Genomic DNA, 112,715 nt, shown 5'->3' on the forward strand with positions numbered 1-112,715 from the left:
AGCATACGATGAGGTGTATTATCCAGGGCACGTCTACGGACACACTCACCCGAACCATCTGGCGGCAATCGCAACGGTCTATGGCATGCAGCCGGCTCCGGTCGAGCGCTGCCGCGTTCTCGAGCTCGGCTGCGGCGTTGGCGGCAACCTGTTGCCGATGGCCTTTCAATATCCAGACAGCGAGTTCATCGGTATCGACCTGAGCGGCGCTACCGTCGAACGCGGCCAGCGAAATATCGCCGCATTGGGCTTGAGCAACATCAAGCTCCTGCATTGCGATATCATGGATGTCGACGCCGCCTTCGGACAGTTCGACTACATCATCGCGCATGGCGTGTATTCATGGGTACCCCCGAACGTGCGCGAGAAGATGATGAGCATCTTCAAGCAGAACCTGGCACCCCAAGGGCTCTGCTACGTCAGCTATAACGCGCACCCGTTCTCGCATCTCCGCGACATGGTCCGCGACATGATGCGTTACCACACAAGGCACATCACCGGGATGAAGGAAAAAGTGGGACAAGCTCGTGCCATCGTGAAATTTCTCAGCGACGGCTCGAAGTCCAACTCGGTGCACGGTGCAGTCATGCGCGATCAGTGCAACCGCGTCCTCAAGGCTCCGGACGAATTGCTTTTTCACGACGATCTCGATCAGGGCGCGACGGCCTTCCTGTTGCACGAAGTCGTCGAAGGCGCTGGCCGGCACGGGCTGCAATATCTGAGCGACTCCGATTTCTCGCGACGCTATCTTGCCGGTTACACCGAAGAGGTCCGCGCCACGCTGCAGCGCTTTCCCGAAAGCGAGTTCATGGCGCGCGATCAGTATCAGGACTTCATCGACGGCAACGGGTTTCGGCGTACGTTGCTCTGCCACGATGGCATCTCCCTTGACCGCCAGGTCGATCTCGACTTCATCACCCGGTTCTATCTGCTGAGCGCCACCAGCTCACGTCGCCCCGACGTCTGCCTGACCGACGAGTCCGAGATGGAATTTGAGACTCAGGACGGCAGCCGAATCACGGTGACCAAGCCGCTCCTGAAGGCTGCGCATCTTTGTCTCGGCCGGGCCTGGCCGCGCGCACTCTCGTTCACTGAACTGCTCGATGGCGCCCGGACGCTGCTCGAGGGCCGGCAAACAGACGATGACCAACGGATCTTGACCGAAGCGCTATACATCCTGGCATGCAGCGGAGAGATCTCCTTTCTGAAATCACCACCCTTTCTCGTGAAGGAAGCCACTGAACGCCCGCAGGCGAGCCTGCTCGCCCGCAGACAGGCGCAGACCGGCCCGCTGGTCACCAATCTGCTCCACCAGACCGTACAGTTGGAGGACGACAGGACGCGCCAGTTCCTGCAGTTGCTCGACGGCTCTCGGACGATCGGGCAAATTGCAGCCGAAATGACTGAACGCTTCGGACCGACCATCCAGGTCAAACAAGTGGATGATGCCGGGCAGCCCGCCGAGCCGCTGCTGCTCTCGACCCGAGACAGCGTTGACCGTTCGCTGGCGACGGTCGGAAAGCTGGGTTTGCTGGTTGCCTGACGCTTTCAACGGCGTCGACCTCGGTAAGGAACCGGCGGCAGCGAGCAGGTCCGCCAGTTTGTGGAGCGGACGCAGCCCGTCCCATCAACCGTCGTGGGTGTATTGTTGGCCGAGGAGCCATCCGGTGAGAATGCCGCCAGGTCCGCTGGCATAGACCGAATTTAGGCCCACACCGGCGCGCAGCATCCGCCACTCATGTTCGCCGACCCAAGGAATGCCGGGATCACCCTTCTGATATTGCGACAGCAGCGTTCGGGCGACCTCTGCGGCATTGGCGTAGATCGGGCCGTTCGCCCAGCGGGGTCGCGGTAGACCTGTCATGCGGCAATAGAGCGCAGTGCAGACATAGGCGGACGCCTCCTCCGCATTGGCGTCAAGGCCGGTGCGCAGCAGATCGTAAGCCGCATGCAAGGCCTCATGGACGATATAGGCTTCGTCCATCCGCCCCGTCGCCGACACGACCTCCAGCGTATTCGCCGCGACGACGGTACCATCCGCCCGTGTTCGCGCGACATCGTTATATTGTGCCGCAACACCTGCCGCGAGGTCCGTCGGAACTCCGACGCTGACCTGTCCCAACCGGATCGCACGTGCGACGTGATGGAACGTTTGCGGTGCAATCGTCACGTGGCTGCCACGGATCGGAAACCGAAAGCGCATGCGCGCGACCGCCGGGCCGTTGAGCACGTCTAGCACCCTGCTCCGAAGTGACATCGGATCGTCCTTGCTCTTTACACTGATCCACGAATGGTGGTCGGCCTTTCCGGTTGGGAGGTTCAGTTGAACCCGGCCCCGTCCGGACCAGACCAATCGGAGACTGGCTTTGTCTCTGAGGCGGCCCCGTGACGACCACCGACCCGACCACGACCGACACCTACCGGAAGATCGCCGCGCGGCTAACCATGCTTCGGCCACAGATCGATCTGTCGAAATATTTCGCCGGGCCGAATCCCAATGTCCGCCTCTATGACGAAAAGGCCTATATCCGACGTCAATTGGAGAAGTACGGCGTGGCGGCCGCGACGAGCACGCTCGACGGCGTCACGTTTCTGCCGAAGGATTGGGAAGACCTGATCAAGGTGCTGCGGATTGCCAAGACGTCGGACGGATTCGACGCCTTCGCCGAAGGGAAAAGCCCGGAGAAACCGTCGCATTGGGCCCTCGATCTATCGATGGCAGCGACAATCGGCACGGGATTTCGGGAGATCTGGCGCCCAAGGCTATCCGACCGGCCGCTCTCGACGCGAGACCTTCCGGGCCGGCACGGCTTCGGGTTGGGGCGCGGCCGAGGGCAATGGAGCGACGACTATAGTGCGCAGTTCGGCAAGGACCCGCAGCCGCAAGACATCACGTCGCTGCATTTCGCAGTAGCACCCGACCGGGTCAACGTTCACATCGACGAGACGGGCTTCGTGTTCGAGGGCGCAGACGGCGCCCTCACGGTCGGACCGAATTTCGGGCACCACGCCGTCAATGAACTGTTCTGGAAGAGCAACCCTCACCTGCCGCGCTGGGCGATCGATCACATCGACCTGATCCTGCCGAACAGCGCCAACGATTTTTCGCGATTTGGTGTTTCGCTCGACATATTTCAGCGGAAGAACTTTCGCGTTACGGTCACGGGGTCCTGCGGAATTTTCGGCGGATTCGAGTGCTCGGGAACGTTGAGCGTCAGTGGGACGCACGATCTGCTAGGCTCCAAGCCAAGAGGCGCGCGCTGACGTTCCGCCACTGATAACGACCACATCGCTGGTGATCAGTCATGCCGCAATTGAAAGACAAAGTCGGTCGGTTTGCCGCGACGGGTCGCAGCTGCCAGAACTGGAAGCAAGACCAGGAACTGGTCATTTCGCTGCTCAACAAGATCGCCATTTCCGACGGAGGCGCCGAGACCACGCTCAAACCGCAATTGGTCGTGACGGGTCACGCCAGCGACAGCCTCTACAGCTCGATTCTGTATTTCCAGCAGAAAAACTTCCCGGGCACGCCCGACGGCTATATTCGGCCTGGCGGCCCAACGTTCAGCCGGCTCGTTGACCTCGCGACAAAGGTGGCCGCCAAGCCTTCCCCTCCAAAGGGTCAATGGGATGCGATCTCTACGCCATCCGTCGATGCCGCGCTTCGCAAGGGTTTGCTCGACGATTCCAAGCTGGATTACGCGGAAGTGGTCGATATCATCCGGGCGACCGTCGCGGACGGCACGGTCACTTCATTCGAGCTGGATGACCTGACCACGATTGCGAGCACCTCCAGAACGCTCTCTCCGACTTCGAAAAAGCTCATCACGCTCTTCGTCGGCGACGAAAAGAAGAAGTGGCTCGGAGTTGGACCGTACGACCTCAATTCGGATCAAAAGAAGCTCGCCGCGGAGATGGTCTGTGATTTCCTCAAGAACACGAGGACCACATTCTTTCCGAAGCTCGACCCGCACCGCGTCGGGATCGGGATTCTCAGGCGCATTGCGAAGCCGAGCCTCATCGATCAGGATCAGGCAAGCATGTGTGGCCCCTCCGCGCTGATGTTCAGCTACGCGTCGGACAAGCCGGGGCAGTATGCGCGGTTCGCCATCGACCTGTATCAAAAGGGGCAAGCGAGCCTCGGCCGCCTGCTGATCAAGCCGGGAAAGGACGTGAAGAACTACACGCCGCCCTACTCGCTGGACCACGTCGATTGGCTGACATGCGCCTCCATCCGCGACTCCGAAAATTGGTTCCTCGATTTTGACGACACCGGCAGAATAAGCGATGTCGCGGGGATCACGCTGCCGAGCGAAATGGAGCAATGGTTCCGCAAGGCGGGATACCGGGACGTGCGCGAGGAAACCAATCTGAAATTCAGCAAGGGCATCGACAGCGTCAACGAAGCCAACGCCCTGCTCGCCGGCGGATATCGCGTATGCCTTTTCATAAGCGCCAACATGATCGAGTTTGACGACCAATCTGATGAAGGCTCCGTGTTGACGAGGCACTGGGTCGTCTTGCGTGACAGGATACAAGTGTCGAACGGAAACGTGACGACAACGATCTTCACATGGGGCAAAGGAGATTACGCGATACCGCATCCGGGCAAAGGAGGCGCTCTGAAGCCCCTCCCCCTTGGGGACTTTGTTATGAATTATTACGGCTACGTTGCCGCCAAACCGTAACTGGCCCTCGCTGGTATCCGCGGTCTGCCGAGACGATTCCCTCAGTCGTCCCAGCCTCTACAGGTGACATCGGGATCGCCGCGCAGCGCGGCGCTAGGCTTGCGGATCGACGGCCTTGGTCGACAGCTTCCGGCCCGCGTGACGAGCCAATCGCCCCATGCATGTGGGGATCAGTCTTGCCGGGATCAGGAAGGGCGTTCTCGCGGCGTAGGCGTCATATTCGGGGAAAGCCAGCCGAAGAATCCGCTCTTCGTTGATCATGCGCCGGCATTGAATCGTCACAACCATAATCGCGATGAGCACGGCGAGCGGTGAAAGCACCTGGAGTGTCACGCCGATCAGGGCAACCATCTCACAGAGGTAGAGGGGATGCCGGACGATTCGGTAAGGCCCGTTCGTCACAAGGCGTCTTGCCTCGGCCAGAATGCTGAAGGATTTGCCCAACCAGCGAAGGACCACAATACACAGTGAGGTCGCCACCAGGATCAGTGCCGTGGACAGGATCGACCAGATTGGACCGAGCTCCGCCTTTGGAAGGAACGCGAGCGCGATGCTTAGGAAAGTGCCCAACAAGGCTGATATCCGCGTCTCAATACCCTTCGACTTCATGATGGGGACCAGGCGGGTCATGGTCGTCACTGCCACCAGGCTGAGAAAAAGCACGTTTGCCATGTGGGCAGCGACCATCAGCAGCTTGGGAAAACTGTCCAACGGGAGCAGGTGCGGGATGCCAGCGGCGCCGACAACAGCAGACCCGCCGTAGATGATGATCACTGCGGTTCTCGCGGTCCAGTCCAGCCAGGGATTGACGCCAAAACTGGCGTTCCCGTTGCTGGCTGTCGCGGGGTCCGTCTGGCTGAGCTTTACGTCAGTCACAGCACTGATCTCGCCCGTTCGAAAATCGCGGTTACTAAAAGCCACGCCTCCGGGAAGGTCAATCGGCCGGCCAGGGCGCGCCATCTTGCCGCCCCGGTTCCACTTTCCGCAGATTGCCTTGCGGATCATCGACATGCGATTGAACCGTTTCGGTCGTGACGGCACACATGTAGAAGACATTCATTTGAACAGTAGCATCGCCATGCGTGCACGCTGCTTCGCAAAACTGCGACAAATTTGCCTCTTTCTTATCGTGCTGCTGTTTTGTCAGCCGGCATCGGCTGCGAGCCGTGTCGCCCTCGTTATTGGCAATTCTTCATACAAGAACGCGGCGCCCCTCTCGAACCCAGTCAACGACGCCCAGATTGTCGAGGCGACACTGAAGAATGCGGGTTTTGACGTGGTTCAAACTCGCCTGGATCTTCAGGCGGCCGAGATGCGACGTGCGCTGCGCGATTTTGCCGACCAGTCGCGCGACGCGGATGTTGCTGTCGTCTATTATGCTGGTCATGGCATCGAGATCGAAGGTACGAACTATCTGATCCCGGTCGATGCCACCCTCGAGCGCGATACGGACGTCTATGACGAGGCGTTTTCGCTCGATCGGGTCCTGCTGGCCGTTGAACCGGCAAGGCAACTGCGGCTTGTGATTCTCGACGCTTGCCGCAACAATCCTTTCTCCGACAAAATGAAGCGAACGGTTGGCTCGCGCGCGATCAGCCGCGGCCTTGCCCGCATTGAGCCCCCGACATCGAATACGCTCGTGGCCTTTGCCGCCAAGGCTGGCTCGACGGCGTCGGACGGCAACAGCAAGAACAGTCCGTACGCATCCGCACTGGTGAAGTATATCGGAACTCCCGGCCTGGATTTGCGCAGGGTGTTCGGTTTCGTCCGCGACGACGTGATGAAAGCAACAGGTAATCGGCAGGAGCCGTACGTCTACGGCACCCTTGGCGGCGACGATGTGCCGCTGGTGCCAGCCAAGGAAGTTGCCAAGGAAACTGCCAAGCAAACTGCCAAGGAAGTTGCCCGGGAAGCCGCCCCAGCGCCAACGCCGCGGTCCGAAATGCGGTATGACTACGAACTCGCGCTGCAGGTCGGCAACAAGGATGCATTGAACTTTTTCATCGCCCAGTATCCTGACAGTTACTACGCAAATCTGGCAAAGCTTCAGCTTGCCAAGGTTGATGCGGAGGAGAAGCGTGCCGCTGCGGCCGAAAAAGCGCGTCAGGCGGAGCAGGAACAGGCCCGGCTCATCAACCAGGGCGCTCAACAGACGCAACTCGCCAAGGCGGCCTCGGACCTGAAAGCAGCACAGGAAGCTCGGGCGGCCGCTGAGGCAGCCAAGGAAGTCGCGCAACAACAAGCGGCTCAGGCTGAACAGAAGCGTCCCGCGGCTGAGAGCGCCGCGACCGCCGCTAAGAGCACCGCGCCAGCAGCTCCCTCCGCGCCAGACCAACCGCGAGAGCCGAGCGCAAATGCGGGTCCCAAGGTGGCCGCGCTGCCCAGTCCGCAGGCGACCGTGCAGCCAACAGCACCAGCCGCGGTTGCCAAATTGCTACAGACCGAATTGCGCCGGGTTGGTTGCTTCACAGGATCGCTCAGCGGGGAATGGGACACGGAATCGCGGCGCTCGCTCGAGCTGTTCAACCGAAACGCCGGCACCAAGTTCGACGCAAAAGTCGCCAACGCCGATGCGCTTGACGCGATCAAGCTCAAAACGGCGCGAGTTTGTCCCTTGATTTGCGGATCCGGCCTTAGGCGAGACGGCGATCGCTGTGTCAAGATTACCTGTGCCGCAGGTTACTTCCTCAATGACGACGACGAATGCGAGAGGCGCAAGGCACGTCATGCCCCGTCCGCCAGGCTCGAGCGCGGGAGCAGGGATCGCGAGGCGGAGGCTCCGGCAAGACCCGCACGGCCGAAGGCCGAGGCCAACGCAGGCAGAAGGGGCGACGGCGGAATGCCCTTCATGCCCTTCTTCTTTCCCTGACGGGTCTGTTGCCGCAATCGGTGCACGTTCATCCGGTGGTCGATTGCACCCGGTCCCGAGTGCGTCGAGATTCGACCTGACGGTACAATTCACATCCTACTGAAGGCGCCTCCCCTGGTGGCAGCGCCGGAACTGATGGACCCGTTCGATGCCCGGCGTCGCGAGCGCGACTAAGGTCTCGCCGACGGTACCAAGCAAAAGTACTTCTACGCTTGGCGCGGCGGTCCGCTGTTCAAAGGCGAGAATAACGAGCCCCTGCAGCCAAACGATCCGCAGTTCGTCGTCGCATACTTATGAATTACTACGGGTACGTTGCTGCCAAACCGTAAAAGCCGAGAACGAGCGATCTCACCACGCGTTGAAGTTGCTGACGAGTTGCCTGTCCAGGGACAGGCTTTCCATGCCACTGGAAAGCAAAATACCGCTTCGGTCATGGTGTCCACTCCCGGGCATGTTCCGTTTGTGGTGCAAGAAGTGACCGAACTCGTGCGCCATGACGCCAATGAATGCTTCGCCATAGTCGAACACGGGTGGATTGCCCTGGTCGACAACCACGCATACCTGCTCATCAGGCAGATACTCCCCGGCCGCCTCATTATCCTTTGCATCATAGTCGCCGACGAGAAAGCACGTAAGGTCGGCGCCGCGCCCCTTCAACGGCACGATATCCTTTCGAAAAACATCCCGCGGGATTTTGGGCGCCAGGGCTTTCTGGACCGTAATCCATGTGGCCTCGGCCGGGGTGAAAAAGATATTTGCCTGAGCCCCGAACGTCCAGTTCAGCTTGGTGAGGAACGATGGCACGTCATCCGGCGTCCATTTCGTGGCGTTGATCACTTTGCCGGATTGATCGAGGCGCTTGAGGAATTTGAACGCGACCGTGAAATCTTTGCGCGGCAGAATGGCGACATCCAACTTGATGCTTGCGTTGCCGCGGATGGCCTTAAGTTCCGGAATGCCTTTATCTTTGGGCGAGACCTTGAGGCCACGCGCAGGGCCGTCCGGCCGTGCGGTGGCATACAGCGCTGTACGCAGACGCAGCAACTGATCGTCGCGCTCCTGACCCTTTTGCTCCCTGAAGCGAAACTTGATGTATTCCTGAGCGACGCGTTCGACGTCATCGAGGCGCACATCCTCGACCAGCAACCGATTGCGATCATACGACAGGCCAACGTCCTTGCTGTCGCGGAGGCAAACCAGGTTGAAGCCTTCCCGAGGAACGATCATGAAGTTTTGCGCAGCGAACACACCAGAATTCTGCAAGAACTGAACGAAGCTCGCCATAGCTCTCCCCAACCTCAATCCACGATGGTGTCGCGCCCGGTCCATCGCGCCGGGGATAACCATCCGGGATCATTGCTGTCCGGTTGGGCGAGCATAGCGAAAATTGGCTTTGCGAGGCAATTTGTCGGCTTCGATTTTACTTGATGTCGAATTGAACCCGGGTCGATGATCTTGCGGTAATTTTTTCGGATCTTTCCTGACCGGCGACCGCGACCACGCCGAAGCCGCAACGGCGTCCTGTTGGTCACGCTGTTTCGCGGCGACCCGATCTAGCTGGCGTCGGCCTTCTCCGAATGTGGCGCGCGCTGGAACGTGATGTCGGAGACGGAGTTCTTCTCGGCCACGTGTCAGTTCGGCGCATCGTCGATCCGGTGGTGAGCAAGCCGTTCACCGAGGGCCTCGCCATCCGCCCGTTCAGGCCGAAGATCCACTACCCTTTCTCCCACGCACGAAGCGCCGTTCCGGATGGCGCAGGATTTCGCCAAACTGCTGCGGCGCACCTTGCGGGCGTGAACTTCGCGCTCGAAGCCGGCGCCAGCGCTTTCTATCGGGCGATCTGCGCGTTCACTGACAAACCAGCACGGGGGTCTTCGCCTGCGTCAGCACCTTGTTTGTCACGCTGCCGATCAGAACTGCGGAGAGTCCGCTACGTCCGTGCGATGACATGACAATAAGGTCGCAGCCTTTGTCCTTGGCCGCTGCGATGATGGCCTGATGCGGTTGCCCGCTCTCCGCTTGAATCGTCTCGCAGGACACACCGGCCTCCCGGGCCGCACGAGCCGCGCCATCCAGCGCGCTGGTGGCCTGTTCCTTGCGTATCGCAGCATATCCGGCGAGCACCTCACGGTACCGTGCCCCTAGCTCTGAAAGGGGCTCCAGGACAAAGATCACCGATACCTTGGCTCCGAGGGATTTCGCGAGCGCTACCCCGTGCGCGACTCCATGCTCCGCCAGTTCCGACCCATCTGTCGGAATGAGAATATGCCGGTACATGCTTCACCTCCCGATTATCTGCATGACGCATCGCTGCCTTCCGAACGAAAGCTGAGCCTTCGTTCCAGATACGGTCTTGAGATAGATCAATCTATCGCTCCGCGCACCGCGGTCCGGATCTCTGCAATTGATCCAAAGCAAGAAAACTCGATCGATAGGAAGCGTGCACGCTTGCTTGCACCCTTGATCTAGATCATGGCGGACCCGGGACCTTCGCCACGACATCACGTAGGTGACGGCTCAATCCCTGCGATAATGCGCAGGCATCGGGCGATCCTCGCATCGCAAAGGGAGCACGCTGATGTGGGTACTGATGTACGTGTTCTCATATTCGGTCAGCCCGGCCGCTACGATCGACAAGGCGGAATGGAGGCTGCTCCCAACTGTGGTGTTCCAGGAATTCACGAGCGAGGAGCGATGCAGGGCGGCCAAGGCCACACTTGAAGGCAGCCTCAAAGAGGCGGGCGCGAAGCTAAGGAGCGGCCTGGAAGACCTGAAAAGTGTTGGCAAAGCCGACCCGGCACAGATCATCATTGCTTACAACGTGGAATGCCTTCCGAAATAACGCTCCAGATGGCGCGATCGTCCACGACGGCCGAGCTTCGGCAAGCCGGCCATGCAGGCCCGCCTCTCGGCCTGGCTCTAATCGTCCTCGTCCTCGGGTTCGTCATCATGCTCGATCGCATCTCGCATCCCGCGCATGACGGCGAACGATACGAAGGCCATTCTCCTCTTCTGATCATCGCTCAACGTCTTGTAGAGCGGCTCCCAGGCATCCGCGAGCTTCTTGAGATCAGTCCCGCGTTGAATGAGCCGATCCGCCCGTCGCTGCATGAGTTCAACCGGACTGCCGTCACCGAGAATCGAGCCTTTCTCGTGCAATTCGGCTATCCGCTCCAATCGGGCTTGCCGATTCTTCGCTCGCGCGCGGATGGCATCCTCGATGGCCGGCCAGTATTTCTCTTGGTCGGGCGTCAATTGCAGGGCGGCCTTGACGATGCCGACGCGCATATCCGTCAAGGCTTTCAAGTCGGCGGCGCTGGGTTGTGCTGCTCCGGCAGTCGGAGATGTCTCCGCTGCGCGGGTGAGAGACGACGTTGTGAGCAAAAGTGCAATCGCTGCGGCAGCTGTAATTCTAGTCATGACAAACTCCTGAGCTGCTTCTCATTGATGTCCCTGACAAGAAGCGCACAACCGGATCGGCCGCGGGTTGATCTAGGTCAAATGGCACGGAAGCGGAAATATGGACACGCGTCGAGCCGTTCAGGAAATGCCGCGCGACTTCAGGTCAGTCCACCTCGGGCTATGACCGGCGTAACGGCGTGCTCATCCATGCGATTTTCGCCATGACGCTGCATAGCGCCACCTGGATCGCACGGTCCGATTTGAGCAACAACGGAACGCCTAGTCGCGGTTACGTTTGGGCCGATCCAGGCGCAGCCTCTGCGCTCTCATGCGCTTTATTTCTTCGTCGAGCGCACTCATTTTCTCCTCGTGGCGTTCGTCCTTCGACTTTGGCTTATCGCTATTGCGTAACTTTTCGAGCGCTTTCTCGACCGAGAGCTTTGGGGTGTCGGCCATTGGTCCTCCGAAGCGATCCAATCGTCGTTCAATGTGGCTGGCAGCGGTGTTGCCGGGGCTGGAGCGAACTCCCCTTTCCTCCGGCATTCGGACAACGATCTGAGTGCCGCGTTACGCCTCTCCTCTGCCATCGAGTGATCGGCAACGGCTTACGTCCCGCTAGCCTCGATACCTCCTCGGCTTACTGGCAGAGGTGTTGGCGGCCATCCTCACCCCGAAAATACGTACCGGGTGTGCAGACAAAACCCTGACCGCTGGAAGGATAGTTATAATAGCCATAAGCGCCGGCCGCAGCCGCTGCTCCCACAGCAGCGGTTCCGACCACTGCCCTTCGTGTCTGGCGACGGGCGACACCCGCGACGCTCACCGGCGTCAAAGGGCGACCGACGCGCGCTTGCGCGCTCTGGACAGAGATCGAGACACCGCTCTGCTCCGACCAGTCAAAAGACAGCAGCATGGCACACGCGAAGATGGACGTCGCTAGCGTGATCGTCTTCGAATTTGTCGGCATGGCTCTTCCTCCAATCTGCGGGTCCTACCCGGTCTGGTTTGAAAGCCAAGAACCCGGAGAGCCGTTGATCTGGATCAAGCTTTTCCAGATGCGTTCGCTGCGCGGACCCCCGGGTGGCGGAATTCGGGTCTGCGTTCTCGCCGATCTTGAAGACCTTAAAGCGGGAGCTCGCCCTGGCCGTTCGTCCAATCGATGAGATCGATCCGGAGCCCTCGCCTCAGCATCTCGGTCTCAAGATTGCTCGCATGCAGCTTCCATTCGGCCGTCGACCGGACCCGGAATTTTGGATCTTCACCAATAGCCTCGAACTCATCGTCGGCTTCGAGCGCGCCGCGAACAGCCTCGTACATCATCTTGAGGCTCGCGTCGGTGAACGCGCCGTACTCCATCGATCCTCTCCTTAAAGACTCAAACAGAGGAGCTCGCCACGACGGCGATCGCGGCGATCTTTTGCGTGCAACAAATCCAAACGCGGTCGTGCTGAAGTGCGACCGGTTCTGATCAACGAAGCGTAGCGGAGCGACGGCTGAACTATCCACCACCGCTCAACCGGATCAGTATTGATACTGGGACTGCGGGCAGACCATTTGACCGGACTGATCGTAATAGCAGCCTTGGTTTCCGTAATAGCCGTAGCTGCCATAGTATGCGCCGGCAGCGGTCGCGGCGCCGACGGCGGCAGCACCGTAACCCCAGCCAGGGCGATAGTAACCTCTGCCATATCCGGGATAACCGGCGACCGGGCGGCCGGGGCGACCTGCAATCGGCCGGCCCGGATAGCCCGGACGGCCGGCGATCGGGTGTGATGGCCGCGGGCGGCCGGCAACGCGATATCCTCCACCATGAACCCTTCCGCCAGCTACATGCATGCCACCGCCACGCATCCCGCCACCGTGAAAGCCACCTCCGCCGCCGCGGAATCCGCCGCCTCCTCCACGACGGGCATAGGCATCATCGGGAAACACGCAGACAGCAACGAGAAGCAGAACTGCCGAAGCGGCGAGGATCCAACGAAGCATGGCGCGCCCTTTCTCTAACGAACGATTTGGCGAACGACGAAGCTGCGACTCGTAGGCGCCGCGAGATTGACGTAGATCAACGGAATGCGATCGCGTCGGAATGAAACTCGCCCCGCCGTGGCGCTTTCGAACGTCAGGTGTTTCCCGGCTCTCGGAACCGCAAGCAATGTTCCTTTGGCACGATTTGCACTTTGGCGGCGACATGCGGCGATCGGGACGGCTTCGGGGATAGTGACGTTCTGGCCGTGATTTCTCCAACCTCCTTCGCTTTGGCCGTGTTCATGTAAAGGGCAGGATCGCCTCAGGGCGAGGATGAACGTGCTGAAAACGGATGTAACGTGTGCGAGCTGTGGCGCAGGTTTCCGCCGGCTGGAGCTATGGTCAGAGCCCGGCGCCATCGGTCGTGACGCAGACACAGCTAGGCTGGAGAGGATGCCAAGATGATCACGATTCCTCAACTGACCGCGCAAGCCCTTGGCTCATTTCTTGCCAAGGAAACTGAAGGCCGATTCCGCTCCTCACATTCCGATTTGACCAAGCTGCTGCCCTTTGCCGCCAGGCTGACACTGGAGTGCATCGGTAACAGCGATGCACTCTATCACGATATCGAACACACCATGCTGGTGACCCTGGTCGGGAACGATATCTTGGCCGGAAGGGCGCTGCAGCGAACCACCACGGCCGACGACTACGCGAACTTCATTCTGGCCTGCCTTGCCCACGACATCGGATACGTCCGCGGCATCGTCGAGGGCGACGAGGATGACGCGTATGTCGCGGACCTCAGCGGCCGCACCGTCCAGTTACCGGTTGGATCGTCCGACGCCGCGCTTGCGCCCTACCATGTCGACCGCTCAAAACTGTTTGTGATTGAGCGGTTCGATGCCGTGGAGGAAGTCGATGCGGCCCGAATTGCCCGGGCAATCGAGTACACCCGCTTCCCCTATGCGACGACACCAAACATCGACACGGACGATCTCAACGAGGAGGAAGGGTTACTGTTGCGCGCCGCCGATCTGATCGGCCAACTCGGCGACCCCCATTACATGCGAAAGTCAAATGCGCTTTTCCACGAGTTCGAGGAAATCGGGCTGAACAAGAAGCTCGGCTACGCGACACCCGCCGATATCGTCTATAAATTCCCGCAGTTTTACTGGACCAATGTCGCACCACAGATCCAGCTTGCGATCCGCTATCTTAATGTGACGTCCAGCGGTCGCCAATGGATCGCCAACCTTCACAGCAACGTCTTCCGGGCTGAACGCGAGGTAAATCTGTCCGGCCCCCAGAGATAATCCCCTTTCCTGGTAGACGATGACGTCTGAGCGCGATTGGTCGGGCTCGTCTGCTGCCCACATCGGACAACGCCACAGCTTCGCGGATACAGCCCGCCTTCGCCCTTTGGGCTTCGGCGCGGCAGCCTTCGCTCACTTCGCTACGATGGAGTTATGCTGGCTTGCCCAGCCGTAGCTCGCGAAGCGAGCGAAGGCTGGTGGGGGAGGCAGGACTCGAACCTGCGAAGCCATGAGGCGGCTGATTTACAGTCACTTTCAAGCGGCAGACACAGCCCGACAAATCAGGACAATAGATTAGTCTCCAGCTCAGAAAACATTGGGAAAGAGCCGAAATGTCTGGCTATGTCACCGACACGGGGTAACATAGTCAGACAGACTTGACCCGTTACCCCGGCGATACCCCCATGGCCGCTGACGTTCTGACAGTCACCCGGATCGATGGCGCCAAGCCGCGCGTCGGCCCGAATGGCAAAGCGATCCGCACCGAGATCCCGGACGCCCGGCAGGCGGGGCTGTACCTGATCGTCCAGCCAAACGGTAAAAAATCTTGGGCGGTACGCTACCGGCACGCTGGTGCGCCGAAGAAGCTAACCCTTGGCCCCTACCCTGGCCTCGAGCTGAAAAAAGCACGGCGCCTCGCCGGCAACGCTTTTACGGCTTTGGCGGAGGGCCACGACCCCGCCGCGCTGAAGCGCGCCAATCAGGAGCAGGAGCGCAAGGCGGCCGCGGAGAAGAAGCGAGGTCAGCGTGACCGCTTCGAAAACGTCGCCCGGGACTTTATTGAGCGCTATGCGAAACCTCGCGCGAAGAAGAAGGGGCGCCCCGACGCCTGGAAGGAAACCGCCCGAATTCTCGGCCTCAAGGCGGCGGCGGATGATCACGGCGAGCTCGCCGAGCACCGCGGCGAATTCATCCCTTATTGGCGCGGCCGGAGGATCCAGGAAATAACCAAGCGAGACGTCGTCGAGCGAATAGAGAAAATCGCCGACCGGGCGCCTATCATGGCGAACCGGTCACTGGCAGCCATCCGCAAGCTGTTCAATTGGGCGGTGGCGCGCGATATCCTTCCCGCCTCGCCGTGCATCGGCGTCGCCGCCCCCTCCCCTGAGAGGAGCCGGGATCGCGTCCTGACGGACGATGAGCTTCGCCTGGTCTGGACCGCGGCTGACATCGACGGCTGGCCCTTCGGACCGATCGTCAAGCTGCTAATGCTGACCGGCCAACGAGAGGCGGAAGTTGCCGGCTTGTCGGCAAAGGAAATCGACACCGGCACCCGCCTTTGGTCACTCGCCGGATCGAGGACCAAAAATAGTGAATCCCATGACGTCCCCCTCTCCGATCCGGTGCTTGAGATCATCACGGCCCAGCCGAGGATCGGCACAAAGGGCTTCCTATTTTCAGTCGATGGCGAGCGTCCGGTCACAACCTTCTCCCGCGCGAAGGACCGAATTGACGCGGCGATCGTCTCAGCGCTGGGAAACGGCGCGAAGCCGATACCGCATTGGACTTTTCATGACCTCAGGCGAACCGCGGTCAGCGGAATGGCGCGCCTCGGCATCGCTCTGCCCGTCATTGAAAAAGTGGTCAATCACAAGTCCGGCAGCTTTCGCGGTGTCGTCGGCGTCTATCAGCGTCACAGTTTCTCGGAAGAAAAGCGGGCTGCGCTCGACGCATGGGCGACGTTCGTTATGAGCGCCATTGTAGATCAGAAGCGCGCCGGTGAGGGCTAAGCCGGTGCAACCATACAAAATAATCAGGCTCGTCTCCGATTCTCGGACGATCCAGATCGTGATGATTGAGAATGAAAGCGGAATGTGGGAGCGCTTCGTTAAGCCCAAGAACAGCGAAGAAAGTATAAGGACCGCTCGCAAATACTTTGAGCGAGAGCTGCCCAAGCTGACGGCGGACGCAACCCGGCACCAGCGGCAGAGTGCGCTCTATCTACAGCTCTTCAACGAACTCAATATAACGCGCGATGGTCTTCAGCCAACCAAGAGTTCAAAATGGAACGGTGCCTGGGCATCGGATCTGACTGTCGCAGCTCGCTCAGGCGACAAGGACGCGGAAGCTGTTCTTCGGAAAGCGGCAGTCGGGTTTCTCCGGCGACGCGATTCGTTACCGGTAGAGCTATACGAGTTTGTTATTGCACAGCTAGGTGGAACCACCGGCGCAGCGAAAGGAGGTAGGCCTCCTGTGCGCAACCTCTCTGCGCTTCGCGATCATTCCATTGCTTATATGGTGCAGCAGGTCATGCGATGCAGTGATCGGAGGCTGACTGCCACAAGGAACGAGGCAACCAGAAAGACCGAGTCGGCCTGCTCGATGGTGACTAAGGCGTTCAATCTTGCGATCGGCGTCCTCCACCAAAAAGGCGAATGCAAGCACGAGAAAAAACTCAGTGAAAAACGTGTCTCGGAAATCTGGCGAGCAAGAAATGCCGATTTCCCAAAAACCCGACCGCAGGTGTCGCTGCCATCCGCTCAAGCGGCGATGAGTCACTTGGGATGGGTTGTACCCAAATAACCCGATGAGTTTCTCGGGTATGACAGTGTTCTAAAGATGAGGCCATTTGCTGCTCGCTGACTTTCACAGACAGGAGTAGCAATGTCAGACACCAACACATCTCGATTGCTTCCCGGCCCTGCCGTCGACGCGCGTTACGGAATTTGCAGCCGCACGCGCGCGAGGTGGAAGAACAGCCCGGATCTCAATTTTCCAAAGCCGGCAATGTCCGTAAACGGACGGGAATATTACGACGAGAATCAGCTTGTCGCTTGGGAGCGCTCTCGGAATACCAGCTCGAGGGCAGCCTAATGCAAAACAAGAACCCCGCCACAAAGGGCGGGGCTGTGTCTGTCGGTGATCTGCTTGGCGGCGATCTTCCTCAGAATACAGCCAGCCCCCTGACCTTGCAAGCGACGCGCATCATGTCGCGCTTCGCTACGCCCGTCGCAACCGCCTTTGTCCTGGCCGAACTGGCCTACGCCGGAGGCCAGTCATGAGTACTGAAATCGATCGCATCATCTCCGGCGTTGTCGGCGGCTCCGTGTCCATCGCGGCCGTGCGCGATCCCAGCGACGGTACGCTCCGGTTCGCCGTGACGTACAAATCCCGCGGCATCTTCTGGATGTCGCGCGCTCGCTTCCCTGAAAGCCATATGGCGGAAGCAGCCGCAATAGCGCTCGGCGAGTGGCTGTCTGCGAAGGTGGTGCTATGAACCAGCACACGGCGATCACGCCCCTTAAGGTAACCGACCCGAAAATCAGAAAACTGCTTCAAATTGCGGGCTTGCGGTTCGTCTATTCGCGCGCCCGTTGGCTCGCCAGTGAAGCCGAGACGCTCGGCAAAGCAATTCAGTCGAATGGTCTGACCTGCGACGAGGTGGACGAGAGATTGACGGAGATGGGCATCCTGGATCTCGTTTATCCAGAACTCATGTCGGAGGCGGTTTGATGGATATCAGCACCGCCGACAACATCGAGCTTGATCGCTTTGTAGAACAGGTCGATCTCGGCCAGGGCGAACGAGTACTCCGCGAGATCTATGAGTTCATCGGCCGTTACGTGCGTTACCCTAGCGATCACGCGCAAGTTGCTCATGCATTGTGGATAGTTCACTCGCATTGCATGCAGCACTTCCATACTTCACCGCGACTTGCGTTCATGTCGGAGGAGAAGGAGTCCGGCAAGACCCGCGGGCTAGAAGTTACGGAGCCACTGACGCCTGGAGCTTTGCTCAGCTTCAATCTGTCACCGGCGGCTCTCGTTCGAAAAGTGGCCGAGGGCGGTCACACCATCTTGTTTGACGAGATCGACGCACTCTTCGGCAACAGCAAGCGCGAGGAAGGCAACCTTGATGTTCGATCTATCCTCAATTCCGGATACAAGCGCGGCGCCAAGGCATATCGTTGTGTCACCGTCGGCAAGCGCATTGAGGTCGAGGAGTTGGACTCGTTCGCTCCGGTTGCTCTCGCCGGCCTGAAGGATCTGCCCGATACGCTCGCCTCTCGCGCGATCATCATTCGAATGCGCCGGAGGGCACCTGATGAGCAGGTGGAACAGTTTCGGACTCGAATGATCCAGCCGATCGCCACCGGCATCTACGACAAGACCGCCAACTGGGCAGCCTCGTTGCCGGACTTGAGCGGTGCCACGCCGGAGATGCCGGCCGGGGTCACCGATCGGGCGGCCGAGTGCTGGGAACCGCTCTTGCTCGTCGCGGAGGTCGCGGGCGGCAAGTGGCCGCAGCTGGCGCGAAAGGCCGCAGTGCACTTCACGCAGGGTGGCAAGTCCGAGACCATGTCGCACGGCGTCGAACTCCTTGATCACGTCCGGGACGCATTCGGCACCGATGCGAAGCTGTGGACGGATAGCCTGTTGCAGCGGCTGCACGACCGACCGGAATCGCCATGGAAGAACATTGGCGGGCGACCGCTCGATGACCGCGGGCTCGCGAAGCGACTGAAGGGGTACGGGATCAAGTCCTGCGACGTCAAAATCTCAGGGACCAACAAGAAGGGATACCAGGCCGAGAGCTTCGCAGACGCGTGGAAACGCTACCTGCCCATTATGAGCGCTACCAGCGCTACCAGCGCTACCGAATTGAACAGTCAAAACAATCCGGTAGCCGAGGTAGCGCAGGTAGCGCACAAATGTGCCCTTTGCGGCGTAGGGGGGCAATTAGTCGAAGTGCTCCGCGGTGATGTCGGTGTTCATCTTCATCGACCCTGCATTGATGATTGGTCGGCGCGGGAATGTGCATGACCGAAATCTCGTCCCGCCCGGAAACCCTTCCACCGAGGCAGGGTTTAACCGGTTCTCCGACGGCACCGGTTTCGCCGACATCACCATTGTACGATTCAGCGGCCGAAAACCTGCGAATTGCTGCAGCGATAGAGGCCGGCGACGACTTGACACCGGAGGAACGCGCCGCGGCCGCGCAGGCGATCCGGTCGCTTTGCGCACCACCCCGGAATGCCGATCGCGATCAGATCCTTGCCGATGGGTTGGCACAGTTCTTCGGCCATCTGACTTCCGCCCGGTCGCGCGCGGAGGAGTTTCACCGCGCTTGGCGCCGCTACGAAGCCCACTCATGGCTGCACGAGCGGCTTCTCGATGAGCCGCCGCCAAAGCGCCGCGGCCGGATCGAGGAAGTCTTTTGGCGAGCGCTGCGAATTTATCCACACGTCCTGACCGCCGAGCGACTGAGGCGCCTGGGTTAAATTTACTTAACCCAGCAAATCGCCGAATCGTAGCGACGACACAAACGAGGAAATGCTCCATGGTCACCGTCACCGCCTTATCGAACGCCGACGCTCCGAACGCCGCGGCAGCAACTGCGATAATCGCGCCCATCGTCGGTGGCGGACCGCATGGCAAGCTGCCCGAGCCAGCGCTGTTCCACTACGAGGAACTGAAGCAGCTACAGAAGGAGGCTCACTCCCGTTTTATGCTGGTGGTGGACGAAATCTTCGAGTTGCGTCAGGAGCGCGCGCTCTTGAACCAGAACGTCACTTACATGAAATCTGCGCACCGCATCGAAGGCGGTCATCCGAGCTTGGCGACGGAAACCAGGAGATTGGCGACCATCGATCGCCGCCTTCCTTCTCTGCAGAAGCGCCACGATGAATTGCAGCCGGTCTGGGCCGAACTCGCGGGATTGACCAGCGCGATCGACGATTGGCTGCGCACCGCGCCTGCTGGGCTGCCCGAATACGTCGGTCCCGCTCCGACATTGAAGGCGAAGGAAACACTTCCGCAAGCGGTCGAGCGTTGTCGGCGCCGAGTTCGTGAGTTGGATGCCGACCTCCAGAAGTACCGCACGGCGCCGATCACGTCGGCCAAGGCGAAGGAACTGATCTGGGCAGAGATTGACCGGATTGCAGCCGCCGGCGAGCCCGACCTCACCAGCCTTATCGACCACGGCGAAGGCATTCGCTGGCCTATCCAAGCAGTAGCAGGCGCTGGCTACAAGTTGGCGGCCAAAGGTGCCACCGGGCCCCATACCACGTTCGATGGTCTAGCGGTCGACATCTGGAGAAACCGAGATGCGTACATCGCGCGGCTAGAGCAGCTGGTCGACGAAAAGTACGCGGACGACAGTTCAGCGCTCAGCGATGCCGAGCGTGCGCGGCTGATCGCCGAAGCAGAGCGCGACCTGCTTGCAACAGCTCGTGACGAGGAAGGCTTCATTCGCATGAGCGAGCAAGCCGGCACTCCAATCTCTCGCCGGCGCGATGCACATCCTGCAGCCGTGCTCGGGATCGAATGGCAAGGGGCGGTCTAAATGCCGAGCATTGCACGAAACGGAGAAATCCTCTTATCCGGTGCTGTCGGCGACGGCTTTTCGGGCGAATTCTTCACCTATCTCGACGTGGTTGAATCTCTCGCCTCCCTTGGCCGAAGCAGAGACGTCACTGTCCGGATCAATTCCGGGGGTGGAAGCGCTGCCGACGGGATCGCAATCTTCAATGCCCTGGATAGCCACAAGGGCAACGTGACCGTTGTCGTCGAATCCATCGCCGCGTCCGCGGCCTCGGTGATCGCCATGGCGGGGCAGAAGATCGTCATGCGAGCAGGCTCAATGATGATGATCCATGATCCGTCCGCCCTGACACTGGGGAACTCTTCAGACCACGCCAAGAGCGTCGAAATGCTCGAGACCATGGCAAACTCGATGGCGGACATCTATGCGGAGAAGACCGGCCGGCCCGTTGCCGAGATCAGGGCGGAAATGAAGGCCGAAACCTGGATGTCGGCACAGGAGGCGGTCGCCAAAGGCTACGCAACCAGGACTGATACAGCTCGCTCAAAGGAGCCAAGTGCCTTTGACTACAGATTGTATCAGCGGCCCCCGGACCGCATGGCGGCGCTCGCCGATGCGCGGGGATGGACGCAATCCGGCGCGGCCGTCACCGCCGAACGCCAGCGCGCTGCCGACATCCACGCGGCGTGCCAAATGGTAGGCAGGTCAGACAGGGCCACGGTCTTCATAGCCGAAGGCAAGTCGCTACGCGACGTGACAGCCATCCTTCAAACCGAGCGAGTATCGGCCGAGGAAATCCACACTCGACCAGCGACGAAGTTTGACCGGCCTTCCGCGCTTGACCGGAGCGTCGCTGAGATCAATGCCCGCTTCGACGCCAACCACCTTGTGTGGGGGGTTCGGTAAATATGCAGAGTTCGCCGGGGCTTTCCTTGCGATGCGTCAGCCAAACCGGACGGCGGGGCGAGCGTCTTCGGGCTCTCGCCCCCGAGCAGCCCCGCGGGGCATGGGTGACCGGGCCGGCCCAGATCAAAGGTACTTCCCAGCGTTTGGAGCAATACGGGGAAGCTGAGCGCTCGATAACGCTAGCGTCAGACCTCAAAACTTATGCAACGCACAACATGCAACCTGCAACGTTTCGAGACAAAAGCAAAATGGCATCAATAGCTAAGCGGGTGTTCGGAAAGTGTAGACGTTGCGTCTACGGTCTTAACTTGGGCCTTAAGTTAAGGCCCGCGGTGAACACCGAAGGTGACAGGGGTGCCACCCAATGAACAAAGCGGAACCGCTCATTTCGATCTCGGAGGCGGCCCGGCAGTTGGGCTTGCACAAGTCGACACTGAGCCGGCAGATCGGCCAGAAGCGAATTCGAACGCACGGCGGCAGAGTGCGCCTGAGTGAGGTTAAGGCCGATCGGTCGAACACCATCCCTATGCGGTCGGCCACAAGGGCAGCCAATCGGGCCCGGGCCTACGTCGAGACGTTCAAAAAGCGCCACAACGAAGAGTACATGGAACTGGCGGAGATCTTAGAGCCTCTTCTCCCGAAATCGAACTCGGGCGACTTCATGAGTGCGTCCTTCTCGCTGTGTCTGGCAGTCCTCGTCTACTGCGTCATCTACGAGGAGACGAACGAGTACGAAACCAGCAGCATCGAGTGGACCTGGCAGGAGGGCGAAGCCGTGGAGAATGGCGCCGCCGCTGGGGCCGCCGCTGCCGTGCGCAGGATCATCAGCCAACATGTTCGGATGCAGCGCGAGTTGATCGCGCAGAACCGCGGCCAACTGCGAAAATAGGAGATCGACCATGGCTGACCGGATCGTCCAGCGCATCCTTGCTTGGATACTGGCCGAAATAGGCCACTCGCTATTTCAAAACAGGCCATTCTCATCAATCTGGTTCTGGACCGTCATATCCGGATGGTGGCCGCACGGTTCGCCATCGAGCTGCGATCTCGTCGCAGGCGTCCGCAACGTTCCGGAGCTTCTTCACGAAGCTTCCCGGCGGCTTATGTGCAATTCCGCCGAACACGTCTACCGCAAAGCAAAGAGTGGGATCGGCATCTCCCATGCCTTCGAGGAAGCGGCCAGCATACGTGTGTAGCAGCCCCGCGATAATCTTCGACCGTTCAAGTCGCGCGTTTGTGGATGTCTCGCCCTTGGAGAACAAGAGAACGGCCCCGCCAACGGCCTTCTTGCCCCCGACGGGTTGCCGATGAATGGTGAAGTCAAGGGAGACGCTGATTCTTGTCGGCCAAAGATCAAGAAGGGCCTGGCGGCCATGCACCGGACGACAATCAAGCTTGCTGAATCCAAGCTTGTTGTAGTGGCGCTGGAATGCTTCGATTGCTTCAATCGAGCCGCGACTATCGCGCTTCATCCAAGTGGATGCACCCGGCTTCGCTTCCCGCTTTTCCAGAGCGACAACCGCGTCGGCTAGATGGCCGTAACTTCGCGTGCCGTCGCCAAGGAAATTAACGAGTCCTTCTCGCCCCATCCCGTACTGTGCGACGATGGATTTTTTAGGAAAGCGCGCATCGCGAATGATGCCAGTGCGTCGGGTCGAAGAAGTCGATGGGCTCAAATATTCGGCCATCTGATTGGCCGAGAGCTGCGGCGACGCTCGATACGAGAATTTCGGTTTATCTTCGGTGGGTGCCATGGATGATATCTTTCTAACCAAACGAATCGACAATCAAAGGTTGATATGTATATCACCTCTCCCCGCTAAGCTGTACAAAGAGGCTGGGGGTAAAGGCCTTGGCGGTGAATTTGGCTATTTCATCTACGAGACAAGCGTTGACCACCCTGAGGCTGGGATTGAGGTAATCGGTAAGGCCGCCTCTCTCGAAGCGGCCCTGAGGTTGTTTGAGGTTATTGGCGGGGACGAGGGCTAACGTCCCTCCCTGAATTACCGTGAACTTTCGACGACGATCCGGAGGGGTTTCCGTAGGCAGCCCGGGGCCACAGAGAGCGCGGCGTCCACAAGCTGCGCAATGGTCCAAGCCTTGTCTGCGACGCCCAGCGCCTTCGCTGGCGTCGTGCGCAGGGGATTCATGAGCGCGGCAAAAGATTGTAGTGGCGGACGTGTACACAGCGCGACCGATGTCGGTTCTGTGACTCACTTCAAGGCTTGCCAACGGTCCGGACCGCCGCCCCCGTGTGACCACGACTTCAAGTCACATTACGACCACGCCGGTCACGAGCAATCCTGAAGACTCAGAAGATTATCGGGAAGAAAACGATCGTTCTCGGTCTTGAGGTACTCGCGACCATCGTGTTTTTTGACGATCACCTTGACTGTCTTGCCCTGCTCAGTGACATCGTAAGCGCTTTTGTCGTGTTTGACGTTTGCAATGGCTGTTTCTTCCGAGTCTTGCCATCCTGAAACACCGACTGCTTGAATACGCCGATGGCGGTCTTGATGGATAGGCAGCCTGGTAATGCAGGTAATCCGGCGAGTCATGGCTCACTCCTATTCGTCTCCCTCGGCAGAACGGCATCTCAGCAAATCCCCAATCAACCAAGTGAGGATACGGCGAGCAGCCTTACGGCCCGACGTGCGTCACTATTATCCCGACCAGCAGGACGGCGCTTAAGACCGCAAGGCCAATACAAATGCGAGCCGGGATTGAATAAGAACGGAAGTGTGGTTGTTCGAATATGCCACGCACCTCTGAGTTCTTTCTTTGGGCGTCGCGGGCTTCGGGATTGCGGCCTCTCACTGTCGCTTTAGCTCTCCCGCGTCGCGACAAGGTCTCGTCTGAGAATGCCGACCCGTTTGTTCAGCGCGTGGCGCAACGCATTGCCCTCACATGCCGTCATCCTGCCAGCAGACCGCTCGGACATACAATCCATCATGACCCGTTGAATCTCGACTAATGTCATACCTTCGATCTGGGCAATGCGCCTCTTAACTGCGGCGCGCATGTGAGTAGTCTTTTTAGGCATCGAACAGATTCCTGATGCTCCACGGGAGTTCCAGCCCGAAAGGCTAACGACGTTTGACGTACAGCATCAACATTGGATCGGCTCCTACCTACTCTAGGGGGGCAGCCGGCCGACGGCGTACCAGGCGCGCTCGTTGCCATAGCGACGTGCGTCATAGGTTCTTCATCTCGTCGCGTGAGACATCACAGCACGATGCTTTTTGGCGCCGGGGCCATGCGGCCCGCCCTAATAGCCGAGCGCAATCTGGGGTTTCACCGTGGGTGAACGAAAAGTTTTCGAGATGACGTAAGCCTGATGTCAGCTGGAAATGTTTAGATACACAAAGACTCCAACGGCCCCGGTTTCGTACCGCTCTGGGGCCGTTTTTTTTTGATGGTGGCCGCAAATGGGAAAGACCCCGCCACGCCGCCGCTGGGTATCCAGCACAGCCTCAAGAACAATGACGGGTAAGATGTGGGGAGCGGTTGGCGAGGCCAGCCAGCACGGGTGGCGTTTATCGGAGCCGGATTAAATCAAAGGGCCACCCAACCGAGGCGGCCCTGAAAAACCTAAAAGCGCTAAGCGGCGAGAGGCCGATCTACCAAACTGGTCGGCATCTGACCCAGATGTTACTGGCGCGGGGCGTGAAAACCCCCGATCTGTCTCCTCAGGTCTTACTGAGGGCGGGCCATATAGGACCCCATCACATGAGCCGGTTAGGGCCTGGCCCTATCGTTCGGGTCTTTCGCCTTCCCCCGTTTAATGGGAGCAGAACGCGAGATATTTGCACAAGGGGCAGCTCCAAACCTACGCAGGACCGTCAATCGCGTCCAAACCGTGAACGGCGGCACGATTATTTGAGGTAGCCTTGACACGGGCCGGTCGAAAGAGAATCTTAACCCGATTACAACTGAACCGGGAACAAACTCGCTTCGACTGACCTTTTAATAAGTCACTCGGTGAGGCCTGCCATGGATATTAATATGTCATTGGAATATATGGCGATTGTGCCTCTCGCGGCTGGTGCCGCCCTCGCCGCCGCAAACCTTACCGTTATCGTCGCTCGTATCCTGCACAAGGACAAACTTGTTCGACGGGTGATCGAATCGTTCTCTGGCGTGATTTGGATTTTCCGCCTTGGGGGAGGCAGCGGCAGGAGCGTGAACAATCACGCTCGGCCGCACATAAATGGCGGCACCTGAGCCTCTGACAGCTTATTGCATCGGAGTTCTTGGCAGTCTCGCGATTGAGGTCGCGGCGGCGGTAAAACTTTCGTCTGAACAAGGCGGTCATTGTCCGCCGATTTACAAAAAGCCGTTCTACGTGCTTGCTCGCCTAGGATTCGCATTTATCGGGGCCGGCTCTTTGCCTGTGATGATGGATGCGGCGTCTCTTTGGAGTGCATTCTACCTTGGGATCAGTGCGCCGGTCGTTTTCGATCGCCTCGCGCGCGGCCTCCAGCCCGATAAGGCCTAATCCGCAATATGTCGCTGCCAGTACCCGGTGAAGTCTAACGACTTGCCGCGCTTCAAGGTTAGCGCGGCAATTCCCGCTTTTTGGCCCGCAATCCTATTGGGTCCCGATCTCACGCCGACGATTTCGTGGCGGTGAGCCAAGAAAGATCCGGCAGAGTTGGCAACTGGGGACTCGGCTCGAGACTCGGCTCCGTGGCCGGTTCGTCCTGGCCCTTCGCCTGGTGTCGGCGGCTGATCACAAGGCCAATGAGGCCGACGACTACCAGCACGGCTCCTGCGAGAATGAGCCAGTGCGGTAATTGCAGCCATCCTGTCGCGGTCTTGATCATATCCGCCTACTTCTTCACCTTCAGCCCGATCTCGACCACCATCTCAAGCATGGCCCGCAAAGCTTCTGGTCGCGTCATGGGTTCGGATTGTCGCGCTATCCAGCTATCAAGGGCGGCCAGGTCGTCAGGCTGTAGCCGAACGCCAACCAGCGTGCCTTTTCCCGTCGGCGGCGGCCCCCGACGTTTCTTTGTTATCACGGTTTGACGCTTCATAGAAACTGTGTTATCACAAAAGCGAGCCGAAGGGAAGATTGCACCTTCCGCCCCGGCTCTTGATCCACAGCACGGAGTGACCCATGCCAAAGACCCAAGCCACCACTAGCACATCGAGACGGCGGTTTCTCGCCGGTACCGCCGTCGCGGCCGCCCTAGCCGGGGCTCCCGCGATGGCCGTCGCCGCACAGCAGACCGATCCCATATTCGCTCTGATCGAGGCGCACCGCGCGACCGCCAAGGCATACTGCGATGCCACGGCCGAATACTGCCGGCGGGAGCAGATCCTGGTCGACGAGGGTATTGGCCGTTGCCACAGCCGCGCAGCGCTCAGGCTCGAGCGGCGTGCAGATGTCTTAGGCGACGCTGAGGACATCATGGATGCGGCGGGCGATGCTGCCTCTGAGGCTCTCGACAAGCTTCTGTCGGCGACGCCGGCGACGCCAGCAGGCCTTCTCGCACTGATCACCTACCTCGTTGAGGAAACCGAGGACGTCAATTTTTATCTCCGGGGCGAGCACCGGATTGAGACGTTGCTTTTTTCGATCCAGGACGCACTCAGGGGGCAGGCATGAGCACCGCAACCCGCCGGGGCTTTCTTGCAGGGGCCGCAGCAACGGCTTTGGCTGGCGCACCCGCGCTTTCGGCCGAGCCCCCCGTGGATCCGGCTCTGGACGCCATCACCAAGCATCGGCAAGCCTTTGCCGACCTCTTGGCGGCGATCACCGCTACCGACAACACCGATCCCCACACGGACGCACGTTCCGACGCGGAAGATCGCCAAACCGAGGCCTGCAGTCATGAGACTGATATGGCTTGGGAACTGGCAGGCACGACACCGACGACAACCGCCGGCATCGCCGCCATGTTGGAATATGTCAACCGGTACGAGACCGCCGGCGAAGAGTGGCCAAACGTCCACGACTGCACCGGTCCTGGGAGCTGGCACTTCAAGCTGAGGCAAACCATGGCTCGGGCTGCGGCCAAGCTGAGTGGGGCTGCGGGTTTCGAGCAGGCCGACGCCGGGGACGAGCGCCGTTCGGACTTGGTTTCCGTCGCGGCCATCCCTTACCGCGGCACGGTTCAATGACGATGCGGATGGCCGGGTGAGGCCCGGTCATCCAGCCTCCGGGCAATGTTGGTATCGGCGTTGGTATCGAAATCGACATGACAAAATTTCATCGAATATCATCCCGAGCGCTGGGGAGAGCTGCGTACACAAGAATGCTGGGTTCGCATCCCCGGGAAGCACAGGGACATTGACGCGGCTTGGGACGCTTTCGAGGACATGCGAGCGACGCGACATTGACAGCCTGCCCCCGTGTGCGCGGCAGTTACCCCACAAGTTACCCTCAGCGAGGGTTGAGGTATCAAGCGACAGCCGAATTAAAGTAAGTGGCTGAATTTATTGGTGGGGGAGGCAGGACTCGAACCTGCGAAGCCATGAGGCGGCTGATTTACAGTCAGCTCCCTTTGCCACTCGGGACACTCCCCCGTCCAACAGCATCAGAACCGGCCGCGCGAGTGGCGGCGGACCGGGTCATCGAAATGACGCTGATAACCGGCCGACCCGAAGCGGGTGCGCGGTCGGGCGCGTTTATGGGCGAAGGCGGTCCCCAAAGTCAACCAAGCCGGCCGCCTATTTGGCATACTTTTGCGGGCTGGCGAGATCTCTGTTCCAAACCGGCAAATGCGGGGGCTAGATTCTTGTTTTTGACGCGTTTTCTTCACGCGAACCGGTCCCCACTTCGCTCGAAAACGCTGTGTAAATTGCCAATATTCGGGAGCCGTGACACAAGCCTCACATGAGCGATCGCGACCGCAAACCCAATTTCCGAGGCAAGGGCGGTAAACCCTTCCAAAAAGGGCCAAAATTCGCCCGTCCGCCGGCCTGGCGGGACCGCGAATCCGGTTCCGACGGGCCGGTGATTCTGTATGGCTGGCACACGGTGGCGGCGGCCCTGGCCAACCCGGACCGCCAGATCCGCAAGCTTTACCTCACCGAGAACGCGGCAAGACGGCTCGCCGAGGAAAACATCGCGACCCGCGTCACCCCGGAGATCGTCCGTCCCGGCGACATCGACCGGCGCCTCACCCCGGATGCCGTGCATCAGGGTCTGCTGGCTGAGGCCGATCCCCTGCCCTCGCCCGATATCGACACGCTGGCGCTGGAGGGCATCGTGCTGGTGCTCGACCAGATCACCGACCCGCACAATGTCGGCGCTATCCTGCGCTCGGCCGCGGCATTCGCGGTCAAGGCGATCGTCACCACCGCCCGCCACAGCCCGGAGGCGACGGGCGTGCTGGCGAAATCCGCCTCCGGCGCGCTCGAGCTGGTGCCTGTTGTCACCGTGCAGAATCTGGCGCGCGCGCTGAACGAATTGAACGAGCGCGGCTTCCAGACCGTCGGCCTCGACAGCGAGGGCTCGGAGGATCTCGGCAAGGTTCAGCTGCAGGCGCCGCTCGCGCTGGTGCTCGGCGCCGAAGGCAAGGGCTTGCGGCAACTGACGCGCGAGACCTGCCGCGTCGTCGCCCGTCTTGACATGCCCGGCGAGATCAAGAGCCTCAACGTCTCGAACGCCGCCGTGCTCGCGCTCTATATCGGCGCCAGCCGGCTCGGGCTGATGTAATAGCAACGCCCGCTCGCGAGACGCGAACGGGCGCTGATGTCTTCGACAGATCGTCGGATCAGTAGTAGCGGCGCAGCACGCGGTGGCCGTAGTGATAGCCATAGTGCGACGACCGGTAGTGATGACGGTAGCCGTAGTGCCGGTAGCCGTAGTGGCGATAGCCATAGCCGTACGGGCGACCATAGCCCTCGCGATAATACGGACGCGGCGCCCAGTTGCCGGGACCGGTGTAGGTCGGGCCCTGGTTGACGTAATAGTACTGCTGCGCCGCGCTGGGATAGGCGGCATCCGGGTCGGGCAGACGTTCGACCGCGCCGTAACCGCCATAGCCATAGCCGCCGCAACCGCCGCAGCCGTAATTCACGACGGGCGCGGAATAGCCGCAAGGGTTGAAGCCGCACGCCATTGCGGGCGCGGTCACCATGACGGCCACGGCCGCAATCAGTCCTTTGATCATTTGACGCATTACTCTCTCCTGTGGGTCTCGTTGTCGTCGCGTAGCTCTTGATGGCTATGATGGGCCCCTGCTTGAGGGGCTCCTGATTTAGGGGCCTCTCGGTCGCAGTGGCCGCGGCACCGGTCCCGGAAGCCGCTGCGGCCCGTTGAATTGCGGCGCGTAGATCACCGGCGGCGGATCGACCGGCACATTGGATTGCGCCGGCAGCGGCGCGGAATGCGCCGACCATGATTCATGATAGCTCGCGGCCGGCTGCGGCAGGCGCCGGTTGGCCGGCGGCTCGATCTCGAGGCGGCCGTAACCCGGCATGCGGCCGAGGCTCGGATAATAGTGGCCGACATTCGGCACCGGATCGATCGGGCGGCCGCCATAGACGGTCGGCACCATCGAGTCGTTGCGGGCAAGGCCCATCGCGCTTTCGATCACCGCGTAGGAGGCGTCGACACCGTTGATGATGATGGGCACGCCCGGGCGCACGGGCACGACAATGTCGAAGCCGCCCCCGGCCAGCGCCGTCGAGGTCATCGCAGCCAATATCGCCAGCGCAAGACTTACGCGCATGTCACCCAGCGTCCCGAATTGTTCGATCCGCAGCCTAATCCAAGCCCTTGGCGGAAGGGTTAAGGACGCGGGCCAAACTTCCGGTAAGCCTAACGCGTAAGCATCGGCATCCGCTCAATGCGGCGATGCGGGATCAGAAATCGTTAACGGCCGCTGGCGGATCAGGTGAACGCATTCTCGACGATCGAATGGATCCCGATCGCGATCGTGACCGCGCCGACCGCGATTTGCAGCCCGCGATTGGCCCAGGTCAGCCAGCGCGCCGAGGCCGCGAGCGGCACCGCGATCACGCTCGACAGCACGCCCATGCCGATCATCGAGCCGACGCCGAACAGCGCGACATAGCCAAGCCCGATCACCGGGTTTGGGGCCTGCGACACCGTCAGTACCAGGAGCGCCGCGGAGCCCGCCATGCCGTGCATCAGGCCGACCAGGAGCGTGCGCCAGCGGAAACCGTGCGCGTGGCTGTGTGCGGCGCGGGCATGCGGCAAGATTTCGCCGGCGTGGCTGTGGGCGTGGAAATGCGCAGTGCCGTCGCCATGCGAATGGGTGTGGAAGTGCACGCGGTCGCGCCACAGCCGCCACCACAGATGCGCGCCGAGGCCGACCAGCATGACGCCGACCGCGGTCTCGATCGGCTGCGCGACCGTCTCGGGGATCGCCCGCCCGAGCAGGATCGCGGCACCGGCAAAGATGAACAATGTCAACGTGTGGCCGAGGCCCCAGGTCAGGCCGTGCTTGACGATGTCGCCGACATGGGTCCGGCGTGCCGCGATGCTCGAAACGGCTGCGATGTGATCGGGCTCCAGCGCGTGCTGCATGCCGAGCAGAAAGCCAAGACTCAAGATTCCGAACATCGATCCCCCGCGCCCGCGCCGTCACTGCAGATCAAACACCACATCGCTGATCTTGTCAGGCCAGCACCTGGTCAAACAAGCACTTCGTCAAACAGGCCTTGCATCGCCGCCCAGGAGCGGCGGTCGGCCCGCGCATCGTAGAGTGCCGATTTCATGATCGAGCCGTCGGCGGTCGGGTTGGTGAAGCCGTGCAGCGTGTTGCCGTAGCTGATCACCTGCCAGTCGGCAACCTTGCCGGCACGCATCTCGTTCTCGAAGGCCACCACCTGATCGGGCGGCGTCAGCGGATCGTCGGCCCCGGTCAGCACAAGCTCGGCGTCGTTGAAGGCGAGATAGCCACGCAGAGAGGCGTCGCCGCCAGCATAATCGACGTCGCGTGTGTGCATGCAGTGCTCGTCAAAGGCTGCGTGATCCGGAACGCATCATGCGCGAGCATTGCGGAACTTCACACTGGTTTGAACGCAGGGCAAGGCTGCGCCGGAACAGGCGCCGTGCAGCGAGATTAGCCCCTCACGACGACAAGAGGAGATATCGCATGACACAACTGAAGATCCTTGGACGCTTCCTTGGCGCAGCAGCCCTGCTCGCATCGGTCGTGGCGAGCCCCGCGATGGCGCAACAGACCATCGGCACCACCGCCCGCTGCTCGAATGCCTGGCCGGACGCCCGATGCGAGAGGATGGCGCCTGGCACCACCGCCACCACCACTCGCGACCGCACCTATCGGCGAGATCGCGACTGGCAGGGCAGCTACAACCGGTATGACCCCGGGCCTGCCGACGTCGCGGCCGGTGTGGTCGGCGGCGCGGTCGGCACGGCGGCTGCGATCGCCACCGCCCCGTTTGGCGGTCCGGAATACGCCCGCACCCCGATCGGCGGCGAGGAATATGCCCGGCAGAACGGCTTCGTCTGCACCCCCGGCACCTGGTTCCGCGGCAGCGACGGCCTCCGGCATCCCTGCCAGTAGCTCACGCAAGCCGCTGACGGCGCAAAAGGCGGCCTGCGGGCCGCCTTTTCCGTGCCCCTCCGCTCGAAGCGAAGGGATCGGTTCTGGCCTTCAGGTTCTGGACATCGGTTCTTCAGGTTCTGGCCCTGGCGCACCAAGTCTGCTATGCGAGCGCGCAAATCATTCCCATTTCGCCGGCTTAGCTCAGCGGTAGAGCAGCAGTTTTGTAAACTGAAGGTCGGGGGTTCAATCCCCTCAGCCGGCACCATTGGTTTGGCCGACATTCCGCTCTTATCCATTGGGGTGGACGAGATCGCCCGTGCGGCCTTTGGCGGTCCACCAGGACCGCCAATCAATCCGGCTGGCCGGTCATCACCGGGCTTCCAGCCGATGGGGCTCCCCGGCCTTCCACGACGCTATCGACAAACTCTCATGTCGGATTTCCGGGTTCAGATGGCGAAACACCGTATTTCCCCGGAATCCTAAAAGCCTGTTGAAAACTTTAATCTAACTGTTGCCGGGGCTAGCTTTTCATCCCGAACAAATTTTCAGACTAAACCGGCAAGGGGCCGCGCGTGGAGCGGCCCCTTTCGATTCTCCCAAGATGAGTAGCGAAGGTGGATCGTCCGTCCTTCCACTCTTTATCGCTGATGGTCTGGGTCTTGGCGGCCGCCCTGAGTGCGCTTGTGGCAGCCCACCATTGAAAGGCCGCCAACTGAGGCGGCCGGAGAGGCTTCAAATGCAACCGAAGGTCAAAGAGCGTATCTGCCCGGCCTGCAAAGGAACGGGCTTCCCGCCGGTTGAGCAGCCTGTTCACCCGGGCCACAAAATCTATCCGGTCAAATGCAAGACCTGCGACGGCAAGGGCAAGATCCCGGAGGACAAATGAGGCGGCCTTATTCCTGCGTCGGATAGAGCTCCTTCTTTCGAGCCTCCATCTCCCCAATCAAATCGAGGGCCGCTTCGGCTGCGCGCGCGTCTTGAATCCGGATCGCAGTGGTCCTTGCGCGCCTCACGTGCTGTATCTCCGCGTCGATCGCATTTGTCGCACATTGAACTGAAACAGCCCTCACTCGTCCCAGGTTCGTTCGCCGCACGTCCTGCTCTCAAACATGCGAACGTGTTTCCCGGTGCGAACGTTCAGCATGGTCCGGACCAAATCCTGTGGCTTGCCGCACCAACAGGCTTTGACCGGCTGCAGTTCGATCTCTTGGATTTTCTGCGCATTGCGCTCATGGACTTGCCCTCCAGCGAGGCGAATCCTTAAGTTACAAAGTGAACACTTGTTCCTGGAGCGAATGGCAGAATCCAGAACGGGCATGGAACGTTTTCGAAGTGGCGCTTCCTAACTCCGCTCACCTCATTGCGGGCGCTTCATCCGAGAAAGAGCCACGCAACGCTTGCGATCAGGGCCACGAAAGACACCGCCGCTGCGCAGACAAAGGCAGCCTCGATGCCGTCAATTGGGTGGTGGTTCGTGTGCATCGGCGCCCTCCTTAGATGGGCGCTCGTGGACCGGGGGACATCAGCCACTCGGTCAAATGAGCGGCAGTCTCGTCGTGCCGCGCCTTCCTCAGCAAGGCCTCTCGCTCTCTACATGGGGGAAGTTCTCTAGCCCGTTGGCGTAACACTTGGGCTTCTTGGGCAAGGCGTTCTTCAAGCGGGACAAGCTGCTTAACGCGGCGTCGTCGCTTCATGGCTCCTCTCTCCAAAGCTGACGTTGCTGCCCCGAAAACGGAATCAAAAGCGCGGGAGACAGAAAAGTTCCAGCGAACTTCGCGTCGCAGAAAGAGGTTTCCAACTGAGGCGGCCCAGACAAAGTAACGCCGCCCGTTTGAAATAAATACGGACGGCGTTTCCCTAGCCCCGAGAGGGTACGAACAAAATCCCGGATATTGCACTTTTCGAGTGCGATGACCTCTTTACTTGAGGAGCCTGTCTTTCTCCTTCTGTATGGCGGCAGCACTTCTGTTGATCTGTTTGCTCCAGAAGTGGTTCAGGGCGGTTTTAATTACCGTGTCGCTCTTGTTTGCCCATCGCCTGCGGAAATTAACTATTCTCTTCACGCCGATATCTGCATGGGATGGGTATCGACCCATCACGTCGGCGCTCGCAAACCCGGGGACCGCTGCCATTCGCCCAAGTGTGAGCCGGTTTCGGCCAGACGAGCCTTGCGGACTAGGCGCTGGCGCTCGATGCCTGGGGGAGTCCCCCGGGCCTCCTTGCGGAGCCGCTCTGCCTGGATGCCAAGCCGCTGTTCAAGTGATTGAGTGTGTATGAGATGTCGCTTCAAGGACATGGCACGCTCCATTCCGTTAGAGGAAGGCGGGAGCGCGATCGAGCGTTCTCATCACCGATATAAGCCACGGGTTCGGGCGGTGATGGATTTACTGTGTGCCTGTCTGGAGCGAATAGCGAGCTATTTATTTCAGGCTTATTGTCGCAACTCGCTGAATGATTGGCGCCCCAAGGAATGACGGCGCCGGAACGTTTGCTGTGGCTCGACGGTAGGCCGCCAACTGACGCAGCCTTACCCCGAGCGATCTGCCATCGCCTTATCGATTTCCACAGCCAGATTCCTAAAGTGGGCAGCGAGGCGTTCGTACAGTTCTCGCTTCTTCTGGTCTGTAGCGCTTCTGGCGATCTGGTCGGCATAGTCGGCTTCGGCGCGTAGTTTCTTTGCGCAGGCCTTCATCGGGAAGTGACCTCAGCTGACCGAGATCGTCCGCCGACCACGGCAGCCCCGCCAGCTCGCAGGAGAATACGGCAGCTCCGAGTTTGGGGACGCGAGCGTTGTCGCTGCAGGACTGGCCGGAGGATGGCTCTTCGACGCCGCCGCCGATGCAGTCCGCTCCTGCAAGTCTCTTGATGACCCCGTGAACGCCGACCGTCCTGCCGCCGTTGTTGCCTTCAAACCGAAGTGCCTGGGCATCGAGTCCTCCATCAAGATAGACTCGGCTTAAGCCGAGTTGTGTTGGACCAAGCCGAGCATTTATTTGCGGCTCAATCAAAGCGCCTTGCGGCTTACCCACAACGTACAGAGGAGGCCGTATTTTTCCGGTTGTCAGGCGGCGCTTCACATCACCGATCGCGCTGACGGCGCCCCACTGCAGCTACGCGCCGACCGACGCTGAGCCGTCATACGAAGCAATTACCTTCCGGCGATCCGCCTCACCGCGGCCATCTCAAGATTCCCGATTGCTGAGAAGGAGAACGCGAATGTGGAGATCAGCTTTGGCAATAGCCGTCATCGCCTGCATGATGTCGCGTGTCGCATCGGCGCAGGACATCTTCCTGCCGGACCCCCAGAAGATCGATTCCATGACGAGGAATTGTGTCTACAACAACGCGTTTTATTCCCAGGGAGCCCTCATCTGCCTCGGCGGAGGTCGCGGCCTCCAGTGCAGCAGCGGGAGTTGGATCCCCACGCAGGATCCCGCTGCCTGCAAGGACCAAGTCCCCACACCATCCCCGCGGTGACCTTTCGCCTTCCCGTCTCGCTACACCAGCCAGTTCGATTTCTCGGCCGCGTGCTGCGCATCGTCCTGTAAGCGGAAGCCGAAAGGCGCGATGGACAACGGCCAGCGCCACGCCGAATTGCAGGCATGCACCGCCAGGCAGAAAAAGACGAAGCAAGCATCGCGGCCTGCTGACGAAGCCGCTGCGGCTGGTCAGCTTGGCGCTGTCGAGCGTCAGTGCGCGTCGGGCAAATGCACCTGCTCCTACATCGCGTCGACCTGCAAGAGCTGGAATCGCACCCATGGCGGCGATCTCGCCGTCTGCGACAGCTACCGTCAGAGCTGTCTGCAGAGCGGCCGGTGGGACGACAGAAACCGCCATATCGAAACGGTGGTGAAGCGCTAGGCTCGATCGCCCTCCAGACCGGCCCTTGCCGGAGGGCCGGTTCGGAAACACCCGCGACGCCCTGCGCCTTGGCAGGAATCGTGGGATCATTCCCGTAGGATCACCCATCCTCCGCCTTGTTTCTGTCCTTGCGGCCCAGAATGGGGTATGCAGAATGCGGGATGGGACTCAGCCAATGACCTATTTGATCCTTGCCCGTGATGGCACCAGCCAGATCGTGCTGAAGCGCGACAGCGAAGATGCGGCCGAGAAGAAGGCGCGCGAGCTGAAGGAGATGGGCTGGTTCGAGGTCGAGGTCCGCGAGGACAAGGCGGGGCACGCAGCCCCGGCCGCGCTGACCGATCGCTCACAGACCCTTCAATAGCGCCTTCCCGTCAATGACGGCTTGATGAACCTTTGCCTGATGGCCCTTACACATATGTGAGGAGCCATCCCATGTCCGATACAGCACATTACCGCTTCCAGTCCGATCAGGCACGACGGCTGGCCCGCCAGGTCACCGACGCCACGGTCCGCCAGCAGCTGCTCGAAATGGCCGAGGAGTATGGCCGCTACGCCGACCTCATCGAGGCCCGCAGCACCGAACCAGCGCCGGCCGCCGCGGCCGCCGCCGCGCACTAGACTGAGCCCCACCCCGTCGCGATGCTGCGCCCGCCCGCCGGCTCGTCCCCTGATCAGCACGCCCAAGGCCTTCAGGTCCGCTCCTGACGCGCTCTCTGAGCGCCGCGCCAAATCCACGCGAAACCGCCTGAGGATTTGTTCGGAACATTAAGCCCCCTCACGCGATTTTCCTCGCATGAGGCTACGCGAACCCAACCGCAACATGCTCCTTCTGGGCACGTTCACACTGCTCAGCATGGCTGCCGCCGGCGCCGTTGCGGTGCTGGATCCGGCATCTCCGCCGGCCAATGCCGCGGTTAGGCCGGCCCCCAATCAGGTGCCGGCCCCTGACCTGACGCCGGTCCGGATCGTCGGCACCCCGTTCGTCCCGAACACCAACCCCCGCCAGCGCTGACCCGCCTCGCACGCCGGGTACGTCACAATTTTGTCACCGCGCCTGCAAAACAGGCGTCTTCGTCAACCATCATGATGGCGAGTGCTTGATTCCGCGCGGTTGCTCTGCTGCAATCCGCCCGCTCAAGGTGCGCCATGAAGTGGATGAAGGAACGCGATCTCCTGATCGCGCAGACAATGGCTTTCGTGGAGTCGGTGAAGGGCAAGCAGCCCGACGCCGGGATGCCGACGCCTGCCCCGCGGACATCAGCGCCACCGGCCGCCCAGCAGACCGCCGCGCCGCCTGCTATTGCGCCCGCACCCGCCACGCCGGCACTCGCCGCCGCTGCAGAGGCCTTGGCCGAGGCCATCGCCACATTCGACATCAAGCCCAAGCCTGCGGCCGAGACGCGGCCCGCGGCCGTCCCGCCGCCGCTCCCCGTGCCGACCGTGATCGAGGGCCTGCCGCCGGCTCCGCCGCCTCTGGCAGTGACCGTCGTCGAAGTCCCGCCGTCGCCGGCGCAGCCGCCGCAATTCGCAAAACTCGACATCAGTGGCGACTTCGGGTCCGAGGTGCGCGAGCGGGTTGCCAATTTCCGCGCCCAGCAGCAGCGCTTCCTCAAGGAGCGCGAGGAATACTGCACCACGACGATGGCCAAGGTGCGCGCCGCGATCCGCGACAACAGCGAGCTGCCGCGCTCCGGCAAGTAACCAGCGACCTGTTCACCTGATGGCCTTGCCCCCCGCGCTTGTCCGCCGGGGTCGATTGGACTTCAGCGCGGCGCGCCCGATTTCACCGGATCGGTCAGGAAGCGTCCGCTCGATCGCGTCAGCGCCGGCTCTTCCATGGCATCGGAAGCAGGCTGCTTTCCTTCCAGCATCGATCGCAAGCCGGCGATCGCCCGGGTCATGCGCTCGGCGTATTTGGCCAGGGCGCCGTCGACGAACGCCCTGTCCTTCGGCTTCGGCTTGGCGAGCCGCAGCTCCAGATGCGTCGTTCCGTCTGGACCGTCCAGAACGGCGCGGGTCATCACGATCCGCGGCGCGTCGGGGACCGGAAGCGTGATGCCCACCGTGAAGTAGTCGGCCGGGTGCCAATCGAGCAACTCTTCGACGACGGTATGGTTGCCGTGCATGCAGTGATTTTTGGTGCCGACCCCGCGCCGTCCCTTGCCGGATTCCTCGACAATGGTGTCGGCGTCCCACCATTGCTGCCACTGCCCGGGCACGGTGAGAAATTCCCACACCCTCTGCCGGGGCGCGGCGATATCGAACTCCAGCATGGCGTGGGCGTCGGCGCGCGTCACCTCCATCCGCCTTTGCGCGTCGTCCTGCTGCCAGGCCGCCTCGAGATCGCGCACCCACAGCGTCACATCGCCGATGATGTCGATGGTTTCGTGATGCGCGATGAGATCTTGCGCCACCGGATCGACGCCCATGGCGCGGATCGCCGCGTCGCTGTAGAGCGCGTAGGCGCACCCGCCGACCTTGTCGCAAACCGTGTTCTTGAGCAGCCGGTGGACCAGAATGACGTCGCGCCCGGCGAGCTCTTCCCGCCCGCCCATCTTCTGCTTCACCATCTCGCCATGATGGACGACGAATTTGAAATCGAGATCGCCCATCGCGACGCAGGCCCGGCACTCGCAGGCCGAGGCCTGGCTAACGCTGCGCAGGCGCCGGCGGAACTTGAAATAGGCGCCCTCGATCGCGTCCTGCAGCAGCGATCCGTCGATTGTCTCGGCGGTGGTGTAGACGAACGCGGCGTCGCCCTCGAACTTGGCGAGGCGAAATGGCGGGCGCAGCGCTTTCACCACCGCGTCCATGAAATCGGCGATGATGTCCTGCGCATGGTCGAGTTCGACCGCTGCGAGGAAGTTCGTATAGCCGGAGATGTCGGCAATCGCGAAATAGGCCACTTCAGCTTTCGGAAGCATCGGGACCTCCTACGCAACCGGTTCACGCCAATCGTGCGGATGCGCAGTGTGTCACCCGCGCCGCCCGCGGTCGAGGGGCGCGGCTGTTGTTCTGACGCGATTTCTCAGCGCGAACCGGCGCTCTGGCGGCTGCCGATCTTCTCCAGCACCGGCAGCAGATGTTTCAGGAACTCGCCCGGATTCTCGCTCATCGGAAAATGGCCAAGGCCTTTCATGATGGTGGCCTCGCTGCCGGCAATGCTGCTTGCCACCGCCAATGTCTCCTCCGGCGTGCAGGAATAATCGTACTCGCCTGACAGCAGGAACAGCGGGCAGCGTTTGGTGTCGATCTCGGCGATGCGGGCGCGGATGTCGCCGTCGATCTTGTAGAAATAGAGGTCGCCCTTGAACACGCCGGGCCCGCCTTGCATGTAGTGCCACAGCGTTTCCCACCTCTCCTTGTCGGGCGCGTCGGGCCCGACCAGCCCCGAGACGATGGCGGCCGCGACCTCGCCGCCATGCACGTCCGGCCGGTGCAGGAAATTCAGGTCGTAATACGGATCGACATGCGCGCCGGCCTGCAAGCCGATGATGGCGCGGAAGCGTTCGGGATGCTCGAGTGCGAGATGCAGCGCGATCCGGCCGCCGATCGAGCAGCCGATCACGATCGGCCTGTCGAGGTCGAGCGCATCCATCACCGCCAGGATCATCGTCGTGTATTGCGCTGACGTGAGCTGGTATTCTTCGTCGTGCCAGCCTTGCGGCGGCGACGACTTGCCGTGCCAGGGCATGTCGAAGGCGATGACGCGATGGTTGCGGGTGACGCGCTCATCGTTCATCAGGCCGCGATATTGCCGCCCGTCGGCGCCGGCGGTGTGCAGGCAGAGCAGCGGCGTGCCCTCGCCCGCCTCCTCGACATAGACGCGGTGCGCCCGGCCGGACAGCTCGAGCTGCATATAGCGGCCGATGATCGGCTCGAATTTGACGCTCATGCCGCCACTCCCTCGCGGCGCAGCTTGCCGAGCGCCTCCTTGAAGTAGCGCAGGTTCGCCATGAAGATTTGCAGTTCGCCCTCGGCTTTCAGCACGCGGCGCTTGATCAGCGCCATCAGGTCGTTGGAGCCCGGCGGCGGCCGCCGCTCGCAGAAGCGCTCCCACTCCGCCTCCGAGGTGCGCAGCGCAAAGGACGACGAGGGCATCACGAACGGCCCTTTGGTCACCGACACGATCCGGCCCTCATGGATCGAAATCAGCCAGACGGCCGCGCCGATCTCGAGCAGGAATGTCGTGGTGAGGTAGCGGCCGCGCCGCACCAGGCCGGCGTCGCAATTGACCCGTTCCTTCAGCGTTTCGATCAATGTTCGCTCCCCGATGGCGGCCCGTCCGCGCAGGCGGCGGCGGGCGCTTGTTCTGCCGACAATGATGGAAGGAATGCAGGGGCCGTCAATCGTTACAGCCGTCGCGCGGCCACGGCGTTTTCGCTTAGGTCGCTAGAGCCAAATTTCGCTAAAGCCACGACCAGACCAGCGCCACGTTCGCGGCGCAGGCCGCGAGCAGCGCGATCGCGAGCACGAAGTGCACGCGTTCATGGGGGGTCTGAAGGATCGCTCTCATGGGGAAAGCATCCGGCGATTCTACCCGTGGAGTCCCGGGGATTCTTTTTTCCGGGGTTTACCACCCGTTAAGGACTCAGGGTCCCCGGCGAAAGGGCCGAAATGACTCATATTTTCAGATGCTTGGCCCGGAACCCCGCTCACGGTTCCGTGATTGGAACGGTGATATTGCCTGAAACCCGGGACGGGTGCTGGCGTTGTCGGGGATTGGGGAAAACGACGAATGCCATACGCGCTGTTCTATCAAGACGCCAAGCTGAGCAAGGCCTATCCAACCGAGGCCGATGTCTGGAGGCTCGCCAGGAAATCGGGGCTGGTGGTGGATGCCGTCTCCGGCGAGGAGCAGTCCTCGCCCCGCCCGCTGCTCGAGAATAACTATGAGATCCGGCCCTGCCAAGCGGAGCCGGACGAGGACCCGGTCAAGAACAAGGCCGATGCTGATCGCGAAGCGCGCCTGGAGCCGCGGTTGAATTAAAAAACAGCAGACCGGCCGGCACGCATCGCGGCCGGATGCAAAAGCGGTCGTCCCGCCCTTACGGCGTCGCGGTCGCCAGCGAGGCCTGTTCGGCCGCGAGCGACACGCAGATCTTCCGCCGATGCAGACCCCGGATCGACCCCGTCACCTTGAGCACCTTGCCGGCCGTGCAGGACGCGTCCTGCACGAACACGACTTCATACGGCGCAAGGACGAGGGGTTCGGATTTGAGGATCGTCTGGGCAAGGCACGGCACAGCGACCGCAGAGAGGATCAGCCCTAACGCAAAGCTACGCATGTTCGTTTGTCCACCAGCCCCGGCGATCGCATAATAACGCATCACGATGAAAGTTCCGTGCAATGCAGGAATTATTTTTTGCATTGCACGATCCGGCGTGAATATCCGCTGAATAAGCAAGCGTCGGGCCAACAAAAAAGGCCGACCCGAAGGTCGGCCTTTGATCTCGATGCGACGATGACGCGATCAGTAGCGGGAGCCCACCGGACCGCCCCAGCCGAAGCGGTAGTTGACCCCGACCTTGACGGTATGCTCGTCGTTCCGGAAGCTCGTGCCGACAATGTCGGCCGGACCGCTGGTGAAGGTGGTCTTGCCGAAATTGTAGTACTGGTACTCGGCCTTCGCCGACCAGTTCGGGGCGAACATGTATTCGAGGCCCGCGCCAACCGTGTAGCCGTCCTTGTGGCCGCCGTCGGTCGTGAACGCCGCCGGCACGCCGCCGACCGACGCCGTGATGTTGTTGTTGTCACGCCAGGCGTAACCGCCCTTGGCATAGAGCAGCGTCGGGCCCCAGGTGTAGCCGAGGCGGCCGGTCACCGAACCGAGCTGGTCGGTATTCCCGGTCACGACCGTTCCGGCGGGGAACACCAGACCGTTGTTCGACGAGCTCGGCAGCCAGGAGTACTGCGCCTCGACGCCCATCACCCAGTTGGGGGCGAACTGATAGTCGAAGCCGCCCTGCACGCCACCCATGAAGCGCGCGTCGCTGCCCATCAGGTTGTTGCCGTCGGTGAACGCGCCGCCGACATGGCCGCCGATATAGAAACCGGTCCAGTTGTAGATGAGCGCCGGCGCGGTAGGCGGCGGTGCCTTGGTATAGGTGCGGGCCGGGATGTCGGCTGCAAAAGCCGGGCTCGCAAGAGCGGCCAGCGCGACCGTGCCGAGCAAAAACTTCTTCATCTCTGATCCCCGTGACTTACGCTGCGCTGTTAAGCCAAACAACGTGACGCCAATTAGGTTGCTTTGGGGCAGTGCCAGACCTGTGATGTTTCCGAGCTGTGACAGGGTCGCAACAACGCCCGTTTGTTCCTTGGCACAGAAGGTTTTTTCATCGGTTAAGCAGCCGCATTTCGGCTGTATGGATGTCGCAAATGCCTAAGCTGAGGTTCAGCGCTCCCCGAAAAGTGATCGGGGTTGGCTAACGATCCGGTCAGATCTGCGACAGGCCGCCGCGCCTCAACGCGGCATCTTCTCCAGATCCGGAAATGGCGCGTAGGACGCGCCGGCGCAAGGCTCGGCGGAATTATCCAGGATGCGGTCGAGCCGGCCGTCGACGAACAGCACGCCGCGCTCGCGCGCCGGCCGGTAATTGCCGTCGGTATCCTTCGCGCTGTAGCGCAGGCACACCACGTAGCGCAGCCTGCCCCCGACCGTGCGCTGCGCCGGATCGGCAATTGCCGCCTCGCGCACCCCGACCGGGTTGTTGAGGTAGGTCCGCATGAAGGCGAGGATCTGGTCGCGGTACCGGTCCGGAAACGGCTGGTTGGCCACGCCGCGATCATCGGTGAAGGTCGTCGGCCCGCCCCCGCTGTCATCGCTGGTGAGGCAGCCGGCGAGCGGAATCGACAGCAGCAGGATCGCCGCCAGTTTTGATGAAATCCGCAAACGTCGCTGTCTCATGGGTCCCCGGTCGCGTCTCATAGACCGCCGGGCGGCGGAAGGGCAACTCGGTTGTTACCGCTCGTAAAGCCCAGAGCGTCTTTCTGAAGTCCGAACGCACTCCGGCCCGCCGCCATTGGGGAAGCAATGGACGGACGGGCCGGTTCTGCATCCTGAGGGCGCAGTGGGGGCAATGTGGAGCGGACTGCGCCCCTCGGATCAGGATCAGCCGCGCTTGGCCGGCGCGACGTGCTTGATCGAGGCCTTCGCCAGAACGTGCTTGGAGACGTGCTTGGTCGCATGCTTCGGCGACTTCACCTTCAGCATGCCCATGTGCTTGTGGTGGCGGTGATGGCGATAGTGCTTGTGGTGGCCCATCTTGGCGTTGGCGTTGCGCACCTTCGACGGCAGCTGCTCGCTCTTGATCACCGGGGCGGCCTTGGTCGCCGGGGCAGTCGTGGTCGCCGGCGCGGGCGTTGCGACCTTGCCGGTTTCGGCGGCGAGCGCGGGCGCTGCGATCACGGAGATGGCGAGCAGCGCGGCGGAAATCGTCTTGAACATGGTGGTCCTCCTGTTCGGGATCGAGAGGTCTCCGGCCGGATGGTCGGCCTCACCGATCAATGCACGTGACCTTATGGGCCGCGCACTGAACCCGTTCTGAAGGGCGCTGACGGAATTCATTCATGTGAATGACTTCTTTGTCATGTTGCCCGCCCCCGCCGATGGATCGCGGGAACACGCGATCGTGGGATCGGCCGGGAATGTTTTGTAGCCTCGGGTGTTCAAGTCAGCAGGCTTCGGTGTAGGATTACCGAGCACGATCAGGAACGATCAGGAGCAACCAGGAATGAGCAAGACGCCGCAGTTTCGTTGGAAGTTTTTGGGCCTCGCAGTGCTATCGATGACACTCGCCGCCGGGCCAGTCATCTCGGCCTACGCCGCAGGCAGTGACAATCCCTCACCGCCGGCCTCCGACAGCAGCGCCAGCAAGGGCAAGAAGGCCAAGAAGGACAAGAGCTCCGCGATCGACGATCAGAAGTTCCTCGCCGGCTACCGCGCCGCCTATACCACGATCTACGACCAGCACGACTATACCGCCGCGATCGAGCAGCTGAAGGCGCTCGGCCAGGACGACCGTGCCGACGTCGCCAATCTGATCGGCTACTCCTATCGCAAGCTCGGCGACTACAAGGTCTCGCAGGTCTGGTACGAGCGCGCGCTCAAGGCCGATCCGGCGCATGTGCGCACCTGGCAGTATTACGGCCTCTGGCAGGTCGAACAGGGCAACCGCGATCAGGCGCAATATCATCTGAACCGCATCGCCCAACTCGCCGGCACCAACAGCGACGAATATCGCTCGCTCGCCGCCGCGCTGGAAAAGCCGCCCGGCACCGGCCTGGTTTACTGAGCGGCCGATCGTCCTGACATCAAGCCGGCGCCGTCACGAGGACCGCGCCGGCTTTTTGCTGCTCTGTAGGATAGATAGAGCGAAGCGAAACCCATCCTACCGGCTACGGCTACGACCTACGGACGCGGCAGATCGGCCGCCCTTGCGGCATAGGCATCGAGCACGTCGTCGGCGCTGTAGGCTTGGCGTGCCGCGAAATCATCGCGCAGGCCGAGCCTCGCCGATGTCCAGAGCCGCGCAGCGGTGGCTTCTGTCATGATCGGTTGCAGGCCGATCTCCCGCAGCCCCTCCGCGATGCCGTCCATCTCGACCGCGCGGCGCTCGGCATGCAGCACGTCGGTGCGCACGCACATGTCGACGAACTTGCTGTAGCGCGTCGCATCCATCGGCTCGCAAATGCCGCGCAACGCTTCGCTGCGCACCCCCGCGAGCGAGGCTGCCGTCAGCGCCTCGACGATCAGCGCCTCCATGCCCTTGGTCACCACGCTGCGCAGCATCTTCACCGCGGCCGCCGTGCCCGCCTCGGGGCCGGCCTGCTCGATGGTGAAACCGAGCGGCGCAAACAATTCGGCGAAGCGCGCGGCACCATCGCCCGAACAGTACAGCGGCACCGCCGCGCCGTAGATGCTGACTGCGCCCATCAAATTGGCATCGACGAAGGCACCGCCGTTCGCCGCGACGGCATCGCCCACCAGCCGCTTGGCCTTGGGCGTGGAGGCGTTGACGTCGACCACCAGCATGTCAGGCCGAACCAGGCTGGCGATGGCTTGCCCGGCCGGCACGGCGGTCGCGACCACGACCGCGGAGAAGACGATGTCGGCGCGCGCCATCAGCGCGGGCAGACTGTCGACCAGCTCGACCCCGCAATTGGACGCCATGGTCCGGAATGCTTCCGAATATGGCGGACGGTTGGTCTTGCCGTCGCAAAACACCAGCGGCGCGGAACCACCCTTCACGCGCCCCTTGGCTGCGAGATGCCTCGCGAAGCACTGCGCCGCCTCGCCGAAGCCGACAAAGCCGATCACCTGCTGGGTCATGTGAATGCCCTGGGTCATGTCGTGAGCGTGCGCGCTGCCGCATCACAACCAATGTCAAGCAAGAAGCGTGCCCGCGACGAAGGATCACCATCCTGCGATCTGTCACGAAGCGGCGGCGATCCCGACCTCGCGCCGGCGGCGGCCGAGAATGGCGAGCATCACAAGTGCTCCGATCGAGCAGGCGAGCGCGAGCTCCAGCACGGCATTGCTGCCGGACCGCGTCAGCAGCCAGGCGAGCAGCGGCGGCGACGCCGCCGAGATCAGGTTCAGCGGCAGCGCGATATGCGAGGTCGCCTTGGCGAATTCGCTCTTGTCGTAGAACACCAGCGGGATCGTCGCGCGCGCGACCGCGAGCGCGCCGCTGCCGAGGCCATAGATCAGGATGAAGCCCGCGATCGCCCAATAGGTGCCATGGCCGACGATCAGGATCAGCATCGCGACCGGCAGCAGCGTGCCGGCGACGAGCCCGGTCGTGATGCCGTCCCAGCGACCGCTGCCGAGAAAGTCGATCGCGCGCGCCGACACCTGCACGACGCCGAGCGTCGAGCCGAACGCGACCGCCTGGGCCGCCGGCAGCCCCTGCGCCTTCAGAAGCTCGACCAGCACCGCGCTGAAGCCGAAACTGACGAAGGCGTTGAGCCCGATCGCCGCGACCACCAGAAAAAACGTGCTCCTGCCGGCCGGCGGCGGCGCACCCGACCGGTCCGATGGCGATGCGGATGCCGCCTCGCCGACCGCCCGGCGCGGCAGCCCGAAGCTGTAGAGCGGCAGGCAGACGAGAGCCATCGCGGCGGCATAGGCCAGACAGGTCCCGCGCCAGCCCAGGGCCTCCGCGAGAAACGCTGTCGTCGGCCAGAAGATGCTGCTGGAAAGCCCGGTGACCAGCATCAGCGCGCCGATCGCGCCTTTCGCGTTCCGCCCGGCCACCTCGTTCAGCATGATGTAGGCGGCCGTGCTCAGTGCCGCGCTGCCGGCAGCGCCGAGGACCGTCCAGGCGATGAAATACAGCACCGGCTCGCGCGCGCAGGCCAGTGCTATGAAACCGAGCGCGGCGATCACGCTGCCGGTCATCATGACGCGCCGCGCGCCAAAGCGCCGGAACGGCTCCGCCAGCAGCGGGCCGCACAGGCCCATGGTGACGTAAAAGGTCGATGTGCCCGCAAACACCGTGGGAAGTGCGATCTCAAGGTCGGCAGCAATCCGGTAGCCGACTATGGCCGGCAGGCCGAGGGTCCCCCACCCGAACACTTGCGCAATGGCCAGCACGAGCAGGACGCCGGCGATGTCTCGATCCATTCCCAGGAACCGTGCCCGGTCCGCCTTCGCCATTCCCACCCGCCGCGTTTCAACCAAACGCCTTCGCTAACCGACGTGGCATGACGGTATCATGACTGGGGTGCGCTGGATCGCGCTCGGAAACGTAAAGATCCCCAAGATTGCAGCCCCCTCTCCTAAGACTCGTCATGCCCGGCCTTGGGCCGGGCATCCACGTCTTTGCTTCGGCAACCAGAGACGTGGATGGCCGGGACGAGCCCGGCCATGACGACGGAGATAATGTTGAGGCCCAGTCTGCGGCCGCTGCGGTCGCCCCAGGCTACGGATAATGCTCGAGGCGCCGGTCGGGCTTCGGCGGGCGGTTGGCACCCACCGTGTTGCCGGCCGCGGCAGCATCCGGCTTCGCGGGATGCGGCGCCCTCTCGATCGGCGGCCCGCTGTCACCCGTCTTCGTGTTACTGTTCAGCGCCTGGCCGATGGTGGTCAAATTGGCCGCCTGCCCGGCCCCCGCCGCGCCGGTCGAAGGGCCGGAGCTCTGTGCCAACACGGTTCCCGATAGCACCAAGGCTGCCATCAGTATTGCCGCGTTGACTGTCATGGAGGGAGCCTTCTGCACACGAATGATGCACAGCAACGCGCGGCTGCCACGGACGTTCCCCCGGCGCCCTCATTTAAGGTAAATGCGAGGCGAATTCTGTACCCTGCCACGGCCAATGGCAGGGAGCACAGGCGGCTCGATCAACCACGCGCCGCCGTCGCGCCGCGCAACGCCCCCTCGCAATACTCTGCCCAGGCCTGCCGCAGGATCTGCACCGACGAGGTCAGGAATATTGCAGCCATCACGGCGGCGACCGCGAGATCGGGCCATGGCGTGGCCGTTCCCCAAACGCCCAGGGCGGCCACCATCACGATGAGGTTTCCAATGGCGTCGTTGCGCGAACAGAGCCAGACCGAGCGGACATTGGCGTCGCCGTCCTTGTACGGCAGCAGCAGCAGAACCGACCCAAGATTGGCGGCGAGTGCCAACGCACCGATTGCGCCCATCACCTCGGCTTTCGGCACGCCGAGCACGAACGTCTGGTAGACGGTCGAGCCGAACACCCACAACGCCATCAGGCTCAGCGAGGCGCCCTTCAGCAGCGCCGCGGAGGCACGCACGCGCAGGCTCGCGCCGATCACCGCAAGGCTCAGGCCGTAGGTGACCGTATCGGCGAGGAAGTCGAGCGCATCGGCCTTGAGCGCCTGCGAGCCGGCCAATTGACCCGCGACCATCTCGGTCAGGAACATCGCGCCATTGATGCCGATGACGGTCCAGAGAATGCGCTTGTAGCGCGGGTTGAGGCCGTCAAAGACCGGCACGCCGCCCGAGCAGCCGCACGCATCCGCCGCGCGATTGCGGTCCTCTGCTCGCACGCCAGCCTTCATCGGCAGCGTCAGCGGCGGTGGCGCACAGCACTCGGAGGTTTTCTGCTCGCAGCAATCGCTCATTGATCTTCCTTTCGGAGAGCAGGATAGGACCGCCGATGCCACCGATTCAACCCAGTCCGCGCGAAACAGGGCCAATCCGCGCGTTACTCACCACCGCAACAGTCGGGGCCCCAGCGCCGCGCCCGCGATCGTGCAGAACAAGATCGTTCCACCGTACCAGACCGCGACAAAAGGCAACGAATCGTCGGTGCAGTGAAGCGCATAAGCCAATGCGCTGATGCCGCCGGCGAGCAGGCCGGCGAATGCACCCGCCCGGCGCAGATCGGTCGGCGCCGCTTGTCGCACCGCCCACATCGCCAGTGCAAACGGCACGACCGCAATCACCGGGATCGACACCAGGCACTCCAACCACGCGTCACCTGCGACCATCCGATTCCAGTGCGAGGCAGGCGCCGCGCCGAGGCTGACGACGGCCAGCACAACGATCAGCAGGAACGGCAGGATGACGAGCAGCGCGCCCGGCTTCGACCCGCCGCCGGGGCGCGACAGCCTGATCAGGTACATTGCCGCCACGCCGGCGATGGCTGCGGCAAAGGCGATCTTCACACCCAGCAGTGCACACGCGCCGACGCTGGACAGACCCGTGCGCGGCCCAAATCCGATCAGGATGGCCGCCACGGAGATGGCCGCGCCGGCAGCGACGGCCATCGCGATACGGCGGCCGACCGCCCTGAAATCGACGGGGCCAACTCCTGCGCTCAGCGCCACAACAAGATCGTCGGTCTTCATCACCTGCTCTCCGCCAGCACCGGCCGTCTGACGAACGCTCCCTTCGTCAAGGTCAAGTCCCCGTCTCTATCACAAGGGGCGCTTTCCAGCGCCTCTTTCGGTCAGCGCAGCAGGTTGCGGTCGAGATTGGTCGTCCGACGCCCGTGCCGATCGGCCAGGGCCCCGCACTAGAAACCGCGGGACGGCGGAACGGACGATTTCGGGCCGCCGGAATAGCGCCACGAATTGACTTCCACGGCACGTCCGGCGGCGGGCTCGGCCGCCCAGCCAATCGCGGCGTAGGCGTCACGCGGCGCATGTTGTGCCGTGGTCGCGCGGTGAGCGCGTGTGGCAGAGGTCATCGCTCCGGCATTCGCCGCCGCGGACATCGCCACCAGCGATGTCAGAACTGAGATCGCGAGAATGGATTTGGTAAACTTCGTTGACATTGTCTGCTCCGTTGTCATGTGAAGGGCGCTCCATGCGCGCTTCTGTAAGGGAGTACGGAGCCTTTCGTCGGCCGGTTACACGATCACGCCGAGGTGAGGATGGTGGATTTCGGCCGCAACGCGGCATCAAGCCACGCAGGAAATTGAAGGGCCGCCTTCAGGCGTCGCGGTCCCCGCGAATGAAGGACGCCAGCGCCTGCAGGCCGCGGTGGATGCTGATCTTCACGTTGGATTCCGACATGCCATAGCGTGCCGCGGTCTCCGCGACGCTGTTTCCCTCCAGCTTGACCGCCTCGATCGCCTGGCGCGTCTTTCGCGGTAGCCGGCCGAGCAGCTTCGCCATGTCGTGCGTGCTCTCTGTCGAGGTCTGATCGTCAGCCGCCATCAGATCCTCACGGTTGTCGATCGGAACATTCATCCGCGACATCTTGTTGGCGCGGAGGTAGTCGATCAGCTTGTAGCGCGCGACCGCGTGTAGCCAGGGCGTGAACAGGGCCTCGGGATCGTAGGTGTGGCGCTTGAGATGAATCGTCAGCAGTGTCTCCTGGACCAGATCCTCCGCCTCTTCCGCGCTGCGCCCGGCTCCCATCAGCCTGCGCTTGTAGTAGCCGCGAAGACGCGGCACGAGCTTCGCCAGCAGCGCGCCGTGGCTGGCCGCATCGCCACGCTGGCTCGCCAGCATCAGCGTCTTGAGCTCGATTTCGTCACTGGTCATGTCGGCAGTCCTGCCTCGCAGTTCGGCTCGTCTAGGCGATGTGCTTGAGCGTGCGCGCGCGTGTCTGCGTAGTCTCGACAGCGGCTTCCGGCTGCAGCTCGCCGCTGTCGCCGGCCGGCGGCAGTCGAAAGCCCTTCACCATGGCGAAGATCGCGGGAATCACGATCAGCGTCAGCAAGGTCGACGAGATCATGCCGCCGATCATCGGAACCGCGATGCGCTGCATGATCTCAGAGCCGGTGCCGGTGCTCCACATGATCGGCAACAGCCCGGCCATGATCGCGACCACCGTCATCATCTTCGGCCGGACACGCTCGACCGCGCCTTCGATGATCGCGCGGTGCAGGTCGTCACGATCGATCGTGCGTCCCTCGGCAGCGCGCCGCGCCGTGATCTCGGCCAGCGCGTGGTTGAGGTAGATCAGCATCACCACGCCGGTCTCAGCAGCGACGCCGGCGAGCGCGATGAAGCCGACCGCGACCGCAACCGACAGGTTGAAGCCGAGCGCCCACATCAGCCAGAGCCCGCCGACCAGCGCGAACGGCAGCGACAGCATCACGATCAGGGTCTCCGCCACCGAGCGGAAGTTGAGGTAGAGCAAGAGGAAGATGATCGAAAGCGTCACCGGCACCACGATCTTGAGCCGCGCCGTGGCGCGTTCGAGATATTCGTACTGACCGCTCCAGATCACATAGGCCCCGGGCGGAAACTGCACAGCGGCCTGCACCGCGCGCTGCGCGTCCGCCACATAGCTGCCGAGATCGCGATCGCGGATATCGACATAGATGTAGGTCGCGAGTTGCCCATTCTCGGTCCGGATCGTGGTCGGCCCGCGCGCCGGCTTGATATCGGCGACCTCGCCGAGCGGCACCGCCCCGCCCGCCGGCATCGCCACCAGGATGTCGCCCGCGATCGCACCGGGATTGTCGCGCAGGTCGCGCGGATAGCGCATGTTGACGGTGAAGCGCTGGCGTCCCTCGACCGTCGTGGTCACGCTTTGCCCGCCGAGCGCGGTCGCGATCGTGTCCTGGACGTCCTGCACGGCGATGCCGTAGCGCGACAACGCCTCGCGGTTCGGCGTGATCTCGAGGTAATAGCCGCCGAGGCCGCGCTCGGCATAGGCCGACGAGGTGCCGGGCACACCCTTCACGATCTGCTCGACCTGGCGGGCGAGCTTGTCGATCACGGCGAGATCGGGACCGATCACCTTGACGCCGACCGGCGTCCGGATCCCGGTCGAAAGCATGTCGATCCGCGCCTTGATCGGCATCGTCCAGGCGTTGGAGACGCCGGGGAATTGCAGCGCCTTGTCCATCTCGGCGATCAGGCCGTCGAGCGTGACGCCCTTGCGCCATTGTTGCTTCGGCTTGAGGTTGACGATGGTCTCGAACATCTCCGACGGCGCCGGATCGGTCGCGGTCGCGGCGCGGCCGGCCTTGCCGTAGACCGAGGCGACTTCCGGAAAGCTGCGGATGATGCGGTCCTGGGTCTGCATCAGTTCGGCCGCCTTGGTCACCGAGATGCCCGGCAGCGTGGTCGGCATATAGAGCAGCGTACCCTCGTTGAGGTCGGGCATGAACTCGGTGCCGAGCTGCCGCGCCGGCCAGACTGTGACGGCGAGTGCTGCAAGCGCCAGCACGATCACCAGCGTCTTGGCCCGCAACACGCCGTTGATCACGGGACGGTAGATCCAGATCAGGAAGCGGTTGATCGGGTTCTTGTGCTCGGGGACGATCCTGCCGCGGACGAAGATCACCATCAGCGCCGGCACCAATGTGACCGACAATAGCGCCGCCGCCGCCATCGCAAACGTCTTGGTGAAGGCGAGCGGCGAGAACAGCCGCCCCTCCTGCGATTCCAGCGTGAAGATCGGCATGAAGGACACGGTGATGATCAGCAGGCTGAAGAACAGCGCCGGTCCCACTTCTGCTGCCGCCTCGATCAGGATCGCGACCCGCGACCGGCCGGGCTCGGCGCGCTCGAGGTGCTTGTGCGCGTTCTCGATCATCACGATCGCCGCGTCGATCATAGCGCCGATCGCGATCGCGATGCCGCCGAGACTCATGATGTTGGAGCCGATCCCGAGCAGCTTCATCGCGCCGAACGCCATCAGGACGCCGACCGGCAGCATCAGGATCGCGACCAGTGCGCTGCGGACATGCAGCAGGAACACGAAGCAGACCAGCGCGACCACGACGCTCTCCTCGATCAGCGTGCGCTTCAGCGTCTCGATCGCGGCATAGATCAGGTTGGAGCGGTCATAGACCGGCACGATCTCGACCGATTTCGGCAGGCTGGTCGCGATCTCCTTGAATCGCTTCTTGACGTTTTCGATCACGTCGAGCGCGTTGACGCCGAAACGCTGCAGCACGATGCCGCTGGCCACCTCGCCCTCGCCGTTCAGCTCGGCGATGCCGCGCCGCTCGTCGGGGCCGAGCTCGACGCGGGCGACGTCGCGCAGCAGCACCGGCGTGCCGTTGTCGGTCTTCAGCACGATGTTGCCGAGATCGTTGATGTCCTTCAGATAGCCCTTGCCGCGGATGACATATTCGAACTCGGAGAGCTCGACGGTGCGGCCGCCGACATCGGCATTGCTGGCGCGGATCGCGTCGCGCATCCGCTGCATAGTGATGCCGCGGTCGCGCATCCGCTGCGGATCGAGGATCACATTGTACTGCTTGACGAAGCCGCCGACGCTCGCGACCTCGGCCACGCCCTCGGCCCTGGCAAGGGCGAACTTCAGGTTCCAGTCCTGGATCGTGCGGGTGTCGGCCAGGTTCAGCTCTTTCGACATCACGGCGTACTGGTAGACCCAGCCGACGCCGGTCGCGTCAGGACCGATGGTCGGCGATACGCCCGCCGGCAGCCGCGACGCCGCGCCGTTGAGGAATTCGAGCACGCGCGAGCGCGCCCAGTAGATGTCGGTGCCGTCCTCGAAGATGACATAGACGAACGACACGCCGAAGAACGAGAAGCCGCGCACGACCTTCGACTTCGGCACCGTCAGCATCGCCGTGGTCAGGGGATAGGTGACCTGATCCTCGATCACCTGCGGCGCCTGGCCGGGATATTCGGTGTAGACGATGACCTGGGTGTCGGAGAGATCGGGGATCGCATCGAGCGGCAGATGGAGCAGCGCGTAGAGACCCGCGGCCGCCGCAAAGCCGGTGCCGAACAGCACCAGCAGCAGATTGCGCGCCGACCAGGCGATGAGACGGGCAATCATGGCTTGCCTCCCGTCATCTCGCCCTCGCCCGCCGCCTGCGCAGCGCCGGCCCCGCCAAAGCCCTTGATCGCCGCCTTCAGATTGCTTTCGGCATCGATCAGGAATGTCGCTGACGTGACGACCGCATCGCCCTCGGCGATCCCGTCACGAATTTCGACATAACCGTCGCCGCGCCGCCCGAGCTTGACCTCACGCGGCTCGAACCGTCCGTTGCCCCGGTCGAGCAGCACCGTCTGGCGGCTTCCGGTATCGAGGATGGAGTTGTCAGCCACCGTGAGCACCGGCGCCGGGCTGCCGGTATCGATCTCGGCGTCGACATACATGTCCGGCAGCAGCGCGAGATCGGCGTTTTGCAATTCGATCCGCACCCGTGCGGTGCGCGTCTCCTTGTTGACCTGCGGGTAGATCATGGCGATCTGGCCGGCGAACGCGCGACCGGGATAGCTGCGCGTGCGCACCGTGACCTTCTGGCCGACTACGATGTTGCCGAGATCGCGCTCGGCGACATCGACCAGCGCCCACACCATTGAGACGTCGGCGATCCGGAACAGCACGTCGCCGGGCTGGGCGCGCATGCCCTCGATCGCGGCGCGTTGCAGCACGATGCCGTCGCGCGGCGACGACCATGGAATTGCGATCGGGACCGTGCGGCTCTGCTCCATCTCCGCGATCACGGCCTCGGGCACGTCGAGGTTCATCACCCGCTGCCGCGAGCCCCGCCCGTATGGATCGATCCCCGCAGCCGCTTTCGAGCCGATGGTCGCAACATATTCGGCGGCGGCCGAGGACACCGCCGGGCTGTAGATCTCCATCAGCTTCTGTCCCTTGGTCACCCGGCTGCCGGTCGTGACGTCGGCGACCTTCTGCACATAGCTCTCGGCGCGCATCGCGATCACGGAGACACGCCGTTCGTCGAGCTGGATCGTGCCGGGGGCACGAACCAGCGTGCGGATGCGGCGCATCTCCGCCGCTTCGGACTTGACGCCGGTGCGCTGGATCTTGCCGGGCGACAGCGTGATCGAGCCATCGTCGCTGTCGTCGCCGTCATAGACGGGGATATAGTCCATCCCCATGGAATCCTTCTTCGGCGCCGGCGAGGTGTCGGGAAGCCCCATCGGGTTGCGATAATATTTGATCTTGCGCTCGCTCTTCGCGGCCGTGGCCTTGATGTCCGCCGGCCGCTCGGGCGCGCCGGATTGCGCATCGGCATCCGGAAAAACCGGCAGATAGTCGCGCCCGTCCGCCGTCTTCTTCGGCGTCACCGAGTAGAACGGCTTGCCGTCGGGATCGCGGTAATAGATCGGCGCAGCGCTCTCCGCAGCCTGCGCGGCGGAGACGATGGCGGTCATAGGCCGCGGCGGCAGGCCGTGACCGGTCCATGCGGCGCCTGCCGCTGCGGCGATCGCAGCGGCAGCGCCGGCCCAAGTGAGGGCCCACGCGAGGCGGCTCATTGCTCGGCCGTGACGACGAGCTTGTTCTCGACCGAGCCGGTCTCGCCCTGCACCTTGGCGCCGAGCGATAATTGCCAGCGGCCGGCCATACCGAAGGTCGCCTTGAACCGGTAGGTGCCGGGCTCGGTGCCCGGCATCGGCGTCACCTTGGTGGCCATCTCCTGCATGCCGTCGGGCGCCATGTCGAGCCGGGTCGAGAAGATCACCGCGTCGGGAACGGCCTTACCGGTGGTCTTGTCGACCAGCCGCACCGTGACGATGCGATCGTCCCCGGCCTTGACCGTCGGCTGGGTGAGCTGGAATTCGTAGTTCTTGATCTCGGCGTGAGCGGGCGCGCCGGCCAGGGCAACGCCGATCAGCGCGGCCACAGCGGCGCGCGCGAGGTGGAAAGTCTTCATGGTTAAGATCCTCGATACGTCTGATGCACCGCGTGAGCGGCATGCGACGACACGCGCGCCATCAGGCGCACGCGTCAGCGATCAGGCGCTTGCGCGCCCGTCAGACGTGGGTTCGAGGCGGATGATCCGGAGGTTTGGCGCCGAGGCCGTCAAGCAGGCGGTCGTCGCGCGCGGCGAATCCGCCTCGCGACGGCTCGCGTGCGATCAGCGATGCGGCACCGGCAGGAAGCGGCAGCGAGACGCTCAGCATGCAGAGCGCAAGGAACGGACAGTCGTCGCAGCCCTTGCTCTTGGTCTGGTCCGGGCAGCACGGCATGTCGCCGGCCATCGCCTGCCCCGACATGGCCTGATCGAACTTGGCCATGCCGTGCATGGCTTGGTCCGACATGGCCGCGTGGCTGGACATCGCCTGCATGGCGGTGGCCGATGCATCCGGCATCATCCTGGCAAACGCCGGCGCCACGGGCGCGAGCAACAGCCCGGCCACGACGAGCAGCAGAATCCAGAGATTGGCGAGCCGCCTCACATACATACCTGCTTGTCGCATGGATCAATGCAACCTGCAAATTCACGATTCCGCCAGCTTGGCCTCGCCCGGCGGCGTATCCGGACGTCCCCGGCACGAAGTAAGCCCTGCGGCCGTCGATTCGAATCCGTCCAGTCAGCGGGACTGAGCGTAGGGTGCAGCATTCATCAGCAGCACCCCAAAAAGAAGGACCAGATAGAGCATCGAAAACACGAACAAGCGACGAGCTGGCCGCCATTCCTTGTCGTGGCTCCGACGTACCTGCCATGCGAGAACAATCATGATCGCTCCCAGCACCGCCGCGGCCGCGCCATAGATGGCTCCCGCGAACCCCAGTGCACAAGGCAGCAGTGAGATCAGAACCAGAAGCACGCTATAGAGAAGAATCTGGCGCTTTGTTTCGGTCTTGCCGGCCACGACCGGCAACATCGGCACACCGGCGCGGGCATATTCTCCGGAAAGATTAAGCGAAAGTGCCCAGAAGTGCGGTGGCGTCCAAAGGAAGATGATCAGGAACAGGATGAGCGGCTCGAGCCCAACATTTCCGGTGACCGCAACCCAGCCGATCACCGGAGGGAGCGCACCGGCGGCACCGCCAATGACGATGTTTTGCGGTGTTCGGCGCTTGAGCCACATCGTGTAGACGACGACGTAGAAGAAAATTGTGAAAGCAAGCAGTGCAGCAGCGGCCATGTTCAGCAAAGTGCCGAGGGCCAGGACGGCGCACGCGCCGAGCATCAATCCGAAAACCAATGCTTCCGAGCGCGATACGCGGCCGCTAGGAATTGGACGGATGGCGGTACGCGCCATCACCGCATCGATGTCGGCGTCGTACCACATATTGAGCGCAGCCGCGGCGCCGGCTCCGGCAGCAATGCAAACCAGAGCAGCGACGCCGGTGACGGGATCGATGCCGCCTGGTGCGACCATGAGACCGACCAGGGCGGTAAAGACGACCAGCGACATGACGCGCGGTTTCGTCAGTGCGACGTAGTCTCCGATGTTGGCATAGCTCCGGCGAAGAATTGAACGATTGATTTGCACGAGATTGATTCCTCGTCAGTTCGATACTCAAAAGGCCATCGGTTGAAGGCCTTGTTCGCAGCACAACCGTCCTGCTTCTAGCTCGCTGACGCGAAAAACATGACCCGAAGCAGATGCGTATAGTCGGATTCGAACACCATGATCGCTACAAAAACCAGCACCAGCACCGGCGGCAACAGGATGGCGTAGGCCAACGCCAACCGCTCCCAGGCCATGTGCATGAACACAGCAACGATCAGGCCGGCCTTCAGCACCATGAACAGCAGGATCAATGACCAACGGAGATGGCCATGGATGCCAAAGAAGTCGACAAGGTATGAGCAGGTGCTGAGCACGAACAACCATCCCCAGACCACGAGATAGAGCTTGATCGGGTGCTGCTGGCCCTCGGCGTGCGTGGCTCCCGATGCGACTGCGTCATGCACATAAGTGTGGAGCGCATGTTGCGTTGCCTGCCCTTCCACATGTACCGCTGCGTTTGTCATGCGCTTACCTCACCAGAGATAGAAGAAGGCAAAGATGAACACCCACACGAGATCGACGAAGTGCCAGTACAGGCCCATGATCTCGACGATCTCGTAATGCCCCTTCCGGCTCGTGAAGAAGCCACGCCGCTCGACGTCGAAATCGCCCCGCCAGACCTTTCGCGCAATCGCGATCAGGAAGATCACGCCGATCGTCACGTGCGTGCCGTGGAAGCCGGTTATCATGAAGAAGCATGAACCAAACTGCGCCGCGCCCCACGGGTTGCCCCATGGCCGCACGCCCTCCATGATCAGCTTGGTCCATTCGAAGGCCTGCATTCCGACGAAGGTTGCGCCGAACGCTGCGGTGGCCAGCATCAAGGCCGCCGTTTTGACGCGATCGCGGCGATAACCGAAATTGACCGCCATCGCCATCGTCCCGCTGCTCGAGATCAGGATGAAGGTCATGATGGCGATCAGGATCAGCGGGATGTGCTGGCCCGCGATATTGAGGGCGAAGACTTCGCTCGGGTTCGGCCACGGCACGGTCGTCGACATCCGCGCGGTCATGTACGACAGCAGGAAGCAGCTGAAGATGAACGTGTCGCTCAAGAGGAAGATCCACATCATGGCCTTGCCCCAGGACACGTGCTTGAAGGCACGCTGGTCCGAGGCCCAGTCGGCGGCGATGCCGCGCCATCCGGGTAGCGTTCCGGGCGGCGCGTTGGGGGTTGCCAGTGTGGTTTCCGTCATCGCTTCCTGCCCTCGCTAGCTGAGCAACTGGCGACAGATGTCGACGATATTGTCGGTCCAGCCCGTCAGCAGACCGAGCAAGACCAGCCAGACCAACAACAGGAAATGCCAATAGATCGCGCACAGCTCGACGCTCAGGCGCACCTGCATCATCGGCGCGCCGCGCCACACCTTTGCGGTCGTCCTGCCGAGCGCCACCAGTCCGCCCGTCAGATGCAGTCCGTGCACCGCGGTGATCAGGTAGAAGAAGGAATTGGCAGGATTGGACGCCACGAAATACCCGGCGACGTTCAGTTGCTGCCACACCCATAACTGCCCAACCAGGAAGGTTACAGCGGACGCGCCGCCGATCAGCAGGCCGACGATCAAGCCGTCAATGTCGTCGCGTCGCGCGGCGATCAGCGCCCATTGCAGCGCCACACTGCTTATGACCAGGACGCCGGTATTGAACCACAACAGTCTGGGCAGGGGCAGCTCCCGCCAGTCCACCATGCTGTTGCGCATGGAGTAGGCGCTGATCAGGAGCGCGAACAACGAGCCGACGACCGCGAGAAACACGCCCAGTCCGATCTTCGCCGTCGGCACCGACGAACCGCGCTCACCGCGAAGATCGACGTCCACGCCTTGCTCCAGCCACGGCTTGGCCGCCAGCCGCTGCTGCGAGAGCCACCATCCCGCGATCGCTGCAATTGTAGCAATGAACAGGATGATGGCGCTCACGGGTGGGCTCCCTGCGCCACCAATCCGGCCGGTGGTTCATTCTGCGGCACAAAGTCCCTGGCAGCACCGGGCACGCTGTAATCGTAGGCCCAGCGATAGACGATCGGGAGTTCTTTTCCCCAGTTGCCATGTCCCGGCGGGGTTTCCGGTGTCTGCCATTCCAGCGAGGCGGCTCCCCACGGATTGCCGCCAGCCTCTTTTCCTTTGAACAGGCTCCAGATCATATTGAACAGGAAGACAAGCTGGGCGAAGCCGACGATCAGCGCCGCCACGCTCATGAACGCATTGAGGTCATGGGCGGATGCCGGGACGAAGGTTGTCTCGCCGATGTCGTGATAGCGGCGGGGCATCCCGAGCAGGCCGAGATAGTGCATCGGGAAGAACACGGCATAGGCCCCGATGAACGTCACCCAGAAATGGAATCGCCCAAGCGCCTCGTTGAGCATGCGTCCGGTGATTTTGGGATACCAGTGATAGATTCCGCCAAACACGGCCATGATCGGCGCGATACCCATCACCATGTGGAAGTGCGCGACGACGAACATCGTGTCGGACAGCGGAACGTCCACGACCACGTTGCCGAGAAACAGCCCGGTGAGACCGCCATTGACGAATGTGATGATGAACGCGAGGGCGAACAGCATCGGCGTCGTGAGATGGATGTCGCCGCGCCACAAGGTCAGCACCCAGTTGTAGACCTTGATGGCGGTGGGGACCGCGATGATGAGCGTCGTGGTGGCGAAGAAGAACCCGAAATACGGGTTCATGCCGCTCACATACATGTGGTGCGCCCACACGACGAAGCTGAGCGCACCGATGGCCACGATCGCCCAAACCATCATGCGATAGCCGAAGATGTTTTTTCGCGCGTGGACGCTGATCAGATCGGAAATGATGCCGAAGGCCGGCAAGGCGACGATGTAGACTTCGGGGTGGCCGAAGAACCAGAACAGATGCTGGAACAGGATCGGGCTGCCGCCGCCATACTTCGTCAGCTGGCCCATCTCGACCAGCGTCGGCATGAAGAAGCTGGTTCCCAGCAGGCGGTCCAGCAACAGCATCACTGAGGCGACGAACAGCGCCGGGAAGGCCAACAGCGCCATCACGGTGGCCGTGAAGATGCCCCACACCGTCAGAGGCATGCGCATCAACGTCATGCCGCGCGTACGCGCCTGCAGCACCGTCACGACGTAATTGAGCCCGCCCATCGTGAAGCCGATGATGAACAGGATCAGCGAGGCCAGCATGAGAACGATGCCCCAGTCCTGCCCGGGGGTGCCGGAGAGAATCGCCTGCGGCGGATAGAGCGTCCAGCCGGCGCCGGTCGGCCCGCCCGGCACGAAGAACGTCGCGGCCAGCACCAGCACGGCGAGCAGGTAGACCCAGTAGCTCAGCATGTTCACGTAGGGGAAGACCATATCCCGCGCGCCGACCATCAGCGGGATGAGGTAGTTGCCGAAGCCGCCAAGGAACAAGGCGGTGAGCAGGTAGATCACCATGATCATGCCGTGCATGGTGATGAACTGAAGGTACTCATTGGCATCGATAAAGGAGAATGTACCGGGAAATCCCAGTTGCAGGCGCATCATCCACGACAGCACCAGCGCCACCATTCCGATCGACATTGCCGTGATCGAATACTGGACGGCGATCACCTTGGCGTCCTGCGAAAAGACGTACCTCGTCCACCAGCTCTTCGGGTGATAGAGCTCGACCTCACTCACTTCGGCGGGCGGTATACCTGCGACCTGATCAAACGGGATATCGACCATCGGAATTCCCTCCTTGGTCTTCTGCTCAGCGACGAGTTCGCTTCACAATATCCGGCGCATCCGCGTCGGCATGTTCATTCGCTACCGGTCTTGTACGCGGCCTTCGCGACGTCGCGCTGGCCTGACAATTCCGCGAACGTCCGCTGCTTCTCGAGCCACGCGTGATATTCCTTCTCTTCCTCCACGACGACCTTGCTCCGCATTTGCGCGTGCGCGGCGCCGCACAGCTCCGCACAGAGGACGTCGAATGTTCCGGTACGCGTGGGCGTGAGCCAGTAATACGTCACCGAGCCCGGGATCATGTCCATCTTCGCCCGGAACTCGGGCACATAGAAATCATGCAGAACGTCGATCGAGCGGAGCAGCACCTTCACCGGCTTTCCAATCGGCAGATGCAGATCCTCGTTTTGAACGACGACGTCGTCCTGTCCGTTCGGATCATTGGGATTCAACCCGAGTGGATTGTCGGAACTGATCAGGCGCGCATCTGACGTGCCGAGCCGGCCGTCCTTTCCGGGAAGCCGATAACTCCACATCCACTGTTGTCCAACGACCTCGACGTCGGTCGCGTCGTCGGGAACGGTGACGAACTGGTGCCAGACGACCAGGCCGGGCGCCAACATGGCGGCGACGCCGACCGCCGTCACGATGCTGAGCCACCATTCGAGCTTCTTGTTTTCGGGATTGTAGGCGGCCCGCCGTCCCTCCTTGTGGTGGAAGCGGAACACGCAGTAAGCCATGAACGCGATGACCGCGCAGAAAACCGCCCCGGTGATCCAGAACGTCAGGTTGATCGTGTCGTCGATGTAGCGCCAGTTCGAGGCGATCGGCGTCCACCACCACGGGCTGTAGATGTGAAACAGCACCGAGGCGACTGCAACCAGGAGCAGTACGAGCGCGACAGCCATCCCTCATTCCTCCTTGCCATTTAAGGCTGCGGAGACGAACGAAAGGGCGGAGCTCACGTCAAAGGTATGGTGTCAAGGTATGGTGTCACGTACACCATCACCGTGCCTTTTGCCTCGCCCATTCTGCCGGTCGCGACGCTGGGACATCATGACAAAGGGTCAACGTCACGACCGCAATCTCATCGGAGCTTGGGGGCGTTCAGTGCATTCAAGATGGTACTCGTCGAGCCCGGCGTCAATAGAGGAGTATGCCCCGCCTCGGTCCGGCGCGTGTTGGCGCGAATGCGTTGCATGCCGGAGAGCACCGATCGGGACCCACCATCAGATGGTGCATCGCAAAACCTGGCTTTGTGCGATTGCACAATTCTCCCGACGCGTTCGCCATCTTGCTTCTGCTGCATATCGGACTAGTTTGATTGGACCGGTTGCGACAGATGTCGTCCGGCAAGCTCCTTCTGGTTGAATCTGATTTGCCGGACTCGGTCGCGATTTTCGCGCATGAGGCGGATGTGCGTGTTTTGAGGGCGCTCCGTTCCCCTGCGACCACCAGCAAGGAGGCCGGAACCATGACCACAGTATTCGCACGGCCCAAACTGCAATTGTTTGGCGTCTCTACCGCCTTTGTCGTACGCAAGATCAGCCTTTCCGATTTGGGCGACGCGCTGCGCCTCGGCTGGGAAGACTTCAAAGCCATCCCGACCCACGCAATCGTCCTGTGCGTGATGTATCCCGTCCTCGGACTTTTCCTGTTCAGACTTGTGATCGGCTATTCGGTGCTGCCGCTGCTGTTTCCGCTCGCCGCCGGCTTCGCCCTGATCGGTCCTTTCGCCGGACTCGGCCTCTACGAACTGAGCCGCCGCCGCGAGCGGGGAGAGGAGCCGGGAGCCTGGGACGCAATGCAGGTGCTGCGCGCGCCGTCGTTCGGCGCCATGCTCGAACTTGGGTTTCTCCTGTTCGTTCTGTTCGGGGTCTGGATCGCCGCCGCGAACGCGATCTACGTTGCGACTTTCGGCTATGCTCCGGCTGCGAGCATCCCTGATTTCGCACAGCGCGTGTTGACGACGCCCGAAGGCTGGTCGCTCATCATCATCGGATGCGGCGTCGGCTTCCTTTTCGCCCTGATTGCCCTGTGCGTCAGCGTCGTCTCATTTCCACTGATGCTCGACCGCCATGCAACAGCGATCGATGCGATCCGCACCTCGATACGGGCCGTGAAGATGAATCCAGTTGAGATGGCTGCGTGGGGATTGATCGTTGCGGTACTGCTGGCCGTGGGCTCACTGCCATTCTTCGTCGGTCTCTGCGTCGTTCTGCCGGTGCTTGGTCATGCGACCTGGCATCTTTACAGGAAGGTGGTCGAGCCTGACCCGAATCCCCCGCAAGAAGAGCCCCGCCCGCCGATCGGTCACCGCTACGCGGCTGATTTCCCGGCCTCTCTCTTCCCGTGGAGCCGTGAGCGTTAGTGATACCGGCGCGAGCCAGAGATTCGCGAACCGCCTCACATGCATGCCCGCTTGTCGGATCAATGCGGGGCGCAAATCCGCTTGGCTTCACGATCGCGCCAGCATTCCGTCATTTCCCGGGCATAGCCGTCCGAAGGACGGCGTCGCTTGCGCTCGCCTATGCCCGGGCATGACGGCCGGTAGCTTACGTTTGCTTCAACAATGCCGGGTCGACCGGCATCTTTCGCAGCCGCTTGCCGGTCGCCGCGAAGATCGCATTGCCGATCGCAGGCACGATGCCCGATGTCCCGGTCTCACCCATGCCGCCGGGCGGCTCCGAACTCGGCACGATGTGGACCTCGATGGCCGGGGCCTGATCGATGCGCAACATCTGGTAGCTGTCGAAGTTGGTCTGCTCGATGCGCCCGTCCTTCAGCGTGATCTCGCCATAGAGTGCGGCAGTGACGCCGAAATTGATGCCGCTTTGAAGCTGCGCCTGCACCGTGTCGGGATTGACCACGGTGCCGCAATCCATCGCGCAGACGACGCGGTGGACGCGAACCGAACCGTCCTTGGCAACCTCAACCTCGGCAACCTGCGCAAGGTAGCTGCCGAACACGAATTGCAGCGACACGCCGCGTCCGCGCCCGGCAGGTAGCTTCCCGTCCCAGCCGGCCTTGGCCGCCGCAAGTTCCAGCGCCGCCTTGGCGCGCGGCGACTTGCCCAGCAGCGCCTTGCGATAGTCGACCGGATCCTGCTTGGCGGCCGCCGCCATCTCGTCGATCACGCTTTCGGTGACGAACACATTGTGCGAGGGACCGACGCTGCGCCAGAACGCGGTCGGAATGCCGGGCGGCTCGACCCGGACATATTCGACGTGGAAATTCGGGATGTCGTAGACGAGATCGATCGCGCCCTCGGTCGTGTCGGGATCGAGACCATTGCGGAACGCCGGCGGCGCCCATCGCGCCAGCACCGACGAGCCGGCGAAGCGGTTGTTCCAGGCGATCGGCTTGCCGGATGCATCGAGTCCGACCGCAATCCGGTCGCACCAGTAGGGACGATACATGTCGTGCTGGATGTCCTCCTCGCGGGTCCACACCAGCTTGACCGGCGCATCGACCTGCTTTGCGATTTGCACGGCGCGAATGACACCATCGACCTCGAGCCTGCGGCCAAAGCCGCCGCCGAGCAGATGATTGTGCACCACGACGTTCTCCGGCGGCAGGTCCAGTACCTTCGCGGCCACCGCCTGGGCGCGCGAAAGCGCCTGGCTGCCGACCCAGATCTCGCAAGCATCGGGGCGCACGTGCACGGTGCAGTTCATCGGCTCCATCGTCGCATGGGCGAGGAACGGCAGCTGATAGGTCGCCTCGACTTTCGTCACAGCGCCCGCCATCGCCTTGTCGGCGTCGCCGATGTTTTGCGCGACCGTGCCCGGCTTGGTGGTGGCGGCTTCGAGCTCGCGCGCGATATCTGACGTGGCGAGCTTGGCGTGGGGCCCCTCGTCCCACTCGATCACGAGCGCCGCGAGACCTTTCTTCGCCGCTCCCATATGATCGGCCACCACGGCGACTGCGTCATCGAGCTTCACGATCTGGCGCACGCCGTTGACGGCTTTTGCCGCTGCGTCATCCACGCGCTTCACCCGCCCGCCGAACACCGGCGACTGCGCCAGCGTCGCGATCTTCACCCCGGGCGGCCGTGCGTCGATGCCGTAGACCGCCGAGCCGTTGATCTTGGAGGGTGTGTCGAGCCGCTTGGCCGGCGTGCCGATCAGCTTGAACTCGGCCGGGCTCTTCAGCGTCACATTCTCCGGCACAGGCATCTGCGCCGCATCGGTCGCCAGCTCGCCGTAACCCAGCTTGCGTCCGGAGGCTGCATGATGCACCTCGCCGTTCTCGGCGCGACACGAAGCGGGCTCGACGTTCCAGCGTTTCGCCGCGGCTGCGACCAGCATCGCCTTCGCGGTGGCGCCGGCTTTCCGCATCGGCTGCCAGCCGCCGCGCATCGCGTTCGAATTGCCGGTGGCCTGCACGCCGAGCAGCGGGTTGGCATAGAGCTTGTCGCTCGGCGGCGCGTGCTCGAGTTGCACCTGCTTCAGGCCGATCTCGAGCTCCTCGGCGATCAGCATCGGGATCGAGGTGTAGGTGCCCTGCCCCATCTCGACATAGGGCATGGTCAGCACGACCTTGCCGTCGCCGCCGATCCGGATGAAGGCATTCGGCGCGAAGCCATCGGCGGCCGCGGCTTCGCTCTCGCGGCCCGCGAACGGCAGGCTCACGCTGAGCAGCAGGCCTCCGCCTGCGATCGCGCTCGCGCGGAGGAGGTTGCGCCGCGACAGATCGGCGGAGCGCTCAGACACATTGTCCATCAGCGTCATGATCAACCTCCCGACTGCGCGGCTTGCTTGATGGCTTCGCGAATGCGGACATAGGTGCCGCAGCGGCAGATGTTGCCCGACATCGCGTCGTCGATATCGGCGTCGGTCGGCTGCGGTTTGCTCGCAAGCAGCGCGGAGGCGGACATGATCTGTCCCGACTGGCAGTAGCCGCATTGCGGCACCTCATGCGCGAGCCAGGCGTCCTGGATCTTCTTGCCGGCGGGCGTGGTGCCGACCGCCTCGATGGTCGTGATCTTGGAGTCCCCGACGCTGTCGATCGTCGTGATGCAGGAGCGCACCGCGGCATCATCGAGATGCACCGTGCAGGCGCCGCACAGCGCCATGCCGCAGCCAAACTTGGTGCCGGTCATGCCGAGCACGTCGCGCAGCACCCAGAGCAGCGGCGTATCGCCGTCGGCATCGACCGAATGACTGAGACCATTGATCGTGAGCTGGAAAGGCATCCTGACACTCCTGTCCTGGTTCGAGACCCGCGCGGTCCGCGCCCCTCCGGGCGCAACCGGCCACATTCCAAAGCGATCGTACGCGCATTCGCGCTGATTGCTCACTTATGGTAATAAATACAAACGCTGCGCCCTATAAGCGGCGCTTTGATCCGCAGTGAAATAACCATTGGTTTATAATCATGGACCGACTGACCAGCATGTCCGTGTTCGCCCGCGTCGCCGATCTCGGCTCCTTCACCGCGGCGCCAAGGAGTTGCGGATGTCGCCGACCATGATCGGCAAGCATATCCGCTTTCTCGAGGACCGGCTCGGCTCGCAATTGATCAACCGGTCGACGCGGCGGCAGGGCCTCACCGAGCTTGGCCGCAGCTATCTCGATCACTGCAAGCATTTGCTGGAACAGGCCGAGGCCGGCGATGCGTTGGTCGAGGAGGCCTTGAGCGCGCCGCGCGGCAAGCTCCGCATCGCGACCTCGGTCGCCTTCGGATCGTACAGCCTGGCGCCCACGCTCGTTCGCTTCATGAAGAGGTACCCGGAAGTATCGGTCGACCTCGTCCTCAGCGACAAGATGGTCGATCTGCTCGAGGAAGGGCTGGATGCAGCGATCCGGGTCGGCACGCTGACCGACTCCACCATGATGTCGCGCTCGCTGTCGCCCTATACCGGCGTGGTTTGCGCCGCGCCGGGCTATCTCGCCGAACACGGCACGCCGACCCATCCGGCGGATCTCGCCAGCCATGAGTGCCTGCGTTATCCCGGCTGGTCGGACGGACAGCGATGGACCTTCTTCGGGCCGGAGGGCGAGGTGCATGTCGATGTCGAGAGCCGCCTCTTCATCAACAGCGCATTCGGCATCCGCTATGCGGCGCTCGCCGGCGCAGGCATCGTGCTGATGCGCGACGAGTTGCTCGCCGACGATATCGCCGCGGGGCGGCTGCAACTGCTGCTGCCGAACTACACGACGCAAAGCCGGGCGCGCCAGATCCTGTGGCCGAAGAACCGCAAAATGACCCCGAAGCTGCGGGCGCTGATCGACTTCATCGTCGAGACGTATGGGTGACCGGTGCGGCATGCCGAGTGCGCCCCGCGAATTCAATCACTGAGTTGCCCGACGGCGCAAGCCCGGCCCGCAAAAATATTTCGGTTTATCGGAAGCGCAACTTGGTGTATGGTTCGCCCGTCTCACCCGATCGAGGGGCGCTTCGCGATCGTCACGAACGCGGTGTGAGATGCGGTGGACGCCGAGCGTGTCGCTGACGAGAGCACGCGAAGCGGACGGTGAAGTCGTGTGGTCCTGACGCCCTAGTGGCCGGTGTCCCCTTGCGAAACGCGAACGCGTTTCTGCGAAGGCGGTGACATAAAAGCCTAGTCTCGCCGGGGAGAGCACGAAGTAAGCCGTAACCCATCGCGCAGGGAAAGCCGGATTGCTCCGGTTACACCTGTGGTCCTACCCCGAGCTTACTACCCTTTGCTCGGGGCCCATGGGTGCGATCGGCACCCGGCTTTCCCTGCGCCCTCTGCTCAAGATGAGGGCGGAACGAGATGCAAAACTCGGACGCTTCATGTCGCGAGAACGCGAAGCTGTGTCCCCACCCACACCTGTCATCGCCCGCGAAGGCGGGCGATCCAGTACGCCGCGGCTTATCCGTTCGAGTACCATCGTCTCTGGAATACTGGATCGCCCGGTCCCGTCTACGCCAAGGCTTCGACGAGGCCACGAATCCCAGGCACGCCGAAGCTTTAGCGAAGGTGGCAAGCCGGGCGATGACAGCGAGAATGCGGATGTTTTTTGATGCCGCAACACGTTCGATGTCGTGCTGGCGAAAACCAGGACCCATTACCCCAAATGGAAATTGTTGCGCGACGCCGGGGCCACGGCCACGTTCACAATCAAATTTGGTGGTTATGGGTCATGGCTCCCGTGCGCAATTGCGCACTAGGTCAGGACGACGACAACATTTGCAGCGGACAGCGCAATCCACGCAGCCATCCCCCTCACCTCATCAGCGCCTCTGCCTCCTTGCGGAACGCCTGGCGGGAGCCGTCGCGGGAGTAGAACATGTGGCCGCCGGGATAGACCACGAGCCTGGTGCGGCTCGGACCGGCAAAAGCCGGCAGCTGGTCGAGGATGATCTTCGAGGCGAAATATGGCGTGGCGAGATCGAACAGGCCGTGGCCGATCAGAAGCTTCAGTTTGGGGTCGAGCGCCAGCATCTGGCGCAGCTGCGTCACCGACTCCGCCGGGCTGATGCCGTGACCGAACTCCCAGGCCTTGTTCACGCTCTCGCTGAGCAGATGATAGGAGCCGTCCGGCCGCCAGTTCAGCTTGCGCGTGGTGAGGTCGACGGCAGCGCTGGTCAAGGGCGCCATCAAGGGATCGCCGGACGGATCGTTGAAATGGAAGTAGCTGGAATCCGGATAGGGATCGAAGCCCTCGACCGAGGCGTCGTAGCGGCCGGTCACCTTGCCGTTCTTGCGATCGAACTCGCGGCGGAATTCGCCGATGTCGAAACGGCCGGCCAGCCTGCGGCTCACCGCCTGATCGATGCCGGTCAGGCTCGCGACCCTGTCGGCGAGCCGCGTGGTGGCCTCGGCGTCGGCCTGGCCCTTGACGAGGTCGAGCAGGAAATCGCTCTGCGCATAGCGCTCGACATCGGCGAGATCCTCGCGCGTCACCGCTCCCTTGGCCTGCCGCGCGACCGCCGTCATGGTCGGCAGGCTCGCGACATATTGCAGCAGGCTGGAGCCGGTATATTCGCGGAAATCGAGCACCGGCGAGATCAAGATCAGGCCGCGCGGGCCGACGCCCTGCTGCATTTGCAGGTTGCGCACCACCTTGGGCCCGCGAATGCCGCCATAGCTTTCGCCGACGACATATTTCGGCGAGGTCAGCCGGTCGTATTTCTCCAGCCAGCGGCGGATCACCAGCGCGACCGAATTGGCATCGCCGTCGACCGTGAAGAAGCGCTTGCGCGCATCCTCGGACGTGGTGACGAAGCGGCTGTAGCCGGTGCCGACCGGATCGATGAAGACGAGATCGGTGAAATCGAGCCAGGTGTCGGCATTCGCCTGCAGCTCGGGCGAGGCCGAGGACACCGCGCCGTCGCCATCGAACGGCAGCCGCCACGGCCCGACATTGCCGAATTGCAGCCAGGCCGACGCCGAGCCCGGACCGCCATTGAACAGGAAGGTCACCGGACGGCTCGCCTTCTCGGCGCCGTCGAGCTGGTAGGAGGTGTAGGCGATGTCGGCGAGCGGCTCGCCCTTGTCGTCGAACACGCGGATCGAGCCCGCGGTCGCGCTGAAGGCAAGCGTGCGGCCGGGCAGCGCGACGGATTGCTTTGTGGTGGAGTCCGGCGGCAGGCGGTGCTGCTCGGCGGCGGGCGTGCTGGCCGCGGTGTTGGCGCCGGAGCCGGCCTCGCCGCGTCCTCCCCGGCCCTTCTGGCCGCTGGGAGCCTGCGCGCTCGGCGACGGCGAAGGCTGCGGGGTCTCGTCATCGGCCCGCGCCGCGGTCGCAAGACAGGCCACCAACAGCGCCGCAGCACACCGTGTCGCAAAACTGTTAGCCATGTCGTTCACTCCCTGGGCCGGCGTTTACGCATTCCACCTGGAAATTGCGCTAGCTTGGCGGCACCTGTGGGGCATGCGGTCCTTTTCCGGACCATCTCGACAAGGCCGCCGGGGATGTATAGACGAGCGCGGCGTATTCCGTGCCAAACGAGTTCGTGAGCGATGGCCAGCCCCAAGCGGTATGACAAGATCGCCTTCGTCGCCAGCGCAAGCGCGGAAGCGCAGTCGGCGCTCGAGGCGCTGACCGCGATGTACGGCAACCTTCCACCCGCCGATGCCGACGTCGTGGTTGCGCTCGGCGGCGACGGATTGATGCTGCAGACGCTGCACGCCAACATGCGCAGCGGCAAGCCGATCTACGGCATGCACCGCGGCACCGTCGGCTTCCTGATGAACGAATACTCGACGCATGATCTGCGCACGCGGCTGGCGGCCTCGCGGGAGTCGCTGATCAATCCGCTCCTGATGCGCGCGACCGACATCCACGGCGCGGTGCACCTGCATCATGCCATCAACGAGGTCGCGCTGTTCCGGCAGACCTACCAGGTCGCCAAGCTGCGCATCCTGATCGACGAGCATGAGCGGATGGCGGAGCTGATGGCCGACGGCATTTTGGTGGCGACGCCGGCCGGATCGACCGCCTACAACCTGTCCGCCCAGGGTCCGATCCTGCCGATCAACGCGGCGCTGTTGGCGCTGACCCCGATCAGCGCGTTCCGGCCGCGGCGCTGGCGCGGCGCGCTGTTGCCGAATTCCGCCTTCGTCGTGATCGAGGTGATCGAGGGCGAGAAGCGCCCGGTCGCGGCGGTGGCCGACCATGACGAGGTCCGCGACGTCCGCCGGGTCGAGGTGCTCTCCGACAAGACGATCGCGATGCGGATGCTGTTCGACCCCGGCCATTCGCTGGAAGAGCGCATCCTGCGCGAGCAGTTCGGCTACTGAGGACGGCCGCCTTCCCTTGCTCTCCTTGCCCCGGCAACCAATCATTAACCCCGGGCAGGATATGGTTAACGTCGGGTAATACCGCGTTGGCCCGGTATGCCCTTTCGGGACCGGACCATGTATCGCATCGATTTCAACAAGCTGCGATTTTTGATTTGCGACGACAATCCGCACATGCGCCGCATCCTGCGGACGCTTTTGCATTCGTTTGGCGCGCGCGAGGTCTATGAGGCCGAGGACGGCGCCACCGCGCTCGAGATGTACACCCACTACGTGCCCGACATCGTCATCACCGACTGGTCGATGCCGATCTTCGACGGGCTCGAGCTCGCGCAGATGATCCGGCAGCCGGAATCCAAGGGCAATCCCTACGCGCCGATCATCATGCTGACCGGGCATTCCGAGAAGCGCCGCGTCACGGTGGCGCGCGACGCCGGCGTCACCGAGTTTTTGGCCAAGCCGATCTCGGCCAAGGGCCTCTACCAGCGGATCATGAACGTGGTCGCCAACCCGCGCCCGTTCATCAAGACCAAGACCTATTTCGGCCCCGACCGTCGTCGCAACACCACCAACACCTATATCGGCCCCGAGCGCCGCGGCAGCGGCGAGGTCGAGGTGCTGCAACAGCCGTCGCTGCTCGAAAAGGCGCGCTCGACCATCTAGGACATCGTCATGGCGAAAGACAAACCGGGGACGATCGAGGTCAAGAGTTTCGGCACGCACCATGTGATCACGCAGCCGAACCCGCTGCGCAAGATGCTGCTGCGCGTCCCCGAGAGCGATCTCGACGATCCGGTCGGCCGCGCCGAAAAGGCGCTCGCCGGGCTGTCGGGCGAATTCAAGGAATGGATGACGGTCGAGGCCGACCGCCTCTCCGCCGCGCACGCCGCGGTGCAGCGCGAGGGCTTCAATAAGAAGACCCGCGAAGAGCTGTTCCGGGCCGCCCACGACATCAAGGGCGATGCCGCAACATTTGGTTATCCCTCGGCGGCCGTAGCCGCCGAGAGCCTGTGCCGCATCATCGAGCACGCGCCCGACCTTAGCGCAGTGCCGCCGCAGCTGATTTCCCACCATATCAACGCGGTGCAGGCGATCGTGCGCGAGCGCACCAAGCTCGACACCGCGGTCGTGGCCGTCGTGCTGAGCAAGCAGCTCCGCGGCATCACCGATGAATTCCTGACCCACGCCAACCGCGACCGGCCCGAGCATCTCGAGGCGATCCTCGCGCCGAGCATCGCACCGAGCGAGTAGCCGCGCGGCCGGCTGCCGCGCCGCGGCAGCCCTTTAGCTCCATGCATCGAAGAAACGCGGCCTAGGCCGCGACGAGATCGTCGTAAGGCAGCACCGCAACCGCGTCTTCCGCGGCGAGCTCCTCGCAGAACATCCGCGCATCGTCGCGCGCCGATTCCGTCGCGAAGCGGCGCAGCAGGATCAAGAGCGGCTCGGCCGCCGAATGGTCGGTCTCGCAATGGGTCAGCACGCGCTCGACCATGCGGCGATGCAGCCGCGCTGCGCCGTCGCCGCTGTCGACATAGCCGACCTCATGGCTGGCCTCGAGCGCGACGCGGAACGCGACATAGGTGGACTCCGGCAACCCCGCGCGACGCAGCAACGCCTGCAGGCCATTGCCGCCGCGGTCGTTCACCAGCGCGGAGACGCGGCTATAGGGCAGTCCGGACAGTTCGGCGAGCGCAGCCCCGAACAGATCGAGATTGCCCGACAGCAGCGCGCGCAGGATCAGGCCTGCGGTCAGTTGCCCGGTGGCGCGCAGATGCGTGATCAGGCCATGCATGTCGTCGCCGAAGGCGCGCGCGGCGATATTCACCGTGGAACGCTCGCGCGCCTCGCCGGCAATCCGGTCGGCCCGGTCGGCGCCGAGCCAGTTTCGCGCGACGACGAACTGCGCCAGCGTGTCGGAGAGCTTGGCGACCAGCGCCAGCCGCGTCGCGGACGGCAGGTCTTCGAGCTGCAGCATCGATTCCCGGATCGCCGCGAGATGGCCGTGACGCTCGACGATGCGGTCCCAGGAGAACGGCGCGAGGCCCGCATACGGGTTCTCGATCAGCTCCAGCGCGGCTGCCGCCGAGCCGACCTCGGCAATCGCGGCGGCGACGGAGGCCGGCAGGTTGATGCGGCGCGCGATCGCGCACTGCATCTCGTCGGAGCCGGTCGCGACGATGTCGACGAGGTCGGCATCGATCAGGAGCGGTGAATGTTCCAGCACCGGCAGCGCGATCGCCGGCTGGTCGGCCGACAGCGCCTGGACGATCGCAGCCGGCGCTTCCGCGCTGCGTGCAAACACCTCGGCCATCGCCTGCCGCACCAGCGGCGACGGGTCGTCGAGCAGCATCAGCAGCGCGCCTTCGGCGGCGATACGATCCTCCTCGGCGAGATCCGAAATGAGCCAAGCCCGGGCCAACGCCCGCGTCGCCTCGGCCCGCTCGCCTGCCGGAGCGGTCCTAATCCAACTAATGAACTGCCGAACGATCATGGTCCTTCCGGCTTACGCAACGAAACGGCATCGACTTACGACGCCAACTACAAGGAAAAATAAACCATGACGCTTAACAAAGGGTTCACCATAAACGTTTGGGATTATTGACGTTTCGTTAAGACGGTCGAGGCGCCACGACTTCGCGCGCGCAGCAATGCAGCGCTAGCCGCTGCTGTAGGTGCCGTTGGGATCACTGAACAGATCCAGCCGCCCCGGCGCGCGGACCTTTGGCGTCGCCGAGCTGGTCAGCGCGGAGGAACTGCCCCACAGTTCCTGCACCGCCGGCGAGATCGGCTGTGAGCGGTCGCCGCCCTGATAGAGCGAGCGGAACGCCGGCGCCGGCTGCGCCGATGCGACGGTCGAGGTCGCACTGACCGCCGTGGTCGAACGGGCGTCCGGGAAGGTCGAGAGATAGGACGCGGTGTCCATGGTCAGCGCCGGTGTCGGCGCCGCGCTTGCGATCGCGTAGGGACTCATCGTGTCGCCGCCCGCCGCGGCAAACGCGGTGCGCGTATCCGTCGAATCCGCAGCCGCGGCGTAGCGCGTGGTCAACACCGAATAGACCTGCGAGACGCTGCGCGCGCTGCCCGACTTGTCGTAGAAGATCGACTGGTTCGCCGCCGCCGCCTTTGGAAACATCGCAGCCGCACTGGCGCTCGGACTATCCTCGGCACTCGAGATCAGCTTGCCGGCGCCGCCCACCCCCATGAAGTGAGCCATATAGAGTTCGGCATCGGTCGGGCGACGGCCGAGCTTGCCGGTGAGCTTGAAGCTGTTGGATTGCGTCAGCACCGCCGCCATCGAGGACGCCGCATCGGGATCGTCGCGCAGCTTCATGATCGCATTGCGCGCGGTGGGATCGCTGACCGAATAGCTGCCGTCGGAATTCTTGGTGATGGCGTCGGCATACTGGCCGTAGCCGAGCTGGCTTCCGGCCTCCTTGACGGTGCCGAGCCAGGTCTGGTCGATGAATTGATAAAGCCCATGCGCCGACGAGGTGGTGGCGCCGGCCCGCGGATTGAAATTGGATTCCATCTTCGCGGTCGTGAGTAGATATTCGAAGCTCGTGCCGGTGGTCGCGGCCGCCTGCTTGATCGAGCTCGCAACTTTCAGGCGCGAGGAATCGACACCTGCCGCAGCCGTGGCATTGTAGAGGTCGACCGCCATCGATCCGGTGCCTTGCAGGCGCCGGCAATCGGCACCCATGTCATGTCAACCTGCCGTAATTATGGTTAACGGCACGTTAACATCCCGCTCAGGGCTGGGCCTCGTAGTAGTGCGCGACCTGGTCGATCTCCTCGGCCGTCATCTGGCGGGCGATGTTGCGCATCTGCTGGCTGATGTCGTTGCGCCGGGCGCCCGACGCGAAGGCGTCGAGCTGCGCCTTGATATAGACCGCCGACTGGCCGCCGAGCCAAGGGCTTCCCGCCTTGTTGTCGATATCGCCGTGGCAGGAGCCGCAGGGCGGGATGTTGCGCATCGGGGCGCCCGTCACCACGATCGCCGGCGCGGCGCGCCCGGTATCCAGATTGTTCGAAGGCACCCGCGGCAGATAGGCGTAATAGGCCGCAACGTCCTTCATGTCCTGATCGCTCATCGCCGCCGCGAACGGGCTCATCACCACGCTCACCCGCGCGCCGGTCTTGAAGTCGGCGAGCTCCTTGTACGTCACCGCGGCAAACTGCCCGGCGAGGTTCGGTGAATGGGCGTCGCTGACGCCCTGCGGTCCGTGGCAGATCGCGCAGCGCTGCGCCAGCGTCGCGCCCCGCCCGATCGAAACCTGATTCACCTTGGTCAGCATCTCCGACGTCATGACGACATTGGAGGTCTTGAAGTCCGGCTTGACGCCAGCCTCCTGCACGGCGGCGCGCGGAACACCGGCCGCACTGCAGATCGCGTCCCAGACGCCGGCAAGCTTGAGATCCGGTTGCGCCAGCGGCAACCAGATCAGGCCCGCGATGGCCGACAGCACGGCGATAGCGACCGTGATGCCGACGCTGGTGGCGAACCACGGATTGCGCAGCGAGAACAGCGGCTGATCGCTCATCGGCCCGCTCCGACATAGACCGCAGGCACACTGGTCTCGTTCAGCGCCATCAGTTGCGCGATCGGGAAACCATAGTTCACCACGGTGAGACCGACCATCAATGCGAGCCACAGGCCGAACGAGTTGAGCGCGACCGGAATCCGCGCCGGCATGTGCAGCGGCACCGCAAAGCGGTACGCGCCGGCCTCGCCTCGCGCGCCGAATTGCCCGCGGATCAGCACCAGCAGGAACAGAAAGCCCGAGATCAGCAGGATGAAGCCGCCGATCGCCGACATCGTGACCGACAAGGCCTGCGGCGAGATCGCCGGGTTGGCATAGTCATAATACGCCATGCGGCGCGGCATGCCGAGAATGCCGACATAGTGCCATGGGAAGGTGGTCACGATCATGCCGATGAACCACAGCCAGAGCTGCGCGCGCATCAGGCCAAAGCTGTCCAGCGCACGGCCAGTCAGATGCGGCCACAGATCATAGGCGATGGCAAAGTACATGATGACGATGGCGCCACCGAAGATCAGGTGGAAATGGCCGGTGATCCACTGCGTGTTGTGCACGCTGGCGTCGAGCTGATAGCTCATGTTGATCAGGCCGCCGGCGCCGCCGAAGCCGAGCATGACCAGCGACAGCGCCGTCGCCAGCATGATCGGATTGGACCATGGCAGAGCGCCGATCCAGCCGAAGGCGCCGCGGCCGCCACGCAGGCGGCTCGCAATCTCCGCCGACGCGCAGATCGTGAACACCGTAAGCAGCGTCGGCAGTGCGACGAGGCCGGTGAACACCGAGTGCATGAACTTGAATCCGGCGCCGACCTGCGGGTCGGCAAACAGATGATGCACGCCGATCGGCATCGCCACCACGACGAACAGGATGAACGAAATCCGCGCCATCGGATCGCTAAAGAGCCGGCCGCCGATCGCGCGCGGGAAGATCGTGTAGTAGGCGATGTAGGTCGGGATCAGCCAGAAATAGACAATGGCATGCAGGGTCCAGGAGAAGAAGACGCGCGCCAGCCCCGCGTCGATCGTGGACTTGAGCCCTAGCGCCACGGGCAGGATCTGGAACAGGATTTCGAGCGCCGCACCGACCGCGGTCCAGCCCCAGAGCAATGAGCCCGCGACATTGGCATACATCGCAAGCGGCACCGGCTTGCCGGGGTTCTCGCGCTTCCAGATCACGAAGTTGATGACCATCAGTGCGACCCAGATCCATGAGCCGACCACGACCATCACGACGCCGATGTAATAGAAGGGATTGCCGACCATCGGCGGATAGAAGGTGTAGAGCACCGAGGCGAGCCCGAGCGACACCGGGATCATCGCGACAACGGCGCCGACGGCGACCAGGAGGAAGCCGGCCCAGGCCCAGCGCCGCCCAATCAGCGCCTTCTCCAGCGCCGCTTCGGTGATCGCATAGCCGAACCCCATCGCGATCAGCGTCGGGAATACGTATCCCATCGCGGAGCCATGGGCGGTGACCGAGCGATAGTAGAACTCCGGATTGAAATGCCAGGCATTCAACGGACTGCGCACGAACATCTGCCAGGCACCGAGCACCAGCGCCGCGCCGAACACGATGAAGGCGAGCCAGAAATGCGCCGCTATCAGCCGCTTGTTAGTCAACACAGGTCAGTCTCCGCTTCGCTGCTGCCATGTCGCGGAACGCGCTCTTGTCGACCACCTTGACCTTGCCCCACATGCCCTGGTGACCGATGCCGCAGAATTCCTGGCACGGCATCACATGATCGCCCGGCGCCTTGAAACGCACCGGCAGGTCCGTGACGTAGCCCGGCACCAGCATCGTGTTGACGTTGGTGCCCTCGATCAGGAAACCGTGGACGACATCCGCGCTGGTGACACGGAGGGTGATCGGAGTTTCCGCCGGCACCACGATGCATTGCGGCGTGAAGGAATATTGCTGACCGATCGCACGCACCGTGACCGAGCCGTCGGCCTCCACGGCAGTGCCGAGATTGCTCTCGACGAACTCGCCGGACAGATGCAGCGTCTTGGGATCGGCGGTTTCGACCCGGCCCTGCGGCATCGTCGCCTGATGGATGCCGATATAGGCCGCCATGCCGACCAGGAGGCCGACAATGACGATCGACAGCGTCGCCCAGCGCCGCTCGATCCGTGCGGCAACGGCTTCGCCAAGGCTGTGATCCGTCTCGGTCGCCATCAGGGAGCGCTCCGCGGCAGGAAGACGAGCAGGTAGAATGCAAACCACAATCCGACCACGACGGCCGTCGCAATGCCCGCGACCGCGATCGCGCCACCCGGACCCGCGCGCACGATGGTCTCGACGGCCTCGTCTTCGGAGCCGGATGCCGGCGGTTGCGGCGAAGATGAGTTGATCATGATCGCGCCCCTAGTTCAGCGTTGCCGCACGCAGTTCGTTGGCCTGCCGCGCCGACACCGGCTCGCCGCGATTGCCCCAGGCCGTTCGAATGTAGGTCACGACGGCCGCGACCTCGTCGTCCGACAGCTTCTGCGCGAATGGCGGCATGCCGTGGGGCATCGGATTGCCTGACGTGCCCGGCGGATAGCCGCCATTGAGCACCATGCGGATCGCATTGACCGCCGAGACCATCTGGATCGACTGGTTGCCGGCGAGCGGCGGATAATCCGGCGGCATCCCCAGCCCAGTCGCGCCATGGCAGCTCGCGCATTCGCGGTCATAGAGCTGCTTGCCGAAAGAGTGCAGCAGGCTGCTCTCGGCCGTCGGCAGTGGCGTGGACGCCTTCTCGGGCGATGTGCCCTGCGCAAGGCCCTTCAGATAGATCGCCATCGCGCGCACGTCGTCGTCATTGAGATATTGCAGGCTGTTGTAGACGACCTCGGCCATCGGGCCGTACACCGCTCCCTTGGCGGAGACGCCCTTGCGCAGATAATCGACGATCTCCTCGAGCGACCAGTCACCAAGCCCGGCCTCCTTGTTCGAGGTCAAGGACGGCGCGTACCAGTTCTGCATCGGGATCAGGCCGCCTTCGAAGGCCTGCGACTGCGAGCTGCCGCCGAGCGCATTGATCGCGGTGTGGCACATGCCGCAATGGCCAAGGCCCTCGACCAGATAGGCGCCCCTGTTCCACTCCGCGGATTTGGTCGGATCCGCCTTGAACTCGCCTTCCCTGAAGTACAGCGTGCGCCAGCCGAGGATCAGCGAGCGGTTGTTGAACGGGAAGGTCAAGTCATGCGGCTTGTTGAGCTGCCTGACCGGCGGCACCGTGCGCAGATAGGCGTAGATCGCGTCGGTGTCCTCGCGCGTCACCTTGGTATAGGAGGCGAACGGCATCGCCGGATAGACCAGGCCGCCATCGGGGAAGCGGCCATTGTGCATCATCTGGTAGAACTGGTCGGACGTCCACGTGCCGATCCCGGTCTGCGGGTCGGGCGTGATGTTCGAGGTGTAGAGCGTGCCGAACGGCGTCTTCATCGGAAGGCCGCCGGCGAAGGTCTTGCCTTCGCGCGCGGTATGGCAGGCGATGCAATCGCCGGCACGCGCAAGATACTCGCCCTTGGCGATGACCGCCGGATCGGCCGCCTTCTGCTGCGCCAATGCCGCGAGCGGCGACAGCGCCAGCACCAGTCCGACAAGCAGTCCTATTGAGGTTCGCGACATCGGCACGATCCCTTCAGTGCGGTTCGCTGCCGCATTCGAGCGGCATCGGAAGGCTGCCTCGCGGCGCGAAGGACGGATCTGCCGGTGCCGGCCGCGACGACAGGTAGGCTGCCACCGCCTTCACGTCGTCCTCGGTCAGGAGGCCTGCGACGATCTGCATACAATCGGGAGCGAGCGCCGTCCGCGTGCCGTAGCGCCAGCCGCCGAGCTGGCCGCTGATATAGGCCGCGCGCAGGCCCAGCAGTCCGGGAATGCCGGGCTCCATCCCGCCCAACGCCGGACCATGACAGGCCGAACAGGGCGGAATGCCGTGCTGCGGATCGCCGTTCTTCACGATCGATTCCCCGCGTGCCAGGATCTCCTTGCTGTCGACCGGCGGGACCGGCGGCGGAAATGCCGGCCTGAGCGAAGCGAAATACTCGGCGATCTTCTTCAGGTAATCGTCGGTCTGAAACTCCAGCAGGTAGTTCATCGGCGGATATTTCCGCCGTCCGTCCCTGAACGCGATCAGCTGATTGTAGAGATAGCCCGCCGGCTTGCCGGCCAGCCGCGGGAAATAAACGTCGCTGGTGCCCTCGCCTTCGGCGCCGTGACAGGGCGCGCAGGCGAGGACGCGCGCGGCCATCGTATCCGGCGCACGCTCCGCCGTTTGCGCTCGCGCCGCACCGATCGGCCACACAGCCCAGGCAATAAACCCAACAAGCGGTATCAGGCGATGCGCCACAGTTCACCCCCAGTGACGACGATGCGCAATGGCTTGCGCATGGCGTAACAGGAGGCCACGAAGTGCACGACTTTGGCGCGTTGTACTTGATTCAGATCAATGATCTATTTGCGATAGACCTGCGCCGGATCGAACAGCCGCTCGGCATCGACAAAGGACAGGCTGACATCGCCGTCCTCACCCCTTACCGCACGATAGAAGCAGGAGCGCCGTCCGGTGTGGCAGGCGGCGCCGATCTGCTCGACCTTAAGCCACACCGCGTCCTGATCGCAATCCATCCGGATCTCGAGCACGCGCTGGGTCTGGCCCGAGCTCTCGCCCTTGCGCCACAGCGCATTGCGCGAGCGGCTGAAGTACCAGCCTTCGCCGGTCGCGATCGTCTTGCGCAGGGCCTCGTCGTTCATGTGCGCGACCATCAGCACATCGCCGGTCGCGACATCGGTCGCGACGCAGGTCACGAGACCTGCCGCGTCGAATTTGGGCTGGAAGGCCAGCCCCTCTTCGCGGTCGTGATCGTGGGTCGATGCGGACACGGAAAACCTCGCTTAAGAAAACGCGAGGTTACCGGTTCGGTCCTCGCACCAGGGACAGGAAGCGCTGCTGCTCGGCCGGATTGTCGCGGAACATGCCGGTGAAGCGGCTGGTGAAGGTCGATGCACCATGCTTGGCGACGCCGCGCACCGACATGCAGGTATGCTCCGCCTCGATCAGCACCGCAACGCCGCGCGGCTTCAGGACCTCGTCGATCGCAGCCGCGACCTGGGCGGTGAGATGCTCCTGGGTCTGCAGGCGGCGGGCGAAGATGTCGGTCAGCCGCGCAAGCTTGGAGAGGCCCACGACGCGCTCCACCGGCGTATAGGCGATATGCGCCCTGCCGTAGAACGGCATCATGTGATGCTCGCACTGCGAGGTGAATTCGATGTCGCGGACGAGGACGAAATCGTCGTAGCCGGCTGTCTCACCAAAAGTGCGGTTCAGCACTTCGGCCGGGCACTGATGATAGCCCTGATAGAGCTCATCATAGGCCTCGACGACGCGGCGCGGCGTGTCGAGCAGGCCCTCGCGGCCGGTGTTCTCACCGATATAAGCGAGCAGCGTCTTTACGGCATCCTCGGCTTCCGCCCGCGACGGGCGCGGCTGGTCGGCACGGACGGCCGCCGCCATGAATTCTGCGGGGTCGAGCTCGCTGGCTTTGGCGTCGGTCGGCTTGTTGGGGCGGATCGATTTGATCAAGGCGTCCATGTCTTCTCCGTTCGACCGGCCCTGGCAATTGCCCTCGGGGCCGGATGTGTCACCGGGCAGACGGGGCGGATCGTCGAGCCGCCGGGCGCCTGAGTCCCATTGTTATAGCACCGCCGCGGCGCAGCTGTGCCGCGGTCGCTGCATTGCCGGGCTATGTTTCCGGCGCTGCCGTCCATATATAGGACGGTGAAACCCAGCCGCCAAGAGCGCCCGGCGCCGCCGGAACCAGGCATCTGTCCCCATGCTGAACGACATTTACAACAAGCGGATCATCGAGTTGGCCGGCAATATTCCGCGCCTCGGACGGCTGGCCGAGCCGGACGCCAGCGCCACCGCCCACTCCAAATTGTGCGGTTCGACCGTCAAGGTCGACCTCAAGATGGACGGCCCGGTGGTGACGGACTTCGCCCATGACGTGAAGGCCTGCGCGCTCGGCCAGGCCTCCTCCTCGATCATGGCAAGCCATGTGGTGGGCTCGACCGCGGACGAGCTGCGCGAATTGCGCGAGACGGTCCGCAAGATGCTGAAGGAAAACGGCCAGCCCCCGCAGGGCGGCAAATGGGCCGATATCGCGCTGCTCGAGCCGGTGCGCGACTACAAGGCCCGCCACGCCTCGACGCTCCTGACCTTCGATGCCGTGGTCGATGCGATCGGCCAGATCGAGGCCAAGACAAAACAGCCGGCGTAGACCTTGCTGCCAGCCTAAACCTTACTGCGACGGCTGGACCGGCGCCGGCGCTGCGGTGCCGCCGGTCGGAACCACGGCCTCGGCGGTCTTGGTCGCCTTCGCGACCTGCGGCTGCGCCTCACCTTCCATCGCGCTGCTCACGAAGCGATCGGCGTTCTTCGGCTTCGCTTCGGCGACAGGAATTGCACTGTCCTGCCGCGGCAGCACGTCGGCGACCGCATCCGTGGTGACGAGATTGGTCAGCCGCAATTCGGCCGCCGACAATTCATGCAGGTCTTCCCACGGCGGCACGCTGAGCGCGAGCGACAGCAGCTCACCGGCGCCGCCCATGTCGAAGGTGTACTTGGCAAGGCGGCCGATATCGCGCTCGACGATCATCAGGTCCTGAGCGGTGTAGCTCGCGGCCTTGGCATCGTCGGCGCGGTCGCCCATCCAGATCTGATGCACGCGGACATGGGCGGCCGGCGGAACGTAACGCGTCTTGCCCGACAGCAGCAGGAACACGCACATCGATTCGCAATAGGCATCCGGCAGCACGCTCGCGCGGTCGCCCGCCGCCGCCTGATCGACGATGCTGGTGCCGACCGTGGTCAGCGCGCCGAGACCGCGGAAGCGGCGGCCGAGCGCGATCGCGTCGTTGACCGAGCCGCCGCTGGAGTCGAGCACGATGGTGGCGCCGCTGAGCTGGCGCCCGCGCGCGAACTCGTCGAAATCCTTGGGGCTGTCGGCCGTGATGATGCCGACCGCCGACACCCAGCCCCGGCAATTCGGCTGGCATGCGATCCAGCTGAACTTCATCGGCAGCTTGCGTTCTTCGAGGGTCGAGCCAGCCTGCGCCGAATGACCCGGCGTCGTCACGGAACCGGTAGCTGCGAAGCAAAGGGCAACGGCGCCGATAAGCGCCCGACTGCGCGACGAAAGCGAGTTCACGAGCCTCAATTTGGTTCCTTCCCCCAAGCCCTTGGTGACGCGAGCGGCGGCAATGGCCCCATGGCAATGCGCCGCGATTCTGTCATCGGCGCGTTATGAGAACGGTAGCGTTGCTGACCCGGACCGTCCATAGAGCCCTTTGCTGCAGCGCGACCCGCGCTGTGCGATAATTGCGAACTGTGGCGTAAATATCTGCAGCAGAACAGTTCCTTGGCTTGGAACCCCCGCAAGACTACGTACATACTTGCGTATGCCGCAGACAGATCATTCAACGTCACACCATCCGCGATGCATGGACTGTGCCACCTCCATGCGCCGCCTGCCGCGCAATTTCGGACGCGCCTTGATCTGGATCTACCGGCACACGCTGTCGCCGCTGGTCGGCTACAACTGCCGGCATCTGCCGACCTGCTCGGTCTATGGCGATGAAGCGATCGAACGCTTCGGATTGTGGGGTGGCGGGTGGATGACGCTGGCAAGACTGCTGCGCTGCCAGCCCTGGGGCACCTCCGGGATCGACAATGTCCCGCAGACGAGGCCCCCCGGGGCACACTGGTATCTGCCATGGCGCTATGGCCGCTGGCGCGGCGTCAACGAGGGTTGACGGGCGTCAACGAGAATTGAGGAGTTGCTGCGGCGCTCCTAAACCCGGCACGCATAGCTGTTCCGGCGGAACTGTGGCGATACTTGGCGCATTGTTTCGTTGCCCCCTAAATCAGCGACAACGGTCACGATCCCCGCCAGATAGATTTGCTGGCCGTGCTTGCGTTGCTGGTCGTGATCGTCGCCGCCTACGGCTACTTCACCCACAATCCGAACAAGCCGAGCACGACGGCGTTCATCGTGCCGAGCCAAAGCGTGAAGTGGTGATCGACGAGGCGTCGGCCTCCGGTCTGCAGCAAAACCGGAAGTCGCTGCAGAGGCCGGTCGAGCAACGAACTGCACTCCCCGCGAACAACCTCAGCGCCGCGTCAAAAGGGAAGCTCACTCGGCGGCAGCGCGCGCGGCCGACCGCGGCCGCGTGATGAGCACAACGGCAAGCGCCGCCGCGACGAACGCCGTGGCCACATAGCCCGCACTGAGGAGCCATTCGCGCGCGAACAGCAATCCGCCGATCGCGGAGCCGATGGCCTGGCCGATATACAGCACCGAGGTATTGAGCGAGACCGACGCCGCGGCGAGCGCCGGCGCCGCACCGACCAGGCGCACCTGCTGCATCGAATTGGTCGACGCGAAGCCGAGGCCCCACACCGCAACCGAGGCGGCCATCAATGCATAGGCGCCGGCGCTCAGCGCCCAGCCGGCCACGCCGGTGAGCAGCAGGAAGGTGAACAGCACCGAGGTCTTCCAGGCGCCCCAGGAATCCACGATGCGCGTCGCGATCGCGATGCCGACGAAGCCGAAGATGCCGTAGAGCGCGAACACGATGCCGATGGCGTCGGCATTGGCGCCGGTCAGCTTGGCGAGCAGCGGCCCCATGAAGGTGAACACCACGAACTGGCCGGACATCTGCAGCGTCGTGATCGAAAGCAGCAGGATGACGGTCGGGTTGCGGGCGAGGTCGGCCCAGGTCCTCAAGTCGACCGGCGCGCCATGCAATCCGCCAGGCAGCCGCCACCACAGCAGCAAAGAGCTTGCGAGCCCGGTCAGCGCGATCGCGCCGTAGGTCGCGCGAAAGCCGTAACGGCTTGCGATGAAGGCAATCAACGGCAGCCCGATCGCAGCCGCAAGCGACCAGCCGAGGAAGACATAGGCGATCGTGCTGCCGCGCTTCTCCACCGGCACGATCAACGCCGCGGTGCCGGCCGCCTGCGGCGTGTAGAGCACGCCGACTGCGAGCATCACCATGCGGATGATCAGGAGACTGTTGTAATCCGGTGCGAAGGCGGATGCCGCATTGGTCAGCGTCAGCACCAGAAGCGTCGCCGTCAGCAGCGCGCGCCGTTCGATCCGGCTGGTCAGCCACGCCGTCACCGGCGATCCCACGCACAGCACGATCGCGCCGAAGGTGATCAGAAGACCCGCGGTGTGGATCGTGACGCCGAGCCCGCCGGACAGTTCCGCCAGCATGCCTGCCGGCGCCAGCACCGAGCAGCCGGTGACGATGTTGCCGAGCATCAATGCCGTGGGAGCGAAGCGTTTCACGCCGCGTTGATAGCAGACCCAAAAATCAATGCAACTGCATCTAAATGCATGGCACTTGACCGATATGACACGTGGTCGATCGCGCGCCTTGCACTCCCCCTTGCGCTCACGGCGACGGCGATGCCGCGCGCGCGGCGTTGACGCTCGGCGACACAACGGCCGGGAACGGGCTCGCAGGCTTCGGGCCGGCAGTGGCAGCCGGGCACGACGCCAACAGCTGCGTCCATCCCTGCTCCAGCCCGGTGGTGTCGATGTCGAATGTCAACAAGCCGGGCTTGGGGTCAGACTTGGCGTCGGACTTGGGATCGGATTTGGCATCGGAGGACGGTGTGCTCTCGCCGACCTGCAGATGCGGCGCCGCCAGCATCGCCTTGACGGTGTCCGAGCTCACCGCGTCGCTCCAGACCTCGTATTTGCCGAACCGTGCCGGCAATCTGCCGAAGGCGACAGTCTTGTCGGCGCCGGCCGTCATCACTACCGTGCTCTTGCCGGCGGCGCCCTCGTCGAACTCGCGCACGAACATCAGCCGCCCGCGGTCCTTGTTCTCGCAAAGCAGGCGCCACTCCATCATGCGGAACGCGCTGCCGTCGGCCTTCTTCTGCTGGGCGATCTTGCGGACATAGGGCCGTGTTTCCTTCTCCACCGCCCACAGGGTTTCCGGCAACGGCCGCGTATCGATGCCAAATCGATAGAGTTCCGGCCGCGTCAGCACATGCAGGTTCTCGTATTTCACGGTCCGGATCAGCTCGCTGAGCTCACGGCTGATCCCCATCGCGGCGAGGAATGCATTGCGGTCGCGATCGGCGCTCACCATCTCGCGCCTCCTGAAGTCCGCAACGACCTGCGGCGGCGGATGCCCGTGAACCACGAACATCAGCTTGGAGTTATGCACCGCGACCACCGAATCGGGCGCCACTTCGCGGCTGGTCGCGCCGAGGAACAGATAGGCGCAGGCCGAAACGCACATCGCGTTGCGCGTGGCGAGCTCGGCCTCGACCTCCCCCTTCGCACTCTTGATCTTCAGGCAAGCGGCATCGACCTGCGTGCCGGTGGAACATGCCGGCACGCTGGTGCGGCCGACCCGGGCAACCGCCTTGCGGGCGCGCAGCAGCCGCGCGATCGCGTAGGACTGCTCGACGTTGCCGCCCGGCGAATGAAGGTAGATCGGAAGCTGCGTATCCTTGACGCCGGCGAGGAAACGGCGGATCCGCGCCGCGGCGTCCCGATCGATCTCGCCTTCGATGGCGATCCAGCGATCGCAGCCGGCACCGCAGGCGTTTGCCGGTCCCCTGGCAAGATAGATCGTCAGCCGTTTCGCAAATCCGGCCTTTTCGACCGGTGTTTCTTCCGCCCGCAAAACGCTGGGGATCAGAAGCAACGCCACGAAAAACAGGAGACGGGAAAACATGAACCTTGCGGATCGCGCGATGGCGGAAAACGGACTTTCGACGTTAGACGATGATGGCCGCGGTCGCAATGTTGGGCGGCATCCGGTGCAGGCGAGCTTCGCTCGATTCGGTGCGGCCAGAGGCCCATTTTCTTGATATTGCCGGATTGCAGGCGCCAAATCCCCTGCTATACCGCTGCTTTCCCGCTTACCTGCGCTCGTTCGCAGGAGTGAGCTCCAGGAGCCTTCGATGACTGATACGCCCAAATCCGAATCCGGATTCCAGTACAGCCTCTCCAACCTCAAGCCCGCAGAACCCTTGCACAAGATCGCCCTCACCTTTCCAGACGGGGCGACCCGCGAATTCGCCAGAGGCACCACCGGCCTCGACATCGCCAGGGGCATCTCGCCCTCACTCGCCAAGCGCACCGTCGCGATGGCGCTCGACGGCACGCTTGCCGATCTCAACGATCCGATCGAAACCGACGCCAGGATCGAACTGGTCAACCGCGACGACCCGCGCGCGCTGGAACTGATCCGGCACGATGCCGCGCATGTGCTTGCCGAAGCCGTGCAGTCGCTGTGGCCGGGCACCCAGGTCACGATCGGCCCGGTGATCGAGAACGGCTTCTACTACGACTTCTTCCGCAACGAGCCGTTCACGCCGGAAGATTTTGCCGCCATCGAGAAGCGGATGCGCGAGATCATCGCGCGCGACAAGCCGTTCACCAAGGAAGTCTGGGATCGCGAGAAGACCAAGCAGGTGTTCCGCGACAAGGGCGAGGCCTTCAAGGTCGAGCTGGTCGACGCCATTCCCGGCAGCGAGCCGATCAAGATCTATTTCCAGGGCGACTGGTTCGATCTCTGCCGCGGCCCGCACATGACCTCGACCGGCAAGATCGGCAACGCCTTCAAGCTGATGAAGGTGGCCGGCGCCTATTGGCGCGGCGATTCCAACAATCCGATGCTGACCCGCATCTACGGCACGGCCTTCGCCAAGCAGGAAGACCTCGACGCTTACCTCAAGCAGATCGAGGAAGCCGAGAAGCGCGACCATCGCAAGCTCGGCCGCGAGCTCGACCTGTTCCACTTCCAGGAGGAAGGCCCCGGCGTGGTGTTCTGGCACCCGAAGGGCTGGACCATCTTCCAGCAGCTGATCGCCTATATGCGGCGCCGGCTGCTCGGCGACTACAACGAGGTCAACGCCCCGCAGATCCTCGACAAGGCGCTGTGGGAAACGTCTGGCCACTGGGACTGGTACCGCGAGAACATGTTCGCGGCGCAATCCGCCGGCGACGAGGCCGAGGACAAGCGCTGGTTCGCGCTGAAGCCGATGAACTGCCCGGGCCATGTGCAGATATTCAAGCACGGGCTGAAGAGCTATCGCGACCTGCCGCTGCGGCTTGCCGAGTTCGGCGTGGTGCATCGCTACGAGCCGTCGGGCGCGATGCACGGCCTGATGCGGGTGCGCGGCTTCACCCAGGACGACGCCCATGTGTTCTGCACCGAGCAGCAGCTCGCCGAGGAGTGCCTCAAGATCAACGACCTGATCCTCTCGACCTACGCCGATTTCGGCTTCGACGGCGAACTCACGGTGAAACTCTCGACCCGGCCGGAGAAGCGGGTCGGCACCGACGAGATGTGGGATCACGCCGAGCGCGTGATGGCGACCGTGCTGTCGGAGATCAAGGCCAAGGGCAGCAACCGGATCCGGACCGAGATCAATCCGGGCGAAGGCGCGTTTTACGGGCCGAAGTTCGAGTACGTGCTGCGCGACGCCATCGGCCGCGACTGGCAGTGCGGTACGACCCAGGTCGATTTCAACCTGCCGGAGCGGTTCGGCGCGTTCTACATCGATCACGACGGCTCGAAGAAGGCGCCGGTGATGGTGCACCGCGCGATCTGCGGTTCGATGGAACGCTTCATCGGCATCCTGATCGAGCACTATGCCGGCAACTTCCCGCTCTGGCTGGCGCCGACGCAGCTTGTGGTCACGACCATCACCTCCGAAGGCGACGAATACGCCAAGGTGGTGGCGGCAGCGGCGCGCCGCGCCGGCCTGCGGGTCGAGATCGACCTGCGCAACGAGAAGATCAACTACAAGGTCCGCGAGCATTCGCTGGCCAAGATCCCGGCCCTGCTCGTGGTCGGCAAGAAGGAAGCCGAGACGCATTCGGTCTCGGTCCGCCGCCTCGGCAGCGAGCGCCAGACCGTGATGCCGACCGACGAGGCGATCGCCGCGCTGGTCGACGAAGCGACGCCGCCGGACGTGAAACGGATGCGAACCGTCGCCTGATCTTCACAATCGGTCTAAACTGGCTTTCGTCTGACAGCTCGTGCCCCCATCTTGGGGGCACGACTCCCCCTGAAGGACATTTCCGTGCCCGATGCCATTGAACTGTTGAAGACACGCCGCTCGATGAAACCTCGCGAGATGACCGGGCCCGGCCCGTCCGCGACCGAGCTCGAGACCATTTTGACGATCGGCGCGCGCGTGCCGGACCACGGCAAGCTTGCGCCGTGGCGCTTCATCGTGTTCGAGGGCGACGCCCGCTCGCGCGCCGGCGACGTGATCGCAAAGGTGTTCGCCCGCAAGAATCCCGGCGCACCGGCCGCCGACATCGAGGTCGAGAAGAAGCGCCTGACCGACGCGCCGCTGGTAATCGGCGTGGTCTCCTTCACCAAGCCGCACCCGAAGGTGCCGCCGTGGGAGCAGGAATTGTCGGCGGGCGCGAGCGCCATGAACATCGTCACGGCGGCGACCGCGCTCGGCTACGGCGCCTGCTGGCTGACCGGCTGGTTTGCCTTCGACCGCGACGTGCTCGACGGTCTCGGCCTGAAGCCGGATGAGAAGCTCGCCGGCCTGATCCACATCGGCACGCCGACCAAACCGAGCGAGGATCGCCCGCGCCCGGCGCTGTCGGATATCGTGACGCGGTTTTGAAACCGTAGACCTGTCATTGCCGGGCTTGACCCGGCAATCCATCACCGAAAGACTCTTCTGAAGAACGATGGATGGCCGGGTCAAGCCCGGCCATGACGCGTGGAGGCTCACGCCGCCTTCGACGCGCGTGCCGCAAAGCCGCTCAGCAGCGCCGCGATCTCGCCCGCCGGCCTCGCCGCGCTGAACAGGAAACCCTGCACCTCGTTGCAGCCTTCGGCGCGCAGCCAGTCGAGCTGGTCCGTTGTCTCGACCCCTTCCGCCGTCGTCGTGATCTTGAGGCTGCGGCCGAGGCCGGAGATCGCGCGCACGATGGCGAGGCAGTCGGAGCGCCGCGCCAGATCCTTCACGAAGGAGCGGTCGATCTTGATCTTGTCGAACGGGAAGCTGCGCAGATAGCTGAGGCTGGAATAGCCGGTGCCGAAATCGTCCATCGAGATGCTGACGCCGAGCTCGCGCAGCTGGTGCAGGATCGCCAGGTTGGCTTCGGTCTCCGCCAGAAACACCGACTCGGTGATCTCGAGCTCGAGCCGCCGCGCCGGCAGGCCGGAATGCGCTAGCGCCGAGATCACGGCCTGGACCAGATGGCGGCTGCGAAACTGCACCGGCGACAGATTGACCGCGACCTTGACGTCGGCGGGCCACTTCATCGCCTCGGCGCAGGCTTCGCGCAGCACCCATTCGCCGAGCGCGACGATCAGGCCGATGTCTTCCGCAACCGGGATGAACTCCGCGGGCGAGACCATGCCCTTTTGCGGGTGCTGCCAGCGCAGCAGCGACTCGAAGCCAGAGATGCGGTCGGCCGCGATGTCGACCAGCGGCTGGTAGTGCAGCTCGAACTCGCCGTTGCTGAAGGCCGCGCGCAAATCGCGCTCCATGTCGCGGCGCTTCTGCGCCTGCTGGTCCATCTCGGGTTCGAAGAAATGGTGCACGCCGCCGCCCTCGGACTTGGCGCGGTACAACGCCATGTCGGCATTGCGCATCAACTCTTCGGAAGTCGTACCGTCGCCTGGCGACAGCGCGATCCCGATGCTGGCGCCGACCACGACCTCGAGCCCGTCGATCCTGTAGGGCGCACTCAGCACGTCGATCAGCCGTTCGGCAAAGCCGCTCGCCTCGTTCGGCGACACGTCGGCGGCAAGCACGACCGCGAACTCGTCGCCGCCAAGACGGGCCGCCACATTGTCGTCGCGGACCACCTCGCGCAGCCGCTCCGCCACCAGCTTGAGCAGCCTGTCGCCCATCGGATGCCCGAAGGAATCGTTGACGTTCTTGAACAGGTCGAGATCGAGGCACATCACCGCAACGCGCTTGCTACTGGGCCGGCCGCGCTCCAGCGCCTCGCGCAACCGCTCCTGGTAGAAGTCGCGGTTCGGCAAATTGGTGAGCCCGTCATGGTGAGCCATGTGCGCGATCCGCGCTTCGGCGGCCCGGCGCTCGGTGATGTCGACCACCGCGACCAGATAGCCGTCGCGGCCCTCGAAGGTCACCTTGCGTCCGAAGGTCAACACGTGGATCTCGGTACCGTCGGCCCTGATATGCCGCCAGTCGCGGCTCGATTGATAGACGTCGCCGATCTCGCGCAGCGCGGCGCTGTGCACGCTCCACTCATCTTCCGGCCAGATCTCGCGCAGCGTCATGCCGAGAAATCGGTCGCGGCTGTAGCCATAGTGCTGAACGGCAGCGTCGTTGACGCTGAGGAATTCCATCGTGTCGGCGGCGAACACCCACATCGGCATCGGGTTGTTCTCGAACAGCAAACGGAACGACTCTTCGCGCCGCTTCAACGCGGTGACGTCGGAGACCGTCAGCGACAGCATGTCGCCGAACGCTGTGACGCCGAGCCGCAGACAGCGATCGCCGTTGTCGATCTCGAACTGGCCGCCGGGACCGCTTCCGACGAATCGACGCAGACGGTTCATCACCAATGGCGCCGCAAGCGGATTGCCGCCGGCGCTGAGCCGGCGCCACAGCAAGTCGGTCGCGGGCTGCATCAGCAGCCTTGCCGCGCCCTGGTTGAGATGCACGATCTGGAAGTCGGCCGCTTCGCCCCGCGCATCGCGGATGGCGGCAAGCGACAGCACGCCCTCGTCGGTGGCCGAGAAGATCGTATCGAGAAGATTGTACTGCGCATTACGCTCGTTGACATAGACGCCGACCAGGATGCCGCCCCAGCGCGACCGCGTCGGCAGCGCCAGCACGTCAAAGGTCCGCACCAGACCGTCGCGCACGCAATGCGCCGACGCGAGATAGGGCCTGCAGTTCTCGCGCGCGTTTGCAGCGGCTTCGGTCAACGCGGTCGCGCAATCCGGCGGCAGCGCGCTGAGCGGAATGTCCCAGCGCTCATCGTTCAGCCAGGTCTGGACGTAGCGGCCGGTGTGAGACACGCTGAGCACGCCGTCAACGTTGCGCAGCAGCACGATGTGATCCGCGAGCCGGCCGAGGCTGCCGAGCATGACGTCTTCATAGTGCGGCAGCTTCTCACCGGGACGGACCGCGGCCTGCCACTTGCGCTGCAGAACCGGAACGTCGGCGAACATCTCCGAATTGAGTTTGGCCGATGTCTTTACTGATTTCTTGTTGGCCATGATCATGGCACGCCCGGTTCACGCAAACGCAAATCCCCATGGCATCCAAGTCATGCCGCGGCTTAACGTCATGTAAAGATAGCGAGGCCGCGCGTCGCGGCGAGCGATTGTGACGGCTCAAATTCGCGCGATGGTTAGCTCGGATTAGAGACTATGACAGCTGCATGAAATGCAGCCCTGTCAGGCGTCAACGCGCCACGACCTCGACTTCGCCATCGACGCCGTTGACGACGTTGAAGGGACGCTCGAACACCTTGCCCTCGTTCTTGGCGATCGCGCGATACTCGCCTTCGGACAGCACGACACGCGGGAACGCGCCGATCGATTCCTTGATCACGTCGCCGCCCGGCGTGATCACCGACCACGCGGTGTTGGCGAGCGCCTCGCCGCCCTTCTCGCTGACCAGCTTGAGCGTGATGACGGCCGCGCGATGGGTGACGGTGACATCGGTCAGCTTGCCGGCCGCGACGCGGATGTCGGAACGCACCACCGAGTTGGCGTCACCATAGTTGGAGATGATGTAGTAGGTGCCCTCGGGCAGCAGCGCGACGTCGCCGGCGGCGACGTTGGGCACCAGCGCACCGCGATCCGAGCCGTCGAACTGGCTGCCCTTGTAGATCGCGAACGAAATCTGGTTGGCCGGGATCTTGCTGGTGCCGACCCGGCCTTCGATCCGCAGGCCCCCGGCCGGCAGCACGAAGGACTCGCGGTCGGTCTCCGACTTCAGGCTGACCGCGCGCACCGCGCTGACGAGGCCGAGCGCGACATGGACGACGTAATTGCCGGGCGGCAGCACGAGGTTGGGCGTCGCCCCCCGTTCCTCGCGGATCAGCTTGTAGGTGCCGTTGTCGTCGGGCTTGTCGGCGAACACCCGCCACACCAGCCCGGCGTTGATCACCGGCAGGTCCTTGCCGTAGCGCGCCGTCAACGAGAGCACCGCCTGCCCCGCAGTCGGCGCGGCGCCGGTCGGAGGCGGCGCCGCCGGCGGCGTGGTCGCAATCGACGGCTGGACGATGGTCGGCTGGGTCAGCGGACCGGGCAGAACGGGCCCCGAACCGGGCCCGGACGGCGGCGCCAGATTCAGCGCCGGGCCGGACGGCGCCACCTCGGGCACCGAGGCCGGCGGGATCGGCGGCGGCCGGTCGCTGAAGAATTGCGCCGAGACGGAAGCAGGGATCAGGGCGAGCAAAAATGCCGCAAGCGCCAGCAGCGGAAGGAGCCGCGCGCCCCGCCCGCATCCGCCGATGCCGTTGCCCCTCGAAGTCATCACCATGCTTTTCAACGAAAACGCGGCAAATTCAAGCCTTCGTCCAAGGGGCGTCCAAGGCTTTGTCACAGTCCTGGGGCCGCCGTCCCCCATTTGGAACCGGCCGATCAAGCCGATGTTAGCCGTAAGGTCGCGGTCCAGTCACAATCCCTGCCTACCGCGATCGGGCCGGGCATGAATTATGCCTGCGGGGAATAACCATGAAGATGGACGACGCTGGCGCAGCCCTGCTGCGCGGCCTAGTCTTGCGCTGGCAGGAGATTTGTCGTGTTGGATAGCTGGATGGGCCGAGGCCACAAGAGCTCCGACGGCCCCGACAAGGTAGGACTGGGAACGGTTCGCCGGCCGGTGATCGGGCTTGCGCTCGGCGGCGGCGCCGCTCGCGGCTTTGCCCATATCGGCATCATCAAGACCCTGCTGGCCCACGGCATCGTCCCCAACGTCGTGGTCGGCACCTCGATCGGCTCGGTGGTCGGTGGCGCCTATGCGGCCGGCCATATTGATACTTTGGAGAAATGGGCTCGCAGCCTGCAGCCGCGCAGCGTGCTCGGCTACCTCGACATCCGCCTCAACGGCTCCGGACTGATCGGCGGCGCCAAACTGGCCGCCGAGATCGAGGGCGCCCTCGGAAAATCCATGATCGAGGACCTCGCGGTCAAGTTCGCAAGCGTTGCCACCGAGGTGCGGACCGGCCACGAGATCTGGCTGACCCAGGGGCCCCTGGTCGACGCCATGCGCGCCTCCTACGCCCTGCCCGGCATCTTCGCACCGGTCCTGATCGGCGACCGCTGGCTGGTCGACGGCGCGCTGGTCAACCCGGTGCCGGTCTCGGCCGCCCGTGCGCTCGGCGCCGAGATCGTGATCGCGGCGAACCTTTCCAGCGACGTGTTCGCGCACTCGACCACGATCTACAATCACGGCGCGACCGCCCCAGCCCCCGAAGTGACGGTCGCGGTGACCGCCGAGGCAGAAATCGAACCGGAGCCGCCGAAGCGGCGCTTCGGCCGCTTCTTCTCGGCCGAACGCACTGTGAAACGGGAGTTTTTCGGCAGCGCCAGCCGTCCCGGGATCTCCAGCGTCATGGTCGACGCCTTCAACATCATGCAGGACCGTATCACCCGCGCACGCCTCGCCGGCGATCCGCCCGACATGCTGATCTCGCCGCGGGTCGGCCAGATCGGCTGGTTCGACTTCCACCGCGCCGACGACCTGATCGCGCATGGCATCCGCGCGGCCGAGCGCGCCATCGGCGCGATCGAGGAAGCGATCGAGATCCTGGCGCCGCCGTCGACCGGCGCCGGCACGTCAGGGAAATAGCGCTCAGGCGGTCTTGATGTAGTCGCGCAGCGCCTCCTGCTCGTGCTCGTATTCCTGCACGCGGCGCTTGACGACGTCACCGATCGAGATCAGCCCGACCACCTTGCCGTCCTCGACAACAGGGAGATGGCGGAACTTGCCGGTGGTCATCACCTCCATGAGGCCGCTGACAGTGTCGGACTCGCGGCAGCTCACGACCTTCCTGGTCATCACCGCGCTCACCGGCTCGTCCAGTGCGCCTGCGCCGCGCTCGCTGATCACGCGAACGATGTCGCGCTCCGACAGGATACCCTCCATGCGGCCCTGCTCAATCACCAGCACCGCACCGATCTTGCGCTCGCCGAGCAGCTTGACCGCGGCCGAGAGCTTCGCGCCTGGCGCGACGCTCATCACCTGATGGCCCTTTGCATCGAGAATGGAACGTACCGTCATTGTCGTCTCCCTGAATCCGTCGGCGCCCCTTTGAGGAGGTCGCGCCTGTTCGCCAGAGTCTTCAATCAACAGTTCCGCGCCGATTTCGGTTCCGGGGCGCGGTCAGTAGCAGGGCTCCATCTGTCGGCCCGCTTTGTTTCTGCGTCGCAAAGATGATGGAGGAATTCGATCCGAGCCGCAAGCGGCGATCAGACGCGCCCCGACTGATCCACCGACGACGCATCTGCAGCATCGTCCCGCGCGCGCGGGACCGGATCGAACAGCGAGAACAGCAACAGCCCGGCGAGGAAGCCGCCGATATGGGCCTGCCAGGCGACGCTCGCGCCCTCACCGCCGAGCGAAAGCGAGGTGGCGCCGAACAGGATGTTGACGCCGAACCAGATCGCCAGGAACGCGAGCACCCGTCCGTTGCGCAGCGCCCGCCACAGCGACAGCGCAGGCACCTTGGCGGCCGCCTCGGCGTCGCCCCGGTTGAACGACAGGAAGCTACCCTTCACGAAGGCAAAGCGGATCGCCGCCGCCATCGTGCCCGACACCGACGCCGATGCGCCGATCATCGGCGCGATCGCGTGCTCATGGGTCAGCAGATGCGCGAGCGCGCCCGCGGCCGCCGTCACCGCCATGAAGACGAAGAAGCGCACCGCGCCGAAGCGCCGCGCCAGCGCGCTGCCGAACGGCAGCAGCCACAGCACGTTGAAGGCGATGTGGGTGAGGTTGGCGTGCAGCAGCGAATAGGTGACGAAGGTCCAGACCTTGGCGCCGTCCCCGCCCGGGAAGGTGATGTCGAGCAGCGTCGAATCGTAGCGCTTCGGGATGAAGCCGAAGACGTCGATGGTCCAGTTTTCCATCTCCGGCGGCAGCAGCACCCGCAGATGGATCACCGCGATCAGGAGGATGTAGGCGGTGAGCGCCGGCGGCAACGTCAGGATCGGCTCGCGCGGCGCCTCCGGCGGCGGCGCGAGCGGGGATTCGGGATGGGAGTCCAAGGGGTCGGCGACCTCGCATGCGGCGGTGAATCAGAGATAGGCGGCTTTGACACCACTGTGCAAGTGCACAATCCCGAAATCGGACACCTCTCGTGTCCCGGACGCGTCGCAGCACGTAGTGTTGCGACGCTGAGCCGGGACCCACGGAAATTGGCTATGCTGCCTAAACTTGCAAGACTTCGAACGCTTTCCGTATCCATTTGGTCGAGGATGAGCACGCAATTCTTCGTTTACATCCTCGCGAGCGGGCGAAATGGGACCCTCTATGTAGGCGTTACAAACAATCTTGCGCGCCGAATCGCTGAGCACGAGGCGAAGCTCGTCCCGGGCTTCACGCGACAATACAATCGATCAGCTGGTCTACTTCGAGGTATTCGAATCCGTTCTGGAGGCGCGCTCGCGTGAACACGCCCTCAAACGATGGCGTCGTGCCTGGAAGATCAAGCTGATTGAGGGGCTCAATCCAGATTGGCGAGATCTGTCTGACCAGCTTAGTTCTTGAGTGGGGTCTGGCATGGGTCCCGGCTCTGCAGCGCACCGCTTCGCGCTGCACTGCGTCCGGGACACGATACTCTGGCCAAAAGAAAAGGGAGGACGCTGAGAACGTCCTCCCTGATCGGCTGATCTTCTCGTGTCCCAGAGGGATCGGGAAAACATCCCCACCCCTCCCCGCACGATGACCATACTGTTTGACGCCACCTGTGTACCAACCACGCCGGCGCTTGGGGCAGCCGGCGAACGGGAACGCGCGGACCCTACGCGGAGGTTCCACGGGCGCCAAGGACATAGTTAAATTTACGTTAACAACACAAAGCTGCCGATAAGCCGCCCAAAGCGCGGCCGCGGCATGGACGCTGCACAGCCTTCCCTGCACAACAGAGAAGGGAAGGCGCCTGAGCAAAACCGGGACAGATGTGTCCCGCCGAGACAGGCGCCGGGCAAGGTTCTTTAGATGAAACACAGCTCCAGCCGCGAGTACTTCGCTTATTGGAATGCGAAGCGCGGCACCGCACGTGCACCTGACCGGAGTGAGTTTGAGCCGTCCGCGGTGCGCGAGCTGCTGTCCGACATCTTCGTGCTGGCCTATGACGGCGAAACCCGCTTTCCGTTCCGCGTCGCCGGCACCCGCACCTCCGCCCTGCTCGGCTGCGACCTCAAGAACCGCAGTTTTTCCGCCCTGTTCACGGGTGAGAGCCGCGGCGAGATCGAAGACATCATCACCTGCGTCGTCGAAGAGACCCTGCCGGCCATCGCCGGCGTCACCGCCACGACCGAGACCGGGTCCAAGGCGCATCTTGAGTTGCTGCTGCTCCCCTTCACCGCCCGCGTCCATACGCCGGCGAGCCTGACCGGTCTGCTCGCCCCGTTCGAGGACGACGTCACCCGGCTGCGCGACCTGGTGCTGACCTCGTGGCGTTACCTGCATCCCCAGGAACGGTTTGTGCCACGGGCCCTGCGCAAGCTCGCGATCGCCCGCGGCCTGATGGTCTACGAAGGCCTGCGCTAGCCCCGCGCCCCGAACCGGGCCCGGGGACAGGAAAGCGGGTGCCGGTCGTCGCTTGCACCGCAGCCCGCGGAACTCTATTAGCTGTTTCGCCGCCACGGCGGGATACACCCGCCTATTGCAGCCGCGGCAGGGCCGGGCATGTTTCGAAATTCGATCAGGCAGAAGATCGTCGGCATCGCCACGGGGCTCATCATCCTCGCGGTGATCACCTCGCTGCTGTCGATGGTGATGGCGGGTCAGGTCGGCCATCTCCTCGACGAGCTCACCAACCGCTACATCCCCGCCTACGGCCATCTCGCCCGCGTCAACATCCGCGCGCTGGAGCGGTCTTTGGCGATGCGCCGGATGATGATGGCGAAGATGCAGGCGCCCGGCGAAGAGACCGGCTACGACAGCGCGCGCAAGACCTTCGACGAGATCGAGCCGCTGATCAAGCGCGAGGCCGATGCCGCGCGGGTGCTGATCGATGCGATCATCGCCGATCCCTCGACCCCCTCCGACAATGCCGCGCTCGGGCGCCTCGATGACCGCATCGACAATGCCGTCAACGACCTCCTGATGCGCCTGAATGCGGAGAACAAGACGCTGCTCGAGCAGCTCGACGCCAAGGACTTTACGGCCGCGCGCCAGACCACGCTCCGCGCCGACGCCCTGCGCGACGAGTTCAACAGCCGGATCGAGGGCATCCGCGCCGACATGCTGGCGCAGGTCGGCTCGGCGGCGGCCAAGGTGATGTCCGCCCAGCAACGGGCGATCATCATCTCCGGCGTCGTCACCGCGATTGCCGCGATCCTCGGCTTCGTGTTCGCGATGCTGGTCGGCAGCGGCATCACGCGCCCGGTGATGCGCCTGCTGGAGGGCACCCGCGAGGTCGAGGCCGGCCGCCTCGACGGCGCCATCGCCATCACGACCCAGGACGAGATCGGCCAGCTCTCGGCCGCCTTCAACCGCATGATCGAGACGCTGCGCCACAACCAGCGGATCCGCGAGACCTTCGGCCGCTACATCAATCCGCGGATCGCCGAGGGCCTGCTCGAACAGCCGGCGATCGCCGCTACCGAAGGACAGCGCCGCGTCATGACGGTGATGTTCTGCGACATGAAGGGCTTTACCAGCCTGAGCGAAGGTGTGACGCCGAGCGGCCTCGTCAAGATCATGAACCTCTATCTGTCGACGATGTCCGCGCCGGTCCATGCGCATCACGGCATCATCGACAAATATATCGGCGACGCCATCATGGCCTATTGGGGCGCCCCCTTCGTCGAGGAGGCCGAGCAGACCCATCTGGCCGCGCTTGCCGCCATCGACATGATCGGCCAGGTCAGCCAGCTGCGCAAGGATCTGCCCGAACTGCTCGGCGTGCGCGCGATCCCGACCGACTGCGACATCCGGATCGGGATCGCCACCGGCGAGGCGCTGGTCGGCAGCATCGGCTCCGAGTTCATGATGAGCTACACGGTGCTCGGCGATACCGTGAACCTCGCCTCGCGGCTCGAAGGCGCCAACAAGTTCTACGGCAGTCGCAGCCTGATCTCGGAGGCCACCGCCACAGCCTGCGCCGCGACCATCGAGCTGCGCGAGATCGACCGTCTCGTCGTGATGGGCCAGAGCCAGCCGGTCGCAGTGTTCGAGATCATCGGCAAGAAGGACGAGCTGACGCCGGCGCAGACCGAGTTGCGGCAGCACTACGCGGATGGTCTCGCCGCCTATCGCGACCGGCGCTGGGATGACGCCGAGACCGCCTTTGCCGCGGCGCTCGCTGCAGTGCCCGGCGATGGGCCGTCGATCGCCATGAAGACGCGTGTCGCAGGCTTCATGCAAAATCCGCCGGCCGCGGATTGGGACGGCGCTTGGCATATGGAGCAGAAGTAGCGACGGTTGTCGCCCGCATGAGCCGACGGGTCGCACGAATGCGTACCCGATCACAGGCTCCGCGATATGCGGCGAAGAGAGACCCCGGATATCGCTACGCTCATTCGGGCTACACGCGTTGACGCTGGCTCGCCCTTCGCACAGACCTCGCGCGACCGACGCAATTCTAACACCGATGTTAGTTTCGACTCCGCCGTTCGATGGTGCGAACAACACACTCGGCCAGCACGCATGTGCAGCCGCGACGTCCTGAAGCGACAGTGGGATTGCCGCATCGGCTGCCGCAGACAATCTTTCAGAACGAGCGGAATGTCTCCCGCGATCGGGAGTTAGTGCTTCTGACCAAAGACTGTCCACGTCGAATCGGGAGGTGTGCATGATCAAGTCACCGATGAAGCTCGCAATGCTTGCGGCATTTCTGACAGCGCCGATCATCCTGTTTCCACCGCAGACTGCCGTCGCGGCCGGTGGAGGTGGTGGAGGCGGAGGTGGCGGCGGAAATCCCTACGGATCGAGCTACGACACTCCGGCGCCATCCTACCCTCAGGAGAAAGGCAGGAAGAGCACGCACCGGGTCAAGAAGCCGACCAAGCAATCCGGCTTCGACGATCCGGCATTCCGCGATGCCTATCGCGCGGCCTATGCGACGATCTACGAACGCAACGACTACGCCGCCGCGATCGACCAGCTGCACGCGCTCGGCCGTGACGATCATCCGAACGTTGCCAATCTGATCGGCTACTCCTATCGCAAGCTCGGCGACTACAAGCAGTCGCAGGTCTGGTACGAGCGCGCGCTGAAGGCCGATCCGAACCACGTGCTGACGTGGAACTATTACGGCCTCTGGCAGATCGAACAGGGCAATCGCGACCAGGCGCAATATCACCTGAGCCGGATCGCCGAGATCTGCGGCCCCGACTGCGAGGAGTATCGCACGCTGGCGGCGGCACTTGAGAAGCCGCCGGGCACGAACCTCGTCTACTGAGCGCGTCAGCGTGTAGCCCGCATGAGCCAACGGGTCGCGCAAAGTGCGCGACTGATGACAGCCTCCACGACATGCGGGGCAGGACCGCCCCCGCATGTCGCTGCCGCTCATCCGGGCTACCAATTGCGGCGGACACGCCGCTTGTGCGCGGACATCCGCGTGTCCGGTTTTACGGAATTGTGCCATTTCGATTGATGTCTTCGCCGGCTAGCTTCCGCGCGCCCCAACGGATTCGTCGAGACACTGACACGCCCGCCCAGCGCGATTCGCCTCGCCGCACACCATCCGCTATCGTGGCCCGCGAACCACACGCGAGGACACCATGCCCGAACTGATCGATATTGGCGCGCTGCAGCTCAAATTCCTGGAGAGCAAGGACACGACCGGCGGCAGCATCGACCTGTTCGAGATGACGCTGGCGCCGAATGCACGAATGCCGATCCCGCATTATCACGAGAGCTGGGACGAGACGATCTACGGCCTGTCCGGCGTCTCGACCTGGCGGGTCGACGGCAAGGACATCGACCTCGCTCCCGGCGAGACCGTGTTCATCAAGCGCGGCATCGTGCACGGTTTCACCAACCGCTCGAACGGTCCGGCGACCTGTCTGTGCCTGCTGAGCCCCGGTGCGCTGGGCCCGCAATATTTCAAAGAGATGGCCGCGCTGATGGCCGGCGGCGCGCCCGATCCGGCGAAGATGAAGGAGACGATGCTGCGCTACGGCCTGGTGCCGGTGGCGGGATAACATACGGATTCTTCGCTGCGCCGGAGCCATCCCGCCCATTGTCATCTGATTGTCATGAATTGTGCCGACAGGTTCAGCCGGACCAGTTCGGGGACACGCATGGACTATTTCAAACGCTTCAACTTCCTGTTCGCCGCGCCGGTGTTCGAGGCCGACGACCTCGAGGGCATCCGCTTCAACCAGATCATCGCCGAGATCGAGCGCTCCGGCTTCGAGGTGGTCCGCGCCCGCAAGCTGGAAGACGCCGAGATCGCGGTGCAGACCGATGCTGCGATCGGCTGCATGGTGGTCGACTGGGGCAAGAAGGGACTTGAAGGCAAGACCGCAGCGCTGATCAACCTGATGCGCCGGCGCGGCCTCGACTTCCCGATCATCCTGTTGATCCGCCGCAAGCGGTTCGAGGACCTGCCGGTCGAGGTGCTCGATTTCATCGACGGCTATGTGTTCCTGTCCGAGGAAACCCCGCCCTTCATCGCCAAGAACCTGATCTCCAGGCTCAAGCAGTATGCCGAGAACCTGAAGACGCCGTTCTTCGGCGCCCTGGTCGACTATGCCGAGGAAGGCAACCAGCTCTGGACCTGCCCGGGCCACAATGGCGGCGTGTTCTACAGCCGCAGCCCGATCGGCCGCGTGTTCGTCGAACATCTCGGCGAAGCCGTGTTCCGCGACGACCTCGACAATTCCGTGCTCGACCTCGGCGACCTGCTCACCCATGAGGGGCCGGCGCTGAAGGCGCAGAAGGAGGCGGCGCGGATCTTCGGCGCCGAGAAGACCTATTTCGTGCTCAACGGCACCTCGACCTCCAACAAGGTCGCGCTCGGATCGTTGGTCACCGACGGCGACCTCGTGCTGTTCGACCGCAACAACCACAAGGCCGCGCATCACGGCGCGCTTTTGATCGGCGGCGGCATCCCGGTCTACGTGCCCACCGTGCGCAACGCCTGGGGCCTGATCGGCCCGATGCGCTGGGACCTGCTCGACGAAGGGAGCTTGCGCGACCACATCCGCAAGCACCCGCTGGTCAAGGACGAGAACGCCTGGAAGAAGGAACGCCCGTTCCGCGTCGCCGTGGTCGAGCAGTGCACCTATGACGGCACCATCCATTCGGCCGAGATGATCCTCAAGCGGATCGGCCATCTCTGCGACTACATCCTGTTCGACGAGGCCTGGGCCGGCTTCATGAAATTCCACCCGATCTATTCCGGCCGCTTCGCGATGGGGCTGTCCGATCTCGGCCCCGAGGCGCCCGGCATCATCGCCACCCAATCGACCCACAAGCAGCTCGCGAGCTTCTCGCAGGCCTCGCAGATCCACATCCGCGACCGCCACATCAAGGGGCAGAAGCGCCGCGTCGAGCACCGCCGCTTCAACGAAAGCTTCATGCAGCACGCCTCGACCTCGCCGTTCTATCCCATCTTCGCCTCGCTCGACGTCGGCGCGCAGATGATGAAGGGCCGCTCCGGCGAAGTGCTGTGGGACGATACGATCCGGCTCGGCATCGAGCTGCGCAAGAAGATCCGTGCCGTCAAACGCGAGTTCGAGGAGAAGGAGACGCGCGCGGAGCGGCGCTGGTTCTTCGAACCTTTCGTGCCCGATCGCGTCATGATCCCGGACGTCGCGCGCGAGAACGGCGTCCACAATGTCGCCTGGGAGACGATCTCGACCGATCAGCTTGCGACCAATCCGTCCTACTGGCAGCTCAACCCTGGCGAGGCGTGGCACGGCTTCCCTGAGCTGACGGCGGGCTTTGCCATGACCGACCCGAACAAGCTCACATTGCTGACGCCCGGCTTTGACCATGCCACCGGTGCCTATGCCGACCACGGCATCCCCGCCCCCGTGGTGGCGCAATATCTGCGCGAGAACCGCATCGTCGCCGAGAAGAACGACCTCAACTCCCTGCTCTTCCTGCTGACACCCGGCGTCGAGGCCAGCAAGGCCGGCACGCTGGTCTCTGGACTCGTCGCCTTCAAGAAGCTGCATGACGACAACGCGCTGGTCGAGGATGTCATCCCCGAATTCTTCCGCCGCCGCCCCCAACGCTACACCGGGGTTCGGCTGCGCGACCTCTGCGGCGACATGCACCGTTTCTTCCGGGACGGGGGCGTCAGCACACTGCAGGCCAAGCAATTCCTGCCTGAACATCTCCCCGAGATCGCGATGTCGCCGCGCGAGGCGGCGCAATATCTGATCCGCAACGACGTCGACTACCTGCCGATCGACCAGATTTTCGGCCGCATCGCCGCGACTCCGTTCGTGGTCTATCCGCCCGGCATTGCCACCATCGTGCCCGGCGAACGGCTGTCGGAACGCAGCAAGCCGATGATCGATTACTTGCGGATGTTCGAGGCGAGCTTCAACGCGTTCCCCGGCTTCGAGGTCGAGGTGCAGGGCATCTACAAGGAGATCGATGATTCCGGCCGCGTCCGCTTCTACACCTATGTCGTGTCCGAATAGGCGAACGGACGCTGTGCGCAATGGAGAATGATCACAAGATCACCGTCCGTCCCTCGCGCGACGGCGACGTCGACGCGATGCTGTCGATCTACCGGCACCATATCCGCCACGGCATCGACGAGAGCGTGGACGATAGCGGCACGCCCGAGCCCGACGATCTGCGCGACCGCCGCAAGAATCTGCGCAATACCCGCCTGCCGCATCTGGTCGCGGTGTGCGACGGCGAGGTGGTTGGCTACGCCTATGTCGTGCAGTTCCGCAAACGCCCGGCCTATCGCTACACGGTGAAGCATTCGATCTATGTGCATCATCGATTCACCGGCAAGGGCGTCGGCGGGCGGCTGCTGCAGGAATTGGTCGACACCTGCGCCGCGGCCGGCTTTCGCCAGATGATCGGCTATATCGACAGCGACAATTCCGCATCGCTCGCGCTGCACGACCGCTTCGGCTTCGTCCGCGTCGGCCACTTGCCGGGTGTCGCCTACCGCTACGGCCGCTGGTCCGACACCGTGATGGTGCAGCGCTCGCTCGCCGCCGGCGCCACCGCTCCGCCCCCGCCCGCGCCGCTGTCGCGAAGGTGATGGGTAAACAGCTTGCTCAGTGTCATCACCCGCGCATGCAGGTGATCCAGTATTCCAGAGACGCCAGTGTTTGAGCCGAGAGGCCGCGGCGTACTGGATCGCCCGGTCAAGCCGAGCGATGACAGTGTGGGTGGGGACGCAGCTTCGCGTTCTCGCGACATCACTTGCCCGAGCCTTGCTCTTCGTTCCGCCCTCCTCAAGCAGAGGGCGCAGGGAAAGCCGGGTGCCGATCGCACCCATGGGCCCCGAGCAAAGGTAGAAAGCTCGGGGGTAGGACCACAGGTGTAACCGGGAACTCCGGCTTTCCCTGCGCGATGGGTTACGACTTATTTCGTGCTCTCCCCGGCGAGACTTGGCTTGTTTGTCACCGCCTTCGCAAAACGCCTTCGCGTCCTGCGACGAGACACCGGCCACTAGGGCGTCAGGACCACACGACTTCGCCGTCCGCCTTGCGTGTTTTCGTCAGTGCCACGCCCGGCGTCCACCGCATCTCACACCGCGTTCGTGACGATCGCGAAGCGCCCCTCGATCGGGTGAGACCGGCGAACCCTACACTGAGTTGCACTTCTGATAAAGCGAAATATTTTTGACGGAGGGGCTTGCGCCGTCGGGCAACTCAGTGATTGGCGTGTGAGGAAGGCAGCGGCGGCAGGGTTCCCTCTCCCCTTGCGGGAGAGGGTTAGGGAGAGGGGTGCCACACGACGAACTCTCTCCGTATTTTTCGAGGTGACAAGCACCGCATTTGCGAGGACGATGCGTTCATCAATCATCATCTCGCCCGGGGCCACCCCTCTCCCCAACCCTCCCCCGCAAGGGGGGAGGGAGCCTGAGTCGCGCGCTCACCTCACCGTCATTCCAACGCATGGCGAGGTGTCGGGCCCGGAATCCGCCGGGCCGTGCCTTGCGCCGATCTGCGTGACTAGCAAACCGCCCGACGCGCCCTACTCCAGCGTGAAGCCGACCCGCAAGGTCACCTGGTAGTGCCGGACCTTGTTATCTTCGATATGGCCGCGCGTCTGCACCACCTCGAACCATTTCATCTCGCGGATCGTCTTCGACGCGCGGGTGACGGCGTTCTCGATCGCCGCCTCGATGCTTTTGTCCGACGATCCGACCAGTTCCAGGATTTTGTAGGTGTGATCCGCGTCGTGCGTGGTGGGCATGTCGACCTCCTTGGGTGGATGCGCGATCCGGATAATATGCTCTCCGATCCGGACAGTCCGTCGTCCGATGCGGACCGGCTGCCGCCGAGCGGGACGAATGCTGCGCGGCAACACATCGATTGATTTGAATCAACGTCTCCGGGCGCCGGAGGTGCCACCAAGCATGCATTTCGTGCCACCTCGGCACCCGACCTTGTCCGCGCCTTCACCTATGGTAGCATGGTTTTGGTTCAGCATTCGGGAGCGATACGATGTCCAGCGCGTCCAGCTCACCCGCTACACCTCCTCACAGCCTCGGATCCGGGCTTGCCAACCTTCGCGCGAAGTGGGGCTGGATCGTCGCCCTCGGCGTGATCTATCTGATCGCGGGCGTGCTCGCGTTCGGCAGCGTGTTGTTCGCCACCGTCGTCAGCGTGCTGTTCGTCGGCGCCATGATGATCGTGGCGGGCGCCGCCGAGATCGTCAACGCGTTCCAGTTCAAGTCGTGGGGCAAGTTCCTGTTCTGGCTGCTGCTCGGCGCGCTCTATGTCGTGGCGGGCTTCATCACCTTCGAGAATCCCCTGCTCGCCGCGGCGACGCTGACGCTGTTCCTCGGCATCGCCCTGGTCGTCTCCGGCATCGTCCGCATCTTCCTCGCCTTCGGCATGAACTCGGCGGCGCCGTGGGGCATGGTCGCGATCTCCGGCCTGATCACGCTGGTGCTCGGCGTCATGATCCTGGCGCGCTGGCCGGTGTCGAGCCTCTACGTGCTCGGCATCTTCCTCAGCGTCGATCTGATCTGCGCCGGCGTCAGCTGGATCAGCATGGGCATGGCGCTGAAGAGCAGGACGTAGGCGCGATTGTAGGGCGGGTTAGCGATAGCGTAACCCGCCGCAAAATCTCACGCGCGGAGAGATGGCGGGTTACGCTTGCGCTAACCCGCCCTACGAACCTGCAAAAATCCTCACGGCTGCGCGAGGTGCCAGGCGCCGTTGAGAAAACCGTCGCCGGTGATGTCGCCGGCCTTCTGGTCCTTGGCGAAGGTATAGAGCGGCTTGCCCTTGTAGGCCCACTGCTTGGAGCCGTCGTCACGCGAGATGATGGTGTAGCCGCCTTCGGCCTTGTCGCTGGCCTCCGCCTTCAGCACCGGCCAGTTCGTCGCACACGGGCCGTTGCAGGCCGACTTGCCGTCCGAGTCCTTGTCGAAGGTGTAGAGCGTCATCCCCTTGGCGTCGGTCAGCACCGAGCCCTTTGCCGTGGTGCCGGTCTTGGTCGGCGGGGCGGCAAAGGCGGCGGATGCGAGTGCGAACGACATGGCGGTGGCGAGTGCGAGCGAGATCGATGTCTTCATAATGTCTCCTTTTCGAATGCAAACGACTTGCATGCGTAAGGACGCCCGACGCCGCACCATATTCCGCCAGCGGCGCTGAAAGAATTTCGCGCTTGTTCGCGATCGAAGCGGAATAAAGCCTGAAGCGCGCGCCAATACCGGCGTGTAGCCCGCATGAGCCAACGGGTCGCGCGAATGCGCGCCCGATGACAGGCTCCGCGACATGCGGGAACCGTCCCGGATATCGCTTCGCTCGTCCGGGCTACATCTTGCTAGCGCCTGATCTCCTCGGCGGCGCGCACCAGCGGGCGGTCGGAGAGCTGGATCGGGCCGGAGAACGGCGTGCTCATTTCAAGGATCAGGTAGATCGCGGCCGAGATCAGCGCCGCGGCGGCGATGTAGGTCGCGATCACCACCGCGTTGCGCGGCGCGCGGAAGCCGAGCGTCACGAACATCAGTGTCAGCCAGGCGACCAGGATGCAGATCAGCGGCGACGGAAACGAACCGTCGGACTGCTCGACGAAGGTCCAGCGCTGCTGCACCGCCTGCCGGTAGACCGACCTTGCGTCGTTCCACAGCGCGACCTTCTGCTCGTCGTCGAACCGCAGCTCGCGGAGGCTGGTGCCGACCTCGTCGAGCAAATGTTCGGACACTTCGCTCGCCCGCGAGATCGGCACGTCCTTGAGCACCTGCTCGACATAGGCGAGCAGCCGGCGGCGCGGCTCGTCGGCGCTGGGGCCGAGCGGCCGCAGGCCGCGGTCGAGCAGGATGATGTCGGTGGCGAACACATGCAGGTTGCGGTCGACTGCCACATAGGTGTTGGCGGCATTGTTCATCATCAGGCCGAGCAGCAGCGACGGCATGGTGACGAACAGCGTCGCGACCAGGCGCACCGAGGTGTTGGTCTCGTCGCTGCGATGATGGTCCTTGAGCCGGGCATGGATCGCCATGGTCCCAAGCGCGGCGCCGCTCAACAGCATGAAAATCAGGATAGCGACGACGACTGCAACCACGGCTTGCAAAGACCTGCGAGAGAATCAGTCAACAGGATAGCAAGTGACGGGCGGCGGTGCATGTCCGGTTGACTGGCCTTGTTGACTAACCTTGCCCACGCGCTATCCAGTCCGGACCGGTTTTTGGCGCGCCGGTCGCGCCTGGGCGGAGCGCAGGGGCGCCCTGGGAGAGCAACACGTGCATATTGTCGACGACAACGAGGTCAACCGCGTCCTGACCTTTCCGATCCTGATCGAGGCGATCGAGGCCGCGCACCGGCGGCCGAAGATCGCGGTACGCGACGGCTATCTCGGCGACGACAAGGGCCAGCAGCTGGTCACCCGCAGCGCGGTCGATGCCGGCCGCTTCATGATGACCAAGCTGTACACCAGCTTTCCGGGCAACCTTGCGCATGGCAAGCTGCCGGCCGTGCAGGCGGTCTGCGTGCTGTTCGACGGCGATGACGGGCGGCCGCTCGCGGTGATGGACGCCGCCGAGATCACCCATTGGAAGACCGCCGCGGATTCCGCGCTGGGGGCCAAACATCTCGCCCGGCCCGATGCCGAGACGCTGCTGGTTGTCGGCGCCGGCGAGATGGCGCACTGGCTGGTGCGCGGGCACCGCACGGTGCGGCCGCAGCTGAAGCGGGTGCGGATCTGGAACCGGACCGTGGAGCGCGCGCAAGAGCTGGCGACGCTGCTGGAGGCCGACGGCATCGCCGCCGATGTTGTCACCGACCTCGACGCCGCAACTCGCGAGGCCGACATCATCACCACCTGCACCCGTTCGCGCGAGCCGCTGGTCAAGGGCGCCAATTTGCGGCCCGGCACCCATCTCGACCTGGTCGGCGGCTTTACCCCGGAGACCCGGGAATCCGACGACGAGGCGGCGCGCCGTTCACGCGTGTTCGTTGACCGCCGCGAATCCGCCTTCGACGGCGTCGGCGACATCCTGCAGCCGATCAAGAGCGGCGCCATCAAGGAGAGCGACGTGCTCGGCGACCATTACGACCTCGCGAGCGGTGCGGTCAAAGGCCGGCTCTCAGCCGACGACATCACCTTCTTCAAGAACGCCGGCGGCGGACATCTGGATTTGATGACCTGCGAGACGGTGTTCGCGCAGTTGGGGAAGGAGTTGCGGTAAGCGTCGCTGCCGTAGGGCGGGTTAGCGAAGCGTAACCCGCCGCAGCTCGTTGCGCCGAAAGACGGCGGGTTACGGCTTCGCCTAACCCGCCCTACGCCGCTATGCTGCTACGTCTCCCGCAACCAGACCTCCCCGATCGAATGGTCGGCGCGCTTGCGCAGCACGACGTCGGCCCGGGTCCGCGTCGGGTGGATGTTCTCGCGCAGATTGGCGCGGTGATGCTCGCGCCACAGCCGCTCCGCAACCTCCCGCGCGTCGCCGGGCGGCAGGTCCCTGTAGTGGTGGAAATAGGAAGCGGGATTTCGGAACGCGGTCGGCTGCAGCCTGAGGAAGCGCTCGACATACCAGGTCTGGATGTCGGCCTCATCGGCATCGAGGTAGATCGAGAAGTCGAAGAAATCCGACACCACCACCGGCGCGGTGCCGCGCGCCAGCAGCACGTTGAGGCCCTCGAACACCAGGATGTCCGGCTGCCGGATCACCTGACGTTCCGACGGCACGATATCGCCGATCAGATGCGAGTAGACCGGCAGCTCGAGCTCGCGTTCGCCCGCCTTGACGGCAGCGAGAAACCGCAGCATGCGCGGCAGGTCGTAGCTCTCGGGAAAGCCCTTGCGCCGCATCAGACCGCGTTCTTCCAGCACGGCGTTGGCATGCAGGAAGCCGTCGGTGGTCACCAGCTCGACTCGCGGATGATCGGCCCATCGCGCCAGCAGCGCGCACAGCACGCGGGCAAAGGTGCTCTTACCGACGCCCACGCTGCCGGCCAGCGCGACGATGTAGGGCGAACGGCGCGCCGGCCGGCCGAGGAACTCCGCCTTGACCCGCGCGAGGTTGCGCGCCGCCGCGAAATGCAGGTTCAAGAGGCGGGTTAGCGGCAGGTAGACGTCGGCGACTTCGGCAGCATTGATCGGCTCGTTCAAGCCGCGCAGCGCCGCGAGATCGGCGTCCGACAGCGTCAGCGACGTGCTGGCGCGCAAGGCCGCCCAATCGCTGCGACCGAACACCATATAGGCGGAGAGCTCGTCGGGCTGGGCCATCCTCATCCGTTCAGGGTGAGCTTGATGCATCCGATCGATCTTGCCGAAGCGAAGCCAGCTACGTCAATGGCCGTTGTTCGGAACGGAATCGTAGGGCGGGTTAGCGTCAGCGTAACCCGCCGCTACTCGTTGTGCGGAAAGATGGCGGGTTAGGGCTTTCCGCCTTCGCTCGTTGAGCTACGGCGGACGCAGTCGCCTAACCCGCCCTACGCTCCCTACTCCGCGGCCTGCTGCGTCGGCGCATCGAGCGCCGCCGAGACCTTTGGCGGCGACATCGGCAGGCTGTAGAAGCGTTTGCCCAGCGCGTTGTGCACGGCGTTGGCGACCGCGGCCATGACAGGCACCAGCGGCACCTCGCCGACGCCCTTGACGCCCTGCGGATGCTTCGGGTTCGGCACCTCGACTAGCGCGCAATCGAGCATCGGCAGGTCGGAACAGACCGGCATGCGATAATCGAGGAAGCCCGGGTTATCGACCTTGCCGTCCTTGTTGTAGATGTACTCCTCGTTCAGCGCCCAGCCGATGCCCTGCGCGACCCCGCCCTGCAGCTGGCCCTCGACATAGCTCGGATGCACGGCGCGGCCGACATCCTGCACCGCGGTGTATCTGACAACCCTGACGATGCCGAGATCGACATCGACCTCGACGTCGCAAATATGCGTGCCGAAGCCGCCCTCCGCGCCCTGGGTGTTGAGCTGCACGCTGGCGCCGATCGGGCCGCCCTGCGACGGCGCCTTCTCGGCTAGGTCGGCGAGCGTCAACGGCTCGAACTGGCCGGCATTCGGGCTCACCGGATGCGCGGCGCCGTTCTCCCACTTCACGGCTTCAGGATCGATCTCCCAGATCTTTGCCGCGCGCTCGCGCAAGGTCGCGATCACCTTGTCGGCCGCCTGCGTCACCACCATTGCGGAGGCGAACAGCACGCGGCTGCCGCCGGTGAGGTTGGAGAAGCCGACCGTCTGGGTGTCGCCGATGATGACGGAGATGCGCTTGTAGTCGATGCCGAGCAGCTCGGCGCAGATGTTGGCGATGCCGGCGCGCGAGCCGCCGATATCGGGATGCCCTGTCGTGACGACGACGTTGCCGTCCTCGGTGATGTTGACCTGGGCGGAGGACTCACCGCCGGCGTTGAACCAGAAGCCGGAGGCGACGCCCCTGCCCTGATATTTGCCGAGCGGCGCGGCGTAATGCGGATGGTTCCTGGCGGCTTCCAGCGTCTCGATATAGCCGATGCGCGGAAACACCGGGCCGTGCGCCGCCTTGGTGCCTTCCTTGGCTGCGTTCTTCAGCCGCAACTCCAGCGGGTCCATCTTGAGGCTATCTGCGAGCTCGTCGAACACGCATTCCACCGCATAGGCGCCGATCGGCGCGCCGGGCGCGCGATAGGCCGCGACCTTGGAGCGGTTGGAGCAGACGTCAAACCCTTCCGACAGCACATGCGGAATGTCGTAGGGCGCAAAGCTGCAACCGACCGCGCCGCGGATCGGCGAACCCGGAAACGCGCCGGCCTGCAGATAGAAGGTGCCGTGGGCGGCAACGATGGTGCCGTCCTTCTTCGCCCCGATCTTCACCGTGCTCTTGGAGCCCGAGGTCGGCCCGGTGGCCCGCATCACCTCCTCGCGCGTCATCACCATCTTGACCGGACGGCCGGATTTCCTGGCGAGCAAGGTCGCGAGCGGCTCGAGATAGACGATGGTCTTGCCGCCAAAACCGCCGCCGATCTCGGCGGGGATGGCGCGGATGTCGTTCTGCGGGATGCCGGTCAGCATCGAGGTCATCGCCCGCACCATGAACTGGCCCTGGCTCGACGACCAGATCGTGGTCTTGCCGTCGGCGGCGACCGAGACCAGACAGGCATGCGGCTCGATATAGCCCTGGTGCACCGGGCGCGTGGTGAAGGAGCGCTCGATCACGACATCGGCGTCCTTGAAGCCTTGCGCGATGTCGCCCTTCTTGGATTCGATCCGGCCCATGATGTTCGAGGGCTTGCCGTCGAATTTGTTGAACTCGTGCAGGATCGGCGCGTCAGCCTTCAGCGCGTCGTCGATCTCGATCGCCCAGGGCAACACCTCGTAGTCGACCTCGATCAGCTTGCAGGCCTCCGCCGCGATCGCTTCCGTGGTCGCGGCGACGGCGGCGACGGGGTGACCAGGGAACAGCGCCTTGTCGCGCGCCATCACGTTACGACACATCCAGCGCATGTCCTGGATGCCGAGCATCACGGCGCCCTTCTCGATCGTGAAGTCGACGATGTCGCGCGACGTGACGACCGCCTTGACGCCGGGTAGCCGCTCCGCCTTGGCGGTGTTGATCGACCTGATCCGGGCATGCGGATGCGGGCTGCGCAACACCTTGCCCCAGATCATGCCGGGCATGGTGGTATCGGCGGCAAACGCCGCGCGGCCCGTCACCTTGTCGACGCCATCGGGCCTGATGGTGCGCTGGCCGATCCATTTGTTGTTGACGACGTTCATCGAGCAGTCTCCCGCATTTCAGCCGCGGTCTCCATCACCGCGCGGACGATCTTGTCGTAACCGGTGCACCGGCAGAGATTGCCGGCGAGCCAGAAGCGGACTTCCTCTTCGGTCGGGTTGGAATTTTTGGCGAGCAGCGCCTCGGAGGCGACCAGCATCCCCGAGGTGCAGATGCCGCACTGGAGCGCAGCATGCTCGAGGAATTTCTGCTGCAGGGGATGCAGCTCGCCGCCCTTGGCCATGCCCTCGATGGTCCTGATCTCATGGCCCTCGGCCTCGGCCGCGAGCATCAGGCAGGAGCAGACCAGGCGGCCGTCGAGCGTGATCGAGCAGGCGCCGCAATCGCCGGAGGCGCAGCCCTCCTTGGAGCCGGTGAGCGCCAATTGCCCGCGTAACGCGTCGAGCATGGTCTCATAGGGCTCGCACAGGAATTCGACCGGCTCGCCGTTGACTGAGGTGGTGACGTGCAGTTTCGCCATGGTGCTAGTGTCCTCCGGCGCGCTGGGCGGCGATCGCGGCCGTGCGCTTGAGCAGCACGCCCGCGGTTTTGATGCGGTAGGCGATGGTGCCGCGCTTGTCGTCGATCGGACGGCAGGCGGCGCGGCATGCAGCGGCGGCGGCCTCCAGCGCTGTAGCGTCGAGTTTCGAGCCAACAAGCGCCTGCGCAGCCGGCGCGACCAGCAGCACGGTCGGTGCCACTGCGCCGAGCCCAACGCGGGCCGCGGTGCAGACGCCGTCCTTCAAGGTCAGGCTGACGCCGATGCCGACCACGGCGATGTCCATCTCGGTGCGCGGGATCATCCGCAAGTAAGCGTCGCTCGAGCCTTTGGGCCGCGGCGGCAAGGTGAAGCTGACGAGGATCTCGCCCGGCTTGAGGTTGGTCCGTCCCGGCCCGGCCGGCACATCCTCGACCTTGAGCTCGCGGCGGCCGTTCGGGCCCTGCACCGTGACGACGGCGCCGGCCGCGATCATCGCCGGCACGCTGTCGCCGGCCGGCGAGCCGTTGCAGAGATTGCCGCCGGCGGATGCGCGGCCCTGAACCTGCTTGGAGCCGATCAGGTTCACGGCCTCGAGCACGCCGGGCCAGACCTTGCCGAAGCGTGCGTGCTCGGCGAGCTCCATGCCGGAGACGGCAGCACCCACGCGGAAACCGCCGTCGGCGGTTTCGGTAATCTCGGTCATCTCGCCGATCTTCTTGATGTCGACGATCAATCCCGGCCGCACCAGGCCGGCGCGCATTTGCACCAACAAATCGGTACCCCCTGCCATAATGCGGGCGGCACTTCCGGCGGCAGCGAATGCGCCAATCGCTTCATCAAGCGAGCGCGGTGCTACGTATCGGATATCGGTCATGTGGCTTTTCTGGACTCCCTCGGCTGCTTGTTCCCATAAATTGGCGGGATATGGCCTTATTGCTGGCGGCCTTATTGACGGCTTGCAGATCGCAAGCCTACACGGCCGAGCACGCTCCGAACAGCCGTCGAGGTGCGGTGGAAAGCGCAGGCTCCTATGCAGGATGCGCGCTTGCGCGGCCACGGCGCAGCCCGCGCCACGGCGGCGGTCATGGAACGTTCACGTCCAGAGCCCGGGCGAATCCGGCGCCGGGGCCCGGCTTGTGCGCGTCCGACCGGCGGCATGAGGCTTGCTTGCGCTGGGCAGCGGATTGGTGAAGCATGCCGATCGCTGCGGCATGCGTGCCGGCGCAACGACAAATCGGGAGACGGCGAATGGTCGATGTTTCGCGCAGAACGCTCCTCAAGCTCGCGGCCAGCGTGCCGCCGGCGATCGCGGTCCCGGCTATCCTCCCATCGCGCGCGATCGCCGCGGCCAAGGGCAAGACCAT

115 protein-coding genes, 2 tRNA genes and 1 pseudogene (2 of these 118 cut by a window edge) are annotated in these 112,715 nt (G+C 63.5%); 52 read left to right on the forward strand and 66 right to left on the reverse strand.

From position 1 onward, the window contains the following. Positions 1-1,543, forward strand: partial view of a class I SAM-dependent methyltransferase gene (locus WDM24_RS25675; protein WP_338827611.1) — the 3' portion only. It extends 44 nt beyond the left edge of the window; the window shows 1,543 of its 1,587 coding nt (coding positions 45-1,587); its start codon lies beyond the left edge, outside the window; the stop codon is at positions 1,541-1,543. Between the two features lie 84 nt (positions 1,544-1,627). On the opposite strand, the gene WDM24_RS25680 is transcribed toward WDM24_RS25675, so the two are convergent. Beyond that, positions 1,628-2,257: a hypothetical protein gene (locus WDM24_RS25680; protein ID WP_166297563.1), complete on the reverse strand. Its 630-nt coding sequence runs from the start codon at positions 2,255-2,257 to the stop codon at positions 1,628-1,630. A 128-nt stretch (positions 2,258-2,385) separates the two neighbouring features. On the opposite strand from WDM24_RS25680, the gene WDM24_RS25685 reads away from it, so the two are divergent. Together WDM24_RS25685 and WDM24_RS25690 are read left to right on the forward strand one after the other, a co-directional pair. Next, complete coding sequence (locus tag WDM24_RS25685) at positions 2,386-3,264, forward strand: hypothetical protein (RefSeq protein ID WP_166297564.1); 879 nt, start codon at positions 2,386-2,388, stop codon at positions 3,262-3,264. Positions 3,265-3,305: 41 nt separating this feature from the next. Next, positions 3,306-4,688, forward strand: coding sequence for a hypothetical protein (locus WDM24_RS25690; RefSeq protein ID WP_338827613.1), 1,383 nt, complete (start codon positions 3,306-3,308; stop codon positions 4,686-4,688). Positions 4,689-4,781: 93 nt separating this feature from the next. Here the strand turns inward: WDM24_RS25690 and WDM24_RS25695 are convergent, their stop codons facing one another. Further along, positions 4,782-5,699, reverse strand: a complete 918-nt coding sequence (locus WDM24_RS25695; protein WP_338827615.1) for an isoprenylcysteine carboxylmethyltransferase family protein — start codon at positions 5,697-5,699, stop codon at positions 4,782-4,784. A gap of 67 nt (positions 5,700-5,766) precedes the next feature. Between WDM24_RS25695 and WDM24_RS25700 the strand changes: the two genes are divergently transcribed. Continuing rightward, complete coding sequence (locus WDM24_RS25700) at positions 5,767-7,557, forward strand: caspase family protein (RefSeq protein WP_338832446.1); 1,791 nt, start codon at positions 5,767-5,769, stop codon at positions 7,555-7,557. A 348-nt stretch (positions 7,558-7,905) separates the two neighbouring features. Here WDM24_RS25700 and WDM24_RS25705 read toward each other — a convergent pair whose 3' ends face one another. Continuing rightward, entirely contained in the window at positions 7,906-8,841 is a 936-nt protein-coding gene (locus tag WDM24_RS25705; protein WP_166297566.1) for a hypothetical protein, read from the reverse strand. A 564-nt stretch (positions 8,842-9,405) separates the two neighbouring features. Continuing rightward, complete coding sequence (locus WDM24_RS25710; RefSeq protein WP_029080184.1) at positions 9,406-9,834, reverse strand: universal stress protein; 429 nt, start codon at positions 9,832-9,834, stop codon at positions 9,406-9,408. A 301-nt stretch (positions 9,835-10,135) separates the two neighbouring features. Between WDM24_RS25710 and WDM24_RS25715 the strand changes: the two genes are divergently transcribed. Next, positions 10,136-10,399: a hypothetical protein gene (locus WDM24_RS25715; protein ID WP_338690161.1), complete on the forward strand. Its 264-nt coding sequence runs from the start codon at positions 10,136-10,138 to the stop codon at positions 10,397-10,399. Positions 10,400-10,476: 77 nt separating this feature from the next. Here WDM24_RS25715 and WDM24_RS25720 read toward each other — a convergent pair whose 3' ends face one another. The 3 genes from WDM24_RS25720 to WDM24_RS25735 all read right to left on the reverse strand — a co-directional run bounded on the left by WDM24_RS25720 (position 10,477) and on the right by WDM24_RS25735 (position 12,315). Next, a complete protein-coding gene (locus WDM24_RS25720) occupies positions 10,477-10,977 on the reverse strand; it encodes a Spy/CpxP family protein refolding chaperone (RefSeq protein ID WP_338827619.1) in 501 nt (166 codons plus the stop codon). 261 nt (positions 10,978-11,238) lie between these two features. Beyond that, the gene (locus WDM24_RS25725; RefSeq protein ID WP_165124350.1) at positions 11,239-11,415 is read right to left on the reverse strand and encodes a hypothetical protein; all 177 of its coding nucleotides are present in this window, start codon (positions 11,413-11,415) and stop codon (positions 11,239-11,241) included. A gap of 666 nt (positions 11,416-12,081) precedes the next feature. Continuing rightward, positions 12,082-12,315: a hypothetical protein gene (locus tag WDM24_RS25735; protein ID WP_029080182.1), complete on the reverse strand. Its 234-nt coding sequence runs from the start codon at positions 12,313-12,315 to the stop codon at positions 12,082-12,084. 453 nt (positions 12,316-12,768) lie between these two features. Between WDM24_RS25735 and WDM24_RS25740 the strand changes: the two genes are divergently transcribed. The 12 genes from WDM24_RS25740 to WDM24_RS25795 all read left to right on the forward strand — a co-directional run bounded on the left by WDM24_RS25740 (position 12,769) and on the right by WDM24_RS25795 (position 22,299). Then, entirely contained in the window at positions 12,769-12,963 is a 195-nt protein-coding gene (locus tag WDM24_RS25740; RefSeq protein WP_166297570.1) for a hypothetical protein, read from the forward strand. A 422-nt stretch (positions 12,964-13,385) separates the two neighbouring features. Continuing rightward, a complete protein-coding gene (locus WDM24_RS25745; protein WP_029080180.1) occupies positions 13,386-14,240 on the forward strand; it encodes a hypothetical protein in 855 nt (284 codons plus the stop codon). 404 nt (positions 14,241-14,644) lie between these two features. Beyond that, entirely contained in the window at positions 14,645-15,970 is a 1,326-nt protein-coding gene (locus WDM24_RS25750; protein WP_338827621.1) for a tyrosine-type recombinase/integrase, read from the forward strand. 58 nt (positions 15,971-16,028) lie between these two features. After that, positions 16,029-16,763, forward strand: a complete 735-nt coding sequence (locus tag WDM24_RS25755; protein WP_338827623.1) for a hypothetical protein — start codon at positions 16,029-16,031, stop codon at positions 16,761-16,763. Positions 16,764-17,053: 290 nt separating this feature from the next. Next, positions 17,054-17,242 (forward strand): hypothetical protein, encoded by a 189-nt coding sequence (locus tag WDM24_RS25760; protein WP_338827624.1) that lies wholly within the window; start codon positions 17,054-17,056, stop codon positions 17,240-17,242. Then, entirely contained in the window at positions 17,239-17,457 is a 219-nt protein-coding gene (locus WDM24_RS25765; RefSeq protein ID WP_338827626.1) for a hypothetical protein, read from the forward strand. The genes WDM24_RS25760 and WDM24_RS25765 overlap by 4 nt, the downstream gene beginning before the upstream one ends. Continuing rightward, a complete protein-coding gene (locus WDM24_RS25770; RefSeq protein WP_338827627.1) occupies positions 17,454-17,693 on the forward strand; it encodes a hypothetical protein in 240 nt (79 codons plus the stop codon). Before WDM24_RS25765 ends, WDM24_RS25770 begins: the two co-directional genes overlap by 4 nt. Then, positions 17,693-19,003, forward strand: coding sequence for a DUF3631 domain-containing protein (locus WDM24_RS25775; protein ID WP_338827629.1), 1,311 nt, complete (start codon positions 17,693-17,695; stop codon positions 19,001-19,003). The genes WDM24_RS25770 and WDM24_RS25775 overlap by 1 nt, the downstream gene beginning before the upstream one ends. Next, complete coding sequence (locus tag WDM24_RS25780; protein ID WP_338827630.1) at positions 19,000-19,461, forward strand: hypothetical protein; 462 nt, start codon at positions 19,000-19,002, stop codon at positions 19,459-19,461. The genes WDM24_RS25775 and WDM24_RS25780 overlap by 4 nt, the downstream gene beginning before the upstream one ends. 59 nt (positions 19,462-19,520) lie before the next feature. After that, entirely contained in the window at positions 19,521-20,525 is a 1,005-nt protein-coding gene (locus tag WDM24_RS25785) for a hypothetical protein (protein ID WP_338827631.1), read from the forward strand. Next, entirely contained in the window at positions 20,526-21,410 is an 885-nt protein-coding gene (locus tag WDM24_RS25790) for a head maturation protease, ClpP-related (RefSeq protein WP_338827632.1), read from the forward strand. It abuts the gene before it with no gap. A 364-nt stretch (positions 21,411-21,774) separates the two neighbouring features. Then, entirely contained in the window at positions 21,775-22,299 is a 525-nt protein-coding gene (locus WDM24_RS25795; RefSeq protein ID WP_338827634.1) for a hypothetical protein, read from the forward strand. Between the two features lie 94 nt (positions 22,300-22,393). Here the strand turns inward: WDM24_RS25795 and WDM24_RS25800 are convergent, their stop codons facing one another. Beyond that, positions 22,394-23,164, reverse strand: coding sequence for a hypothetical protein (locus WDM24_RS25800; protein ID WP_338827635.1), 771 nt, complete (start codon positions 23,162-23,164; stop codon positions 22,394-22,396). Between WDM24_RS25800 and WDM24_RS25805 the strand changes: the two genes are divergently transcribed. Beyond that, positions 23,163-23,399 carry a hypothetical protein gene (locus WDM24_RS25805; protein ID WP_338690410.1) on the forward strand — a complete coding sequence of 79 codons (237 nt, stop codon included), beginning with the start codon at positions 23,163-23,165 and terminating at the stop codon, positions 23,397-23,399. The two genes, WDM24_RS25800 and WDM24_RS25805, sit on opposite strands and share 2 nt — an antisense overlap. Positions 23,400-23,701: 302 nt before the next feature. Here the strand turns inward: WDM24_RS25805 and WDM24_RS25810 are convergent, their stop codons facing one another. Beyond that, positions 23,702-23,968 (reverse strand): DUF3892 domain-containing protein, encoded by a 267-nt coding sequence (locus tag WDM24_RS25810; RefSeq protein WP_338827637.1) that lies wholly within the window; start codon positions 23,966-23,968, stop codon positions 23,702-23,704. Between the two features lie 1,435 nt (positions 23,969-25,403). On the opposite strand from WDM24_RS25810, the gene WDM24_RS25815 reads away from it, so the two are divergent. Further along, the gene (locus WDM24_RS25815; RefSeq protein ID WP_338827639.1) at positions 25,404-25,634 is read left to right on the forward strand and encodes a hypothetical protein; all 231 of its coding nucleotides are present in this window, start codon (positions 25,404-25,406) and stop codon (positions 25,632-25,634) included. Positions 25,635-26,017: 383 nt separating this feature from the next. Here the strand turns inward: WDM24_RS25815 and WDM24_RS25820 are convergent, their stop codons facing one another. Further along, complete coding sequence (locus tag WDM24_RS25820) at positions 26,018-26,236, reverse strand: hypothetical protein (protein ID WP_338827640.1); 219 nt, start codon at positions 26,234-26,236, stop codon at positions 26,018-26,020. A gap of 386 nt (positions 26,237-26,622) precedes the next feature. Here WDM24_RS25820 and WDM24_RS25825 point away from each other — a divergent pair, with 386 nt between their 5' ends. Beyond that, positions 26,623-27,024: a hypothetical protein gene (locus WDM24_RS25825; protein ID WP_338827642.1), complete on the forward strand. Its 402-nt coding sequence runs from the start codon at positions 26,623-26,625 to the stop codon at positions 27,022-27,024. Continuing rightward, complete coding sequence (locus WDM24_RS25830) at positions 27,021-27,539, forward strand: twin-arginine translocation signal domain-containing protein (RefSeq protein WP_338827644.1); 519 nt, start codon at positions 27,021-27,023, stop codon at positions 27,537-27,539. Before WDM24_RS25825 ends, WDM24_RS25830 begins: the two co-directional genes overlap by 4 nt. 319 nt (positions 27,540-27,858) lie before the next feature. Here the strand turns inward: WDM24_RS25830 and WDM24_RS25835 are convergent. After that, a tRNA-Tyr gene (locus WDM24_RS25835) sits at positions 27,859-27,944 on the reverse strand. A 310-nt stretch (positions 27,945-28,254) separates the two neighbouring features. Between WDM24_RS25835 and rlmB the strand changes: the two genes are divergently transcribed. Further along, entirely contained in the window at positions 28,255-29,079 is an 825-nt protein-coding gene (gene rlmB, locus WDM24_RS25840; protein ID WP_166297572.1) for a 23S rRNA (guanosine(2251)-2'-O)-methyltransferase RlmB, read from the forward strand. 58 nt (positions 29,080-29,137) lie between these two features. Here rlmB and WDM24_RS25845 read toward each other — a convergent pair whose 3' ends face one another. From WDM24_RS25845 to WDM24_RS25860, 4 genes are all read right to left on the reverse strand, one after another. Beyond that, the gene (locus tag WDM24_RS25845; RefSeq protein ID WP_175619311.1) at positions 29,138-29,545 is read right to left on the reverse strand and encodes a hypothetical protein; all 408 of its coding nucleotides are present in this window, start codon (positions 29,543-29,545) and stop codon (positions 29,138-29,140) included. A 78-nt stretch (positions 29,546-29,623) separates the two neighbouring features. Further along, complete coding sequence (locus tag WDM24_RS25850) at positions 29,624-30,097, reverse strand: hypothetical protein (protein ID WP_338827647.1); 474 nt, start codon at positions 30,095-30,097, stop codon at positions 29,624-29,626. A gap of 161 nt (positions 30,098-30,258) precedes the next feature. After that, positions 30,259-30,954, reverse strand: a complete 696-nt coding sequence (locus tag WDM24_RS25855) for an urease accessory protein (RefSeq protein WP_338690179.1) — start codon at positions 30,952-30,954, stop codon at positions 30,259-30,261. Positions 30,955-31,025: 71 nt separating this feature from the next. Next, a complete protein-coding gene (locus WDM24_RS25860; RefSeq protein ID WP_166297577.1) occupies positions 31,026-31,340 on the reverse strand; it encodes a dienelactone hydrolase family protein in 315 nt (104 codons plus the stop codon). 149 nt (positions 31,341-31,489) lie between these two features. Here WDM24_RS25860 and WDM24_RS25865 point away from each other — a divergent pair, with 149 nt between their 5' ends. The 8 genes from WDM24_RS25865 to WDM24_RS25900 all read left to right on the forward strand — a co-directional run bounded on the left by WDM24_RS25865 (position 31,490) and on the right by WDM24_RS25900 (position 37,468). After that, positions 31,490-31,921, forward strand: a complete 432-nt coding sequence (locus WDM24_RS25865) for a hypothetical protein (RefSeq protein WP_166297579.1) — start codon at positions 31,490-31,492, stop codon at positions 31,919-31,921. Between the two features lie 172 nt (positions 31,922-32,093). Continuing rightward, positions 32,094-32,168: transfer RNA gene (locus tag WDM24_RS25870), tRNA-Thr, on the forward strand. Between the two features lie 471 nt (positions 32,169-32,639). Then, on the forward strand, positions 32,640-32,789 hold the full coding sequence (locus WDM24_RS25875; RefSeq protein ID WP_166297581.1) for a hypothetical protein: 150 nt from the start codon (positions 32,640-32,642) through the stop codon (positions 32,787-32,789). A gap of 2,681 nt (positions 32,790-35,470) precedes the next feature. Next, positions 35,471-35,764 carry a hypothetical protein gene (locus WDM24_RS25880; protein ID WP_166297587.1) on the forward strand — a complete coding sequence of 98 codons (294 nt, stop codon included), beginning with the start codon at positions 35,471-35,473 and terminating at the stop codon, positions 35,762-35,764. A 175-nt stretch (positions 35,765-35,939) separates the two neighbouring features. Next, positions 35,940-36,128 carry a hypothetical protein gene (locus WDM24_RS25885; protein WP_166297589.1) on the forward strand — a complete coding sequence of 63 codons (189 nt, stop codon included), beginning with the start codon at positions 35,940-35,942 and terminating at the stop codon, positions 36,126-36,128. A 71-nt stretch (positions 36,129-36,199) separates the two neighbouring features. Continuing rightward, a complete protein-coding gene (locus WDM24_RS25890; RefSeq protein ID WP_338690186.1) occupies positions 36,200-36,385 on the forward strand; it encodes a hypothetical protein in 186 nt (61 codons plus the stop codon). Positions 36,386-36,560: 175 nt separating this feature from the next. Further along, on the forward strand, positions 36,561-36,779 hold the full coding sequence (locus WDM24_RS25895) for a hypothetical protein (RefSeq protein ID WP_338827650.1): 219 nt from the start codon (positions 36,561-36,563) through the stop codon (positions 36,777-36,779). A gap of 134 nt (positions 36,780-36,913) precedes the next feature. After that, positions 36,914-37,468 carry a hypothetical protein gene (locus tag WDM24_RS25900; protein ID WP_166293454.1) on the forward strand — a complete coding sequence of 185 codons (555 nt, stop codon included), beginning with the start codon at positions 36,914-36,916 and terminating at the stop codon, positions 37,466-37,468. A gap of 62 nt (positions 37,469-37,530) precedes the next feature. On the opposite strand, the gene WDM24_RS25905 is transcribed toward WDM24_RS25900, so the two are convergent. The 3 genes from WDM24_RS25905 to WDM24_RS25915 all read right to left on the reverse strand — a co-directional run bounded on the left by WDM24_RS25905 (position 37,531) and on the right by WDM24_RS25915 (position 40,027). Beyond that, positions 37,531-38,691: a DUF2652 domain-containing protein gene (locus WDM24_RS25905; protein WP_338827652.1), complete on the reverse strand. Its 1,161-nt coding sequence runs from the start codon at positions 38,689-38,691 to the stop codon at positions 37,531-37,533. 104 nt (positions 38,692-38,795) lie between these two features. Beyond that, positions 38,796-39,662, reverse strand: a complete 867-nt coding sequence (locus WDM24_RS25910; protein WP_338827654.1) for an alpha/beta hydrolase — start codon at positions 39,660-39,662, stop codon at positions 38,796-38,798. Beyond that, a complete protein-coding gene (locus WDM24_RS25915) occupies positions 39,659-40,027 on the reverse strand; it encodes a hypothetical protein (protein ID WP_175619312.1) in 369 nt (122 codons plus the stop codon). Before WDM24_RS25915 ends, WDM24_RS25910 begins: the two co-directional genes overlap by 4 nt. Positions 40,028-40,505: 478 nt before the next feature. Here WDM24_RS25915 and WDM24_RS25920 point away from each other — a divergent pair, with 478 nt between their 5' ends. Further along, positions 40,506-40,757, forward strand: a complete 252-nt coding sequence (locus WDM24_RS25920) for a hypothetical protein (protein ID WP_166297597.1) — start codon at positions 40,506-40,508, stop codon at positions 40,755-40,757. Positions 40,758-40,815: 58 nt separating this feature from the next. Here the strand turns inward: WDM24_RS25920 and WDM24_RS25925 are convergent, their stop codons facing one another. The 4 genes from WDM24_RS25925 to WDM24_RS25940 form a co-directional block, all read right to left on the reverse strand. Further along, complete coding sequence (locus WDM24_RS25925) at positions 40,816-41,055, reverse strand: DUF6719 family protein (RefSeq protein WP_029080165.1); 240 nt, start codon at positions 41,053-41,055, stop codon at positions 40,816-40,818. A 186-nt stretch (positions 41,056-41,241) separates the two neighbouring features. Then, entirely contained in the window at positions 41,242-41,955 is a 714-nt protein-coding gene (locus WDM24_RS25930; RefSeq protein WP_029080164.1) for an outer membrane protein, read from the reverse strand. A gap of 276 nt (positions 41,956-42,231) precedes the next feature. Beyond that, on the reverse strand, positions 42,232-42,675 hold the full coding sequence (locus WDM24_RS25935) for a hypothetical protein (RefSeq protein ID WP_414645627.1): 444 nt from the start codon (positions 42,673-42,675) through the stop codon (positions 42,232-42,234). 204 nt (positions 42,676-42,879) lie between these two features. After that, positions 42,880-43,215 carry a His-rich protein BRANT gene (locus WDM24_RS25940; protein WP_338690204.1) on the reverse strand — a complete coding sequence of 112 codons (336 nt, stop codon included), beginning with the start codon at positions 43,213-43,215 and terminating at the stop codon, positions 42,880-42,882. A 286-nt stretch (positions 43,216-43,501) separates the two neighbouring features. Between WDM24_RS25940 and WDM24_RS25945 the strand changes: the two genes are divergently transcribed. Then, positions 43,502-44,062, forward strand: a complete 561-nt coding sequence (locus WDM24_RS25945; RefSeq protein WP_338827659.1) for a hypothetical protein — start codon at positions 43,502-43,504, stop codon at positions 44,060-44,062. Between the two features lie 116 nt (positions 44,063-44,178). On the opposite strand, the gene WDM24_RS25950 is transcribed toward WDM24_RS25945, so the two are convergent. From WDM24_RS25950 to coxB, 17 genes are all read right to left on the reverse strand, one after another. Next, on the reverse strand, positions 44,179-45,117 hold the full coding sequence (locus WDM24_RS25950; protein ID WP_338827661.1) for an NAD(P)-dependent oxidoreductase: 939 nt from the start codon (positions 45,115-45,117) through the stop codon (positions 44,179-44,181). A gap of 84 nt (positions 45,118-45,201) precedes the next feature. Beyond that, positions 45,202-46,395, reverse strand: coding sequence for an MFS transporter (locus WDM24_RS25955; RefSeq protein WP_338827663.1), 1,194 nt, complete (start codon positions 46,393-46,395; stop codon positions 45,202-45,204). A 298-nt stretch (positions 46,396-46,693) separates the two neighbouring features. Beyond that, a complete protein-coding gene (locus tag WDM24_RS25960; RefSeq protein ID WP_166297605.1) occupies positions 46,694-46,972 on the reverse strand; it encodes a hypothetical protein in 279 nt (92 codons plus the stop codon). Between the two features lie 140 nt (positions 46,973-47,112). Next, positions 47,113-47,862, reverse strand: coding sequence for a cation transporter (locus WDM24_RS25965; protein ID WP_166307025.1), 750 nt, complete (start codon positions 47,860-47,862; stop codon positions 47,113-47,115). An 87-nt stretch (positions 47,863-47,949) separates the two neighbouring features. After that, entirely contained in the window at positions 47,950-48,591 is a 642-nt protein-coding gene (locus WDM24_RS25970; RefSeq protein ID WP_166297607.1) for a DUF1109 domain-containing protein, read from the reverse strand. A gap of 167 nt (positions 48,592-48,758) precedes the next feature. Further along, positions 48,759-49,019 (reverse strand): hypothetical protein, encoded by a 261-nt coding sequence (locus WDM24_RS25975; protein ID WP_338827666.1) that lies wholly within the window; start codon positions 49,017-49,019, stop codon positions 48,759-48,761. 157 nt (positions 49,020-49,176) lie between these two features. Next, entirely contained in the window at positions 49,177-49,734 is a 558-nt protein-coding gene (locus WDM24_RS25980; RefSeq protein ID WP_338827668.1) for a sigma-70 family RNA polymerase sigma factor, read from the reverse strand. Positions 49,735-49,765: 31 nt separating this feature from the next. Continuing rightward, positions 49,766-52,960, reverse strand: coding sequence for an efflux RND transporter permease subunit (locus WDM24_RS25985; protein ID WP_338827670.1), 3,195 nt, complete (start codon positions 52,958-52,960; stop codon positions 49,766-49,768). Continuing rightward, a complete protein-coding gene (locus tag WDM24_RS25990; RefSeq protein WP_338827672.1) occupies positions 52,957-54,411 on the reverse strand; it encodes an efflux RND transporter periplasmic adaptor subunit in 1,455 nt (484 codons plus the stop codon). Before WDM24_RS25990 ends, WDM24_RS25985 begins: the two co-directional genes overlap by 4 nt. Further along, positions 54,408-54,809 carry a FixH family protein gene (locus WDM24_RS25995; protein ID WP_338690220.1) on the reverse strand — a complete coding sequence of 134 codons (402 nt, stop codon included), beginning with the start codon at positions 54,807-54,809 and terminating at the stop codon, positions 54,408-54,410. Before WDM24_RS25995 ends, WDM24_RS25990 begins: the two co-directional genes overlap by 4 nt. Positions 54,810-54,909: 100 nt before the next feature. Then, entirely contained in the window at positions 54,910-55,356 is a 447-nt protein-coding gene (locus WDM24_RS26000) for a hypothetical protein (RefSeq protein ID WP_338827674.1), read from the reverse strand. Positions 55,357-55,470: 114 nt separating this feature from the next. Continuing rightward, a complete protein-coding gene (locus WDM24_RS26005) occupies positions 55,471-56,379 on the reverse strand; it encodes a heme o synthase (RefSeq protein ID WP_338690224.1) in 909 nt (302 codons plus the stop codon). Between the two features lie 77 nt (positions 56,380-56,456). Then, entirely contained in the window at positions 56,457-56,864 is a 408-nt protein-coding gene (locus WDM24_RS26010) for a cytochrome C oxidase subunit IV family protein (RefSeq protein ID WP_029080150.1), read from the reverse strand. A 9-nt stretch (positions 56,865-56,873) separates the two neighbouring features. Then, positions 56,874-57,596, reverse strand: coding sequence for a heme-copper oxidase subunit III family protein (locus WDM24_RS26015; RefSeq protein WP_166297619.1), 723 nt, complete (start codon positions 57,594-57,596; stop codon positions 56,874-56,876). Between the two features lie 15 nt (positions 57,597-57,611). Further along, on the reverse strand, positions 57,612-58,316 hold the full coding sequence (locus WDM24_RS26020) for a cytochrome c oxidase subunit 3 (protein ID WP_166297621.1): 705 nt from the start codon (positions 58,314-58,316) through the stop codon (positions 57,612-57,614). Next, positions 58,313-60,088, reverse strand: coding sequence for a cytochrome c oxidase subunit I (gene ctaD, locus WDM24_RS26025; RefSeq protein WP_166297623.1), 1,776 nt, complete (start codon positions 60,086-60,088; stop codon positions 58,313-58,315). Before ctaD ends, WDM24_RS26020 begins: the two co-directional genes overlap by 4 nt. A 74-nt stretch (positions 60,089-60,162) precedes the next feature. Beyond that, positions 60,163-60,996 carry a cytochrome c oxidase subunit II gene (gene coxB / locus WDM24_RS26030; RefSeq protein WP_166297625.1) on the reverse strand — a complete coding sequence of 278 codons (834 nt, stop codon included), beginning with the start codon at positions 60,994-60,996 and terminating at the stop codon, positions 60,163-60,165. A gap of 566 nt (positions 60,997-61,562) precedes the next feature. On the opposite strand from coxB, the gene WDM24_RS26035 reads away from it, so the two are divergent. Continuing rightward, on the forward strand, positions 61,563-62,459 hold the full coding sequence (locus WDM24_RS26035) for a DUF2189 domain-containing protein (RefSeq protein WP_166307029.1): 897 nt from the start codon (positions 61,563-61,565) through the stop codon (positions 62,457-62,459). A 184-nt stretch (positions 62,460-62,643) separates the two neighbouring features. Here WDM24_RS26035 and WDM24_RS26040 read toward each other — a convergent pair whose 3' ends face one another. Next, the gene (locus tag WDM24_RS26040) at positions 62,644-64,821 is read right to left on the reverse strand and encodes a xanthine dehydrogenase family protein molybdopterin-binding subunit (RefSeq protein ID WP_338827677.1); all 2,178 of its coding nucleotides are present in this window, start codon (positions 64,819-64,821) and stop codon (positions 62,644-62,646) included. Between the two features lie 2 nt (positions 64,822-64,823). After that, positions 64,824-65,285, reverse strand: a complete 462-nt coding sequence (locus WDM24_RS26045) for a (2Fe-2S)-binding protein (protein WP_029080143.1) — start codon at positions 65,283-65,285, stop codon at positions 64,824-64,826. Positions 65,286-65,547: 262 nt separating this feature from the next. On the opposite strand from WDM24_RS26045, the gene WDM24_RS26050 reads away from it, so the two are divergent. Continuing rightward, positions 65,548-66,348, forward strand: a complete 801-nt coding sequence (locus tag WDM24_RS26050; protein ID WP_338827679.1) for a LysR substrate-binding domain-containing protein — start codon at positions 65,548-65,550, stop codon at positions 66,346-66,348. 935 nt (positions 66,349-67,283) lie between these two features. Here WDM24_RS26050 and WDM24_RS26055 read toward each other — a convergent pair. Continuing rightward, on the reverse strand, positions 67,284-68,858 hold the full coding sequence (locus WDM24_RS26055; protein ID WP_338827681.1) for a S10 family peptidase: 1,575 nt from the start codon (positions 68,856-68,858) through the stop codon (positions 67,284-67,286). Between the two features lie 162 nt (positions 68,859-69,020). Here WDM24_RS26055 and WDM24_RS26060 point away from each other — a divergent pair, with 162 nt between their 5' ends. The 3 genes from WDM24_RS26060 (at position 69,021) to WDM24_RS26070 (ending at position 71,051) form a co-directional block, all read left to right on the forward strand. Beyond that, entirely contained in the window at positions 69,021-69,800 is a 780-nt protein-coding gene (locus WDM24_RS26060; protein WP_166297633.1) for an NAD kinase, read from the forward strand. A gap of 117 nt (positions 69,801-69,917) precedes the next feature. Next, positions 69,918-70,463 (forward strand): response regulator, encoded by a 546-nt coding sequence (locus WDM24_RS26065; RefSeq protein WP_024582417.1) that lies wholly within the window; start codon positions 69,918-69,920, stop codon positions 70,461-70,463. A 9-nt stretch (positions 70,464-70,472) separates the two neighbouring features. Continuing rightward, positions 70,473-71,051: an Hpt domain-containing protein gene (locus tag WDM24_RS26070; protein ID WP_338827683.1), complete on the forward strand. Its 579-nt coding sequence runs from the start codon at positions 70,473-70,475 to the stop codon at positions 71,049-71,051. A 61-nt stretch (positions 71,052-71,112) separates the two neighbouring features. Here the strand turns inward: WDM24_RS26070 and WDM24_RS26075 are convergent, their stop codons facing one another. The 10 genes from WDM24_RS26075 to folE form a co-directional block, all read right to left on the reverse strand. Beyond that, the gene (locus WDM24_RS26075) at positions 71,113-72,291 is read right to left on the reverse strand and encodes a DUF2336 domain-containing protein (protein WP_338827685.1); all 1,179 of its coding nucleotides are present in this window, start codon (positions 72,289-72,291) and stop codon (positions 71,113-71,115) included. 165 nt (positions 72,292-72,456) lie between these two features. Continuing rightward, complete coding sequence (locus WDM24_RS26080) at positions 72,457-73,461, reverse strand: transglycosylase SLT domain-containing protein (protein ID WP_175619623.1); 1,005 nt, start codon at positions 73,459-73,461, stop codon at positions 72,457-72,459. 88 nt (positions 73,462-73,549) lie between these two features. After that, positions 73,550-74,341: a c-type cytochrome gene (locus WDM24_RS26085; RefSeq protein ID WP_029080136.1), complete on the reverse strand. Its 792-nt coding sequence runs from the start codon at positions 74,339-74,341 to the stop codon at positions 73,550-73,552. Then, complete coding sequence (locus WDM24_RS26090) at positions 74,338-75,963, reverse strand: b(o/a)3-type cytochrome-c oxidase subunit 1 (protein WP_338827686.1); 1,626 nt, start codon at positions 75,961-75,963, stop codon at positions 74,338-74,340. Before WDM24_RS26090 ends, WDM24_RS26085 begins: the two co-directional genes overlap by 4 nt. Beyond that, the gene (locus WDM24_RS26095; protein WP_166297645.1) at positions 75,953-76,516 is read right to left on the reverse strand and encodes a cytochrome C oxidase subunit II; all 564 of its coding nucleotides are present in this window, start codon (positions 76,514-76,516) and stop codon (positions 75,953-75,955) included. Before WDM24_RS26095 ends, WDM24_RS26090 begins: the two co-directional genes overlap by 11 nt. Next, the gene (locus tag WDM24_RS26100) at positions 76,516-76,695 is read right to left on the reverse strand and encodes a hypothetical protein (RefSeq protein WP_166297647.1); all 180 of its coding nucleotides are present in this window, start codon (positions 76,693-76,695) and stop codon (positions 76,516-76,518) included. The genes WDM24_RS26095 and WDM24_RS26100 overlap by 1 nt, the downstream gene beginning before the upstream one ends. Before the next feature lie 10 nt (positions 76,696-76,705). Next, on the reverse strand, positions 76,706-77,956 hold the full coding sequence (locus WDM24_RS26105; RefSeq protein ID WP_338827687.1) for a cytochrome c: 1,251 nt from the start codon (positions 77,954-77,956) through the stop codon (positions 76,706-76,708). Between the two features lie 13 nt (positions 77,957-77,969). Next, entirely contained in the window at positions 77,970-78,581 is a 612-nt protein-coding gene (locus WDM24_RS26110; protein ID WP_338827688.1) for a cytochrome c4, read from the reverse strand. Between the two features lie 203 nt (positions 78,582-78,784). Continuing rightward, a complete protein-coding gene (hisI, locus tag WDM24_RS26115; RefSeq protein WP_338827689.1) occupies positions 78,785-79,213 on the reverse strand; it encodes a phosphoribosyl-AMP cyclohydrolase in 429 nt (142 codons plus the stop codon). A 28-nt stretch (positions 79,214-79,241) separates the two neighbouring features. After that, positions 79,242-79,922, reverse strand: a complete 681-nt coding sequence (folE, locus tag WDM24_RS26120) for a GTP cyclohydrolase I FolE (protein WP_338690270.1) — start codon at positions 79,920-79,922, stop codon at positions 79,242-79,244. A 241-nt stretch (positions 79,923-80,163) separates the two neighbouring features. Between folE and WDM24_RS26125 the strand changes: the two genes are divergently transcribed. After that, the gene (locus WDM24_RS26125) at positions 80,164-80,610 is read left to right on the forward strand and encodes an iron-sulfur cluster assembly scaffold protein (RefSeq protein WP_338827690.1); all 447 of its coding nucleotides are present in this window, start codon (positions 80,164-80,166) and stop codon (positions 80,608-80,610) included. A gap of 21 nt (positions 80,611-80,631) precedes the next feature. Here WDM24_RS26125 and WDM24_RS26130 read toward each other — a convergent pair whose 3' ends face one another. Further along, on the reverse strand, positions 80,632-81,549 hold the full coding sequence (locus WDM24_RS26130) for a hypothetical protein (protein WP_175619314.1): 918 nt from the start codon (positions 81,547-81,549) through the stop codon (positions 80,632-80,634). A 283-nt stretch (positions 81,550-81,832) separates the two neighbouring features. On the opposite strand from WDM24_RS26130, the gene yidD reads away from it, so the two are divergent. Continuing rightward, a complete protein-coding gene (gene yidD, locus WDM24_RS26135; protein WP_029080127.1) occupies positions 81,833-82,144 on the forward strand; it encodes a membrane protein insertion efficiency factor YidD in 312 nt (103 codons plus the stop codon). A 380-nt stretch (positions 82,145-82,524) separates the two neighbouring features. Here yidD and WDM24_RS26140 read toward each other — a convergent pair whose 3' ends face one another. After that, a complete protein-coding gene (locus tag WDM24_RS26140) occupies positions 82,525-83,658 on the reverse strand; it encodes an MFS transporter (RefSeq protein ID WP_338832448.1) in 1,134 nt (377 codons plus the stop codon). 133 nt (positions 83,659-83,791) lie between these two features. Then, positions 83,792-85,093, reverse strand: a complete 1,302-nt coding sequence (locus WDM24_RS26145) for a hypothetical protein (RefSeq protein WP_338827691.1) — start codon at positions 85,091-85,093, stop codon at positions 83,792-83,794. Between the two features lie 229 nt (positions 85,094-85,322). Here WDM24_RS26145 and thrS point away from each other — a divergent pair, with 229 nt between their 5' ends. Together thrS and WDM24_RS26155 are read left to right on the forward strand one after the other, a co-directional pair. Beyond that, on the forward strand, positions 85,323-87,368 hold the full coding sequence (thrS, locus tag WDM24_RS26150) for a threonine--tRNA ligase (protein WP_338827692.1): 2,046 nt from the start codon (positions 85,323-85,325) through the stop codon (positions 87,366-87,368). Positions 87,369-87,452: 84 nt separating this feature from the next. Then, positions 87,453-88,016, forward strand: a complete 564-nt coding sequence (locus WDM24_RS26155; protein WP_338827693.1) for a nitroreductase — start codon at positions 87,453-87,455, stop codon at positions 88,014-88,016. 107 nt (positions 88,017-88,123) lie between these two features. On the opposite strand, the gene WDM24_RS26160 is transcribed toward WDM24_RS26155, so the two are convergent. After that, positions 88,124-90,607 carry a putative bifunctional diguanylate cyclase/phosphodiesterase gene (locus WDM24_RS26160; RefSeq protein ID WP_338827695.1) on the reverse strand — a complete coding sequence of 828 codons (2,484 nt, stop codon included), beginning with the start codon at positions 90,605-90,607 and terminating at the stop codon, positions 88,124-88,126. Between the two features lie 181 nt (positions 90,608-90,788). Further along, positions 90,789-91,868: a hypothetical protein gene (locus WDM24_RS26165; RefSeq protein WP_166297667.1), complete on the reverse strand. Its 1,080-nt coding sequence runs from the start codon at positions 91,866-91,868 to the stop codon at positions 90,789-90,791. 267 nt (positions 91,869-92,135) lie between these two features. Between WDM24_RS26165 and WDM24_RS26170 the strand changes: the two genes are divergently transcribed. Further along, positions 92,136-93,185, forward strand: a complete 1,050-nt coding sequence (locus tag WDM24_RS26170) for a patatin-like phospholipase family protein (RefSeq protein WP_035976625.1) — start codon at positions 92,136-92,138, stop codon at positions 93,183-93,185. Between the two features lie 3 nt (positions 93,186-93,188). Here WDM24_RS26170 and WDM24_RS26175 read toward each other — a convergent pair whose 3' ends face one another. Beyond that, a complete protein-coding gene (locus tag WDM24_RS26175) occupies positions 93,189-93,617 on the reverse strand; it encodes a CBS domain-containing protein (RefSeq protein ID WP_166297671.1) in 429 nt (142 codons plus the stop codon). 188 nt (positions 93,618-93,805) lie between these two features. Continuing rightward, entirely contained in the window at positions 93,806-94,603 is a 798-nt protein-coding gene (locus tag WDM24_RS26180; protein ID WP_166297673.1) for a rhomboid family intramembrane serine protease, read from the reverse strand. Between the two features lie 210 nt (positions 94,604-94,813). Here WDM24_RS26180 and WDM24_RS26185 point away from each other — a divergent pair. The 7 genes and pseudogenes from WDM24_RS26185 (at position 94,814) to WDM24_RS26215 (ending at position 102,750) form a co-directional block, all read left to right on the forward strand. After that, positions 94,814-95,105, forward strand: a pseudogene (locus WDM24_RS26185) (GIY-YIG nuclease family protein). Positions 95,106-95,555: 450 nt separating this feature from the next. Then, positions 95,556-96,110 (forward strand): PAS domain-containing protein, encoded by a 555-nt coding sequence (locus WDM24_RS26190; RefSeq protein ID WP_166297674.1) that lies wholly within the window; start codon positions 95,556-95,558, stop codon positions 96,108-96,110. Positions 96,111-96,248: 138 nt separating this feature from the next. Then, complete coding sequence (locus WDM24_RS26195) at positions 96,249-97,982, forward strand: adenylate/guanylate cyclase domain-containing protein (RefSeq protein ID WP_338827698.1); 1,734 nt, start codon at positions 96,249-96,251, stop codon at positions 97,980-97,982. Positions 97,983-98,358: 376 nt separating this feature from the next. After that, positions 98,359-98,967, forward strand: coding sequence for a tetratricopeptide repeat protein (locus WDM24_RS26200; RefSeq protein ID WP_338827700.1), 609 nt, complete (start codon positions 98,359-98,361; stop codon positions 98,965-98,967). A 322-nt stretch (positions 98,968-99,289) separates the two neighbouring features. Continuing rightward, entirely contained in the window at positions 99,290-99,712 is a 423-nt protein-coding gene (locus tag WDM24_RS26205) for a cupin domain-containing protein (protein WP_338827702.1), read from the forward strand. Between the two features lie 99 nt (positions 99,713-99,811). Then, a complete protein-coding gene (locus tag WDM24_RS26210) occupies positions 99,812-102,169 on the forward strand; it encodes an Orn/Lys/Arg decarboxylase N-terminal domain-containing protein (protein ID WP_338827704.1) in 2,358 nt (785 codons plus the stop codon). A gap of 20 nt (positions 102,170-102,189) precedes the next feature. Then, the gene (locus WDM24_RS26215) at positions 102,190-102,750 is read left to right on the forward strand and encodes an N-acetyltransferase family protein (protein ID WP_338690313.1); all 561 of its coding nucleotides are present in this window, start codon (positions 102,190-102,192) and stop codon (positions 102,748-102,750) included. Between the two features lie 941 nt (positions 102,751-103,691). On the opposite strand, the gene WDM24_RS26220 is transcribed toward WDM24_RS26215, so the two are convergent. Continuing rightward, on the reverse strand, positions 103,692-103,913 hold the full coding sequence (locus tag WDM24_RS26220; RefSeq protein ID WP_166297682.1) for a dodecin: 222 nt from the start codon (positions 103,911-103,913) through the stop codon (positions 103,692-103,694). A gap of 251 nt (positions 103,914-104,164) precedes the next feature. Between WDM24_RS26220 and WDM24_RS26225 the strand changes: the two genes are divergently transcribed. Then, positions 104,165-104,746 (forward strand): HdeD family acid-resistance protein, encoded by a 582-nt coding sequence (locus tag WDM24_RS26225; protein WP_166206548.1) that lies wholly within the window; start codon positions 104,165-104,167, stop codon positions 104,744-104,746. A 110-nt stretch (positions 104,747-104,856) separates the two neighbouring features. On the opposite strand, the gene WDM24_RS26230 is transcribed toward WDM24_RS26225, so the two are convergent. Together WDM24_RS26230 and WDM24_RS26235 are read right to left on the reverse strand one after the other, a co-directional pair. After that, positions 104,857-105,243 (reverse strand): hypothetical protein, encoded by a 387-nt coding sequence (locus tag WDM24_RS26230; RefSeq protein ID WP_338690322.1) that lies wholly within the window; start codon positions 105,241-105,243, stop codon positions 104,857-104,859. Positions 105,244-105,494: 251 nt separating this feature from the next. Beyond that, positions 105,495-106,235: a hypothetical protein gene (locus tag WDM24_RS26235; RefSeq protein ID WP_338690325.1), complete on the reverse strand. Its 741-nt coding sequence runs from the start codon at positions 106,233-106,235 to the stop codon at positions 105,495-105,497. Positions 106,236-106,413: 178 nt separating this feature from the next. On the opposite strand from WDM24_RS26235, the gene WDM24_RS26240 reads away from it, so the two are divergent. After that, a complete protein-coding gene (locus WDM24_RS26240; RefSeq protein ID WP_338690327.1) occupies positions 106,414-107,358 on the forward strand; it encodes a dehydrogenase in 945 nt (314 codons plus the stop codon). A gap of 107 nt (positions 107,359-107,465) precedes the next feature. Here the strand turns inward: WDM24_RS26240 and coaA are convergent, their stop codons facing one another. The 4 genes from coaA to WDM24_RS26260 all read right to left on the reverse strand — a co-directional run bounded on the left by coaA (position 107,466) and on the right by WDM24_RS26260 (position 112,216). Further along, positions 107,466-108,398 (reverse strand): type I pantothenate kinase, encoded by a 933-nt coding sequence (coaA, locus tag WDM24_RS26245; protein WP_338690329.1) that lies wholly within the window; start codon positions 108,396-108,398, stop codon positions 107,466-107,468. A 215-nt stretch (positions 108,399-108,613) separates the two neighbouring features. Continuing rightward, positions 108,614-110,872, reverse strand: coding sequence for a xanthine dehydrogenase family protein molybdopterin-binding subunit (locus tag WDM24_RS26250; protein WP_338827706.1), 2,259 nt, complete (start codon positions 110,870-110,872; stop codon positions 108,614-108,616). Beyond that, on the reverse strand, positions 110,869-111,351 hold the full coding sequence (locus WDM24_RS26255) for a (2Fe-2S)-binding protein (protein ID WP_338827707.1): 483 nt from the start codon (positions 111,349-111,351) through the stop codon (positions 110,869-110,871). The genes WDM24_RS26250 and WDM24_RS26255 overlap by 4 nt, the downstream gene beginning before the upstream one ends. 4 nt (positions 111,352-111,355) lie before the next feature. After that, positions 111,356-112,216, reverse strand: coding sequence for an FAD binding domain-containing protein (locus WDM24_RS26260; RefSeq protein ID WP_166307041.1), 861 nt, complete (start codon positions 112,214-112,216; stop codon positions 111,356-111,358). Positions 112,217-112,599: 383 nt separating this feature from the next. Here WDM24_RS26260 and WDM24_RS26265 point away from each other — a divergent pair, with 383 nt between their 5' ends. Further along, on the forward strand, positions 112,600-112,715 hold the 5' portion of the coding sequence (locus WDM24_RS26265; protein ID WP_338827709.1) for an ABC transporter substrate-binding protein. It continues 1,495 nt past the right edge of the window; 116 of the gene's 1,611 nt are visible here — the first part of the coding sequence; the start codon lies at positions 112,600-112,602; the stop codon falls past the right edge of the window.

Source organism: Bradyrhizobium sp. 27S5 (assembly GCF_037217225.1).
Taxonomy (GTDB): Bacteria; Pseudomonadota; Alphaproteobacteria; order Rhizobiales; family Xanthobacteraceae; genus Bradyrhizobium; species Bradyrhizobium septentrionale.

Bases quoted from the DNA above. Each gene is read 5' to 3' on its own strand.
- WDM24_RS25985 (WP_338827670.1), bottom strand. From the start codon at position 52,960: ATGATTGCCCGTCTCATCGCCTGGTCGGCGCGCAATCTGCTGCTGGTG.
- rlmB (WP_166297572.1), top strand. From the start codon at position 28,255: ATGAGCGATCGCGACCGCAAACCCAATTTCCGAGGCAAGGGCGGTAAA.
- WDM24_RS26145 (WP_338827691.1), bottom strand. From the start codon at position 85,093: ATGTTTTCCCGTCTCCTGTTTTTCGTGGCGTTGCTTCTGATCCCCAGC.
- WDM24_RS25830 (WP_338827644.1), top strand. From the start codon at position 27,021: ATGAGCACCGCAACCCGCCGGGGCTTTCTTGCAGGGGCCGCAGCAACG.
- WDM24_RS25925 (WP_029080165.1), bottom strand. From the start codon at position 41,055: ATGCGTAGCTTTGCGTTAGGGCTGATCCTCTCTGCGGTCGCTGTGCCG.
- WDM24_RS26070 (WP_338827683.1), top strand. From the start codon at position 70,473: ATGGCGAAAGACAAACCGGGGACGATCGAGGTCAAGAGTTTCGGCACG.
- WDM24_RS25715 (WP_338690161.1), top strand. From the start codon at position 10,136: ATGTGGGTACTGATGTACGTGTTCTCATATTCGGTCAGCCCGGCCGCT.
- WDM24_RS25815 (WP_338827639.1), top strand. From the start codon at position 25,404: ATGGATATTAATATGTCATTGGAATATATGGCGATTGTGCCTCTCGCG.
- WDM24_RS25800 (WP_338827635.1), bottom strand. From the start codon at position 23,164: ATGGCACCCACCGAAGATAAACCGAAATTCTCGTATCGAGCGTCGCCG.
- WDM24_RS25975 (WP_338827666.1), bottom strand. From the start codon at position 49,019: ATGTCAACGAAGTTTACCAAATCCATTCTCGCGATCTCAGTTCTGACA.
- WDM24_RS25990 (WP_338827672.1), bottom strand. From the start codon at position 54,411: ATGAGCCGCCTCGCGTGGGCCCTCACTTGGGCCGGCGCTGCCGCTGCG.
- WDM24_RS26125 (WP_338827690.1), top strand. From the start codon at position 80,164: ATGCTGAACGACATTTACAACAAGCGGATCATCGAGTTGGCCGGCAAT.
- WDM24_RS26015 (WP_166297619.1), bottom strand. From the start codon at position 57,596: ATGACGGAAACCACACTGGCAACCCCCAACGCGCCGCCCGGAACGCTA.
- WDM24_RS25795 (WP_338827634.1), top strand. From the start codon at position 21,775: ATGAACAAAGCGGAACCGCTCATTTCGATCTCGGAGGCGGCCCGGCAG.
- WDM24_RS25900 (WP_166293454.1), top strand. From the start codon at position 36,914: ATGAAGTGGATGAAGGAACGCGATCTCCTGATCGCGCAGACAATGGCT.
- WDM24_RS25720 (WP_338827619.1), bottom strand. From the start codon at position 10,977: ATGACTAGAATTACAGCTGCCGCAGCGATTGCACTTTTGCTCACAACG.
- WDM24_RS25760 (WP_338827624.1), top strand. From the start codon at position 17,054: ATGCAAAACAAGAACCCCGCCACAAAGGGCGGGGCTGTGTCTGTCGGT.
- WDM24_RS25960 (WP_166297605.1), bottom strand. From the start codon at position 46,972: ATGACAGTCAACGCGGCAATACTGATGGCAGCCTTGGTGCTATCGGGA.
- WDM24_RS26210 (WP_338827704.1), top strand. From the start codon at position 99,812: ATGGACTATTTCAAACGCTTCAACTTCCTGTTCGCCGCGCCGGTGTTC.
- WDM24_RS25680 (WP_166297563.1), bottom strand. From the start codon at position 2,257: ATGTCACTTCGGAGCAGGGTGCTAGACGTGCTCAACGGCCCGGCGGTC.
- WDM24_RS25780 (WP_338827630.1), top strand. From the start codon at position 19,000: ATGACCGAAATCTCGTCCCGCCCGGAAACCCTTCCACCGAGGCAGGGT.
- WDM24_RS25765 (WP_338827626.1), top strand. From the start codon at position 17,239: ATGAGTACTGAAATCGATCGCATCATCTCCGGCGTTGTCGGCGGCTCC.
- WDM24_RS25930 (WP_029080164.1), bottom strand. From the start codon at position 41,955: ATGAAGAAGTTTTTGCTCGGCACGGTCGCGCTGGCCGCTCTTGCGAGC.
- WDM24_RS25745 (WP_029080180.1), top strand. From the start codon at position 13,386: ATGATCACGATTCCTCAACTGACCGCGCAAGCCCTTGGCTCATTTCTT.
- WDM24_RS25710 (WP_029080184.1), bottom strand. From the start codon at position 9,834: ATGTACCGGCATATTCTCATTCCGACAGATGGGTCGGAACTGGCGGAG.
- WDM24_RS26105 (WP_338827687.1), bottom strand. From the start codon at position 77,956: ATGTCGCGAACCTCAATAGGACTGCTTGTCGGACTGGTGCTGGCGCTG.
- WDM24_RS26060 (WP_166297633.1), top strand. From the start codon at position 69,021: ATGGCCAGCCCCAAGCGGTATGACAAGATCGCCTTCGTCGCCAGCGCA.
- WDM24_RS26175 (WP_166297671.1), bottom strand. From the start codon at position 93,617: ATGACGGTACGTTCCATTCTCGATGCAAAGGGCCATCAGGTGATGAGC.
- WDM24_RS26165 (WP_166297667.1), bottom strand. From the start codon at position 91,868: ATGACTTCGAGGGGCAACGGCATCGGCGGATGCGGGCGGGGCGCGCGG.
- WDM24_RS26035 (WP_166307029.1), top strand. From the start codon at position 61,563: ATGACCACAGTATTCGCACGGCCCAAACTGCAATTGTTTGGCGTCTCT.
- WDM24_RS26095 (WP_166297645.1), bottom strand. From the start codon at position 76,516: ATGGCGACCGAGACGGATCACAGCCTTGGCGAAGCCGTTGCCGCACGG.
- WDM24_RS25740 (WP_166297570.1), top strand. From the start codon at position 12,769: ATGAACCCTTCCGCCAGCTACATGCATGCCACCGCCACGCATCCCGCC.
- WDM24_RS25770 (WP_338827627.1), top strand. From the start codon at position 17,454: ATGAACCAGCACACGGCGATCACGCCCCTTAAGGTAACCGACCCGAAA.
- WDM24_RS26050 (WP_338827679.1), top strand. From the start codon at position 65,548: ATGTCGCCGACCATGATCGGCAAGCATATCCGCTTTCTCGAGGACCGG.
- WDM24_RS26055 (WP_338827681.1), bottom strand. From the start codon at position 68,858: ATGGCTAACAGTTTTGCGACACGGTGTGCTGCGGCGCTGTTGGTGGCC.
- WDM24_RS25980 (WP_338827668.1), bottom strand. From the start codon at position 49,734: ATGACCAGTGACGAAATCGAGCTCAAGACGCTGATGCTGGCGAGCCAG.
- WDM24_RS26255 (WP_338827707.1), bottom strand. From the start codon at position 111,351: ATGGCGAAACTGCACGTCACCACCTCAGTCAACGGCGAGCCGGTCGAA.
- folE (WP_338690270.1), bottom strand. From the start codon at position 79,922: ATGGACGCCTTGATCAAATCGATCCGCCCCAACAAGCCGACCGACGCC.
- thrS (WP_338827692.1), top strand. From the start codon at position 85,323: ATGACTGATACGCCCAAATCCGAATCCGGATTCCAGTACAGCCTCTCC.
- WDM24_RS25905 (WP_338827652.1), bottom strand. From the start codon at position 38,691: ATGCTTCCGAAAGCTGAAGTGGCCTATTTCGCGATTGCCGACATCTCC.
- WDM24_RS25970 (WP_166297607.1), bottom strand. From the start codon at position 48,591: ATGAAGACCGACGATCTTGTTGTGGCGCTGAGCGCAGGAGTTGGCCCC.
- WDM24_RS25775 (WP_338827629.1), top strand. From the start codon at position 17,693: ATGGATATCAGCACCGCCGACAACATCGAGCTTGATCGCTTTGTAGAA.
- coxB (WP_166297625.1), bottom strand. From the start codon at position 60,996: ATGGCTGTCGCGCTCGTACTGCTCCTGGTTGCAGTCGCCTCGGTGCTG.
- WDM24_RS25825 (WP_338827642.1), top strand. From the start codon at position 26,623: ATGGCCGTCGCCGCACAGCAGACCGATCCCATATTCGCTCTGATCGAG.
- WDM24_RS26110 (WP_338827688.1), bottom strand. From the start codon at position 78,581: ATGGCCGCGCGCGTCCTCGCCTGCGCGCCCTGTCACGGCGCCGAAGGC.
- ctaD (WP_166297623.1), bottom strand. From the start codon at position 60,088: ATGGTCGATATCCCGTTTGATCAGGTCGCAGGTATACCGCCCGCCGAA.
- WDM24_RS26010 (WP_029080150.1), bottom strand. From the start codon at position 56,864: ATGACAAACGCAGCGGTACATGTGGAAGGGCAGGCAACGCAACATGCG.
- WDM24_RS25695 (WP_338827615.1), bottom strand. From the start codon at position 5,699: ATGTCGATGATCCGCAAGGCAATCTGCGGAAAGTGGAACCGGGGCGGC.
- WDM24_RS25875 (WP_166297581.1), top strand. From the start codon at position 32,640: ATGCAACCGAAGGTCAAAGAGCGTATCTGCCCGGCCTGCAAAGGAACG.
- WDM24_RS26220 (WP_166297682.1), bottom strand. From the start codon at position 103,913: ATGCCCACCACGCACGACGCGGATCACACCTACAAAATCCTGGAACTG.
- WDM24_RS26195 (WP_338827698.1), top strand. From the start codon at position 96,249: ATGTTTCGAAATTCGATCAGGCAGAAGATCGTCGGCATCGCCACGGGG.
- WDM24_RS25945 (WP_338827659.1), top strand. From the start codon at position 43,502: ATGAGCAAGACGCCGCAGTTTCGTTGGAAGTTTTTGGGCCTCGCAGTG.
- WDM24_RS25955 (WP_338827663.1), bottom strand. From the start codon at position 46,395: ATGGATCGAGACATCGCCGGCGTCCTGCTCGTGCTGGCCATTGCGCAA.
- WDM24_RS25855 (WP_338690179.1), bottom strand. From the start codon at position 30,954: ATGTTCGGAATCTTGAGTCTTGGCTTTCTGCTCGGCATGCAGCACGCG.
- WDM24_RS25735 (WP_029080182.1), bottom strand. From the start codon at position 12,315: ATGGAGTACGGCGCGTTCACCGACGCGAGCCTCAAGATGATGTACGAG.
- WDM24_RS26075 (WP_338827685.1), bottom strand. From the start codon at position 72,291: ATGATCGTTCGGCAGTTCATTAGTTGGATTAGGACCGCTCCGGCAGGC.
- WDM24_RS25705 (WP_166297566.1), bottom strand. From the start codon at position 8,841: ATGGCGAGCTTCGTTCAGTTCTTGCAGAATTCTGGTGTGTTCGCTGCG.
- WDM24_RS25910 (WP_338827654.1), bottom strand. From the start codon at position 39,662: ATGAGCGTCAAATTCGAGCCGATCATCGGCCGCTATATGCAGCTCGAG.
- WDM24_RS26200 (WP_338827700.1), top strand. From the start codon at position 98,359: ATGATCAAGTCACCGATGAAGCTCGCAATGCTTGCGGCATTTCTGACA.
- WDM24_RS25820 (WP_338827640.1), bottom strand. From the start codon at position 26,236: ATGATCAAGACCGCGACAGGATGGCTGCAATTACCGCACTGGCTCATT.
- WDM24_RS26100 (WP_166297647.1), bottom strand. From the start codon at position 76,695: ATGATCAACTCATCTTCGCCGCAACCGCCGGCATCCGGCTCCGAAGAC.
- WDM24_RS25785 (WP_338827631.1), top strand. From the start codon at position 19,521: ATGGTCACCGTCACCGCCTTATCGAACGCCGACGCTCCGAACGCCGCG.
- WDM24_RS25880 (WP_166297587.1), top strand. From the start codon at position 35,471: ATGGACAACGGCCAGCGCCACGCCGAATTGCAGGCATGCACCGCCAGG.
- WDM24_RS26040 (WP_338827677.1), bottom strand. From the start codon at position 64,821: ATGACGCTGATGGACAATGTGTCTGAGCGCTCCGCCGATCTGTCGCGG.
- WDM24_RS26160 (WP_338827695.1), bottom strand. From the start codon at position 90,607: ATGATCATGGCCAACAAGAAATCAGTAAAGACATCGGCCAAACTCAAT.
- WDM24_RS25965 (WP_166307025.1), bottom strand. From the start codon at position 47,862: ATGAGCGATTGCTGCGAGCAGAAAACCTCCGAGTGCTGTGCGCCACCG.
- WDM24_RS25885 (WP_166297589.1), top strand. From the start codon at position 35,940: ATGACCTATTTGATCCTTGCCCGTGATGGCACCAGCCAGATCGTGCTG.
- WDM24_RS26140 (WP_338832448.1), bottom strand. From the start codon at position 83,658: ATGCTCGGCAACATCGTCACCGGCTGCTCGGTGCTGGCGCCGGCAGGC.
- WDM24_RS25950 (WP_338827661.1), bottom strand. From the start codon at position 45,117: ATGACCCAGGGCATTCACATGACCCAGCAGGTGATCGGCTTTGTCGGC.
- WDM24_RS25700 (WP_338832446.1), top strand. From the start codon at position 5,767: ATGCGTGCACGCTGCTTCGCAAAACTGCGACAAATTTGCCTCTTTCTT.
- WDM24_RS26065 (WP_024582417.1), top strand. From the start codon at position 69,918: ATGTATCGCATCGATTTCAACAAGCTGCGATTTTTGATTTGCGACGAC.
- WDM24_RS25865 (WP_166297579.1), top strand. From the start codon at position 31,490: ATGACACAACTGAAGATCCTTGGACGCTTCCTTGGCGCAGCAGCCCTG.
- WDM24_RS25805 (WP_338690410.1), top strand. From the start codon at position 23,163: ATGGATGATATCTTTCTAACCAAACGAATCGACAATCAAAGGTTGATA.
- WDM24_RS25895 (WP_338827650.1), top strand. From the start codon at position 36,561: ATGAGGCTACGCGAACCCAACCGCAACATGCTCCTTCTGGGCACGTTC.
- WDM24_RS26080 (WP_175619623.1), bottom strand. From the start codon at position 73,461: ATGGCGGTCGACCTCTACAATGCCACGGCTGCGGCAGGTGTCGATTCC.
- yidD (WP_029080127.1), top strand. From the start codon at position 81,833: ATGGACTGTGCCACCTCCATGCGCCGCCTGCCGCGCAATTTCGGACGC.
- WDM24_RS26230 (WP_338690322.1), bottom strand. From the start codon at position 105,243: ATGAAGACATCGATCTCGCTCGCACTCGCCACCGCCATGTCGTTCGCA.
- WDM24_RS25920 (WP_166297597.1), top strand. From the start codon at position 40,506: ATGCCATACGCGCTGTTCTATCAAGACGCCAAGCTGAGCAAGGCCTAT.
- WDM24_RS25750 (WP_338827621.1), top strand. From the start codon at position 14,645: ATGGCCGCTGACGTTCTGACAGTCACCCGGATCGATGGCGCCAAGCCG.
- WDM24_RS25860 (WP_166297577.1), bottom strand. From the start codon at position 31,340: ATGCACACACGCGACGTCGATTATGCTGGCGGCGACGCCTCTCTGCGT.
- WDM24_RS25810 (WP_338827637.1), bottom strand. From the start codon at position 23,968: ATGACTCGCCGGATTACCTGCATTACCAGGCTGCCTATCCATCAAGAC.
- WDM24_RS26045 (WP_029080143.1), bottom strand. From the start codon at position 65,285: ATGCCTTTCCAGCTCACGATCAATGGTCTCAGTCATTCGGTCGATGCC.
- WDM24_RS26250 (WP_338827706.1), bottom strand. From the start codon at position 110,872: ATGAACGTCGTCAACAACAAATGGATCGGCCAGCGCACCATCAGGCCC.
- WDM24_RS26000 (WP_338827674.1), bottom strand. From the start codon at position 55,356: ATGCGACAAGCAGGTATGTATGTGAGGCGGCTCGCCAATCTCTGGATT.
- WDM24_RS25790 (WP_338827632.1), top strand. From the start codon at position 20,526: ATGCCGAGCATTGCACGAAACGGAGAAATCCTCTTATCCGGTGCTGTC.
- WDM24_RS25850 (WP_338827647.1), bottom strand. From the start codon at position 30,097: ATGCGCGTAAGTCTTGCGCTGGCGATATTGGCTGCGATGACCTCGACG.
- WDM24_RS25890 (WP_338690186.1), top strand. From the start codon at position 36,200: ATGTCCGATACAGCACATTACCGCTTCCAGTCCGATCAGGCACGACGG.
- WDM24_RS26205 (WP_338827702.1), top strand. From the start codon at position 99,290: ATGCCCGAACTGATCGATATTGGCGCGCTGCAGCTCAAATTCCTGGAG.
- WDM24_RS25845 (WP_175619311.1), bottom strand. From the start codon at position 29,545: ATGCGTCAAATGATCAAAGGACTGATTGCGGCCGTGGCCGTCATGGTG.
- WDM24_RS25935 (WP_414645627.1), bottom strand. From the start codon at position 42,675: ATGAGACAGCGACGTTTGCGGATTTCATCAAAACTGGCGGCGATCCTG.
- WDM24_RS26190 (WP_166297674.1), top strand. From the start codon at position 95,556: ATGAAACACAGCTCCAGCCGCGAGTACTTCGCTTATTGGAATGCGAAG.
- WDM24_RS26225 (WP_166206548.1), top strand. From the start codon at position 104,165: ATGTCCAGCGCGTCCAGCTCACCCGCTACACCTCCTCACAGCCTCGGA.
- WDM24_RS25725 (WP_165124350.1), bottom strand. From the start codon at position 11,415: ATGGCCGACACCCCAAAGCTCTCGGTCGAGAAAGCGCTCGAAAAGTTA.
- WDM24_RS26215 (WP_338690313.1), top strand. From the start codon at position 102,190: ATGGAGAATGATCACAAGATCACCGTCCGTCCCTCGCGCGACGGCGAC.
- WDM24_RS25690 (WP_338827613.1), top strand. From the start codon at position 3,306: ATGCCGCAATTGAAAGACAAAGTCGGTCGGTTTGCCGCGACGGGTCGC.
- WDM24_RS26085 (WP_029080136.1), bottom strand. From the start codon at position 74,341: ATGAGCGATCAGCCGCTGTTCTCGCTGCGCAATCCGTGGTTCGCCACC.
- WDM24_RS25995 (WP_338690220.1), bottom strand. From the start codon at position 54,809: ATGAAGACTTTCCACCTCGCGCGCGCCGCTGTGGCCGCGCTGATCGGC.
- WDM24_RS25940 (WP_338690204.1), bottom strand. From the start codon at position 43,215: ATGTTCAAGACGATTTCCGCCGCGCTGCTCGCCATCTCCGTGATCGCA.
- coaA (WP_338690329.1), bottom strand. From the start codon at position 108,398: ATGGCCCAGCCCGACGAGCTCTCCGCCTATATGGTGTTCGGTCGCAGC.